The organism is Streptomyces sp. BB1-1-1 (assembly GCF_031597775.1).
GTDB classification, from domain to species: domain Bacteria; phylum Actinomycetota; class Actinomycetes; order Streptomycetales; family Streptomycetaceae; genus Streptomyces; species Streptomyces thinghirensis.
In genome coordinates this window covers 4,532,907-4,647,837 of record NZ_CP134203.1, presented here as the reverse complement: position 1 = coordinate 4,647,837, position 114,931 = coordinate 4,532,907, and the positions used below count along the sequence as shown (strand labels likewise).

Below are 114,931 nucleotides of genomic sequence, written 5' to 3'. Positions count from 1 at the left end.
AAGCCGAGGACGACCAGGACGGCGATCGGCGCGTAGTTGAAGGTCTCCCAGGTGACCGGCGAGACCTGCGGCAGCATGAATAGGACCGTGATGACGCCGACCCACGCCACCGCCACCACGCCCACCGCCTGCGACCAGCGGCCCAGGTGCCAGGGTCCGCGTTCGAAAGCGGCGCCCTTGCGGACGCGCAGCAGGGTCGGGATGACGTACGCGATGTAGAGGCCGATGACGGCGATCGACGTCACCGCCGCGTACGCCGTGACGTTGATCAGGTAGGGCAGGCCGAGGACCAGCGCGGCCAGTGCCGCCAGCCAGACCGCCGCGACCGGCGTCCGGGTGCGCGGGTTGACCGTGTGCCAGACGTGGGAGTAGGGCAGCGCGCCGTCGCGGGAGAAGGCGTAGATCATGCGGCTGTTGGCCGTCACCGACGCCATCCCGCAGAAGAGCTGCGCTCCGATGACGACGAGGAGGAGCAGCTTCCCGGCGGTCGCGCCGAGGGCGTCGAGCAGGATCTGGGCGGGCGGCGCCCCCGTGGGGGACGTCAGGGCGCCCTCGTAGGACTGGATGGCGAAGGTGAAGCCGAGGAGGAGGACGAAGCCGGCGATCCAGGACGTCCAGATGGCGCGGACGATGCCCTTCGGGCCGGCCGTGGACGCGTCGTGCGTCTCCTCGGTCATGTGGGCGGAGGCGTCGTAGCCGGTGAAGGTGTACTGGGCCATGAGGAGGCCGATGAGGACGACGTAGACGCCGCTGCCCCAGCCGGTGTTGTTGACGAACTCGCCGAAGACGAAGGACGCCGACTGGTGTTGGTCGGGGGCGAAGGTCAGCGCGCCGACGATGACCGCGACGCCGGCGACGTGCCACCAGACGCTGATGCTGTTGAGGAGGCCGACGATGCGGACGCCGAAGGTGTTGAGCAGGCCGTGCAGGACCAGGATGGCCGCGAAGAGGAGGATCGTGCGGCCCGGGGTGACCTCGAAGCCGAACTGGAGGTTCAGGTAGGCGCCCAGGAAGGACGCGGCGCCGAAGTCGATGCCGGCGGTCACCGCGACCTGGCCCAGCACGTTGAACCAGCCCGTGAACCACGCCCAGGCGGCCGCCGTACGGGGCGGTGCGAGGCGGTGCGCCCAGAAGTACAGGCCCGCCGAGGTCGGGTACGCCGAGCAGATCTCGGCCATCGCCAGGCCGACGAAGAGGGTCATCAGGCCGACGGCGACCCAGCCCCACGTGATGACGGCGGGGCCGCCCGTGTTCATGCCGAAGAGATAGAGGGTCAGGCAACCCGAGAGGACCGAGATGATGGTGAAGGAGACCGCGTAGTTGGAGAACGCCGACATGCGGCGGGCCAGAACCTGGGTGTAGCCGAGCTGGGCCAGCCGTTCCTCGTCCGACAGCCCACTCGCCTTGGCGTCATCTGTCATGCCCCCAGCAATTCCCCTGTGGCGGGCGTGACATGCGTCACTCAGTGGCCTGAACAAAGCGCCTGAACAAAGCGCCGTGGCCTCCACCCGGCAGGGCGGAGGCCACGGCGCGTTCAGACGTTCAGACGTCAGCCGTTGCGCTTCCAGCGCGGCTTGTCGTCACGGCGGCCGAAGGACGAACCTCGGTGGTCGTCACGGCGGCCGAACGGACGGTCATGACCGCCGGGGCGGTCGCCCTGACGGTCGCGGTTGAACGGACGGTCGCTGCCGGGACGGTCGCCCTGGCGGTCACGGTTGAACGGACGGTCGCTGCCGGGACGGTCGCCCTGGCGGTCACGGTTGAACGGGCGGTCGCTGCCACGGTGCCCACCGCGCTCGCCGCGGTCGTCACGGCGGAAGCCGCCACGGTCACCGCCGCGGTCGTCACGACGGTCGAAGGAACGCCCACCACGGTCGCCGCCACGGTCATTGCGGTCGTCACGACGGAAGCCGCCACGGTCGCCACCGCGGTCGTCACGACGGTCGAAGGAACGCCCACCACGGTCGCCACCGCGGTCATTGCGGTCGAACGAACGGCCACCACGGTCGCCGCCACGGTCATTGCGGTCGTCACGACGGAAGCCGCCACGGTCACCGCCGCGGTCGTCACGACGGTCGAAGGAACGCCCACCACGGTCGCCACCGCGGTCATTGCGGTCGAACGAACGGCCACCACGGTCGCCGCCACGGTCATTGCGGTCGTCACGACGGAAGCCACCGCGGTCACCGCCGCGGTCGTCACGACGGTCGAAGGAACGCCCACCACGGTCGCCACCGCGGTCATTGCGGTCGTACGAACGGTCGCCGCGGTCGGCGAAGCGGTCCCGGCCGTTGCCGCCGCTCCGCTCGGTCTTCTCCACCTTCTCCACGTCCCGCGCGCCCGGCTGCTCGGGCAGCGAGACCTCGGCCTGCGCGTCGGACGCGGCGGCGGCCACCTCGGCCAGCACCGCCTCCGGGTCCTCGCCGCGCTCCCGCGCGACCCGCGCGACCAGCCGGTCGGCCTCCTCGCGCAGCTCGGTCGCACGCCGCTGGGCGCGCTCCAGCTCCTTGTTGAGCTGGGCGACCTCGCGCTCGGCCTGCTGCGCCGCGTTGCCCGCGGACTCGGCCTGGACCTCGGTCATCGACCGGGCCCCGGTGATCTCGGCGACCTCCGGCTCGAAGGCCGCGCCGCCCTGGATGATGTGGCGCGTGGCGTCGACGCCCGCGTCCTCCATCAGCCGGAAGATCTGGCGCCGCTGGTGCGGCAGGGAGAGGGAGACGACGGTGCCGGTACGGCCCGCGCGCGCCGTACGGCCGGCGCGGTGCAGGTAGTCCTTGTGGTCACCGGCCGGGTCGACGTTCAGGACCAGGTCGATGCCGTCGACGTGGATGCCGCGCGCGGCGACGTCGGTGGCGACCAGGACGTTGACGTAGCCGTCCTTGAAGTCGGCCAGGGTGCGGGTACGCGCGCCCTGGGTCATGCCGCCGTGCAGCGCGTCGGCCTTCACGCCCGAGTCGCACAGCTGCTCGGCGACGCGGTCGGCGCCCAGCTGGGTGCGGACGAAGATGATGGTGCGGCCCTTGCGGGAGGCGATGGCCGCGGTGACCGGCGCCTTGTCCTTGGGCTTCACGACCAGGATGTGGTGCGACATGGTCGTCACGGCGCCCTGGGCGGCGTCGACCTCGTGGCTGACCGGGTTGTTCAGGTACCGGTCGACGAGGGTCTTGATCTCGTTCTCCATGGTCGCGGAGAACAGCATCCGCTGACCGCCCGCGGGCACCTGGTCGAGCAGCTCGGTGACCTCGGGCATGAAGCCCAGGTCGGACATCTGGTCGGCCTCGTCGAGGACGGCGATCTGCACGTTCTCCAGGGAGCAGGCGCCGCGCTTGATGATGTCGCGCAGGCGGCCCGGCGTGGCGACCAGGACGTCCACGCCGCGCTCCAGGGCGTAGATCTGGTTGCCCATGGAGGTACCGCCGCAGACGACCTTCATCTTCAGGCCGAGGACGTCGCCGTACGGCTGGAGCGCGTCGGCCACCTGCATGGCCAGCTCGCGGGTCGGCGTCAGGATGACGGCGCGCGGCTTGTGCTTCTCGGTGCGGCCGCCGGACAGCGTGGCCAGGGTCGGCAGACCGAAGGAGAGGGTCTTGCCGGAGCCGGTGCGGCCCCGGCCGAGGATGTCCTTGCCGGCCAGGGCGTCCGGAATGGTCGCGGCCTGGATCGGGAAGGGGGTGGTCACGCCGTTCTGCGCGAGCTTGCGCACGACGCCCTCGGGCAGACCCAGCTCGGCGAAGGTGACCTCGGGAGCGGCCACGACGGCCTCGGTCCCGGTCTCCTCGACCGTCTCGGTGATGTCGGGGGTGTCGGCGTTCTCGGGCACGACGACGTGATCAGTACTGATGATGGACATGCGAATGCGAAACCTTCCGGAGTCTCTCAGTCGGCACGCGCCCGTCAACTCCGTGAATCGCGATTCGCAATACGACCGCCTCAATGCGGTCCACCACGGCAAGGGAGAGAGTACGCGCCACACGGCGCGCTCTGCGGTGGCGCCGGGCAAATGGGATCAAACGATCTACCACCATACGCACCCCTCACCCCTGAAGGCAAACCGAGTAGCACATGCCCAGCTCAGCCGGGCTGCCGCCCCGCGCCGAAGCCCTCGCGCGAGCCCGCTCGCCCTACACCGGGGCCCCGGCCTCGGGAGCCGGCTCCCGCTGCGCCAGCTGCGTCCCCGGAGGCTCGTGCGCCGACGAGGACGGCTCCGCCGCCGTCGGCTCCGGCGTCGGTGAGGCGGGCGGCTCCGGGGGCTGCGTCGGCTGCGGCTCGACCGTCCGGCTGGGCTCCGCGGGCGGCGTACGGGTGGGCGCCGGCCCGTCGTCCCCGCCCTTGGCCGGCGGTGCCCCGGTCGGACGGTCGGGCGGCGGGGCCGAAGGGGTGGCGTCCTTCCCCTTGCCGCCCTCCTTCTCGCCCTCGCCCTTGCCCTTGCCGTCGTCCTTGCCCTTCTTTCCCTTGCCGCGCCCCCGGTCCTTGTCGGCGGCCGCCGCGTCGTACCCGGCGTTCCCGCCCGTCGCCGCGGGGCCGCCGTCGGGTGCCCCGCCGCCCCGCTCCCCGGCGGAGTGCGACGGCCTGGCGCCCCCGCCGGGCGCGTCGTCGCCGACGCTCATGCAGCCGGTGGCGGCGGCGACGGCCACGACCGTGGCGGCCAGACGGACGGGAACGTACAAGGGGCGCACGGGCGGCCACCTCCGGGGGTCAAGGAGTCGTCGTGCCCAACTCCCGTCACCCACAAGAGGACACGCGCCACGAGCGGCGGACCTTGACCCGAGCGCGTCACCCGTACCCAAGGGCGTGCAGCCGCGCGTCGTCGATCCCGAAGTGGTGCGCGATCTCGTGGACCACCGTCACCTCCGTCTCCGCGACGACGTCCTCCCGGGTCTCGCAGAACCGCAGCGTCGGCCCGCGGTAGATGGTGATCCGGTCCGGCAGCACGCCCGCGTACCACTCCCCGCGTTCGGTCAGCGGCGTCCCCTCGTACAGCCCGAGCAGCTCGGGATCGTCCGTCGGCGGTTCGTCCTCGACGAACACCGCCACGTTGTCCATCAGCCGCGTCAGCTCCGGCGGGATCCGGTCCAGGGCCTCGGCGACCAGTTCCTCGAACTCCTCGCGCGTCATCTCCAGCACAGGCCCATTGTCGGGTACGACCGTGGCATACGACACAGCCGCCGGCGCCGACCGTCGACACAGCCGTCCCCGCATACCCGCCCCGGGCCGTGGGCATACGGGACCAATGGCCCGCGTCCGAGCCGCAGTCCCGCACGTCCTGGCCGAGGTGATGAACCCCATCCGCAACGCCCCGCGCGCCCTCATCCGCCGCCACCACGCCCGCCGGATGTCCCCGGCGGTCGAACTCGCCCCCCGGTCGCGCCCCTGGACCCGTGCCCTCGGCCTCGTCGCCGTCGTCCTGCTCGGCGCCTGGCTGGGCCTGCTCGTCGTGGGCGACGTCCGCGTCCCCGTCGGCCCCATGAACACGACGATGACCCTGCGCCCGTCCGTCACCGGCGGCACGAAGATCAACGTCTCACCGCTGGGCGCCCTCCAGCTCGACAGCCACATCGCCCCGGTCCGCCTCGACGTCAACGTCGACCAGCTCGACCCCGACCGCGCCCAGGCACTCGTCGACCACCCCGAGCGCCTCTCCGGCCTCCAGGACGAGGTCGCCCGGGACGTCGAACACGGCACCCTCGACCTCGCCGTCCGCTCCTGCGTCGCCGTCGTCACCGGCGCCACCGCCCTCGGCCTCGCCGTCTACCGGCGCCCCCGGCGCGCCCTCGCGGCCGGCGGCCTCGCCCTCACCCTCCTGGTCGCCTCCGGCGGCACCGCGTACGCCACCTGGAACCCCGACTCGGTCCTGGAGCCGAGGTTCTCCGGGCTGCTCTCCTCCGCGCCCTCCCTCGTCGGCAACGCGCGCAGCATCGTCACCGAGTTCGACGTCTACCAGAAGGAGCTGGCCCGCCTGGTGACGAACGTGACCAAGCTCTACGACGTCACCTCCACGCTCCCCGCCTACCAGCCGGACCCGACCACGATCCGCGTCCTGCACGTGTCGGACATCCACCTGAACCCGGCGAGCTGGAAGATCATCGCCTCGCTGGTGGAGCAGTACAAGGTGAACGTGATCGTCGACTCCGGCGACACGATGGACCACGGCACGGCCGCGGAGAACGGCTTCCTGGACCCCATCGAGGACCTCGGCGCCCCCTACGTCTGGGTCCGCGGCAACCACGACTCCCGCGTCACCCAGGAGTATCTGAAGGGCCTCAAGAACGTGCACGTCCTGGACGACGGCCGCGCCCGGACCGTCGCGGGCCTGCGCTTCGCCGGCATCGGCGACCCGCAGTTCACCCCCGACCGCTCCAAGCCGGACGGCGCGGAGGCCTCCCAGGAACTGGCCGGCGCGCGCCTGGCCTCCGCGCTGCGCGACCAGAGCGCGGCCGGCACCCCCGTGGACGTCGCCGTCGCCCACGAGCCGTCGGCGGCCCGGGAGGTCGACGGCGCGGTGCCACTGGTCCTCGCCGGGCACGTCCACCGCGAGGACATGGAGCTCATGAAGTACGGCACCCGCCTGCGCATCGAGGGCTCCACCGGCGGCAGCGGCCTGCGCGCGGTCGAGGGCAAGCACCCCGACCCGATCCAGGCGTCGATCCTCTACTTCGACCGGGACAACCGGCGCCTCCAGGCCTGGGACGAGATCAAGCTGGGCGGCCTGGGCCTGACGACGGCCGAGGTCAGCCGCCACCTCCCCAGGGAAAACCAGCCGGGCGCGACCCCGTCCCCCACCGGCACGAGCCCCACCCCCACCGGCACGGGGCCGTCCCCGACCGACCCGACCCCCAGCCCTCCGTAAACCGTTTTGGCGATACCTCCCGCCATCCCATATGCTTCTCACGTCCCCGACGCGCTGAGAAGCGCCCAGGCGGGCCGATAGCCCTCATCGTCTAGCGGCCTAGGACGCCGCCCTTTCAAGGCGGTAGCACGGGTTCGAATCCCGTTGGGGGCACGCAGTACGGTGTGCGACACTGTCGTACACGAGCTTGGTCCTGTGGAGCAGTTTGGAGTGCTCGCCACCCTGTCAAGGTGGAGGCCGCGGGTTCAAATCCCGTCAGGACCGCTGAGGTTTCACGTGAAACCTCGCGGCTGGGTAGCTCAGTTGGTACGAGCGATCGCCTGAAAAGCGATAGGTCGCCGGTTCGACCCCGGCCCCAGCCACATTCAACCCCCGTCGAGATCATCGACGGGGGTTTTGTGTCGCGCGGGTGTTGCGCGAGGGACGGTCGACGCGGCCGGACAGAAATCGTTCGCCACGAAATTCGCGGGGATGAGATCCTGGGACCCGTATGTCTACGCACCCCGCCCCCGCCCTCGGCACCCTCGCCCCCCGGCTGACCGAGCTGTCCCTGCGCGACGCGCACCGGCTCGGCCGCAGGCTCGAGGGTGCGCGGAAGATCCGTAAGCCGGAGGCCCGCGCCACCGTTCTCGCCGAGATCGAGGCGGAGGTGGCCAAGGCCGAGCTGCGCATCGGTGAGCGCCGGGCCCGCGTGCCCGCCGTCAGCTACCCCGAGCAGCTGCCCGTCAGCCAGAAGAAGGACGTGATCGCGGAGGCCATCCGTGATCACCAGGTCGTCATCGTCGCCGGTGAGACGGGGTCCGGGAAGACCACCCAGATCCCGAAGATCTGCGTCGAGCTGGGCCGCGGCGTCCGCGGCATGATCGGGCACACCCAGCCGCGGCGGATCGCCGCCCGCACCGTCGCCGAGCGGGTGGCGGACGAGCTGGACACCCCGCTCGGTGAGGCCGTCGGCTGGAAGGTGCGGTTCACCGACCAGGTGAACCCGGACGCCACCTTCATCAAGCTGATGACGGACGGCATCCTGCTCGCCGAGATCCAGACCGACCGCGAGCTGCGCGCCTACGACACGATCATCATCGACGAGGCGCACGAGCGGTCCCTCAACATCGACTTCCTGCTGGGCTACCTCGCCCAGCTGCTGCCGAAGCGGCCGGACCTCAAGGTCGTCATCACCTCGGCGACCATCGACCCCGAACGCTTCTCCCGGCACTTCGGCGACGCCCCGATCATCGAGGTCAGCGGGCGGACGTATCCGGTGGAGGTGCGGTACCGGCCGCTCCTCGAAGAGGACGGGGACGACGCCGACCGGGACCAGATCACCGCGATCACCGACGCCGTCGAGGAGCTGATGGGCGAGGGCAAGGGCGACATCCTCGTCTTTCTCTCCGGTGAGCGGGAGATCCGGGACACGGCCGACGCGCTCGAGAAGAAGAAGTACAGATTCACCGAAGTGCTGCCGTTGTACGCCCGGCTGTCGCACGCCGAGCAGCATCGGGTGTTCCAGCAGCACACCGGGCGCAGGATCGTTCTGGCGACCAACGTCGCCGAGACCTCGCTGACCGTCCCGGGCATCAAGTACGTCATCGACCCCGGATTCGCCCGGATCTCCCGGTACAGCCACCGCACCAAGGTCCAGCGGCTGCCGATCGAGCCGATCTCGCAGGCCAGCGCCAACCAGCGCAAGGGCCGCTGCGGGCGGACCAGCGACGGTATCTGCATCCGGCTGTACTCCGAGGACGACTTCGACGCGCGGCCGGAGTTCACGGACGCGGAGATCCTCCGTACGAACCTCGCCTCCGTCATCCTCCAGATGACCGCGGCCGGCCTCGGCGACATCGAGAAGTTCCCCTTCATCGATCCGCCGGACCACCGCAACATCCGCGACGGTGTACAGCTCCTCCAGGAGCTGGGCGCACTCGACCCCGGGCAGAAGGACGTACGCAAGCGGCTGACCGACACCGGCCGCAAGCTGGCCCAGCTGCCCGTGGACCCGCGACTGGCGCGGATGGTCCTGGAGGCCGACAAGAACGGCTGTGTCCGCGAGGTCATGGTCATAGCGGCGGCGCTCTCCATCCAGGACCCGCGGGAGCGCCCGGCGGAGAAACAGGCCCAGGCCGACCAGCAGCACGCCCGCTTCAAGGACGAGACCAGCGACTTCCTGGCCTTCCTCAACCTCTGGCGGTACGTCCGCGAGCAGCAGAAGGAGCGGGGCTCGTCGTCCTTCCGCCGGATGTGCAAGCAGGAGTACCTCAACTTCCTGCGCATCCGCGAGTGGCAGGACATCTACACGCAGCTGCGTACGGTCGCCAAGCAGATGGGCCTCCATCTCAACGACGAGGACAACGCCGCTCCCGACGACCGCGTCCACGTCTCGCTGCTGGCCGGGCTCCTCTCCCACGTCGGCATGAAGGACGTGAAGGAGGGCGCGAAGAACGAGTACCTGGGCGCGCGCAGCGCCAAGTTCGCGATCTTCCCGGGCTCGGCGCTCTTCAAGAAGCCCCCGCGTTTCGTGATGTCCGCCGAGCTGGTGGAGACCTCCCGGCTCTGGGCCCGCGTCAACGCGAAGATCGAGCCCGAGTGGGTGGAGCCGCTCGCCGGGCACCTCCTCAAGCGCACCTACAGCGAGCCGCACTGGGAGAAGGACCAGGCGGCCGTCATGGCGTACGAGAAGGTCACGCTGTACGGCGTGCCGATCGTGGCGCAGCGCAAGGTGAACTACGGGCGGATCGATCCGGAGGTCAGCCGCGAGCTGTTCATCCGCAACGCCCTGGTCGAGGGCGACTGGCGTACGCACCACAAGTTCTTCGCGGACAACCGCAAGCTGCTGACCGAGGTCGAGGAGCTGGAGCACCGCGCCCGGCGCCGGGACATCCTGGTCGACGACGAGACGCTGTTCGACTTCTACGACCAGCGGGTGCCCGAACACGCCGTGTCGGGTGCGCACTTCGACTCGTGGTGGAAGCACAAGCGGCACGAGCAGCCCGACTTCCTCGACTTCGAGCGCGAGATGCTCATCAACGAGAAGGCGGGGGCGGTCACCAAGGACGACTATCCGGACTCCTGGCGGCAGGGGCCGCTGAAGTTCCGGGTGACGTACCAGTTCGAGCCGGGCGCGGACGCCGACGGCGTGACCGTCCACGTGCCGCTCCAGGTGCTCAACCAGGTCACGGACGAGGGCTTCGACTGGCAGATCCCGGGTCTGCGGGAGCAGGTCGTCACGGAGCTGATCCGGTCGCTGCCCAAGCCGATCCGCCGCAACTACGTCCCGGCGCCGAACTACGCGCAGGCGTTCCTCGACCGGACCGTGCCGCTCCAGGAGCCGCTGACGGTGACCATGGCGCGGGAACTGAAGCGCATGGTGGGGGTGCCGTTCGACGCGGAGGACTTCGACTGGTCGAGGGTCCCCGACCACCTGAAGATCACTTTCCGGATCGTCGACGAGCGGCGCCGCAAGCTGGCCGAGGACAAGGATCTGGAGGCACTGAAGCTCCGGCTGAAGCCGAAGGCGCGCAAAGCCCTCTCCCAGGCCGCGGCGGCCACCGCCGAGCGCAGTGGCGGCGAGTCCCTGGAGCGCACCGGGCTGACGGACTGGACGATCGGCACGCTCTCCCGTGTCTTCGAGACGCGTCGGGCGGGTCAGCCGGTGCGGGCGTATCCGGCGCTGGTCGACGACGGACCGACGGCGAACACCGTCTCCGTACGTCTCTTCGACACCGAGGCCGAGCAGGCGCAGGCGATGTGGAAGGGCACGCGCCGGCTGATCCTGCGCAACATCCCGGTCAGCCCCGCCAAGTTCGCGTCCGAGAAGCTGACCAACCAGCAGAAGCTGAACCTGTCCGCGAATCCGCACGGTTCGATCCAGGCCCTGTTCGACGACTGCGCGACGGCGGCGGCGGACAAGCTGATCGCGGACTTCGGCGGGCCGGCGTGGGACGAGGAGTCGTACCGCAAGCTCTACGACAAGGTCCGCGCGGAGATCGTCGACACGACCGTCCGTACGGTGGGGCAGGTGCAGCAGGTGCTGGCCGCCTGGCAGGCCTGTGAGCGCCGCCTGAAGGCCGTACGCAGTCCCGCGCTGCTGGCGAACCTCCAGGACGTGCGGGGGCAGCTGGACGCGCTGGTGAAGCCCGGCTTCGTCACGGAGGCGGGGATCAAGCGGCTGCCGGACCTGATGCGCTACCTGGTCGCCGCGGACCGACGGCTGCAGCAGATGCCGACCGGCGTCCAGCGGGACACGTCCCGGATGGAGAAGGTCCACGAGATGCGCGACGAGTACGCGTGGCTGCTGGAGCAGATGCCGCAGGGGCGGCCGGTTCCGCAGCAGGTCCTGGACGTCCGCTGGATGATCGAGGAGCTGCGGGTCAGCTATTTCGCGCACGCGCTGGGCACGGCGTACCCCGTCTCCGACAAGCGGATCGTGAAGGCGATCGACGCGCTCGCACCGTAGCCGAACCCGTGACGAGGTGCGCACGGAGGGTGAGTTCGCCCTAGGGGCTCGCCCTCCTGTAGAGTCTCTTCTCGCAGCGCAAGGGCAAGAAAGCGCAGCAAAACCTGGTCCTGTGGAGCAGTTTGGAGTGCTCGCCACCCTGTCAAGGTGGAGGCCGCGGGTTCAAATCCCGTCAGGACCGCAGTAACGAGGGCCCGCACCGATCGGTGCGGGCCCTCTTCTCTTGTGTGCGGGCCCTCTTCACGTGCCCACACTCGCCCCGCTCCACCCCCTCGCCCCCAGAAGGCCCTGAGCGCCCCTCTCGCGGCCTTGACGGCGTCACATTCGCTCGGTACTCCAAAGACAAGGGCACGTTCTCCGTGCGACCCCTGGAGGTGGCGTATGGCGGCATCGATCAGGCACGAGACGCGGGCCCTGCTCCGCGCGCATCTGTCGGCCGCTACGTCGTACCGCCATCTGACGCGCCACTGTCCGATCTGCCACCGGCTGCTGCGGCTGGCGTTGGACTCGCCCGTCCCGCAGTCTCCGACGGGCCGTCAAGAGGGCGTCGAGGACGGGAGCGCGTCCACCGCGTGATCCCCGCCGGCCCCAACACCCTTGCCACGCAGACCTACTGGAGCCCACGCCTCCTCTAGCGCACATATGCCAGAGCCAACAAGCATCGCGCCGTGTGACGGGTGTCACCGCATGAGTTTTTGAAACCGTGGCACTTACGGCTCCCCTACAAGTAGTCAATTTAATATGTGCAATTGCACTGCCTTCCAGGGTGCGCACACAGCTGATCCGACACCCCTCCCCAGACTCCGACAAGCCCGCTCACAGAGCCGGCCGACAGGCCCTCACCAGGCACAGGACCGGACGCAGGACCGGACACAAAAAAGATCGCGCTGGACCCGGCGGAGTCCAGCGCGATCCACGACGCACCCCTGTTGGGGCAGGAACGACGTCGTTTGGAGCTGTGGTTCCGAGCGCCTCGGCGGGTTGGGGGACCTGCCGTTTTGCCCGGTTATTCAGTTGTTCAGGCCTCGCTGCGCTGCTGCGGAATGCCCGCGAGCAGAGCGCGGACCTCGGCTTCGCGGTAGCGGCGATGCCCGCCGAGCGTGCGGATCGACGTGAGCTTGCCGGCCTTCGCCCAGCGCGTGACCGTCTTCGGGTCGACGCGGAACATGGTGGCGACCTCAGCCGGGGTCAGCAGCGGCTCGGCATCAGGGGTGCGAGCGGTCATGAGCGGCCTCCTCGGGAGAACCGAACCTTCTCGGTTCTTTCCTTTAAATTCTGCACCTTGACCCGCGTTGCCCGAAATGGCGGACACGGGTCGAGTCGGTTATAGGACGAACGGCTTGTCCTCGGCACTACAACTACACCATCCGTCCAGCCGCGTCGGCCAAACCGATGGAATTGCCCTCCCAGGTGTTCATCAGCGACGGAAGCCGATGGACCATGCCATAGCGGACAGTCACGCCACTGTGACGATCAGTCACAGGACGATCAGGGGTCACCAGAGCTGCCATCAGACCCCCCAAAGCATGCAATGCGGAGATTCCGCCCACAGTGCATCACAGCAGGACGGAAGGAGCCCTCCCCGGACTCCTTGTCCTATTTTGGCATGAGGAGGGGGAAGCGGCGCAAGAGTGATGTACGTGCGGTCCGTCACGCTTGACGTATACGCCCGGATCGGGACCTACGTCCCTTGTTGACAGAACATCAGCCCACACCGGGCAAGTGTCGGATCGGAAGACGAAACCCCACATCGGGCGGTACGTCAAACGTCAGTTCGCCGACCGCCGGTCCCGGACCGCCCGCCAGCGCTCCACCAGCCGCCCGTACGCGGCCCCCGCCGTGGCCCCGTCGCCGTGGCGCAGCGCCTCGATGCCCTCGGCCACGTCCGCCGCGGAGTGGTCGTTCTCCAACTCACCGGCCGGCAGGGCGTGCACGAGCCCGCCGTAGTCCAGCTCGACCAGTGACCGCGGGTGGAACTCCTCCAGCCAGCGCCCCACGTCCACCAGGCCGTCGATGAGCGGCCCCTCGTCCATGGCCTCCTTCAGGGCCCGCAGGCCCCGGGCCACCCGCCGGCGGGCCTGCACCATCGGCGTCCGGTAGCGCAGCACCGGTGCCGCCGCCCCTTCGCCGTCGCCGCCCTTGTCGTACTCCCGCTCCGCGTCGGAGACCAGCACGAACCAGTTGATCGGCACCTGCCAGGTCGCGGTGCGGATCCAGGGGCGGGCGTCCGGGTTGCGCTCCAGCCAGCGTTCGTAGTCCTGGGCACTCTCGCGGCGTACGACCGGCGGGAGCAGGGCGTCCAGCACCGGTTCCGGGAAGTCCTCGGCCAGCTCCCCCAGGGCCTGCCAGCCGCGCAGCCGGGTCCGCCAGGGGCAGACGCAGACCACGCCGTCGACCTCGGTCACGAAGGCGTCCGCGCTCTCGTGCACCGGCACCGCCACGGGCGGGGTGGGCAGCAGGTCGGCCAGGGAGCGGCGCAGCTCGTCCTGGTAGGAGGGCAGGTCGGTGCGGCGGGCATAACGGGACCAGTGGCCGCGCTCCTCCTCCGGGAAGGCGGCCAGCGGCTCGTACACGCGCAGATACGCCGCGTAGGGGATGATCACCGAGGACACCTTGGGCACGCCTGCTCCCTCCCCCGCGCACCGCCGCGAAAACCTGCGGGAACCGATCACAAACGCGCGGGAATCTCTGCAAATCGTCGCACGCCCGTACTCCGTGCGGAGGTGATCCTGAGCACTGTGCGGCGGGCGGGCACCGGCAGGCTCTAATCTCATGCCAAAGTCCCCGCCACCCGCACGGGGACCGTCTCCACCCGCCGCACCTACACAGGAGTCACCACCGTGACCGACGTAACCGGCGCACCTGCTGATGTACTGCACACCCTGTTCCACTCGGAGCAGGGGGGTCATGAGCAAGTCGTGCTCTGCCAGGACCGTGCCAGCGGCCTGAAGGCCGTCATCGCCATCCACTCCACCGCCCTGGGCCCCGCGCTCGGCGGTACGCGCTTCTATCCGTACGCGAGCGAGGCGGACGCCGTCGCCGACGCGCTGAACCTCGCGCGCGGGATGTCGTACAAGAACGCCATGGCCGGCCTCGAGCACGGCGGCGGCAAGGCTGTGATCATCGGCGACCCGGCGCAGATCAAGTCCGAGGAACTGCTCCTCGCCTACGGCCGGTGCGTCGCCTCGCTCGGCGGCCGGTACGTCACCGCCTGCGACGTCGGCACGTACGTCGCCGACATGGACGTCGTGGCACGCGAGTGCCGCTGGACGACCGGTCGCTCCCCCGAGAACGGCGGCGCCGGCGACTCCTCCGTGCTCACCGCCTTCGGCGTCTACCAGGGCATGCGCGCCTCCGCCCAGCACCTGTGGGGCGACCCGACGCTGCGCGCCAAGCGCGTCGGCATCGCCGGCATCGGCAAGGTCGGCCACCACCTGGTCGACCACCTCGTGGCGGAGGGCGCCGAGGTCTTCGTGACGGACGTGCGCGAGGACGCCGTACGGCGCGTCACCGAGCGCCACCGTGACGTGCTGGCCGTCCGGGACACCGAGGAACTCATCCGCGTCGACGGCCTGGACATCTACGCCCCCTGCGCGCTGGGCGGCGCGCTGAACGACGACACCGTGCCGGTGCTGACCGCCAAGGTGGTGTGCGGCGCGGCCAACAACCAGCTCGCGCACCCGGGTGTGGAGAAGGACCTCGCCGACCGCGGGATCCTCTACGCGCCGGACTACGTGGTGAACGCCGGCGGCGTCATCCAGGTCGCCGACGAGCTGCACGGCTTCGACTTCGACCGGTGCAAGGCGAAGGCCGCGAGGATCTACGACACCACGCTGGCCATATTCGCACGTGCGAAGGACGACGGTATTCCGCCGGCCGCGGCGGCCGACCGGATCGCCGAGCAGCGGATGGCGGAGGCACGTACCCGACGGTGATCGCGCGGTGATCCGGCGGTGATCGCGCGCTGGTCGGGCGGGGTCTTCGCAGGTTTGACCGGTACCCGTCGGGGGGCAGTTGGAGAGAACTCTCACTTATCCCGGCGGGTCGACCGTCGAAAGGTGGTTAAAATCGCCGTTGACCAGCGAGGACGGGGCGCCTCGAAGGTCCTGGGCATGGCCACGTGGTGCGGGCGACGTACCGTATGGGCGTGGGCTCAGGTACCGTGGAAGCCCTACGGACCGGTCTCTCCACGGAGAGCCCGTTCCGGACCATGAACGCGTGTCAAGACTCTGGGGCCGTCGAGCCCCGTCGTTGAGGGGGTCGAGCCATGGGGCGCGGCCGGGCCAAGGCCAAGCAGACGAAGGTCGCCCGCCAGCTGAAGTACAACAGCGGTGGGACTGATCTCTCCCGCCTGGCCGAGGAGCTGGGCGCATCGCCGTCGAATCCGCAACCGCCTAACGGCGAGCAATTCGAGGACGATGAGCAAGACGATGACGTGTACGCAAAGTACGCCGACCTCTATGAGGACGACGACGAGGACGAGGACGGCCAGTCCCCGTCTCATCAGCGACGCGGCGCTTGACCTTGCACTGAACACCTTCCCGGTCGGTGACTTCTGTCACCGACCGGGTTCTGTGCTACCCGCGGCGTCTCAGACGGCGTAGTCGCCCACCAGCGCCGCGCCCGTCTCGTGGTCGTCGCGGTCGGTGATCTCGCCGGCCACCCAGGCGTCCACGCCGCGGTCGGCCAGGGTCGTCAGTGCCACGTCCGTGGACTCCTCGGGGACGATGGCGATCATGCCCACGCCCATGTTGAGGGTCTTCTCCAGCTCCAGGCGCTCCACCCGGCCCGTCGTGCCGACGAGGTCGAAGATCGCGCCCGGGGCCCAGGTGGAGCGGTCGACGACGGCGTGCAGGCCGTCGGGGAGCACGCGGGCCAGGTTGGCGGCGAGACCGCCACCGGTGACGTGGCTGAAGGCGTGGACCTCGGTGGTGCGCATGAGGGCCAGGCAGTCCAGGGAGTAGATCTTGGTGGGCTCCAGCAGCTCCTCGCCGAGGGTGCGGCCGAGGCCGTCGAGGTGCGCGTCCAGGGACAGGCCGCCCTCGTTCAGCAGGACGTGGCGGACGAGCGAGTACCCGTTCGAGTGAAGCCCGGAGGACGCCATGGCGATCACCGCGTCACCCTTACGGATGCGATCCGCGCCGAGCAGCCGGTCGGCCTCCACGACGCCCGTACCGGCGCCCGCGACGTCGAAGTCGTCCTCGCCCAGCAGGCCCGGGTGCTCGGCCGTCTCGCCGCCCACCAGGGCGCACCCGGCGAGCACACAGCCCTCGGCGATGCCCTTGACGATCGCGGCGACGCGCTCGGGGTGGACCTTGCCGACGCAGATGTAGTCGGTCATGAAGAGCGGCTCGGCGCCGCACACCACGATGTCGTCCATGACCATGGCGACCAGGTCGTGGCCGATGGTGTCGTAGACGCCCAGCTGCCGGGCGATGTCGACCTTGGTGCCGACGCCGTCCGTGGCGGAGGCGAGCAGGGGGCGCTCGTAGCGCTTGAGGGCGGAGGCGTCGAAGAGACCGGCGAAGCCGCCGAGGCCGCCGAGGACCTCGGGGCGCTGGGTCTTCTTCACCCACTCCTTCATCAGCTCGACGGCGCGGTCGCCCGCCTCGATGTCGACGCCGGCGGCTGCGTAGCTGGCACCAGTTGTGTCAGGCATGACGATGAGAACCTTTGTGTCGTACGGCAGGAAGGCAGGCCAGGGAGGCGGACGGCTACGGGCGACGGATGGCGTCGGTGGCGGCCGTACCGGCGGGCCCGGCGGCCAGCTCGGTCTCCAGGAGCTGCTTGCCGAGCAGCTCGGGGTCGGGGAGCTCCATCGGGTACTCGCCGTCGAAGCAGGCGCGGCACAGGTTCGGCTTGGCGATGGTGGTCGCCTCGATCATGCCGTCGATGGAGATGTACGCCAGGGAGTCGGCGCCCATGGAGGTGCCGATCTCCTCGACGCTCATGCCGTTGGCGATGAGCTCGGCGCGGGTGGCGAAGTCGATGCCGAAGAAGCAGGGCCACTTCACCGGCGGGGAGGAGATCCGGATGTGGATCTCGGCGGCGCCGGCCTCGCGGAGCATGCGGACCAGGGCCCGCTGGGTGTTGCCGCGGACGATGGAGTCGTCGACGACGACCAGCCGCTTGCCCTTGATGACTTCCTTCAAGGGGTTCAGCTTCAGGCGGATGCCGAGCTGGCGGATGGTCTGCGAGGGCTGGATGAAGGTGCGGCCGACGTAGGCGTTCTTCACCAGACCGGCGCCGAACGGGATGCCGGAGGCCTCGGCGTAGCCGATCGCGGCGGGGGTGCCGGACTCCGGGGTCGCTATGACCAGGTCCGCCTCGGCGGGGGCCTCCTTCGCCAGCCTGCGGCCCATCTCGACACGCGAGAGGTAGACGTTGCGGCCGGCGATGTCGGTGTCCGGGCGGGCCAGGTACACGTACTCGAAGACACAGCCCTTGGGCTTCGCTTCCGCGAATCGGGAAGTGCGCAGGCCGTTCTCGTCGATGGCGACGAACTCGCCCGGCTCGATCTCGCGGACGTAGGAGGCGCCGCAGATGTCGAGGGCGGCGGACTCGGAGGCGACCACCCAGCCGCGCTCCAGCCGGCCGAGGACCAGCGGGCGGATGCCCTGCGGGTCACGGGCTGCGTAGAGGGTGTGCTCGTCCATGAAGACGAGGCTGAAGGCGCCGCGCACCTCGGGCAGCACCTTGCCGGCCGCCTCCTCGATGGTCAGCGGCTTGCCGTCGTCGTCCACCTGGCCCGCGAGCAGGGCGGTGACCAGGTCGGTGTCGTTGGTCGCCGCGACCCGCGTCGAGCGGCCGTCCTGCTTGGGCAGGTCGGCGACCAGCTCGGCGAGCTGGGCGGTGTTGACGAGGTTGCCGTTGTGCCCGAGCGCGATGGAGCCCTGCGCGGTGGCACGGAACGTCGGCTGGGCGTTCTCCCACACGGAGGCACCGGTGGTCGAGTAGCGGGCGTGACCGACCGCGATGTGACCCTGGAGCGAACCGAGAGAGGTCTCGTCGAAGACCTGGGAAACCAGGCCCATGTCCTTGAAGACGAGGATCTGGGAGCCGTTGCTGACCGCGATTCCCGCGGATTCCTGGCCCCGATGCTGGAGGGCGTAGAGCCCGAAGTACGTGAGCTTTGCGACCTCTTCACCCGGGGCCCAGACACCGAAGACGCCGCAAGCGTCCTGGGGGCCCTTCTCGCCGGGAAGCAGATCGTGATTGAGTCGACCGTCACCACGTGGCACGTCTTCGAGTGTAGGCGAGATCGACCACTGGTCCGAATTGGTGACATGGGCTCACGTGTGGGTCAGCGCTCGGCGACCGCTCGGACGGTGGTGCCGTCTTCGCTGGTCAGCGTCAGGGTTTCTTGATCGATCCGATAGTCGACCCGGCCGTCGAAGAGGCGCAGTATCCGCTTCTCGGCGTCCATGAGTGAGCCTTCGCACACCATTCGGGTGGTGGACGGAGCGCCGAGGGTGATAAGTCCGTCGCTGACGGTGGCCGCGGCGTTGACGCGGTTGCAGGGGAGGCGGCCGGAGACGGTCTTCGCGTCCCGGTCGAAGGTGAGGTGCGCACTGCCCTTCTGGTCGGCGTCCTTCTGGCCCGGGGCCGTGACGGTCCACCGCGTGCCGTAGAGGGGTGCGTCCGGCTGCTTGCTGAGCCGGACGGTGTCACCGTCGGAGGTGGTGAGGGTCAGCCGCTCGCCCTCGGTCTTCGTGGTGAGCGGGCCGGTGGTGAGGGTGCGGCCGAGGGACTTCTCGAAGTCGATGGGCGTCTTCTCGCAGGCCTTCTCGGTGAACATGGCGTCGCTGAGCCGGACGCGCTCACCGTCGATGTCGGCGCGGGCGCTGAAGGTGTTGCAGCCGGTGCTGCCCGCCGCCTCGCCGCTGTCGTCGATCCGGACCCGCGCCGCCTCCGGTGCCCGGTGGGTGGTGCCGTCCACGGTGACGCTGTCGATGCTCCACTGGACGCCGGTGAGGGGCTTGCCCGCGCCGACGGAGCCGCTGCCGCCGTCGGCCTTCTCGCTGCCGCAGGCCGCCGCGAGCGGCACGAGCGCGACGGCTGCCGCCACGGTCAGGGTCATGCTGCGCTGCTGCTTCTTCTGCCTGTACATGCCCATTCGACGGAGGTGCGGAGGAACTGGTTCCCCTCTTTCCGTTCACCTTCGTCGTCCCCCGCGTCCCCCGCGTCACCTGAGCAGCGGCAGCAGTCCCCCGAGGTCGGCCCGTTCCCCGCTCGCGCTCACCTTCGCCCCGGCCACGGCGTCCTCCCAGGCCAGCCGCCCGGTGGCCAGCCGCACCCAGGTCAGCGGGTCGGTCTCGACGACGTTGGGCGGGGTGCCGCGGGTGTGCCGGGGGCCCTCGACGCACTGCACGACGGCGTACGGCGGGATCCGCACCTCCGTCGAGCCGCCGGGTGCCCTGGCGGCGAGCGCGTCGGCCAGCAGCCGGGTCGCGGCGGCCAGGGCCTGCCGGTCGTACGGCACGTCCAGGCCGGGCACGGCGGCGTTCAGGTCGTCGGTGTGGACGACCAGCTCGACGGTGCGGGTGACGACGTAGTCGGCCAGCGGCAGCACGCCCGCGTCGGTGGGCAGCAGCCGGCTGCCGGGGTGGGCGTCGAGGCGGTCGGTGAAGCGCCGCTCGATCTCGGCGAGGTGGGCGTCGGGGTCGGGGTGCTCGGCCGCGAGGCGCCGGGCGGTGCCGGCGATGGCGTCCGCGTCGGCGGCGATCGCGAACGGCCAGTCGAGCAGGTGCCCGTCCTGCCGCGTCGGCTCCGGCTCGCCGAGCAGCCGGTCCACCACCGCCAACGCCGTCCCGATGTGCGCGACCAGTTCCCGTACGGTCCAGTCGCCGAGCCGGGTCGGCAGGTCGAGCTGCCCGGGGCTGAGGGTGCGGACGGCCGCCCGTACGTTGCCGAACTGGGCCAGTACGGCGGTGCGGGTCCTGGCGGGGTCGTAGGCGCGGGCGCGTTTCCTGGCTGGCGGCATGGCGGCGAGCTTAAGGGGTGTCGAAGGTGGAGCTCTCGGGAAATACCAGGTCCGTGCAGTGCCGGCGGTTGGTCACGTCGTCGACGTAGGCGCGGAAGACCTGCTCCATCGGCGGGGTCATGACGCTGTGGTAGCCCAGGGAGACGGTCATGGTGTGGATCTGCGGCTTCCCTTCGCAGACGGAGGACGCCCACCAGATCGGGTCCTCGGTGCTGCGTCCGGCCCGGCCGGGTGTCGCGGGCTCGGGCTCCTCGCGCGGGTTGGTGCTGGTGAGCAGGAGGGTCTTCGCCTCCTCGCCGGCGTAGGTGTGCAGGGAGACGAACCACCGTCCGGGGCGCTCCGGGCGGCTGACGCGGTGCTCGCTCCCCTCGGCCAGGTAGAGGGCGCTCGCCCGGCTCTCGCTGAGCACGAGGCCGCACCGCTGGTCCCACAGCCGGTCGTCGGTGCGGCTCTCGACGACCTGGTCCGGGAACCCGGACCGGCGGGCGAGGCCGGTCTTGCCGTACCAGGCGCAGGTGCCCTCGGCGCGCGCCGCCGGGACCGGTCCCTCGGGCAGCGCGGGGACGTTGTCCGGCGGGTCGGGCAGCCGGTCGGTGCAGCCCAGCCGGTCGGCGAGGTTGTTGGCGGTGATCACGGCCGTCTCGGCGAGGATGTCGCGGTCGTCCGCGCCGAGCTGACCGCCGACGGTGAACCGCCGCCCGGGGTTCTGCAGCGAGGCCCGCGCCCACAGGGCGGTCACCTCCCGTCCGTTCACCCTGCCCTCGGCGCACGGCAACTGGACGACGACGTCGGATTCCGTGACCCAGCCCGCGATGTCTCCGCCGAGCGGCTGGTCGGGGTGGGTGGGGCCGCCGAAGCTGTCGACGAGGTCCTCCAGCGGGCCGTCGGCGATCAGGGGGCGGTTCGCCGGCAGCACGCCCACCGCGCCCGTGAAGAACCACCGCCCGCCCGTCTCCTCGCCGTCCTTCTCGCCGGCCTCGGTGCTGAAGATCTCGCAGTCCTGCGCCGCCCCGGCGCCGAGGCCGCGGTCGATCTCGATCACACCCTCGTCGGCTTCGCGGTGCGTGATCCGGCCGCCGGCCGGGGAGAGCGCCAGCACCCGCCCGGCCGGGACGAGTCCCGCGCAGGCCGCGTCGATCTGCCGCCGGCCGTCCCACACCTGCCATATCTCGCGGCCGCTCCAGCCGATCGCCACGACGGCGGCCAGACACAGCAGGACGTTCACGCACTTGCGCACACCGTCCGGCACCCGCATTGCTCCCCCGTTTCCCCGTTCCGCGGCTCCCGGCGGCTCCACCGGCTCCGCGACCGCCCGACGAAGCTAACAGCCGCGGCGGGCGGCGCGGTCCGCCGGTTCGGGTACGTCGAAGACCTCGCCATTGCGCGGGACGCCGACCCCGCGCCAGGTGAAGGGGACGCCTCGGGCGGTGTCCGGGTCGGGGCCGTCCATCAGCTGGAAGTGGACGTGCGGCTCGGAGGAGTTGCCGGAGTTGCCGCACCGGGCCAGCAACTCGCCGGCGTGCACCCGGTCGCCCTCGCGTACGGCGAAGGAACCGCGCCGCACATGGGCGTACATCGCGTACGTGCCGTCGCCGAGATCCAGCACCAGATGGTTGCCGACGATGCGGCGGACGCCGCCCATCTCACGGACCGAGCCCTCCACGAGCATCAGGTACAGCAGCGCGGGCAGCGAGTTGCGGCTCAGGTGGTCGCGCTGGGTGTCGTCGGTCCGGACGACAGTGCCGTCGGCGACCGCGAGCAGCGGCGCTCCGAACGCCGGGAAGTCACGGCTGCGGCGGGCGATCGGCCACAGGGCGCGGAAGCCGGGGCGGGCGCCGGGCTCCGGCTCGGCGACGAGGTCCACGGCGAAGGTCTGCCCGTAGGCGTGGGTGCCGTGGCTCGGGGTGCGGTCGGCGGGGCTGTTCAGCGCGGACCAGCGGCCGGTGACGGGCGGGTCGACCTCGACGGTTTCACGGGCGACGCGCGGGGCGTCCGGGGCACCGCCGCCCCACCGGTTGACCACGGTGATGAGGACGTAGGCAAGGGCGAGCGGCAGGAAGTTCCACCACCACGGATACCCGAAGCCGAAGATGATGTCGGCGGTCACCAGGGCTATGAAGCCCAGTTGCAGCGCCCGGAATGTGGTCATGGCTAGCTTGCGTGCGGACATGGGTCCCCCTTCGATCAGCGGTCGCGCCGTTCCCGGTCAGCCGCGCGCCGCCGACAGCGCCACCAGCAGCGGTACGACCCGCCCCGGCGGCACCTCGTGGCGGCCCCGGCCGGTGGTGTGCAGCCAGCCGGCGCCGGTGAGCTGGCGGAGGTGGTGGTAGATCTGGCCGGTAGTGCCCACCTCGTCCAGCTCGGCCAGCTCCGCGGCGGTGCGCCGGCCGCCGAGGATCTCGCGCAGCAGCCGCAGCCGGACGGGATGCCCGAGTGCCGCGAACGCCTCGGCGGTCTCGGCCCAGTCGACGTCCAGCAGGCCTTCGGTCAAGGCGCCGTGCTGCCATTCGTACCGCTCACCGGTCGGCAGGCGGACGGCGCCGGTGAACAGGACGCCCCCGTCGGCGGCCCGCATCTCGGCGAGCTGCTCCTTCAGCCCCTCAAGGGCCCAGAACTCGCCCTCACCGAGGTGGGGTGCGGGCCGGTCGGCGGCTTCCAGGGCGGCGAGGCGCCGTTCGAGGTCGGTTACGCGTTGTTCCAGTTGCTCCACTTCTTCGATATTACGTAGCTACGTAATATCGTGCAAGAGTCACTCGTACGCGTGTCTGGCCGCGAAAGGCGGCCCGGGAGCGCCGCCGGCCCGGAAACACTGGTCCGCGCCTGGAAGGAGGTGCAACATGACGGTTATGACCGAGCACACGTCTCAGATGTCGGTGGACGAGTTCGAAACGATCGCTTCCACCGCTCCCGAGACCGTCACGTTGGAGTTCATCGACGGACGGATCGGGGTCAAAAGAGTGACCGACGGGGATCACGACACCATCGTGTCCTGGCTGGCCAAGCGCTGTATTCAGGCCCGCCCGGACCTGGACCTTTATCACGCACGAGGCCTCCGCGTCGACGCGTACCGGCAGAGCAGAGCGCGGCCGGACGCCGTGATCGCGCCCGAGGCTCATTTCGCGGGACACGGCGAATGGGCCGACCCAGCCGGAGCACTCATGGTCGTCGAGGTCACCTCGTACGACTCGGACACCGACCGACGGGACCGGCACGAGAAGCCAGCCGCGTACGGACAGGCCGGAATCCCCCTGTACCTGCTGATCGACCGTGACAGCTGCACAGTCACGGTGCACAGCAGTCCGGACCGGCGGGTAGGCGGCTACCGGGACGCCCGCGTCACGAAGTTCGGCGAGACGCTGGTCCTCCCCGACCCGGTCGGCATCGAACTCGACACGGAGATCCTCAAGAGCTACGTGCGTTGAAACGGCGAGGTCCCGCCCGGAACAACCGGACGGGACCTCGACCGCACAGGCCTTCTACGCGAGCAGCGCCGGGATCGTGCCCTCGTGGGCCTCGCGCAGGTCGGTCAGGGGGAGGGTGAACTCGCCCTGGACCTCGACCGCGTCGCCGTCCACGACACCGATGCGGGTCGCGGGCAGGCCGCGCGCACCGCACATGTCGTTGAAGCGCAGCTCCTCCGAGCGCGGGACGGCGACGACCGCGCGGCCCGCCGACTCCGAGAACAGGAAGGTGAAGGCGTCGAGCCCGTCCGGTACGACCAGACGCGCGCCCTTCTCCCCGAGCAGTGCCGACTCGACGACCGCCTGGACCAGACCGCCGTCGGACAGGTCGTGCGCGGAGTCGATCATGCCGTCGCGCGAGGCGGAGATCAGGATCTCGCCGAGGAGGCGCTCGCGCTCCAGGTCGACCTTCGGGGGCAGGCCGCCGAGGTGGTCGTGGACGACCTGGGACCAGGCCGAGCCGCCGAACTCCTCACGGGTGTCGCCGAGGAGGTAGAGCAGCTGGCCCTCCTCCTGGAAGGCGACCGGCGTGCGGCGGGCCACGTCGTCGATGACGCCCAGCACGGCCACCACGGGGGTGGGGTGGATGGCCGCCTCGCCCGTCTGGTTGTAGAGCGAGACGTTGCCGCCGGTCACCGGGGTGCCCAGCTGAAGGCAGCCGTCCGCCAGACCGCGCACCGCCTCCGCGAACTGCCACATGACCGCCGGGTCCTCGGGCGAGCCGAAGTTCAGGCAGTCGGAGACGGCGAGCGGCTTCGCGCCGGTCGTCGCCACGTTGCGGTAGGCCTCCGCCAGGGCCAGTTGCGCGCCCGTGTACGGGTCGAGCTTGGCGTACCGGCCGTTGCCGTCGGTCGCGATGGCGACGCCGAGGCCGGACTCCTCGTCCACGCGGATCATGCCGGAGTCCTCGGGCTGGGCGAGAACGGTGTTGCCCTGCACGAAGTGGTCGTACTGCTGGGTGATCCACTGCTTGGACGCCTGGTTGGGCGACCCGACCAGCTTCAGGACCTGGTCCTTGAGCTGCTCGCTCGTCTCCGGCCGGGGCAGCTTGTTCGCGTCGTCGGCCTGAAGGGCGTCCTGCCACTCGGGGCGGGCGTAGGGACGCTCGTAGACCGGGCCGTCGTGGGCGACCGTGCGCGGGTCGACGTCGACGATCTTGCCGCCGTGCCAGTAGATCTCCAGGCGGTCGCCGTCGGTGACCTCACCGATGACGGTGGCGATGACGTCCCACTTGTCGCAGATCTCCAGGAAGCGGTCGACCTTCTCCGGCTCCACGACCGCGCACATGCGCTCCTGCGACTCGCTCATGAGGATTTCCTCGGGCGAGAGGGTCGAGTCGCGCAGGGGGACGTCGTCCAGGGTGACGCGCATGCCGCCCGAGCCGTTGGAGGCCAGTTCGCTGGTCGCGCAGGACAGGCCCGCGGCTCCCAGGTCCTGGATGCCGACGACCAGCTTCTCCTTGAACGCCTCCAGGGTGCACTCGATGAGGAGCTTCTCCTGGAAGGGGTCGCCGACCTGGACGGCGGGGCGCTTGGAGGGCTTGGCGTCGTCGAAGGTCTCGGAGGCCAGGATCGACGCGCCGCCGATGCCGTCGCCGCCCGTGCGGGCGCCGTACAGGATGACCTTGTTGCCCGCGCCGGACGCCTTGGCGAGGTGGATGTCCTCGTGCCGCATGACGCCGATGGCACCGGCGTTGACCAGCGGGTTGCCCTGGTAGCAGGCGTCGAAGACGACCTCGCCGCCGATGTTGGGCAGGCCCAGGCAGTTGCCGTAGCCGCCGATGCCGGCGACGACGCCGGGCAGGACGCGCTTGGTGTCGGGGTGGTCGGCGGCGCCGAAGCGCAGGGGGTCCACGACGGCGACCGGGCGGGCGCCCATCGCGATGATGTCGCGGACGATGCCGCCGACACCCGTGGCCGCGCCCTGGTAGGGCTCGACGTACGACGGGTGGTTGTGCGACTCGACCTTGAAGGTGACCGCGTAGCCCTGCCCGACGTCGACGACACCGGCGTTCTCGCCGATGCCGACGAGCATCGCGTCGGACTCGGGGGCCTTCTCGCCGAACTGGCGCAGGTGGACCTTGCTGCTCTTGTACGAGCAGTGCTCGGACCACATGACGGAGTACATGGCGAGTTCCGCGCCGGTCGGGCGGCGGCCGAGGATCTCCACCACCCGCTCGTACTCGTCCTTCTTCAGGCCCAGCTCGGCCCAGGGCAGCTCGACGTCGGGGGTCGCGGTCGCGTGCTCGACCGTGTCCAGAGGCGTCCGGCTCATGCGTTGACCAGCTTCTTGAGGATCGAGGTGAAGAACGGGAGGCCGTCGGTGCGGCCGGTGCCGATCAGCGGCTCGACGGCGTGCTCGGGGTGCGGCATGAGGCCGACGACGTTCCCGGCGGCGTTGGTGATGCCGGCGATGTCGTTGAGCGAGCCGTTCGGGTTCATGTCCAGGTACCGGAAGGCGACCCGGCCCTCGGCCTCCAGCTCGTCCAGCGTGCGCCGGTCGGCGACGTAGCGGCCGTCCATGTTCTTCAGCGGGATGTGGATCTCCTGGCCGGCGGCGTAGTCGCTGGTCCAGGACGTGTCCGCGTTCTCCACCCGCAGCTTCTGGTCGCGGCAGATGAAGTGCAGGTGGTCGTTGCCCAGCATGCCGCCGGGCAGCAGGTGCGCCTCGGTGAGGATCTGGAAGCCGTTGCAGATGCCGAGCACCGGGAGGCCGGCCTTGGCCTGGTCGATGACCGTGTCCATCACCGGTGAGAAGCGCGCGATGGCGCCGGCGCGCAGATAGTCGCCGTAAGAGAAACCACCGCAGAGCACCACGGCGTCGACCTGCTTGAGGTCCTTGTCCTTGTGCCAGAGAGACACGGGTTCGGCGCCGGCGACGCGGATCGCGCGCTGCGTGTCCCGGTCGTCGAGACTGCCGGGGAAAGTGACAACGCCAATACGAGCGGTCACTTCACTGCCCCCGCGACTACGTCGTCGGACTCGACCTTGACGGTGAAGTCCTCGATCACGGTGTTGGCGAGGAAGGATTCCGCAAGATCATGGATGCGGGCGAGGGCGGCGTCGTCGACCGGCCCGTCCACTTCCAGTTCGAATCGCTTTCCCTGACGTACGTCCGAGATCCCCTCGAAACCCAGCCGCGGCAGTGCGCGCTGCACCGCCTGGCCCTGGGGGTCGAGGATCTCCGGCTTGAGCATGACGTCGACTACGACGCGTGCCACTGGCACTCCCGGTGTGTGGTGCTGAGCAGGTTCCTTCAGACTACCCGTACAAAATTTCTACGCGCGTAGCCTTGGAGGAAACTACGTGAGCCCTGTCACGATTCGGCATCGGGAGGAGGTGCTCACGAAAAGCTTCGGGAAAGATCCCGGATGCGGCATGGACGCCTATTGCGTGACGGACACGCGGAGAGATTTAGTCGGGCTTCCCATTGCAATGCCGGGCACTGTACAAATGAAATGTCATTAGCCGATACTTTGCCCAATTACAGGCGAACAGTCGGCATCATCGCGGTGTCCTGGCACGTCATCGCGGAGATGCCGCACGAAGGGACCGATATTCGTGGCGCAGCGTGTCGTGGTCACTCTCTTTGACGACATCGACGGCTCGGAAGCGGCGGAGACGATCGCCTTCGGTGTCGACGGCCGGATGTACGAGATCGACCTGAACGAAGCCAATGCCCGAAAGCTGCGCAAGGCTCTCGAGCCGTTCGTGTCGGCCGGCCGCAAGCGGTCACGGTCCGGCAAGGCGTACCGGCAGACGGAGGTCGCCCCCGACCCGGCGGCGGTCCGGGCCTGGGCGCAGGCGAACAAGATGGACGTGCCGGCGCGGGGCCGGATCCCGAAGAAGGTGTACGAGGCGTTCGCCGCGGCACAGTGAGCCGTAGGCGGTGAGCCGTACGCGGTGAGGCGTGCGCCGTGAGCCGTACGTGACGAGAGCCGCGTCCGGCGGGAGCGGCCGACGGCCGCTCAGCCGCCCCTCGCGGCAACCGACTTGCGCAGCACCCCGGGTGATCAGCTAAAGTCTGGAGCACGCCGAGGGGCGAGGCCGAAAGGCCCAGCTCACGGAACACGCGGGTGTAGTTCAGTAGTAGAACATCCCCCTTCCAGGGGGAAGGCGCAGTGTGCAATTCCTGTCACCCGCTCTGCATCGCCGTACCGATCACTCGATCTGATCAGGTAGGCTGGTGCTCGCACCGATCGGTGAAGGCCGGTCGGGGGCAATGCGGACGTAGCTCAGTTGGTAGAGCGCAACCTTGCCAAGGTTGAGGTCGCGAGTTCGAGCCTCGTCGTCCGCTCGGGAATCAGACCCCGGTCCTCCAAGGACCGGGGTCTTTTCGTGCCTCCGGCGCGGTGGTCGGCCGCCCCCTCTGACATTTGTCATGCCCGGTGATGACGGGCCGCACTGTCCCCCGGCCCGGAAGGCCGTAATGCTTGAGGCATGCAATCAAACGGACACGAACACGTGATTGAGGTCACCGACCTGCGACGTGTGTACGGGGGCGGGTTCGAGGCCGTGCGCGGAATCGACTTCTCCGTGCGCCGCGGCGAGGTCTTCGCCCTCCTCGGCACCAACGGCGCCGGCAAGACATCGACGGTCGAGCTGCTGGAGGGCCTCGCCGCTCCGGCCGGCGGGCGGGTGCGGGTCCTCGGACACGACCCGTACACCGAGCGGGCCGCCGTACGCCCCCGCACCGGAGTGATGCTCCAGGAGGGCGGCTTCCCGTCCGAGCTGACCGTCGCGGAGACCGCGCGGATGTGGGCGGGCTGTGTGAGCGGGGCCCGTCCGCCGGCGGAGGTGCTGGCGATGGTCGGCCTGGAGAACAAGGCCGACACCCGCGTGAAGCAGCTGTCCGGAGGCCAGCGGCGCCGCCTGGACCTGGCGCTCGCGCTGCTCGGCGACCCCGAGGTGCTCTTCCTCGACGAGCCCAGCACCGGACTGGACGCCGAAGGCCGCCGGGACACCTGGGAGTTGGTGAGCGCGCTGCGCGACGGCGGTACGACGGTGCTGCTGACCACGCACTACCTGGAGGAGGCCGAGAACCTCGCCGACCGGCTCGCGATCATGCACGAGGGCCGGATCGCCGCCACCGGAACCCCGGCCGAGGTGACCGCCGCGCAGCCGTCCCGGATCTCCTTCGAACTGCCCACGGGCTACTTCGTGGGCGACCTGCCGCCGCTCGACGAACTGGGCGTCGGCGGACACGAGGTCGACGGCCGGATGGTCCGGCTGCGCACCCATGAACTCCAGCGCGCCGCCACCGGACTACTGGTCTGGGCCGGGCAGGCCGGAGTGGAACTGCGCCGCCTGGACGTGCGGTCGGCGTCCCTGGAGGAGGCGTTCCTGGGGATCGCGAAGGAGGCGTCCGCGGGGACGGCCGAGGGCACGACGACGAAGGAGTACACGGCATGAGCGCCACGACCACCGAGCACTCCGCGGCGCGCGCCACGAACGCCGCGGTCACCACACCGATGGGGCGCATGACCGTCCTCGCCCGCGCCGAGATGACCCTGCTCGGACGGAACAAGGGCACCCTCTTCGCCGCGCTGTTCGTGCCGCTGGTGCTGCCGTTCAGCGTGCAGCAGGCGTCCAAGGAGATGGACCTCGCCGAGGCCGGACTGACCACCGGCACGCTCGTCCTGCCCGCCGCGATCGGCTTCTCCCTGCTGTTCGCCGTCTACTCGGCTCTCGTCGGCGTCTTCGTCGTCCGGCGCGAGGAACTCGTCCTCAAGCGGCTGCGCACCGGTGAGCTGCGGGACGTCGAGATCCTGAGCGGGTCCGCGATGCCGGCCGTCCTCAGCGGCCTCGTGCAGAGCCTGCTCCTGGCGGCGGGCTGCTTCGTGCTGCTCGACCTGTCCGCGCCGTCCGCGCCCCACCTGGCCGTCCTCGGCCTGCTGCTCGGCCTGGTGATGTGCGCCGCGCTCGCGGCCGTCACCGCGAGCTTCACCCGGACCGGTGAGAGCGCGCAGGTCACACCGCTGCCGTTCATGTTCGTCTCGATGCTCGGCTCCGGCATGTTCGTCCCGCTGGAGGTGCTCCCCGACCGGCTGGCCTCCTTCTGCGAGCTGCTGCCGCTGACGCCCGTCATCACCCTGGTGCGCGGTGGCTGGACCGGCGACCTGTCGGCCTACGAGGCGCTGGGCGCCGTGGCGACGGCGGTGGCCTGGACCGTGGTCGCGGTGTTTGCTGTACGGCGGTGGTTCCGCTGGGAGCCGCGGCACTGAGGTACGGGGCGAGTGGGAGCAGTGGGTCGGATGCGCAGGCCGGGCGGATGGTGGCGGCGGAAGAGCACGCCGGAGAAGGTGGAGACGTACACGCGGTGGTCGTTCCACTTCTTCGGAGTCGTGGAGATCGTCGCCATGGGGCTGTCGGCCTTCGGACAGGTCGACGCCCGGCTCGCGACCGTGCTCTTCCTGATGGTCGGCGTGCACGCCACCGTCCTCATGCTGGTCGCGTCCCGGACGCTGGACTGGGAACTCGGCCTGCGGGCGAAGCCCGTACGGCTGCTGTGGACGCTCGCCGTCCTCACCGTGGTGATCGCGTTCGCCTCACTCGGCGTCGCCAAGGGCGGGTCGTACGGTGGGGACGTCGCCGCGGCGGCGGGCGCGGCCTTCGGGGGTGTCGTGACCATCGGGTCCGGCATCATCGCGCTCGGCCTGCGCAGCCGACGGCACGCGATCGTGCTCGTCCTCGGTTTCTCGGTCGGCGCCGCGACACTCTCGCTCCTGCTGGACGTGCCGGCCCCCGCCGCCCTCTTCACCGCGGGCGTCGTGCTGGTGGGCGGCGGTTTCGTCGCCTTCGCCTGTGTCTTCTCCGTATGGCTGCTCAACGCCGTCTACGAACTGGACCAGGCGCGGGAGACCCGGACCCGGCTCGCGGTCGCCGAGGAACGGCTGCGGTTCGGCCGGGACCTGCACGACGTGATGGGCCGGAACCTGGCGGTGATCGCGCTCAAGAGCGAACTGGCCGTCCAGCTTTCCCGGCGCGGCCGGCCCGAGGCGGTGGAGCAGATGATCGAGGTGCAGCGCATCGCCCAGGAGTCGCAGCGGGAGGTCCGGGACGTCGTGCGCGGCTACCGGGAGGTCGCCCTGGAGGTCGAACTGGCCGGCGCCAGGGGCGTGCTCTCGGCGGCCGGCATCGTCTCGGAGGTCACCGGCGAGACGGCCGGACTGCCCGCCGAGGTCCAGTCGGCGCTCGGCTGGGTGGTGCGGGAGGCGACGACGAACGTGCTGCGGCACGGCAACGCGGAGAAGTGCGCCGTGACGGTGCGGATTGCGGAGGGGCGGGTAGTGCTCACGGTGGAGAACGACGGCGTGGCGGAGACGGCCGAGGAAGAGCCCTCGGGCGGGTCCGGGCTCGCGGGGCTGCGGGAGCGGCTGTCCGCCGTGGACGGCACGCTGGACGCCGGTCGGGCCGGCAACGGCGTGTTCCGGCTCACGGCCCAGGTGCCGCTGCCGGCGGCCGGTTCCGCGGTGCTGGAGGCCGCGTCGTGACGACCCCCGTACGGGTGCTGCTCGCCGACGACGAGCACCTCATCCGCGGGGCGCTGGCGGCCCTGCTGTCCCTGGAGGACGACCTCGTCGTGGTCGCCGAGGCCGCCACCGGTCCGGAGGCACTGGCGATGGCACGGGCGCACGCGCCGGACGTCGCCGTACTGGATCTGCAGATGCCCGGCGCGGACGGTGTGAAGGTCGCCACATCCCTGCGGACCGAGCTGCCCGCCTGCCGGGTGCTGATCGTGACCAGTCACGGGCGGCCCGGCCATCTGAAGCGGGCGCTCGCGGCGGGGGTGCGCGGGTTCGTCCCCAAGACGGTCAGCGCCCAGCGGCTCGCCGAGCTGATCCGCGCGGTGCACGCCGGAAACCGCTACGTCGACCCGGAGTTGGCCGCCGACGCGATCTCCGCCGGGGACTCGCCGCTGACCGTGCGCGAGGCCGAGGTGCTGGAGCACGCCGCCGACGGGGCGCCCGTCGCGGAGATCGCCGAGCGCGCCGCGCTCGCGGAGGGGACCGTACGGAACTATCTGTCGTCGGCCGCGAACAAGCTCGGCGCCGAGAACCGGCACGCGGCGGTGCGGCTCGCGCGGGAGCGGGGTTGGGTATAGTGGCTGTCGCGCCACGGCGCAGTGCGAACGTAGCTCAGTTGGTAGAGCGCAACCTTGCCAAGGTTGAGGTCGCGAGTTCGAACCTCGTCGTTCGCTCCGTGTGAGGAAGCCCCCGGTTCCGGCCGGGGGCTTTCTCGTGTCCGCGGTGCCGCGGCTACTGCGGCTACGACCAGGTCAGGCCGGTCAGGCGCTCGTACGCCTCCACGTACTTGGCGCGGGTCGCGTCCACGACCCGCTGCGGCAGCGGCGGCGGGGGCTGCTCGCTCTTCCGGTCCCAGCCGGACTCCGCCGAGGTCAGCCAGTCCCGGACGAACTGCTTGTCGTACGACGGCTGCGCGCGGCCCGGCTGCCACTGGTCGGCCGGCCAGAAGCGGGAGGAGTCCGGGGTGAGTACCTCGTCGCCGAGGACGAGGTCGTCGCCGCTCTCGCCCGCGAAGCCGAACTCGAACTTGGTGTCCGCCAGGATGACGCCGCGGTCGCGGGCGATGTCCCGGGCGCGGGAGTAGACGGCGAGGGTGGCCTGGCGCAGGGCGGCCGCGGTGTCCGCGCCGACCTGGCGGGCGACCTCCTCGTAGGAGACGTTCTCGTCGTGCTCGCCGACCTCGGCCTTGGTGGCCGGGGTGAAGATCGGGGCGGGCAGCTCCGAGCCGTCGACGAGGCCCTCGGGGAGCGCGAGGCCGCAGACGGTACGGGTCTCGTTGTACTCGGCCAGCCCCGAGCCGGTGAGGTAGCCGCGGGCCACGCACTCCACGGGGACCATCCGCAGGGACTTGCAGACCAGCGCGCGGCCCTCCCAGTCGGCGGGGGCGCCGGGGGGCAGCTCGGTGCTCAGGACGTGGTTCGGGACCAGGTCGGCGAGCTGGTCGAACCACCACAGGGAGAGCTGGGTGAGGACCCGGCCCTTGTCGGGGATCTCGGTCGGCAGCACCCAGTCGTAGGCGGAGATGCGGTCGCTGGCGACCATCACGAGGTCGCCCGCCTCGTTCTGGTACAGCTCGCGCACCTTGCCGGTGTGCAGATGCACCAGACCCGGAACCTGGATCGGCTCGGGCTTTTCGACGAATCCGGACACGGTTCCTCCCCGTGGTTCTGTCCAAGTGGTTCCGATTCTCCCGTACGGCCGGGTGATCGGGGACGGCGGGTCGGTCCGGGTGCGGGTCAGTCCCGTTTGCAGATGCGGTCCAGGAGGTTGGCGGTGGCCCGCTGGACCCGGGAGTCGACGTGGCCCGGGCGGTCCAGCGCCGGCGACCAGGCGAACGTCCCGGACGCGAAGACCCAGGCGCCCGACGGCGCCCGGTACAGCGACGTCTCCTGGTGGCGCCGGGCGCCCTCGACGTCGGTGTACGGGCTGTGCGCGAGCAGGACCCGCTCGTCGTGCTCCGGGAGGGCGGTGCGCGGGAAGTAGCGGTCGGCCTCGCCCGCGACCAGGTCCTCGATCTCGTCGCCCTCGTGCGCTCCGGTGGCCTCCCAGAGCCAGTGCCCGGCGTTGCGGACGATCATCGGGTGCGGTTCGGGGACGCGGCCGGCGTACTGGATGCCGAGCAGTTGCTGTTCGGCGCGGTCGACCTCCCGCCACAGCACCGGCCGGCCCGGGCCCCGGCGCTTGCGGCAGGTCAGCAGGCGGTCGGGGGTCCCGGACGGGGAGGGGGCCAGCTCCACCTGCCAGTACATGGTGTTGGCGGAGAGGAAGACCAGGGACGTGCCGTGCTCGCGGGCGAGTTCCGTGGTGCGGCGCATGGCGGGGGACCAGTACTCGTCGTGCCCGGGGAAGACCAGGCCCCGGTAGCGGGTCGGGTCGACGCGGCCGGAGTGCAGGTCGCGGGCGTCGGCGTAGGCGAGGTCGTAGCCGTAGCGCTCGGCGAAGCGGATGAAGTCGTAGGCGTGGCCGACGTGGAGGGGCAGGCCGGCACCCGCGTACGGACGGTCGAAGGAGACGGTCGTCGCGGCGTCCGCCTCGCCGAGGAGCCGGCCGTCGTCGTCCCAGGCGTGGTAGAGGCTGGCGCCGGTGCGGCCGTCCTCCGGGTAGAGGTTGTACGCCTGCCAGGTGATGTCCGGCAGGAGGAGGAGCAGGTCGGCCGGGTGGCTGTCGCGGACCGTGAAGGGCACGTGGGAGCGGTAGCCGTCGGCGGTGGTCAGGACGGCCACGTACGCGCCGATGTTCCAGTACGACGGGATCTGGAGCCGCCAGGACAGCCACCAGTGATGGCAGGAGACCGTGCGGTCGGCGGTGAGCGGCGGGGGCTGGACGATGCCGGACAGGCGGGGGCTGGTGGTGATCTTGGCGGCGCCGTCACCGCCGTAGTGGCCGATCCGGTAGACGTCGACGCTGAATTCCTGGGGCGGGTCGACGGTGATGTGGAAGTCGATGGCCTCGCCGGGGGCGGCGGCTCCGGTGGCGGTGAAGCCCTTGATCTGGCGGCGGACGTCGTCGGCGCCGCGCGGGCCGCCGCCGTCGGTGCGCCGCCCTCGGGTCTTCGTGCCGGTCCTGCCGTCCGGGTCCGGGTCCGGTACGCCGTCCTGGTCCGCGTACCAGGCGACGACCTGGCCGGTGTCGCCGAAGTACGTCTCGCCGCCGCGCAACCAGGGGACGGGCCCCTGTCCGAAGGGATCCGTCACGGCATGCGCGAGTGCTCCCGACTCCCAGCGGCGGATCTGCTCGGGCCCCATGGGACAGTCCCCTCCCTCGTGCCCCCGTGGTCGTGCGTATGACGAACGCCTTTGCCATGTGCGCGATCGGTCCCAGCACATCACATTTCGCGCGCGTGCTGTCACTGTTCGTTGCGAAGTGGCCCAAAGTGGAATCAGGGAGTCCGATTCGGCGTTCCGGCACGGCAGCCGGTGGGGCGGCGGGTCAGACCAGGCGCACCGGCTTTTCCGGGCGTATGCCGAGCTCGGTCATCCAGACGCGCAGGGGGCCCGGGTCGCCCGTCTCGACGAGGCTGCGGACGTGGGGGCCCAGGTCCACGGCGCGGGCGCCGTCGACCAGGAGGGACGGCCCGTCGAGCCAGTCGAGGCCGGGGGTCGCGCCGGCGGTGTCCATCGCCGCGCAGCACACCATCGCCGTGACGTGGGCGGTGAGGATCTCGCGGCCGGTGCGCGGGGGCTGCAGGGGGAGGAGAGGCAGCGCGCGGTCGTCCCAGAGGGCGGCGTCGGGGCCGACCGGCGCCGCGGCTCCCTGAGCGGGGGCCTGGACCCCGGCCGGCTGCGCCTCCGCCTCCTCGCGGGCCAGCTGGGCACTGAGCCCTGCCGCGAGGGCGGCTCCGCGGGCCGTGGTGCCGGCCAGGTCGTCGTCGTCGGCGGCGGAGGCGGTGTCGTCGGCGGAGGCCGAGGAAGGGGCGGAGGCGGAGGAGGGGGCGGCACGGTGGTCCGGGTGGTGGCCGCCGGGAGTGTCCGCGTCCTCGTGGGTGCCTGGGTGGGCGGCGGGGGCGGCGGGCGTTTCGTGGGCGGTCTGCGCGTCGTGAGGGTCCTGCCCGGCGTGGGCGCCGTGCCCGGCGTGGGCAGCCTGCGCGTCGTGGGCGCCGTGCCCGGCGTGAGCGTCCTGCCCGGCGTGGGCGCCGTGCCCGGCGTGAGCGTCCTGCCCGGCGTGGGCGCCGTGCCCGGCGTGAGCGTCCTGCCCGGCGTGAGCGTCCTGCCCGGCGTGGGCGCCGTGCCCGGCGTGGGCGGCCTGCCCGGCGTGAGCGCCGTGCCCGGCGTGAGCGCCGTGCTCGCCGTACGGCGGATGCGTGGTGGCGTCGGTGCCGGGCGCGGTCACCGGTACGCGTCCGGTGCCGGGCTGGGCCACCGTGCCGGGGCCGGTACCGGACTCGGTCGTCGCTCCGGTGTCAGTGTCGGTGACGGGTTCTGTCGCCGCTCCGGGGCCGGGTTCCGCCCCCGTGTCGGTCGCGGCTGTCGTGTTCCGCGGCGGGGAGGGGCCGTCGGCGGCCGGGGCGGGGGTTGTCGTGAGGTGGTCCAGGACGCGGGCCAGGGTCGGGCCGTCCGTGCCCGGTGTCGCGTCGTCCGCGGTGCGGCGGACGCCCAGGGTGTCCAGGACGCGGTGGAGGCGGGCCGCGTCCGTGCGCCAGGTCCGGTCGACGACTTCCTCGGGATACTCCTCCCAGGCCACCGGCGCCCAGTCCGGGCCGGTCTCGGCCGGCCCGCCGTGGAAGAGACGCGCGGCGAGGAGGGAGACCGCCTCGTCCATCACCCCTGGCTCCTCCAGCAGGTCGCAGGCCGGACGTTCGCCCAGGCGGGAGGCGAAGCCCTCGGCCAGGCGGTCGCGGCGGGACAGCTCCGTGAGCGCGGCGACCACGCCCACGTCCAGCCGGGAGGGCCAGCGGCCCATCCGCCAGGCGGGCAGCGCCACCCGGGTCAGCAGCCGGTCCCAGCCCGCGTAGGCGAGCCCGACCTGCTCCTGCGCGACGATCCGCAGACCGTAGTCCACAGCCTGTGCACGCTCGGCGGCCGCGGTCGCGACCCCGCGCTCCATCTGTGCCGCGTGCACGCGGCAGCTGCGCAGCAGGAGCCGGGCCACCCAGCCGAGCCCCGCGCACGCCGCCCGGGACAGCGGGCCGCGCCTGCCCGACGAGGCCACCGCCACCGCGGCGTCCAGGCCCCGTATGAAGCGGCGGGCCGCGGCTATGTCGGGGTGCGCCGAGGGGCCCGCGCCGGCGACGACCGGGGCGAGGACGGCACGCAGTTCGCCCACGCGCATCCACCACAGGAAGGGCGAGCCGATGACGAGGACGGGCGCGGCGGCGGTCCGGCGGTGGGCGGGTCCGCCGACGCCGGCCACGTCGTCGTGTTCCTCCACGGGCGGCGGGCCGTGGGCCGGGTGGGTGCGGTCCTCCAGCCAGCTGTCGCAGTCCGGCGTGAGCGCTATCGCGGAGGGGGCGGGGACGTCGAGCCGGTCGGCCAGGTCGCGCACCATCCGGTAGAGGTCCGGCGCCGACTCCTCGGCGATCGTGACCGTCGGGGTCACGGCGGGCCGGGAGCGGGCGACGACGAGGGCGACTCCGGCGGCGGCCGCCAGTACGAGAAGCGCGAGCGCCGACACCGCCCAGCGGGCCGTGTCCCAGCCCCCGCCCGCGAGGTGCCCGGTGGAGCCGCCCACGAGCAGGATCACGGCGGCCGCAGCGGGCAACAGGGCGACGGCCAGCGCCCTGCTGCGGACGCGCAGCACGGCCAGCGCCCGGGAGCGCGCTGCCTGCGCGCCCATCTCCACACCACCGATACCGGTCACGGCCGGACCTCACCCCCTCCTTGCTGCCCTGGACTTTCCTGCTGCTCTCCGGCTCTTGCTCACTCCCCCACTGTGGCACCCGCCACTGACATCGCAATGCCGGTGGGCCAAGTGCCGGAATGCCTGCGCGGCACCATAGTTGGGGCCTTCGTGCCCGTCAGCCGTATGGCTCATCGGTCACTCGATGGAATGGCTTTGGGGAAAGGTGGATGACGGACAGCAAGGATCAGGCCCCGGCTCCTGAGACGGAGCCGGGGCCTGTCGGGTTGGGTGCGCGGGAGTGTTCCGCAGGGCCGGGTCAGGCGCCCGCGGCCGCCTTCGCCGCGATGTCGGTGCGGTGCTGGGACCCGTCGAGGCCGATGCGGGCGACGGCCCGGTAGGCGCGGTCGCGGGCCTCGGTGAGGTCCGTGCCGGTGGCCGTGACGGACAGGACGCGGCCGCCCGCGCTGACGACGGCGTCGCCCTCGGCGCGGGTGCCGGCGTGCAGGACGTAGGCGTGCGGGGCGTCCTCGGCGGCCACCTCGTCGAGGCCGGTGATCGGGTCGCCGGTGCGCGGGGTGCCGGGGTAGTTGTGGGAGGCGACGACCACGGTGACGGCCGCGTCGTCGCTCCAGCGCAGGGGCTCGAGGTCGGCGAGGTTGCCGGTGGCGGCGGCCATCAGCAGACCGGCGAGCGGGGTCTGGAGGCGGGCCAGCACGACCTGGGTCTCGGGGTCGCCGAAGCGGGCGTTGAACTCGATCACGCGGACGCCCCGCGAGGTGATCGCGAGACCGGCGTACAGCAGTCCGGAGAACGGGGTACCGCGGCGGCGCATCTCGTCGACGGTCGGCTGGAGCACGCTCTGCACGACCTCGTCGACCAGCTTGGGGTCGGCCCAGGGCAGCGGCGAGTACGCGCCCATGCCGCCGGTGTTCGGGCCCGCGTCGCCGTCGAGCGCGCGCTTGAAGTCCTGGGCGGGCTGGAGCGGGCGTACGTTCTCGCCGTCGGTGACCGCGAAGAGGGAGACCTCCGGGCCGTCCAGGAACTCCTCGATGACGACGCGGTCGCACGCGTTCGCGTGCACGCGGGCCGCCTCGATGTCGTCGGTGACGACGACGCCCTTGCCTGCGGCCAGCCCGTCGTCCTTGACGACGTAGGGCGCGCCGAAGGCGTCGAGGGCCGCGTCGACCTCGGCCGGGTTCACACAGACGTAGGAGCGGGCCGTGGGGACGCCGGCGCCGGCCATGACGTCCTTGGCGAATGCCTTGGAGCCCTCCAGCTGCGCGGCCTGCCCGGAGGGCCCGAAGACCGGGATGCCCGCCTCGCGTACGGCGTCGGCGACCCCGGCGACGAGGGGCGCCTCCGGCCCGACCACGACCAGTTCGGCACCGAGCCGGGTGGCCAGCGCGGTGACGGCCGCGCCGTCGAGGGCGTCGACCTGGTGCAGTTCGGCGACCTCGGCGATACCGGCGTTGCCGGGTGCGCAGTGCAGCGCGGTGACGTCGGGGTCGAGGGACAGGGAACGGCACAGGGCGTGTTCGCGGGCGCCGCCGCCGATGACAAGGACCTTCACGGGGTGAAGCCTAATGGGAACGGGCCGGTGCGGTTTGTGCGGGCTTCCGAAGGAGCGGGGCGGGGAGGCTTGTGGGTTCCTCCAGTGCGGGGCCCGGAACGCGCGGCCCGGCACCCCGCCTGCTCGTGGAACCAGCGGAACTACTCGTGCGGAATCTCCTCGACCACCGACGCCCCCAGCTCCCGTACCAGCAGTTCCTTGCCGGAGAGGGCCGACTCGTCGAGGTCGGGGTCGTCGTCCTCGGGGGTGTCGTCCTCGGGGGAGACCGGGCGCGGCTCGGGAGCCGGGGGCCGGGGCGCCGGGGCGGACGCCGAGTCGGACGCCGGTCCCGGCGCGGCGGGCGCGGACGGCGCGGGAGCCGGGGCCGCGGGCGAGGGTGCCGACGGGCGCTGTGCGGGCGCACCGCCTCCGTAGCCGCCACCACCGCCGTAACCGCCACCACTGGATCCACCGGCACCACCGGCACCACCGGCACCACCGGGACCGGATCCGCCGGTGCCGGATCCGCCGTAGCCACCGGAGGGACCGGCGGGGGGCGGAGACGCCGAGCCGCCGGACGGGTCGACGACCGCCTCGATCTTCCACTGCACGTTGAACTGCTCGGCCAGGGCCTGCCGCAGCACGTCCTCGCTGCCGCTGCTCATGAAGTTGTCGCGAGCACCGGCGTTGACGAAGCCGATCTGGAGGGAGGTGCCGTCGAAGCCGGTCACCTGAGCGTTCTGGCTGAGCAGGATCCAGGTGAACCGGCGGCGGTTCTTGACCGCCTCCAGGATGTTGGGCCAGATCGTGCGGGGGTCGACTCCCGCACCCGGCGGCGGAGAGGCAGGCCCGGGGGCGGCGGCGGCAGGCACGGGTGCCGGAGCCGGAGCCGGGGCCGGGGCCGGTGCCGGAGTCGAGGAGGGACCGGAAGCGGGAGCGGGAGCAGCCGGGGGCCGGGACTGGCCGCCGCCCGCCGGTGCAGCCGTGGGCCACCCTCCGGGGCGCCGCCCGCCACCCGCGGGAGCCGCGGTCGGCCAGGCACCGGGCGCGGGTGCGGAGGGAGGTGTCTCGGCGGGGGCGGCGGGGGCGGCAGGAGGTACGGGGGCGGCCTGGGACTGCCCGCCTCCGACGGAACCGCCGCCTTCGTCGGGAGCGGGACCCGTACCGGCGCCGGCAGCCGTCGGCCGGTCGGGGCGGTCCGCCCGCGGAGACGGCTCCGCCGGGGCACCGCCACCACCACCGGGTCCGGGCGCCCGGACCGCCGCCCGGGCAGCGGCGGGCCCGCCGCCCGGCGGAACCGGAGCGGCGGCGGCCGCGACACCACCGGTACCGGTACTGGCATGCGCCTCGGGCCCGGGCACGTACCCCATGGCGGGCGCCCCTGCGCCCGCGCCCGCGGAGAACTGCACGCCGCGTTCGATCCGGTCCAGGCGCGCCATCACCGAACGCTCGTCGCCGTACGCGGCGGGCAGCAGCACGCGCGCGCAGATCAGCTCCAGCTGGAGGCGCGGCGCGTGGGCCCCGCGCATCTCGGTGAGCCCTTCGTTGACGATGTCGGCGGCACGGCTCAGCTCGGCGGCACCGAAGGACCGCGCCTGGGCCTGCATCCGCTCGACGACGTCGGCCGGGGCGTCGATCAGCCCCTTCTCCCCCGCGTCGGGCACGGCGGCGAGGATCACCAGGTCACGGAGGCGCTCCAGCAGATCGGTGACGAAGCGCCGCGGGTCGTTGCCGCCCTCGATCACCCGGTCCACGACCTCGAAGGCGGCCGAGCCGTCCCCCGTGACGAACGCCTCGACCACGGAGTCGAGCAGCGAGCCGTCCGTGTAGCCGAGCAGGGCGGTCGTCATGTCGTACGTCACACCGTCGGCACCGGCGCCCGCGAGCAGCTGGTCCATGACCGACATGGAGTCCCGGACGGATCCCGCGCCGGCCCGCACCACCAGCGGCAGCACGCCGTCCTCGACCGGGATCTCCTCCTTGCCGCACACCTCGCCGAGGTAGTCGCGCAGGGTGCCGGGCGGCACGAGGCGGAAGGGGTAGTGATGGGTCCGCGACCGGATGGTCCCGATGACCTTCTCGGGCTCGGTGGTCGCGAAGATGAACTTCAGATGCTCCGGGGGTTCCTCGACGACCTTCAGCAGGGCGTTGAAGCCCTGCGGGGAGACCATGTGGGCCTCGTCGATGATGTAGATCTTGTACCGGCTGGAGGCGGGCCCGAAGAACGCCTTCTCGCGCAGGTCACGGGCGTCGTCCACGCCTCCGTGCGAGGCGGCGTCGATCTCGATGACGTCGATGGAACCCGGCCCGTTGCGCGCCAGGTCGCGGCACGACTGGCACTCGCCGCACGGGGTCGGCGTGGGGCCCTGCTCGCAGTTCAGGCAGCGGGCCAGGATCCGGGCGCTGGTCGTCTTGCCGCAGCCGCGCGGACCGCTGAACAGGTACGCGTGATTGACCCGGTTGTTCCGCAGCGCCTGCTGCAGCGGGTCGGTGACATGCCCCTGCCCGATGACCTCGGCGAAGGACTCCGGGCGGTAACGGCGGTAGAGCGCGAGAGACGACACGCATACGAGGTTATAGGCGCCCACCGACAACCGGCCCGCCCCGGGAAACCGGAGCCGCCCCGTGAACGCAGGCGCCCCCCACGCACCCGCCAGAGCCGACCTACCCTTGCTGCCTTCCGGCCCTGGGGGAGTTCAGTCAGATAGCGCCGCGTGAGGGGCTGGGCCACACGTTACCCGATGTGGGGCCCCCAGAACGAGTTCGCAAGCACTCTCCGACGTCATGTAATGTTCTCTGCGGAGGATTCGCCTAGAGGCCTAGGGCGCACGCTTGGAAAGCGTGTTGGGGGCAACCCCTCACGAGTTCGAATCTCGTATCCTCCGCCAGTGCCTCACCGGGCACGAAGTCGAAGGGCCCCACCGCTTGCGGTGGGGCCCTTCGACGTGAGTGAGACCGTTCGACGTGAGTGAGGCCCTTCTACGTGAGCGGGGCCCTTCTACGTCGGTGAGGGCTTCGATGTGTGCGGGCCGCGCGCCCTAGCCCAGCAATCGTGTCCTGACCGCGGCGAGGACTTCCGCGCGGCTGCGCGGGCCGTTGTCGGCCGCGATGAGGTGGTCGCCGATGCGCAGCGAGAAGGTGATCAGGCAACGCGCCTCGACGTCGTCCTCGTCGGGGCAGAAGGCCCCGTACAGCTCGCGCAGGTAGTCCATGCGGCGGTTGTCCGCCCGGCGGAGGCGGCGCGCGACGGCTTCGTCGCGCCGGGCCCAGTCGCGGATCGCGAGTTCGACCCCGGCGCCGGTCACCGGCTCCCCGCCCGAGCCCACGAAGTCGAAGAGACGCCCGAGCCGCTCGCGGGCGTCGCCCCCGTCGCGCTCGATCCGCTCGATGACCCCTTCGGTGACGCCGCCCTCCCAGGCGTCGAGCATCTCCTCCAGCAGGGCGGCGCGGTTGCGGAAGTAGCCGTAGAAGCCGCCCTTGCTGACGCCGAGCGCCTGGGCGAGGACCTCGACCCGGACGGCTTCGGGTCCGCCGGCGGCGAGCAGCCGGAGCCCCTCCTCGATCCACTTGTCCCGCGGCGTACGGATCGCGCCCATGCCGTGTCTCTCCTCACATCTCCCGCAGCCCCGACCAATATACGGGGCCGTATAGACGGGTCTATGCTCCTGTCTATACGCCACCGTATAGACAGGGAGCTGCCATGAGTGATCTGCGCCTTCCCTCGACCGACCACACGTCCCGGCCCTGGCGGATCCACGAGATCGCCGGCGACTTCCGGCTCGAGGACCTGTGGATGCTGCCGACGCCGGGCGGCCCGGACGACCTGCGCCATCTGGTCCGGCAGATGGCGGACGGCAAGGACGGCCCGGACGGCGGCAACCCCGTGGGCCGCTTCCTTTTCGCGGTGCGCTGGAAGCTGGGCGCGCTGCTCGGCTGGGACAAGCCGGACTCGGGCGTCGGCGGCCGGGTGGCGACGTTGCGCGACCGGCTGCCGGACGACCTGCGCGAGGGGCCGAGGGGACCCGACCTGGGCTCGGCGCCCTTCACGTCGGTCTTCCAGACACACGACGAGTGGGCCGCCGAGTACGCCAACAAGACCATGCACGGGGTGATGCACATCGGCTGGGTCCCCGACGGGAACGGCGGCTACCGCGGCCAGATGGCCGTCCTGGTGAAGCCCAACGGCCGCCTCGGCTCCCTGTACATGCTCGCCATCAAACCCTTCCGGTACCTCGGCGTGTACCCGGCCCTGATGCGCTCGATCGGCCGGGAGTGGCGGGAGAACACGGCGCGCCGGACGGCACACTGACGCGCGCTCACGCGCGGTTCACGTGCGTGGCCGCGTCCTCGTACGCCATCGGGCCGCCCTCGGCCCCCGCCGCCGCCTCCGCCCCGGTCACTCCGTGGCCCGGGTGGCCTCCAGCGTCACCCTCGGCAGCCGTCGGGCGAGCGGGGCCGGGAGCCACCAGGCGTGGCGGCCCAGGAGGTGCATGACCGCCGGGACGACGAGGCAGCGGATCAGCGCGGCGTCCAGGAGGATCGCGGTCGCGAGGCCCAGGCCGAACTGCTGGAGCATGCGGCTCGGGCTGAGGACGAAGGCCGCGAAGACGACGATCATGATGGCCGCGGCGGCGGTGATGACCCGGCCGGTGGAGGCCAGGCCCTCGCGGACGGCGAGGGCGGGATCGCGGGTGCGTTCCCACTCCTCGTGGATGCGGGAGACCAGGAAGACCTCGTAGTCCATGGAGAGCCCGAAGACGATCGCGAAGATCATGACCGGGATGAAGGCCTCCACCGGGCCGGGCTGCACCCCGAACCAGCCGTGCTGGAAGACCAGCGTGATCACGCCGAGCGCCGCCGCGATGGAGAGGAGGTTGAGGATCGCCGCCTTGACCGGGATCCAGAGCGAGCGGAAGACGACGAGGAGCAGGAGCGAGGACAGGCCCACGACGATCGTCACGAAGAGCGGGATCCGGGACGACACCGAGTCGGCGAAGTCCTGCGCCGCGGCCGTCGGGCCGCCGATCAGGTACGTGGCGCCGGTGCGGTCGGCCAGGCCGGGCAGCACCTCGTCGCGGAGGGTGTGGACCAGGTCGGCGGTGGGCTCGGCCTGCGGCGCGGTGGTGGGGAAGGCGATGACCGTCGAGACCGCGCCGTCGGGCGACGGGAGCGGCGGGGTCGCCGCCGCGATGCCCGGAGTGCCGGTGAGCGTCGTGCGCAGCGCCGTCGCCGCCGCCTGGTCGCCCTGGGCCACCGCGACCAACGGGCCGTTGAAGCCGGGGCCGAAGCCCTCGGCGAGCAGGTCGTAGGCCTGGCGGCTGGTGGACGTCGCCGGGTCGTTGCCCGCGTCGGCGAAACCCAGGCGCATCCCGGCGGCCGGCGCCGACAGGGCCAGCAGCGCCACGCCGGCCGCCAGCAGCGCGGGGAGCGGGCGGCGCTGTACGGCGGTGGCGAGGCGGCGCCAGCCTCGGCCCTCCTCCGCGCCCTTGGCCTCGGCCTTCGCCGCGCGCTTCAGGACCTGCCGCTGGATGCGGGCGCCGAACTGGGCGAGGAGGGCCGGCAGCAGGGTCAGCGAGGCGGCCATCGTGACCAGCACGGTCAGCGCGACGGCCAGTGCCACGCCCTGGAGGGCGCCGAGGCCCAGGGCGACCAGGCCCAGCAGGGCGATGATGACCGTGCAGCCGGCGAAGAAGACCGTACGGCCCGCGGCGTCCAGGGCGGTGCGGGCGGCCGTGTCGCGGTCCGTGCCCCGGAGGAGTTCGTGCCGGTAGCGGTAGAAGATCAGGAGTGCGTAGTCGACGCCCACGCCGAGGCCGACGAGCATCATGATCGGCGGGGTGAAGTCGGCGACGGTGAAGACGTGCGAGGCGAGCGCGATCAACCCGACCGCGCCGCCGACCGCGAACAGGGCCGTGAGCAGGGGCAGTGCCGCGGCAACGAGCGATCCGAAGAGCAGTACGAGGATCACCAGCGCGGCGAGCATGCCCGCGCCCTCGGCGGATCCGCCGCCCCCCTCCTCGGCGCCGCGCACCGCCTCTCCGCCCAGCTCGACCGTCAGACCGTCGCCGGCCGCCGTCCGCGCCGTGTCGGCGATCCGGGTGACGTCCTCCTTGGGGACCTCCTCGGCCTTGGCGTCCAGGACGACGGTCGCGTAACCGATCGTGCCGTCCTCGGAGACGGCGGACGCGTCGGCGTACGGACTGCGGACCTCGGCGACGGACGGCAGGTCGCGCACCCGGTCGAGGGTCCGCTCCACGGTGGCGCGGTCGCCGGACAGCCCGGCGGTGTCCTTCAGGACGATCTGCACGCTGTCGCCCGCCTGCGCGGACCCGTGCCGTTCCAGCAGGTCGGCGGCGGACTGGGAGTCGGTGCCGGGGAGGCTGAAGTCGTTGCGGTAGGCGCTGCCGGCGGCCTGCGAGCCGACGGTGATGACGGCGACCACGGCCAGCCAGAGCAGCAGGGCGCCCCAGCGGTGCCGTCCGGACCAGGAGGCGAGGCGGCCGAAGACGCCGGTGCGGGCGTGAACGCCGGGGCCGGTGACGGGTGGCGGAGGGAGGCGGTGTGGATGCATGTTCCGAAGCGTCCGGCCCCGGCATGCCCGCGGGCGTCGGCCCCGGGTGGGCATCCGCCGTACCCCGTGGGTTGCGGGGGGCCCGACGCGGTACGCCCGCTGGGTTGCGGGACGGCCTGCCGCCGTACGCCCGCCGGGTTGCGGGAGGCCCTCCCGCCGTACGTCCGCCGCGTTATCGGGCGGGCAGCTTCCGGCTCACTCCGTCAGCCAGCCCGGGCTGACCATTCCCGACTCGTAGGCCAGTACGACCAGTTGGGAGCGGTCGCGGACGTCCAGCTTGGTCATGATGCGGCTGACGTGGGTCTTGGCGGTGGCGGGGCTGAGGACGAGGCGGGCGGCGATCTCGTCGTTGGTGAGGCCGGCCGCGACCAGGGTCATGACCTCGCGCTCGCGGTCGGTGAGGGCGTTCAGCCGCGGGCCGGGTTCGGGGGCGCGGACCCGGCCCGCGAACTCGGCGATCAGGCGGCGCGTGACGGAGGGGCTGATCAGGGCGTCGCCGCGGGCCGCGACCCGGACGGCGTGCACCAGTTCCTCCGGCTCGGTGTCCTTGACCAGGAAGCCGGTGGCGCCCGCGCGCAGGGCGCCGTAGACGTAGTCGTCGAGGTCGAAGGTGGTGAGGATGACCACGCGTACGTCGTTCAGGCGCGGGTCGGCGGCGATGTCCCGGGCCGCCTGGAGGCCGTCGACGCCCGGCATGCGGATGTCCAGCAGGACGACGTCGGGGCGCAGGGCGCGGCAGGCGGCCAGGGCCTCGGCGCCGTCACCCGCCTCGCCCACGACCTCCAGGTCGTCCTCGTCCTCCAGGATCGACCGGAATCCGGCGCGCACCAGACGCTGGTCGTCCGCCAGCACGATTCTGATCATGGTCGGGGAGGTTCTCCGCTCGGTCGCGTCGGTTGCGTCGGTCGTGTCGGTTGCGTCTGTTGTGTCGGTTGCGTCGGTCGTGTCCGTCGCGTCGACACCTCGGGGCACGGCAGCGTCGCCCGGACCGTGAAGCCGCCGTCCGGAGCCGGGCCGGTGGTCAGCCGGCCGCCCAGGGCCCGGGCCCGTTCGCGCATCCCGGCGATGCCGCTGCCGGACCCGGCGCCCACGGGGGCGGGCCCGCGGCCGTTGTCGGTGACCTCGACCGTGACGTGCCGCGGCCCCTGCTCGGTGCGGACGTCGACCGCGGTGGCGTGGGCGTGGCGGGTGACGTTGGTCAGCGACTCCTGGACGATGCGGTACGCGGCCAGGTCCACCTCGGCGGGCAGCGGTCGCCGGTCGCCGCCGGTGCTCACCCGGACGTCGAGGCCGGCCACCCGGGCGGCCGCCACCAGTTCGCCGAGCCGGTCGAGGCCGGCCGCGGGCGCGGTGGGCGCCGACTCGTCGGCCTGCCGCAGCACGCCCAGGGTCGCCCTCAGCTCGCGCAGTGCCTCCCGGCTGGCGTCCTTGACGGCGCCGAGTGCCTCCTCCGCCCGTTTCGGGCCGCCCTCGGGGTCCTTGCGCAGACGGCGCAGGGCGGCGGCGGACTGGACGTTGATGAGCGAGATGTGGTGGCCGACGACGTCGTGCAACTCCCGGGCGATGCGCAGCCGTTCCTCGCTCGCCGCCCGCTGCTCCGCCTCCCGGGCCAGGGCCAGCCGGTTGTCGCGCACCCAGCCGAGGGCGACCACGCCGACCAGCCAGCCGGTCATCATGAACAGGGCTACGCCGTTGACGTCGTGGTTGCCGAGCAGCGTGCCCGTGCCGGTGAGCAGCAGGCCGAGGGCGGCCAGGAGGATCGCCGCGCGGAGCCGGCCCTCGGCGGCGACCGTGTAGAGGGCGACGACGAAGGCGACCATGAGCGGGCCGTCGTAGGCGCTGACCAGGTAGTACGCGATGGTGGCCGCCAGCACGAACGACGCCGTCGCCACCGGGTGGCGCCGGCAGACGTACAGGGCGGCGCAGGCGGCGACGAGCAGGGCCCAGCCGAGCGCGGTGGCTTCCCAGGACTCCTCCCGCTCACCGATCAGCGAGCGCAGGCTGCCCACCGCCACCAGGACCAGCACGGCCCCGGCCAGCGCGGCGTCCGCCGCACGTCCGCGCGGCAGCCGCGGCCGGGAGCGGGGCGGGAGGGCGCGGAGAACCATGCCGCCAGCGTAGGCAGGCCACCCGCGCCGTGCCGTCCCCCACGCGGCGGAACCGCCCGGCGCCCACCCGCAACTCCGGGCGTAGCCGGGCGCCGGGCGCCACAACCCCCGGGGTACGGCAGGCGCCGGCCACCGGGACCGGCCCGCCCCGCAGGCGCAAGCCGACGCCCCGCGCCGCAACCCCCGGGGTACGGCAAGTGCCCGCCACCGGCCGACGACCCCGCGTGAGGTGGCCGCCGACGCTGGGGGCATGAGTACCGAACCCGCCCCCGGCCTCCCTCTCTCCGTACGCCTGCGCCGGCTGGACCGGCGCATGGTGGCGCTGCTGACCGCCGTCGCGCTCGTCCGGCCGCTGCTCTCGGTCACGGGGCTGACCGACGCCCTCGGCAGGCCGCTCACGCCGCTGCTGCTCACCGCGGGCATCAGCCTGGCCTGGATTCTGGCCGTCGGGCTCAGCCGGGTGCGCGAGCCGTTGCTGACGCCGGTGGCCGCCGGGGTGGCGTACGCGCTGGCCGCCGTGGTCCTCAGCGGGGTCCTGTCCCCCGTCCTCACGGGCGAGTTGCGGGGACCTCTCGCGCGACCGCAGGCCATCCTGCCGATGTTCCTCGTCAACGGAGTGTGGGGCGCGGTCTGCGGCGTCTGCGCGCTGGGGGTGCGCCGGATGCGGGGCGTGGACGGTCGGGGCGGCCGGTCCTAGGCCGGCCCGCGCGAACCGTACGCGGGCGGAAGGCGGCGTGACCGGCGAAGTCCACGGCTGCCCGGAAACGATCCCGAGTTTCCGCCAACTCCGCCTTACGGGCCGGTTCCAGCGGCCGGCGGGCCTGGTCACCCGGTGGCCGGTGCTGACCTGGAGGATCACGCCTGGACACGGCTGGTGAGGGAGCTGTCGCACACGGTCGCCGAAGGGGTGGGCGGGGTGGGTGACGAGCCCTGGCGGAGCTCCTGCCAGGCCGATCCGCCGCTACCGGACAGTAGCGCGGATGTGGCGCAATTCACTCTCTCCAGATAATCACTCTGTCACCATCAACGCCATCCAAGAACCAGGCGTCCGGACTGCGGCGGGGGGCGTAGCCATGGGACTGCTCGGCGACGAACTCGCGTTCGCGCAGGCGCTGACCGTCCAGGAACACGAGGGCGTGATGGCTCTCGGAAACCGGAAGCGCTACCCGGCCGACACCCACCTTCTGACCGAGGGCGAACGGTCGAGTCACGTCCTGATAATCCTTCACGGATGGGTGACCGTTTCCCTCGCCACGGACCGGGGCGCCACCCGGCTGATACTCGGCCTGCGCGGCCCCGGTGAGCTGCTCGGCGAGATGGCCGCCCTGGACCGCCGCCCCCGCAGCGCCACCGTGCGCGCGCTGGGACCGACCGAGGCCCAGGTGATAGGCGGGGACGCGTTCCGCCGCTTCCTCGCGCTGCACCCCCGCGTCAGCGGCCTGGTGATACGTCAGCTCACCTTCCGGCTGCGCAGCGCCGACCAGGAGCGTTCCGCCCTCGCCTCGCTCACCGTGCTGCAGCGCCTGGCCCATCGCCTCATCGAACTGTCGAAGCCCGACAGCTCCGGCCCCTACTCCCCCTCCTCGTGGGGCTCTTCCTCCTCACCGGCACCCGCCGCCGCCCGGTCCGTCGTCCATCTGGCGCAGGACGAGCTGGCCGCGACCGTGGGAGCGACCCGGGAAGCCGTCGCCAAGGCACTTCGGCTGCTGCGGACCCAGAACATCGTGCGGACCGGCAACCGGATGGTGGAGATCCTCGACCCCACGCTGCTCGCCCTCCTCGCGGACGGCCATCAGGAGTAGATCCACGCTCCGCCGTGTGTAAACGGCTACAGACGGCTCTCGTCCCGGGCCCGAAGCTGAGGGGACGGCAAGCAGACGGACCGGCAGGCAGCAGGGGGCACGGGTGAACGACGACGCCATGGATCTCACCGAGGCGCGCTACGAGTTGGTGATCAGCGTCGACGCCAGACGTTCCGGGGAGTACGACGACGCCGACAAGCCGCGGATGCGCGCACGGATCTACCGCGTCCTGGAAACGGCGTTCACCCACGCCAAGGTGGCGCGGGACGCCGTGCACATGGAGGACCGCGGCGACGGGGTGCTGCTGGCGGTGGCCGGCCGGATCGCGGTGACCCGGATGCTCGGCCTGTGGCTGGTCGAGGTGCACGAGAAACTGCGGGACGAGAACCGTGCCCTGCGGGTGCCCCTGGGCCTGCGGATCGGTATGCACGTCGGACCGGTCCGGCACGACGCCCGGGGCATCAGCGGACGGGCGGTCGACCTCGCCTGCCGGCTGGCCGACTCCCCCGTCGCCCGGCGGCTGCTGGACGCCGAGAAGGCGGACCTGGTGCTGGTGACCTCGAACACCCTGTACGAGGACGTGGTCAGCGGCGGCGGCAAGTTCATCGAGGCCGCACGCTATTCGCCGGCCCGTCTGGAGCTGAAGGAGGGCGAGGCCACCGCCTGGTTCCAGCTTCCGGGGCGGCCCGCTCCGGAGATCCCGGCCGATCCTCGGTCGCCCGGCGGTGGTCCGTCGACCACAGGTGGTGCGCCCTCGGCCGCTGAGGCGCCTGACACGCCTGATACGCCCGTCGATGCGGACGGCGACCAATACGGCGACGAAGACGACGACGCCGGTTTCCCGGGGACCCGCTACACCGTGCACGGCGACATGTCGCAGCACCACGACAACGTCTACCAGCAGCCCGTCCACATCGGGCGGATCACCGACGGCGCCCGTTCCCGGAAGGAGCGGGGCGAGTGAGCGACGACCAGCGGGCGGGCGTCGGCGCCGGTCAGGACAGGCCCCAGAAGGCCGACGACGCCCGCGCACCCGGGGCCGGGGAGAAGGCACGGAGCACGGACCGGGACAAGGACCGGGACCGGAGCCGGGACAAGGACCGGGACGAGGCGCCCCGCGCGGACGACGGCAAGGCCGACGGCGCGGATGGGGCCGAAAAGGGAGCCGGCGGTGACTCCGCCGAACAGGAGCGGGAGGAGCGGGAGGAGCAGGAGCGGGAACGGGAGCGCGCCGCCGGGCGGTTCAAGGAGCACACCCGTGACCCGCTCGCCGAGGAGCAGGGCGAGGACGCGCCCACCGACCTCGCCTCCGCCGCACGGGCACGCCGCGCCACCCGCATGCTGTTCGACGCGGGCCGGGACCTGCACAGCTTCGACCGCTCGTACTTCGCCAGCGCCCACATCGGCGACATCCACCTGCGGATGGACGCCCGCCGGTCCGGTTCGGCGCTGCGCGGCGGGCCCGTGCCCGAAGAGGAACTGCGCAGGCTCCGCCGGGTCCACGTGGAACCGGAGGGGTACGTGCGGCTGCGCGAGGCGCTCACCGCCCGCCGGTTACTGGTGCTGGGGGCCGCACCGGGCACCGGACGCACCAGCACCGCCCTCTCGCTCCTCGACGAGGTCACCGGCCCGGCGACGAACGGCACGGCGACGAACGGCACGGAGTCGCGGTCCGCGACCGGGGCCACGGCCCGGATACGGCGGGTCGACCCGGCCGGCGGCACCCGGCGGCTGGCCGACTGCCTGGGCGACGGGGACGAGGAGGCGGGGCACTTCTCCGGGTACCTGTTCGAGCTGTCCCTCACCCGGCCCGGCACGCCGGTGCCCGACGAGATGGACCTCGACGAACTCGCCGCCGCCCTGGCCCGCCGCGACGCCTTCGCGGTCGTCGTCGTCCCCGTCGGCTCGGCGGCCGATCCGATGCTGGCCGGACGGTACGGCGCCCTCTGCCCGCCCGCCCCCACCGGGGAGTTGCTCGTCACCCGGCTGCGGGAGCTGCTGGAGGAGCAGGGGACCGCGACCGGGTCCGACGTCGGCCGCGTCGCCGGCCTGCTGGCCGAGGCGGAGGCCCTCTGGACCCGGCCGGAGGTCAGGAACGCCGTCGGACTGGACGACCTGCGCCCCGCCGAGGCCGAGGTGCTCGCCTCCCTGCTGGCCGGGCACGTACTGGGGGACCTCACCCGCGAACAGTTGCTGTCCGACTGCCGCAGCCTCGCCGCCCGCCAGGCCCAGGAGTGGTTCGCCGGTGTGGACCGGGCCCTGGCGGCACCGGCCGGGGACGGGCCCGACGGTGAACGGCCGGGCGCGGCGAACCTGTTCCACCCGGTGGCGTTCCGGATCGCGCTCGCCGTCCTGGGCGGGGCCTCGCACAGCGCCGTGGCCGCCGCCACCCACCTGCTGACCTGGGAACTGTCCGTGCAGTCCGACCCGGACCGCACCCCCGCCCGGCCGCTGTTCTGCGACGACCCCCGCTCCGACCTGGCGCTCTCCCGGGCCGAACTGAAGGACGGCCGGGTCGAGGTGGCCGGGGCCGAGGTGGCGTCGCGGCTGATCTGGTACCGGGGTCCTGCCCTGCCCGCCGCGGTGCTCAGCGAGCTGTGGGACCGGCACTTCGCCGTCCGGGCGCCGGTGGTGCGCTGGCTGCGGCTGCTGGCCGACGACCCGCGCTCCCAGGTGTGGATGCGGACCGCGGTCGCCGCGGGAGAGCTGTGCGTACGGGACTTCGACCACGGCTACGCGGAGCTGATCCGTCCGCTCGCCGACGCGGCCACGCCCCGGCGCCGGGTCTTCGCGGCCACCGCCCTCGACCAGGCGGCCGGACACGACTCGCACCGCCGCATCGTGCACAAGGTGGTCGGCGACTGGAGCCGGTACGGCACCGCGCCGCTGCGCTGGACGGCCGCGATGGCGCTGGGCTACGGCAACTCCGCGGCCACGACCGGCGACACGCTGGACGCCCTGGCCCGGATCGCGGTCCGCGACGAGGGCGACCAGTTGGCGGTCGCCTCCTTCAACGTCGTACGGCTGCTGGCGCTCCCGGACGCGCCGGCCGTCCTGCGGCGAGTGGCCGACTGGACCCACCACAAGCGCGAGATCCACCAGGACCTGGGGCTGGTGACCACCGTCCGGCTCGCGCTCACGACGGTGGACGAGGTGCTGGTCGACGACGCCGGCTCCCCGTTGGGCGACCGCGGTGACTGGCCGCTGCCGCTCGCCCTGGCCGCGGCCCGCCCCGAACTCGTACGCCCCATGGCCGACCTGCTGTGGACCGCGCTGAACACGCCGCGCTCCAAGGAGGTGGCGACGGACGCGCTGGAGACGCTGCTGCGTTCGGCCGTGCGCGGTGACGGGGAGGAGTGGGCCCGGCCCGGGCTGGCGGCGCTGCTGCCCGCGCTGACCACCGAGGAACACGACCGGCGGCGGCTGGACTGGCTGCTGCGCCGAATGATGAACGATCCGGAGGATCCGCTCCCCGACGCGCAGGCGCGCTCCCTGTGGTGGCTCGCCGTCGCGTCGCGGGACCGGACACGCGAGGAGGCACGGCATGGCTGAGGACGTGGACGGGGCTCAGGCCCGGGAGGCGGGCGCCGCTCCCGCGGGCCCCTTCCTGCGGGAGTACGCGCCGACCGGCGGGCATCCGCGGGTGAGCGCCCAGCGTGCCTCGGTGCTGTTCTACCGCAACGGCGGGTACAGCGTGGTCACCGTCTCCGGCACCCGGCACGTCGACAAGCGGACGCTGGCCCGGCCGTACAACATCTGCGAGATCGCGCTCGGGACCTACCAGACGCGGCTCCAGATGGACCTCCCGGCCGCCGGCGGCACCACCTTCTTCAAGGCCGAGGTGGACATCCACTGGGCCGTGACCGACCCCCACCTGGCCGCCGTCGAGGTCGTGACCGACGTCGGCCGACGGCTCACCGCCCCGGTGCTGGAGCGGCTGCGCGAGGTCACCTCGACCTTCCGGGTGACCGAGGCCGAGCAGGCCGACCGGGCCCTCACCCGGGAGTGCGCGGGCGGCCGCTGGGACAGCCTGGGCGGCGAACTCGGGCTGCGGGTACGGCTGTACGTCCGGCTGCGGGTGGATGACCGGACCATCGAGCACATGGACGAGATCCGCGACGCGCGCGCCTCGGCCGAGCTGACGGGGGTACGTCAGGACGCGTTCCGCGCCATGCTGCGCGGCGGTGACCTGGAGCAGCTCAGCTACATGCTGGCGGCCGAACCCGAGCGGGCCAAGGACTTCCTGGAGCAGATCCGCCAGGAGGGCCGCCAGGACGAGAAGGAGCGCGTGGACCGGCTCTTCGCGATGGTCGACAGCGGCCAGATCCAGTCCAACGACGTGGAGACGCAGGCCCTGAACCTCCTCAACCAGGGCCGGGGCCGGCCCGTCCAGGGGCCCATCGGCTCGGTGCCCGCCCGCCGGGAGGCCGCACGGCTGGAGCCGGCCCGCGCCGAGCCGTTCACGCCGGACTGGGTGGCGGAGGAGCCGCCGTACCGGAACGGGTCCGGTGCGGGGTCCGGTATGGGGGAGGACGCCGAGGACGCCCCGCCGCGTTCCCGCAGACGCTCGCGGGACGACGGCTGGGACTGGGCGCAGGAGGACCGGTGACCGCCGCGGGCGGGGAACCGGCCACCGGGACCACCGAGGAAGGGGGGCGTGCCTCCCCCGGCCCGGCCGGGCGTGTGCCGCACGGGGGTCGGCACTGCCCGGACCGGGCGGGGGAGCGCATCGCGGAGCTGCTGCTGAACACGGTCCGCGAGGACCTGGGCCGCGCCGACTCCAAGGCGGCCGTGCTGCTGTCGGGGACGCTGGCGCTGCCCGCGTTCCTGCTCGGCTGGCACGGCGCGCCCGGCTGGCGGGGGCTCGTCGACGTGCCGCTGCTGCTCGCCGGGCTGCTCTGGGCGGTCGCGGTGACCGCGCTGGTCGGGGCGCTCATGCCGCGCACCGGCACGGTCCGCGGCGAGGACGGGGTGACGTACTTCGGGGATCTGGTGGCCTCCCGCGATCTCGCGTGGCTGTCCGCCCGGATCACCGAGGCCGGGCGGGATCCCGCCGGGTGGCTGCTCGTCCAGGCCGTGGACGTCAGCTCGATCCTGACCGCCAAGTACCGCGCCATCCGCTGGGGGATGGCCGCCCTCGCCACCTCCGCGGCGCTGGCCATGGTCTGGGGCCTGACCGCGCGCTGACGGCGCGGCCGGGGCCCGCACACGAAACAGAGCCGACGGCGCGGCCGGGGGCCGCGCACCAAGCAGAGACGAACCGAGTACCACCGAGAACCAAGGGGACGGCCGTGCAGAGAGCCTGGGCAAGACGGCGGACGGGAAGAGGCCGCGCGCACCGCGCCACGGTCCTGGCGCTGGGCGGCGCCGCGCTGCTCGTGTCCCTGCTGACACCCACCGGCGGTGATCCGGTGCCGGTGGCGGACTCCGCACCGGCCTTCCCCTCGGTCAACTACGCGGTCGCCGTGGACGAGTCCGCCAGCCTCGCGCCCGAGGACATGAAGGCCGAAAAGGCCGCCGCCGCCCGCATCGCGCTGGGCGACGTCTCCTCGTCCTCCCACGTCACCGTCTTCGGTTTCGCCGCCGCCGAGTCCGCCGGCCAGCGCGCGGTCGACCCGGTGTGCCCGCGCACCACCCTGGACGCGGCGGGGCGCAAGACGATCGGCGCCTGCGTCGACAAGCTGCGCACCCGCAAGGAGAGCGAGGGCACCGGCACCGACTTCCCGACCGCGATACGTCAGGGAGTGCACGAACTCACCACCGGCACCGACCCGTCGGAGCCCCGCGTGCTGTTCGTCCTCACCGACGGGAAGATGGACGTCACCGACAGCGAGAAGTACGGCGACCCCGCGCACCGCGAGGCCGAGGGCGAACGGCAGCTGACCAAGGAGCTGGCGAACGCCCGCGCGCAGAACGTGCAGATCTGGCCGCTCGGCTTCGGGTCGGAGCCGGACAAGAAGCAGTTGGACCGGATGGCGGCCGGCGGCTACCAGAAGGGCTGCGTGAACCTGCCCTCCGCGAGCCCCAAGGCGCACAAGGTCTCCGGCGCGAAGGACGTCGGCACCACGCTGGAGAAGATCTTCGCCGCCGCGCACTGCCTGCGCCACGAGGAGGGACCCAGCAAGAAGCCCCCGGCCACCCTGGAGATCGGCATCTCGCCGCTGGCGACCGTCGGCAGCATCGTCGTCGACAAGGGCGACCCCGAGGTGCGGATCAGCTACCTCGACCCCAGCGGCCACGAGGTCCCCACGACCGGCACCTACCGCAAGTCCCGCTTCGAACTGGCGGGCGGCGACGGCACCGTCGAGGCGCTGAAGATCGTCGACCCGCTGCCCGGCACCTGGCGGGTGAAGGCCGAGGCGCCGGAGGGGCACCGCTCGCTGCCCGTCTCGGTCAGCGTGCTGTGGCAGGGCGAGCTGCGCGGCGCCATCACCATGGACCCGCCCTCGCCCCGGCCCGGCGAGAAGGTCACGGTGACGATGCGGCTGCAGACCCGTGAGGGCTACCAGATCAAAGACCCGGAGCACTACGAGGGACTGCGCGTGAGCAGCGAACTCACCGGGGACGGTTTCGCCCCGCAGTCGCTGTCCCTCACCGACGACGGCAAGGGCCCCGACCCGGACCCGAACGACGGCTCCTTCAGCGGTTCGGCGCGCATCCCCGAGAGCGCCGACGGTGCGCTGAAGGTGGACGGCACCCTGACCGCCTCGGGACTGCGGGCGGACACCCGCAGCGAGCTCGGCCAGGTCGCGCCCGGCGAGCTGCCCGTCACCACCGCGCTGGAGATGCCGGCCGGGGACACCCATCCCGGCGGCAAGGTCACCGGCACCCTCACCGTCCGCAACAACAGCGACGCCCGGCACACCCTGCGGCTGTCCGTGGCCGACGTGGGCTCCGGGCTGCTGTCGATCAGCCCGGCCGAGATCCAGCTCGCGCCCGGCGAGTCCGGCACCCGGAAGGTGACCGTCACGGTCGCCCCCGCCGACGTCTTCGGCGACCGTCTCGGCGACGACGGACTGCGCCTGTCCGGCACCGTCACGGCCGTCGACACCACCGACGACGACCGGACGCTGGTCCGTACCCCGCTCTCCGTACAGGTCACCCCGGAGCCCGGCTTCTGGGAGAAGTACTGGTGGGCGGTGGTGACCGGCGCCGCGGTGCTCGCGGCGGCCGTCGTGGCGGTGCTCGCCTGGGTACGGCAGCGCCGCACCCGCAGGGACCCGCACGGCCTGGTGCTGCGTCTGGTCTCCGCGGACGGCGAGGCCGTCGGCACCGATCACGTGGCCGGGCACGGACACAAGCAGTGGTACGAGTTCGCTCTGGTCGAGCCGCACCGCGCGCCGCGCATCGAGCGCCGGACCCACGGCGAGTACGCCGTCCAGCGCAACCCCGAGGGCGGGGCGGTGCTGCGCAGGCGGGGCGGCGGCCGGACACCGCTGCCCGTGCGCGGGCAGGTCCCGCTCAACGACACGGTGAGCCTGGCCCTCGGCGAGGAGACCCGCGGTCCCCGCAACCGCAGGGCGGCGGCCACGGCACGCAGCGGGGCGGGCGCCGCCTCCGGCGGCGGGTCCGGCTCCCGTTCCGGCGAGGGCGGGAGCGGGAGCGCGACCGGGAGCACGGGCGGCGCCTACGACTCGTACATGTGACGCGCGGGGGCGGGCGCGTCACCTCCGCGACCGCCCCGCGCGCGCCACAAGCACCGCGTGCACCGTGCGCACCGCGCGCACCTGGACCGCGTGCACCACGCGAAGCAACGCACGCCACGCATGCCACGCACGTCACGCGCACTTCACGGACGTACCGAGCACCAACCTGCGGCCCGCGACGGCCGCCAGCGGGGAGGAACCCATGAAGATCTTCCAGCCGATGCTCTTCGTCGGCCTGGGCGGCACCGGCGGCCTGGTCGGCGCCGAACTGGAACGCAGACTGCGCGCCGAACTGTGCGGCCCGGACGGCCTGGCGCTCACCGGGCTGAACGGCTACGCGCCCTATCAGCTGCCCGACGGCCTCCAGTTCGTGTACGCGGACTACAGCGAGAGCGACCTCCAGCGACTGCCGCAGTTCAACGTGGACCCGTCACTGCGGGCCGCGTACGCCCGCACCTCCCGGGCCACCCACAACCTGCTGCCGAACTTCGACGCCTCGCCCGAGGTCACCAAGATGCTCCGGGCGAGCATGCGCGAGGAGGTGGCCGACTGGCTGCCGCCGCGCATCGACGAGCCCAAGGTCACCCCGCTGCACAACGGCGCGGGCCAGCTGCCCACCGTCGGCCGCGCGGCGCTGTTCGCCACGCTCCGGCACGGCCTCGGCCCGGTCCTCGAACCGCTGCTCCAGGCGATCGACCTGATCGCCAAGTCGGCGGGCGGGCTGAGCGAGTTCGGCGGCGGCAAGACCAACGGCTGCGATGTGTTCGTCGCGTTCTCGGTGGCGGGCGGCACCGGCGCCGGTATCTTCCTGGACTACCTGCACCTGATCAACCACGCCTTCCAGCTGCGCCGGTTCGACGGGGTGAAGATCTACCCGCTGGTCGTGATGCCGTCGTCGTTCTCCGCGGCCTCCGGCGGCGGGCGCGAGGCGGACCTCAACGCCGCCCGCGCGCTGGTGGACCTGTTCCGGCTGGTCGACGGTCAGAACGCGCCGACCGAGGGCGCGGAGATCGGCGACCTCGACCACGACGCCGGGATGGGCGTCCGCTACCCGGGCAGCATGCCGATCCGGCTGCGCACCGGCATCCTGCCGACGGCGTTCCTGTTCAGCCCGACGGCCGGCATCCGCGCGGACGACCTGCGCCGCTCCATCGTGTCCCTGGTGATGTCGCTGATCGGCACCGAACTCGGCGACGGCCGCTCCAAGGGCCGCACGATGGCCGCCGACGACGACTACCAGACCTTCGCCGCCAGCTTCATCAACCGCGGCGTGCACCGCAGCGCCCTGTCCCCCACCGGCATCGGGCGCCAGGGCGTCTCCACCAGCCTGGTGGCGTCCATGACCGCGCCGATGGACCAGCTGGCCGACCTGGTGGCCGGCCGGCTGCTGCGGGAGGCGGTCACGGACCTCGTGGAGCGGCCGCGCGCGATGCAGCGGGACAGCACGGTGCCGATGATCCGCCAGCTGTTCGCCGACTCCCACCTGGAGGAGCTCTGGGAGCGCAGGCAGCTGGACGTGCCCGAGCCGGATCCGCTGCCGCGCGGGGGCAAGAACATCGAACAGGCCCTGGGCGAGCGGATCTCGGACATGCAGCGGCTGCTGTCCGACCTGCGGATCGACGCCGAACGTCAGGCCACCGTGATGGCCGACCGGTTCGCGCCGCGTCCCGCCATCGACAAGCTGCTGCAGACCGTGGACCCGTTCCTCGCCGAGCGGGTCGTGCGGGGCGTCCCGGACAGCGACGAGCCGATCACCCGGCTCGGTTTCCTCGGCATGCTGGACAACCGGTCCCGCGCTCCCCAGCGTCCGCCCGGCGTGACCGAGCAGCCGCCCAAGGCCCCGCGGATCAAGGGCCGGCTGGCCGGCATGTCCCCGGCCCGCTGGGGCGACGAGGACGTCCAGGCGGCCGTCCAGGAGCAGGACGACTGGTACCGGTGGCGCTGCCGGACGGTGTGGCACGAGGCGTGGCGCGAGCAGCAGCAGCACTGGCAGTCCCAGGCGGACACCGCCGGGGCCGACCTCGGGCGCCTGGTGAACGCCTTCCGCAGGCACAGCGACCAGGAACGCAAGGTGTCCCAGCAGAAGGGCCTGGAACTCTACGAGGACCGCACGGGCATCTCGTACCTGCTGCCGCCGCAGCGCACCCTCAATCACTTCTACGAGGACGTCGTCACCCGGCTGATCCGCCGGGAGGGGCTGCGGGAGACCGACGACGAGGCGGCACTGCTGCTCCGGCTGGTCGGCGGGGACACCTGGCGCACGGTCCACGCGGTCAGCCGCCGCAACCCCGAGGGCGCGGTGGCGACCGTCAAGGCGCTGCTGGAGGGCCGCATCACGCGGCTGTTCGCGGAGAGCGGCGAACGTCTGGAGGAGCGCCCGCTGCTGCCGGCCATGAGCACGCTGCTGGCCGCCGCGGCGGGCGACCAGGGCGCCACCGATCAGGTGAGCAAGGAGGCGCTGGACCTGTTCGGCCGGAAGCTGACCGGGTTGCTGCCGGTGGGCTTCACCCCGGAGGGGACCGGGCCGCTGCGGGCGCTGGTGACGTATCCGCGGGTGCAGGCGGTGGAGGAGGTGCAGGAGTACCTGGGCAAGACGCTGCGGCTGCCGTCGGACGCCAAGAACTCCGTGGAGTACCGGGGCGTGGAGAGCGACTCGGTCACCGTGGTCCTCTTCCGCAGCGAGATGAGCCTCACGCAGGTGCCCGAGGCCCGCAAGGTGCTGCGCCAGTGGGCCCGCGCCAAGGACTCCGAGCAGGCCCACGACGTGCTGCGCTGGCGCCAGCGGCTCGGCTTCCGGGACAGCTGGATGGTGAGCAGCGAGGACGACCGGCGCACCATCCTGCACCGGCTGCTGTGCTGCATGTGGAACGGCCAGGTGGACGTGGTGGACGGCGACGAGGCCTCGCCCGCCCGCATCCGGCTGCGGCTCTTTCCCGAGGAGGGCGCCCATGTCCCGGGCGTCCGGCTGCGGTTGGGGGACTTCCCCGGCGGCGTGTCGAGCTGGGCGGAGCTGCTGCGCTCGTACGAACGGTGGACGGTCCTCGACGACGAGCGGACCGTGGAGGACTACTGCCGTGAGCTGATGGGGGCGCAGCCGACCGGGCTCGCGCGGGCGGGCAGCGATCCGCACCCGCTCTTCGTCGAGCTGGTCGAGAAGATCGCCCCGCGCCAGCTGGAGCTGCTGGCGGACCGCCGGGAGCGCGGCGGCGAGCGGGTCGAGGGCTGGGTCCGGCCGCTGTGGGAGTTCTGGGCGGAGACACTGCCGGCCGCGCTGGACACCGAGTTCGGCGACCAGCGCGCCGTCCAGCCGACCCTGCGCACGCTGCTGGAGCACGTCCGCTTCGGCACGGTGCGGCCCCGCGTCGCCGACGACCTGCCGGCCCCCCGGCGGGCCGTCCACGATGACGACGACTGGGGCACGGCACCGCGCGAGTCCTTCGCCGCGTACCGCGCGGAGAACACCGGGACACGGCGCGGAACCGCGCCGGACGACCACGCCGAACGCCCCCGCCGCACGCCCGTGGACGACTACGACACGGGTCCGCGCCGCACACCCGCCGACGGCCACGATGCCCCGTACGGCACCGGACGCGCCGAACGCCCGCGCCGGGCACCGGCGGGCGCCTACGACGCCGAGCCCCGCCGCACACCCGCCGACGACTACGACGCCGACCCGCGCCGCACACCCGCCGACGGCCTCGACGACGCGTACGGCACGGGACACGCCGAACGCCCGCGTCGCGCGCCCACCGACGACCACGACGACCCGTACGGCACGGGACGCGGTGAACGCCCGCGCCGGGCACCGGTGGACGACTACGACGCCGAGCCCCGCCGCGCACCCGCCGACGACTACGACGCGGGACCGCGCCGCACACCCGCCGACGGACTCGACGACGAATACGGCACCGGACGCGGCGAGCGGAACGGTGTGGCGGAGCGCCGCACACCCGCGAGCGACCGCGACGGGGACGGTGCCGAGCGCCCCCGGGCGCCGTGGGACGAGCCGACCGGCACCGACACCCACGACCGTGACCGTGACCGCCGCAACCCCTGGGACGGTGACGCCCAGTGAGCACTCCCGAGGAGTTCGACGCCGTCATCCACCTGGACCTGCGCACCGGTGCGGCGGAGCTCGACACCCCGTCGGCCCTGCGCGCCAGGGTCGCCCGGCAGCTGGGCCAGGCCGGTCTGCCCGAACCGGACGACCCCCTGTTCCTGGTCGTCGACACCCCGGCCGGACTCACCGACCACCAGCCGCAGTACGAACTGCTCACCGGCTACCGCGCGGTGGGCGAGGTCAGGATCCTGGTCCTCCTGGTGGGCAGCGCGCCGGGCTCGTACGCGGGTGAGGGGGAGGCGTTCCAGCCCGACCGCCGGCTGGTGCGGCCCGCGGTGCTGCGCGCATCGGGCTGCGCGCTGCTGTGGGCGGGCGATCTGCGTTCCGCCCGGACGGCGCTGGAGCGGCCCACGCCCGACGACCCGGACGCGCTCGCCGTCCTGGTGGACGTGCTGTCGGTGCCGGATGTCTATCTGACGGTCCTCGACCGTCTGGAGGCGCTGCCCGACGCCGTCGCCGCGCCCGGCGTCCGGCTGCTGGAGCAGGACCTGCCGCCGGAGGTGCGCGACCGGGCCTGGCGGGACGCGCTCGCCCGGTTCGCCGGCGAGGACACCGAACTCGCGCCGGACGTGCTGGCGACGGCCTCGTCGGGAGCCGACCTGCCGGAGCCGCTGCGGGGCCTGGTGACGGGCCGGGGCGCCCGCGACCAGCGGCACCGCGACCCGGGCGGGGTGGCGGACGACGCGTACCGCGCGTGCGCGGACTCCGTCGAACGGGCCGAGGACGCGCTCGCCGGACTGGGCTCCCTGCCGGGGCTGTTGCGGCCCGCCCGCCGGGAGGCGTTCGAGGCGGACGTGGACCAGGCGCGCCACGACCTCGACTCCTACCGCGAACTGGTGGGCGCCGCGCTGCGCGGCGGTGGTGCGACGGCGTCCGCGGCCGAGGCGGCGGCCCGGCTCGCGGCCCTCGGGCTGCGGGTGCCCTCGGCGGAGGGCACGGGCGAGCGGATCGGCGAGGGCCTCAAGGAGTTCGCCGGGAAACTGCTGGGCCAGGGCCTGACCCTGCGGTCGGTGGCCCAGCGTTTCACCGGCCTCGCCGGGCGGGTGGAGCCGGTACCGGGCACGGCACTGCTGCCGAGGCTGGCCGCCTGCCCGTCCGGCGACGTGACGGATCCCGCCGGGGACGGGGCGCGGGACCGCGGTGACGTCGCGGCCGTCGCCGGACCGGCGGCAGCGGCCACGACGGGGCTGCTCGGCGCGCTGTGGCAGGGGCCGCTGCTCGCGCTGGCACTCGCCGTCCCGCTGCTGTTCGTCGGCATGGCGGTGCTCGGCACGGCCCGGTTGCGGGACACCGGACGTACCGGCAGCTGGGCCGTGGCCTCCCGGGTCGCGGCCTTCACGGGCGCCGCGGCCGGGGCGGCACTGGCGTACGCGGCCGATCCCCCGGGCTGGCTGAGCACCGTGGGCCTGCTGGTGGCCCTCGGCGTCGCGGCCGAGACCGTACGCCGGCTCTGGCGCACGGCGGCCGGCGCCTGGGCTCCTGGCCGAGCCACCGCCGCCCTCCACCGCGCCCTGACCGAACTCGACGCGCTGCTCGCCGAGGCGGTCCGCGAGCACTGGGCCGTGGAGGAACGCCTGTACTGCGCGGACGCGGCCCGGTCCGTCGCCGGCATGCTGCGGGCCACGGCCGCCGCCGCGGAGGCCGAGGCGGTGCCCGAGCCGGAACGGCCCGTGACCGGCGACGGGTTCGACGGCGGGGACGGCGCCGGGACGCTCGCCGAGGACGACTGGCTCTCCAGCACCTCGGTCCTGGAGACCGATGCCTTCGCCGGGGACGACGACACCGACTGGGCCAGCGCGTACGCCCGGCGCGACGGGCAGCCCGCGTGGGACGAGCCCGCCGGGGAGCGGCCGGCCGGGGCGCCGTGGGAGGACCGCGCCGCGAGCGCGCCGCGCTGGCTGGACCGGGAGAACGGCGAGGGCGGCCCGGAGCTGGTCGCCACGCTGGCCGCCGACCTGACGGACGCCGCCCTGGTGGCGATGGGGCCGTACTGGGGTGCCGTGGAGCGCGGCCAGGCAGGCGCACTCGCCCTGCGCCGCACCGAGGAACGGGTGCGCGAACTGCTGTCGGCCGCCCGTCGGCACCTGCGGCACAACGGGGTGCTGGCGCCGCCCCCGTTCGCCGCCGCCCGCCGGGTCCGTGCCACCTCGGCGAGCCTGCTCGGCACCGACCCGCGGGGCCTCGCGGAACTCGTCGGCACGGAGGCGGACCGGCAGGCGGTGGTGCAGCTCTCCTCGCCCGAGCAGGGGACGCTGCTCAGCCGCGATCCGGCCGCCGCGGTGTGGATCAGGTTCGCCCCGCAGGCGGTGCGGGACGAGATCGAGAAGGCCTGGGAGGCGAGCGGTACGGCGCATCCGGGAGCGGTGCTGTGGACGTCCTCGGGACGCTACGCCGGCCTGCTGCGGCTCACCCCGCTGCGGATGGGCGTGGTGGACACCGTCCGGCCCCGCCAGAACACCGGCCCGGACGGCACGGACGCGTACGGACGGCGGGACACGTACGGCGCGCGGAACCCGTACGACCGGGCCGCCTCGTACGACGAGACGGACGCGTACGACCGGACCGGCCGGTACGACGACACCGACAGGACGGACAGGACAGACAAGACGGACAAGTACGAGCGCGCGGACAGCCGCCACCAGGCGGACATGTACGACCAGGCGGCCCCGTACGACGCGGCGGACACGTACGACCGTGCCGACCCATACGACCCGGCGGACCCGGCCGACGTGGCCGACGCGGCCGACCCGGCCGGTCCGTGCGAGCGATACGAGCGATACGAGCGAGGGGACGGCGATCTCCGGTGACCAGCACCACCCACCGGCACACGGCGGGGCCGGGCGGCCCGCGGGCGGCCACGCTCGCTTTCACCACGCCCTCGGGGCGGCGCCGCGTCGCCCCCGTGCGCCTGGGGCCCGAGTCCCGTCGGGATCCCCTGCTGCCCCAACTGGTCCGCAACGGCCTGCTCGACGACGAGGGACAGCAGTGCGTGCAGGTACGCCTGCCGAAGGCCGACGCCGCCAACCCGGGAGCGCGTGCGCTGCTGGACACGGAGGCGGGCACCGCCCTGTCCCTGTACCGGACGCTCGACGACACCGAGTACGCGGCACTCTTCCCCCGGATCATCGGCTACGACCTGGACGCGGCGGAGCCGTTCCTGCTGTACGCGGCACCGCGCGGCACCGCCGCCGCACGGACCCATGTGATGTCCGCGACCGATCAGCGCGGTCTCACCCGGGACCTGCTGCTGGCCCTGTACGTGCTGGACCGCCAGGGTCTGGTGCCGTGCGGCGTCTCGCCCGCCACCGTGCTGTGGGACGGCGCCTCGGCCCAGCTCTGGGGGCTGGAGGGGGTGGCCCGTGCCGGACGCCCGAGGCGGCCCTGGGGCCGGTCGCCCTACTGCTCGCCCGAACAGCGCCGGGGCGAGGGGCTCACCGACTCCCGGGACGCGGTGTGGAGCGCGGCCCAGGTGCTCTACCAGCTCGTGACCGGCAGACCCGGCCACGCCGACCGGGCGCCCGCCGACCTCGACGAGCACCGGATGCTCGCCCGGACGCTGCGCGACGCGTTCGCCCCCCGGGCGGCCGACCGGCCGACGCCCGCCGAACTGCTCGACCTGCTGGTGCCGGGCGCCGCCCGCCGCGTCGCGCTCCCCACCTCCGCCGCCACCGAGCCGCGTCCCCGCGAGCAGGACACGGCCGACGGTTTCGAGCAGGCGCTGCGGCTCAAGCGGCAGGCCCCCTCGTCCGCTTCGGGGCCGGAGCGGGCGGCGCCCGGGGAGGGCGACGGCGGGGTGCTCTGCCCGTACTGCCTGGAGACCATCCGGCTCGACCTCACCGCGCTGTACGTCACCGACAGCAGGATGCAGTACCGGCCACTGGACCCCACGGGGATCGGCAACCCCCTGCGGCGGCAGGACGTCATGCGCGGTGCCGTCCAGAAGTGCGCGGCCGACCCGGACTTCCCCGAGCACTACATCCCGGTGCCGTACCTCACCTACGGGCGGCCGCTGACCGTCGCGATGGTCGGCCAGTCCTCCACCGGCAAGAGCCATCTGCTGACCCAGATGATCGCGGCGATCACCGACGGCGGACTGGAGCCCTTCGGCCTCAAGTGGCAGTCCGTCAACCCGGAGCAGCACGCCCGTTTCGTACGGGAGTGGGTGCAGCCCCTGCGCAACGGCCGGGTCCTGGACCACACCCCCGGCGTCGGCCTGGACGGCTTCGCCCGGTTCGTGGAGTCCCTGCTGATCACCGACGCCCAGGGACGGGTGCGGCCGGTCGCCTTCTTCGACCTCGGCGGCGAGGACCTCGTACGGACCGACTCCGCGCTGCGGTTCCTCCTCGGCATCGACGCGCTGGTCTTCGTGGTCGACCCGGCGCTGGCCCTGCCGCTGCCGCACCTGGACCACGCCAGGGAACGCCTGGGCGTGGAGGTGAACCGGGACGGCGACCTCGCCTTCGGCACCGTTCTGGACCGCCTGCCGAAGAACGGCCCCTACCTCGACGTGGCGGCCGCGATGGTGCTCGGCAAGGCCGACCTGCTCAGGTTCCAGCCGCCCGTCGACCGGTGGCTGGACCGGCCGCCGGCCGCCTCCCTGGACCCCGCGCTGATGCGGGAGGAGAGCCGGGACGTGCACCGGCTGCTGCACCGGCACGCCGGCCAGGCGTGGCTGCGTCCCTTCGACGCGATCCGCCACTGCACCCTGCACGTCGCCTCCGCCACCGGCGGCCAGGAGGACCACGGCCGCTACCCGGCCGGGGCCGGACCGAGGAGGGTGCTGGAGCCCCTGCTGTCGCTGCTCGCGATGCACGGGCTGATCGACGTACCGGGCGGCGCCGGGACGTTCGCCCTGGGCGAGACGCCCGCGTTCGAGGCGGTGCCGGTGGAGGACGCCCGAGGAGGGGAGCGGAAATGAGCGACGTGCGGAACGGAAACCAGGGCCGCGGGGAAGCGGCCGCCCCGCGCGGGCCAGGTGGCCCGGGCGGCCCGGGCGGTGGCACCGACTCGGTGCAGCAGGTCGTCTTCCGGTGGGACGGCAACCACGGGCGACAGGGCACCGGCATGAACGCCGTCGCCCGTTCCTGCCCGGTCGAGCGCGCCGAGGAACTGGGCCGGGAGCTGGGCCCCTTGCTGTGGGTGTCCGGCGCCGCCGCCTCGCGGCCGAGCACCGTGCGCGCCCTGTCCCGGGACGGGGAGGTCATGCTGGTCCGCCGCTGGCCCACCACCGACCCGGGTGGCCGGCCCAGCACGGTCAGCCATGTGCTGGTCGGCCGGCCGGGCATCCTGAAGACGCGGCAGTGCCTCGCTCTCGCGTACGCCGGCTGGGGGACCCGGAAGGCCGCCGAGACGGCGTCCGGCCGGAAGGAGGAGGTCGACTGCGCGGATCTCGACCGGGTGGCGCTCAAGCGACTGCCGGAGATGCTGGAGCGGTTGCCGACGGTCCGGGACACACTGGTCGTGGTCACCGCGGAGTGGCTGCGCGATCCCGCCCAGCGGGTGTCGCTGCGGACGGAGCCCGGGGAGCGGCGGCCCGGCCATCCGGACCGGGACGAGGCCTCGCTGGTCTACCTGGGGCTGTTCCTGATCTTCGGGCCCTGGCTGGGACGGGAGTGGACGTTCGCGACCTACGACGCGGTGGACACCCACCCGCTGCGGCTGATGTCCGTCCCGCGCTGGGAGCCGGACACCGGCGGCTCCGGCCCGCTGGCCCGGGTGACCGGACGCCCGGTGTCCGACCCCGGTGTCGAGCACCTGCTGGCCGACCGGCTGGTGGACCACCTCCTCGCGCACCCGGAGGCACCCGCCGGTGTGCCGCAGCTGGTCGACGCCTTCGCCGACGGGGCGACGTGGGACTGGCCGCGGCGGAGCGCACGCCTCCGAGAGATCCTCGGCACCGACCGGACCGGGACGCGCCGCCTGTCCCCGTCCCCGTCCCCGTCCCCGAGCCACTCGGACCTTCCGGCGCCGGCCCCGGCACCGACCCAGGCCCCGGAATCCGACCAGGAGTGGAACGCGGCCCCGCCCGCCCCCGCGCCCTACTCCGGCCCTCCGTACTCGGACCCGCACACCGACCCGTATCCGAACACCTGTCCGGCGCCCCATGACCAGCATCACGGTCACGACTACGGCCGCGACCGCCTCCACATCCCCGACCACACCCCCGGCCCCGCCCCCGCTCGCGACACATCCGCGTTGCACCGGGAACTGCGGGAGGCCGCCCAGCGCATGGACCCCCTCCGCCGCGAGGTCCTGCGCACGGAACTGCGCGCACAGCCCGACGAGTTCCTCCTGGAGGAGCTGCGCTCCGAGGAACTGCCGCCGGACTCCGTGGACCTGCTGCTCGACGAGCTGAGCGCGCCACACCGGATCCCGACGCGTGAGGACGCGACCCGGCACGCGCTGTGCGAGCTGGTGCTCCGCAAGAACCTGTACTGGCCGCCGTACGGGCAGCCCGGGGGACCCGTGTCGAGGACGGCGATGGCGGATCGCGCGGCCGGTCTCTTCACCTGGGCCGTCGCCCCCCTGGCCCGCGACGAGCGCTACCTGCCCGACCTGCGGGAGCTGCTGCACCGCATGCTCCGGGACCCGAGCCCCACGGCGGGCAACTGGCTGCACAAGGCCATCGTCGCGCCCGCCAACGGGCAGGCCCCCGACCTGCCGCCCGTGCTGTGGCAGCAGATCGTGGGCGACGCGCTGAGACGGAACGGCGGGCCCTCCGCCGCCCTCCCTCCGCCGGCCACGGCGGCGCCGGCACCGACCCTGCGGGCGCCCTCCGCACCCACACCGGAACGGCCCGACTTCACGGCCCGGCTCACCGAGCAGCTGAACAAGCCCGGTTGCGTGATGGGGATCGGCGTGGGGCTGATCGTCGTACTGATCGTCATCGCCCTGCTCTTCTCCGCCTGACCTGTCACCGCTCGATCCGGATCCGCCTCGTCTCGCTCACCTGGTCGATCTCCGACACCCGGACCGTCGTCTCCATCGTCCAGGTGCCGGGGAGGGGGAGGGTGAGGGAGTTGGCGCTCCAGTAGCCGCCCCGGTCGACGAGTTCCGCGTCGATCGGGCCGACGCCCCGGTCGGGGAGGGTGAAGGAGAGGCGCAGTTCGGGGATGGCGGCCAGGCTGCCGTCGGGGCCGAAGACGACGGCCTGCACCGCGTTGTCGCCGGTGCGGCCGGGGTCCAGGGTGATCTGGACGGTGCCCCGGCCGGAGGGGCCGACGTCGAAGGGGATCGTGGTGACGGACGCGGGCAGCACCCCGCCCGCCGGTACGGCCCGTGCCGCGTCGTCCGCCGCCCGGCCCGGCACCGTGCTGGTGAGCACGGTCGTGACCACCAGGACGACGGCCGCGACGACGGCCTCGACCAGAACGGACCGGCGCAGCCCACGACGCCGGGCGTCCCCGACGGCGGACGGCTCCGACTCGGACGGCTCCGACTCGCAGGACGTCGGCCCGGACGACCCCGACTCGGACAACCCCGGCCCGGACTTCTCCGACCCGGACGCCCCCGATACCCGCGCCGGAGGCCCGCCCACCCGCTCCGGCACCCGCTCACGTACGCGCCCGCGCACGACCGTCTCCGCATCCACCGAACCCACGGCGCCCGCCCCCGCCCCCGCCGTCACCCAAGCGGCCGTCCACCGCCGAGAGACCGCCGCCGCGGCCAGCAGCACGGCCACCCCCGCCAGTTTGGCGAGCAGCAGCCTGCCGTACGTCGTCTCCGTGAGCGCCGGCCAGGAGCCGAGGCCGCGCCAGGACTGGTAGACGCCGGTGACGACCAGGACGGTCACGGAGGCGAAGGCGGTACGGGAGAAGCGGGCGACCGTCGCGGCGTCCGCGGACGAGCGCAGGGTGGCGAGCAGGGCGGCGAGGCCGCCGAGCCAGACCGCCGTGGCGAGCAGGTGCAGCACGGACGACGTCACCGCCACCGGCACCTGGATCCCCGCGGCGGCGTGCTCGGCGGCGGCCCAGGTCAGGGCCAGGCCGACGGCCAGCGCGGCGCCCACCGCGGCGGCGAGCGGGGCACGCTCCCGGTGCCGGTACCGGCCCCCGCGGGCCATCCGGACGAGGAAGAGCCCGGCCGGCACGAGCAGCGCCAGCCTGACCAGCAGCAGCGCGCCGGGGCGGGACGTGAGGGTGCCGCCGAGCGCGTCGGCGTCCAGGGCCGACGCCGGCCCCGTACCCGCCTCGTACGGGGCGCGCAGCACCAGCAGGGCGACGGTCGAGCCCAGCAGGGTCCACCAGCCCGCCACCAGTGGCCGGCGCAGCGGGGCGGGGTCCGGCGGGCGGCACAGGGCGACGAAGGCGGCCGTGCCGATGAGCAGGGCCGCGGCGAGGTAGGCGAGGTAGCGGGCGATCTTGTGGAGGGCGGCGGTCAGCGGGTCCTCGGTGGGGCCGGGGTCCACGGACGCGGTCGTCGCGGAGGGCTTGCCGACCGAGAAGGTGAAGGCGCCGGAGACGGGGTGGCTGTCGGCCGACACCACCCGCCAGGCCACGGTGTACGTGCCCTCGCCGAGCCGGCCCGTCAGCGCCACGCGCGCCGTGTCGGCACGGCCGTCCGCGCGCCCGGCCTCCCCCGTGCGCACCCGGTGCCCGCCGGGGTCGAGGACGCGGAAGGAGTCGTCGCGCAGGCCGACGGACTCGGTGAAGGTCAGGGTGACGTGGCGGGGGGCGTGCTGGAGGACGCTGCCGTCCTCGGGGTCGGTGGCGCGGAGGGCGGCGTGGGCGGACGCCGGTCCCGCGCCGCCGAGGACGAGCAGGACCAGCAGGGTGCCCAGCAGCACCGGTCCCCGAAGTCTCCGGCCGCCCCGGGCTCCAGCACGCGTACCGCCACCACACCTCACGTCGCATCTCCGTCGTCGGGGCCCACTGCCTCGGGGATACGTACGGACGCGGGCGCCGCCCCGCTCACCGAAGACTCATCGGATGCCGGGCGGGGCGCTCACCACGACGGGCGTGCCGTCACCCCGCCGTCCACCACGAGGTCGTGGCCGGTGACCCAGGACGCCAGCCGTGACGCGAGGAACACGCACGCGTCGCCCACGTCCTCCGGCCGCCCCAGCCGTCCCGTGGGCGCCGCCTCCCGCCACCGCCGTACGCCGTCCGGCCAGGCCGCCGCGAGACCGTCCCGGTCGACGAGGCCGGGCGAGACGGTGTTGACCCTGACTCCCCATGGGCCGTACTCCAGCGCGGCGGAACGGGCGTGCATCACGACCGCCGCCTTGGCGGCGCTGTAGTGCGCGTGGGCGGGTGCGGGGGCGTTCGCCTCGATCGAGGCGATGTGGGTGACCGTGCCGCCGTCGTCCTGGGCCCGCATGATCCCGGCGGCGGCCTGCGTGCACGCGAAGACACTGGTGAGGTTGGTGTCCACCACCGCCCGCCACTCGGCGGCCGTCATGCCGGCCAGCTCCCGCAGCGGCTGCACGCCCGCGTTGTTGACCAGCGCCGTCAGCCGTCCCCCGCCCCAGTCGGCGGCCTCCTCCACCAGGCGCCGGCAGGCGTCCTCGTCGGTGAGGTCGGCCCGCAGTACCACCGCCCGGCCGCCGCGCTCCCTGATCCGCGCGGCCACGTCCCGAGCCGCCTCGACCGCCGTACGGCAGTGCACCGCGACCGCGGCGCCCTCCTCGGCGAACCGCAGCGCGATCCCTCGTCCGATGCCGCCTCCCGCGCCCGTCACGAGCGCCACCTGACCGTCGAGCAGGTTCATGGGCGGCACAGTTCCACGATCCGCCCGGCCGCCGCCGGATAGCGCGCCGTGAGGCCGGCCGCGTCGCCGTGCTCGTAGTCCCCGTAGGTGAACCCGGGCGCCATCGTGCACCCGAAGAACGACCATGCGCCGCCCGCCGCCACCCGGCCGCCCATCCAGGTCCCGGCGGGGACGGTGAACTGCACGTGCTGCCCGCCCAGCACGTCCGGTCCCAGTACGGCCGTACGCACGCCGCCGTCCGGGTCGAGGAGCAGCAGCTCCAGCGGATCGCCGAGGTAGAAGTGCCAGACCTCGTCGGTGGGCAGGCGGTGCAGGGCGGAGAAGTCACCCGGCCGGGCGGTCAGCAGGGCGACGATGGCCGAGCCCGCCGGGCGTCCGTCCGGGCGCTCGGGCCCGGCCCAGGTGCGCCGGAACAGACCGCCCTCGCGGGGAATGGGCTCCAGCCCGTAGTGCGCGATCAGGTCCTCGGCGGTCGGCGGGGAAGTCACCCGCCGAACGCTACCTCCCTGCGGAGGAACGCGAGTTGCGCCTTCTTCTCCGGCAGGTACACGTCCGGCAGGTCGATCTCCGGCAGTACGACCGCCGGTCCGGCGGTGAAGCCCTGCTTGAGGAAGCGGGCGATCGCCTTCTCGTTGCCGACGTCCGGGTCGACCACGATCCGCTTCCGGTCCAGGCCCAGCAGGACGTACGCCATGATGGACCCCGCCAGCGCGGCGGTCCAGCCGGGCCGCGCGCCCTCGCTCCCGGCGGGCGCCAGCAGCAGGTGGACGCCGATGTCGCCGGGTTCGACGTCGTAGCACTCGCTCACCCGGTCGGCCTCGGGGTCGTAGGTCTGGAGCAGCGCGACCGGCTCGCCGTCCTTGACCACCAGGAAGGCGTGGTGGGTGTCGAGCGTGTCCATGTGGGCGTAGACGCCCGCGACCTGGTCCCGCGTCAGGCCGTTCATGCCCCAGAAGGCGGCCCGCTCCTCGCTCACCCAGCGGTGGATCACGCCGGCGTCCGCGGCGGCGTCGAGCGGGAGGACGCGCACGGCGCCGAAGCCGTCGAGTTCCTGCTCGTGGACGGCGGCGCGAGAGGCGTACGGGGACGTGTGCTGCTCAGACATCGGTTTCCTTGGTGAGTCGGTCGAAGTCGGTGACCACTGGGACGAGTTCACCGTCGAGCCACAGGGCCCGCTGGTCCCGGTGGTGCGGCGAGCCGGGGACGCCGGACGCGCCGAGGGGCACCACCCAGCGGCTGTCCTGCCGGTCGGCCAGGTCCCAGACGTACCGGGCGGCGGGGCCGCGTGCGGCACGGTCGGTGAGGCCGGGGACGGCGGAGGTGCACAGCACGCAGTCGTGGTCTCCGGAGAGCCGGGGCCCGTCGGCGCCGGAGGGGTCCGGCAGCGCCTGCCAGGCGGTGAGGCGGTGGGTGTCGCCCCAGGTGCCGGCCGGCGGATCGGCGGCCACCTCCTCCAGCGCCGCGCGGACGGCCGCGGCCCGGTCGATGCCGTACAGGTCCTCGGCGCGCAGCAGGTGTTCGAGGGCGTGGCCGACGCGCGGCACGAGCGCGAGCCACGGCAGCAGCACCTCGGGGTACGCGGGCGGCACGGACGCCGGGGCGAGGACCGGGTGCGCCGCCAACCGCCGTACGACCGCCCCGCGTACGGCCGCGTACGCCGCCGCGTCGGTGCTGCCGGCGTCCATGCGCCGGTCCCAGGACAGGAGTCGGTCGCGGAGGGCGGCGGCCCCGGGGGTCAGGTCGTCCAGGGCCGTCAGACGGTCCAGGAGGGGGCCGGCCGAGGCGAGGAGGGTGTCCGTGTGGATCGCGGGCATGTCGGCGGCCGACCAGCGTTCCTTCCCGGCGAGCAGGGCGGCGATGCGGTCGGCGCGGTGCGGTGGGGCGAACTCGACGCCGAGCGGTGCGGCCGGGCCGCGCTGGTTGGCCATCACGGCGACGCCGTCGGCGAGCCCGGCGCGGGGCGGGGTGTGCCGGCCCTCCCACTCGTGGCCGGGTTCCCAGGCGGGCACCGGACGCAGGCCGTTGGCGGCGGACCGCAGCGGCACCCGCCCCGCCACCCGGTGCAGCAGCCCGCCCTCGGTGTCGGCGGCCTGCACGACGTTGACCGGCTCGGCCCACGCGTCCAGGGCGCGGTCCACGTCGGCGACCCGGCGGGCCCGCAGCAGCGGCAGCAGGGCGCCGAAGCCGAGGTCGGCGGTGACGCGGGGCGGGTAACGCAGGCTGAGGGCGGTGGGGGTGCCGTCGTCGAGTCCCTCGGGTCCGCCGGCGATCACCGGTCCCCGGTCGGTCTCGATGACCTCGACGGTCTCCTCCCCCTCCTGCCCCTCCTCTCCGCCCGCGACCCGAATGGTCTCCGTGTGCCGGGCGGCGCGGTGCCAGGTGCCGTCGGGGCCGAGGGCCTCGACGCCGGCGCCGGTGCGGCGCAGGCGCTCGCGGTACAGGTCCTGGTAGTCGGCCATGGCGTTGGTGATGGCCCAGGCGACCGTGCCGGTGTGGCCGAAGTGGGCGATGCCGGGGACGCCGGGCACGGCGAGGCCGACGACGTCGAACTCCGGGCAGGACAGGTGGATCTGCTGGTAGACGCCGGGGTCCTCGATGAAGCGGTGCGGGTCACCGGCGATGATCGCGTGCCCGGTGGTGGTCCGCTCGCCGCTCACCAGCCAGCCGTTGCTGCCGGCGGTGCCGGGTCCGTCGGCGGCGAAGAGGGCGACCGCGTCCGGGCCGAGGTGCGCGGTGATGTGCTCGCGCCAGAGCTTGGCGGGGAAGCCCGCGAAAAGGATGTGCGTGGCGAGCCAGACGCCGAGCGGGGTCCAGGGCTCCCAGCGGCCGGGGGCGAGACCGGCGCGTGCGAACTCGGGGGCGGCGGATCCATTTTCGGCCAGCCCCTCGTTCACACCGTCGACGTACGCCCGCACCCATGCGGCCGTCTCCGGGTCCTTCTCCTCCAGGGCGCTGAAGCAGCGGCGGGCGGTGTCCGCGAGCCGGGCCCGCCGGGCGAGCCGGTCCCAGGACAGGGCCCCGGGCCCGAGGAAGGACGCGGAGGTGCCCTGCGCGCGGTGCCGCTCGACCTCCAGCTGCCAGGCACGGTCACGGGCGGTCACCCGGCCCTGGGCGCGGGCGAGTTCGTCCACGTTGTCCGCGCGCAGGTGCGGGATCCCCCAGGCGTCGCGGTATGTCTCGGCGCTCACCCCTGTGCCCCTACTTTCCTTTAGGTTAGGCTCACCTAAGTCTTACGTCGTGGCCGAATAGTACGTGAAGGGTGAAGAAACCATGGGGCAGGGGCGGGGTTGGGAGGGCGCGGTCCTCAAGCTGATGCGTGCGAAGGACTTCGAGTTCACCGTGACGGACGCGGAGGACGTGACGCCGGACTTCCGGAGGCTGCGCCTGAGCGACGGCGGCATGCTGGCGGCGACCGGCGTCCACCCCACGATGTGGGTGCGGCTGTGGTTCGACAACGCGGGCAAGCCGCACCAGCGGGCGTACACGCTGGTCGACCCGGACCCGGCGACCGGCACCTTCGGCATGGAGTTCGCCCTGCACGAGGGGTGCGCGAGCGACTGGGCCAGGGCGGCGAAGCCGGGCGACACCATCGAGGCGACGGTCCAGGGCACCGGCTTCGAGGTCCCCGAGCCGGTCCCCTCCCGCGTCTTCGCGGTCGCGGACCCGGCGTCCCTGCCCGCCCTCAACTCCCTCCTCGACGCGCTGGGACCGGTCCCCGCGACGATCTGGTTCGAGGACGGCGGCTCCGGCACGGACGGCCTGCCCTTCCGCACCGGCCCCGACCGCCACGAGGTCCGCACGGTCCCGCGCCGCGACGCGGGCGCCCACCTGGTCGCGCAGGTGAAGGAGGCGCTGCCGGAGCTGCTGCGGTCGACGCCCGAGCCGTTCGTCTGGATCGCCTGCGACACGGCGACCACCCGGGCGCTGGCCTCGTACGCCCGCAAGGAGCTGGGGCTGCCCAAGCAGCGGGTGAACGCGCTGGGGTACTGGCGCGCGACCTGAGCCCGCACGCGCGATCATCGTGGGCATGGACGTCACACTTCACCTCGCCCAGGACCCCGAGGCCGACGAGCTCCTCGGCCGCAGCCCGCTCGCCGCGCTGGTCGGCATGCTGCTCGACCAGCAAGTCCCCATGGAGTGGGCGTTCAAGGGCCCGTCGACCATCGCCCGGCGCATGGGCGCGGAGGACCTGGACGCCCACGACATCGCCGCCCACGACCCCGAGGCCTTCGCCGCCCTGCTCTCCGACAAGCCGGCCGTGCACCGCTATCCCGGCTCGATGGCGGGCCGCGTCCAGCAGCTGTGCCGGTACCTCGTCGAGACCTACGACGGTGACGCGGAGGCCGTCTGGCGGGGCGTCTCCACCGGCAAGGAGCTGCTGAAGCGGCTCCAGGACCTGCCCGGCTTCGGCAAGCAGAAGGCCCAGATCTTCCTCGCCCTGCTCGGCAAGCAGCTCGGCGTCCAGCCGGAGGGCTGGCGCGAGGCCGCCGGCGCCTACGGCGAACCCGGCGCCTTCCGCTCCGTCGCCGACATCACCGGCCCGGAGTCCCTGACGAAGGTCCGCGCCCACAAGCAGGAAATGAAGGCGGCGGCAAAGGCGGCGAAGACCTCCGACAAGTAACAGCCCCCCCCCCCCCGCTGCGGGCAGTCGTGCCCCTGGGGCGGCACGGGTGGGCGCAGCAGCATCCGGCCGGCGCCCGCCGCGACACCCGCCCCCGGCCCCCCAGGTGCGGGCGGGTGGGCGCAGCGGCACCCGGCCGACGCCCGCCGCGTCACCCATCCCCGGCCCCCCAGCTGCGGGCAGTCGTGCCGCTGGGGCGGCACGGGTGGGCGCAGCGGCACCCGGCCGGCGCCGGCCCGCGACACCCACCCCCGGCCCACACCAGCGCCGGGCGCCACTTGAACCACCCACGCCAACGCCCCCGCCCACGTCAGCCCACTGGCCCGCCCCAACTGGCGCCTCCACCACCCCCGCTCCCAGCATGGAGCATGACCGAGCCACCCAGCGGCACCCCCGGAGGGCAGCCGTACGACGACCGCGGGATCCACGCCCGCACGGGCCACGGCACGCACCCCCCGACAGCCGGACGGCACGAGCCCGGGCCCAGGCCCGAACCCGAACCCGCCTTCGAGGGACCGCTGCACTCGCTGTCCCGCGCCGCATGGCAGACCGTGCTGCTCACCGGGATCGCCTCACTCGTCCTGGGCGTGCTGGTCCTGGTCTGGCCGGGCGCGTCACTGCGCGCCGCCGGTGTGCTCTTCGGCCTCTACCTCGTCATCAGCGGCGTCCTCCAACTGGCCGCCGCCTTCGGCACGCACCGGACGACCTCGCTGCGGGTCCTCGCCTTCATCAGCGGCGCGGTGTCGATCCTGCTGGGCCTGTTCTGCTTCCGCGGCCCTCTGCAGTCGGTACTGCTGCTCGCGCTGTGGATCGGCATCGGCTGGCTCTTCCGCGGCGTCACCCAGATCCTGGCCGCCGTCCACGACCCGGCGATGCCCGCGCGCGGCTGGCACATCTTCCTCGGCGCCGTCACCGTCGTCGCCGGCATCGTGCTGATCGACTCGCCGGTGGAGTCGGCGGCCGTCCTCATGCTGTTCGGCGGCTGGTGGCTGGTAGCCGTCGGCGTGGTCGAGATCGTCACGTCCGTACGCCTGCGTGGGCGCGCCCACCAGGTCCCGCGCGCCCTGTGAACCGCCCCTACGCCGAGCGAGCGGTTCTCGCCCCGGCACGGTGGGCGGCGTACGCCCGGCGGGGACACGACCTGACGTGAGCCCCGCACCGCACGCCGCTGCCGACGCCCGCGCCACGCGCGCCGGACATACGGCGCGTGCGGCGCGTACGAGGCGTGCGGCGCGTGCGACGCGCACCGGTCGCCGCCGCGCCTGCCTGCGGGCCCTTGTCCTGCTGCTCGTCCTGATCGTGCCCTGCACGCACGCGACGGCCCAGGCGGCACCGACCGCCCTGGTGACCGGCGGGAGCGCAGGCGTCGTCGGCGGCGGAGCCGGTGGCAGCGGACCGGGCGGCGGCGCCCCGGGCGGCACCGTCGGTGAGTACGACCACCTCGACACCGCCCTGCGCACCCCTGCCCGCAGCGGTCGGCGCACCGTCGTGGCCCTGTCCGTCCCGCCGCCCCCGACGCCCGGCCGCCACGTCCCCACGCCCCGGACCCTCGCACCACCCGTTCCGATCGGGCCACCGCCCTCTCCGCGCGCCCCGCGCTCCGTGGTCCTGCGCTGCTGACAGGACCGGACCGGCACCGACCGCCGGCCCTCCGCAAGACCGCGGAACGCGAGACGCGCCCCCCGGAACACGGAACGAGGAACGAGGAATTCGCCATGCTCAACGACCCCTACGCCGTCCTGCGCGCCCTCCTGCGCGCCGAGGCCGCCCGCCGCACCCCCAAGCCCGACACCGGCAGGCCGCAGACCCCGAGCGAACCCCGGCCGCCCGTGCGGGAAGGGAGGCGTGACTGACGCGGCCGCCCGAGCGGCGGAGGCGGGTCCGACACCGCCTCCGCCTCCGGCGCGGCGCGCTCACGGTCGCCCGCCGCGGGCCACCGTTCCCGTTTGCCCCCGTTTACGGCGTCATTTCCAGCGCCGCACTCCGGCGCCATGGCTGCGCCCGCAACGTCTTGGCCGGTAGGCTTTCCGTGTGATCTTCAAGCGCATCGGAAACGGCCGGCCGTACCCCGACCACGGCCGGGAGAGCACCCGGCAGTGGGCGGACGTCGCGCCGCGCCCGGTCCGCCTCGATCAGCTCGTGACGACCAAGGGCCAGCTCGACCTGGAGACGCTCCTCGCCGAGGACTCCACCTTCTACGGCGACCTCTTCGCGCACGTCGTGAAGTGGCAGGGCGACCTGTACCTGGAGGACGGTCTGCACCGCGCGGTGCGCGCGGCGCTCCAGCAGCGCCAGGTGCTGCACGCGCGGGTCCTCGAACTCGACTGACCGGGAACCGCGACCCTCTCGCGCCCCCTCGCACCCACCCGCGACGGCCCCTTCTACGCTTCTCTACGCTTCGGCTTGACCCTTTCGGGTTGCATTGCGCCGAACCGCGGAACACCGACTGATCATCTAATAGGCATCGCCGCCCGAGCGCACTACGCTGCGCCCATGAGCATGCTCACTCCCCCTGGTATGGGCGGCCAGTACAAGATCACGGGGGACAAGTACCCGCGGATGCGACCGGCCCGACGACGCGGCCGGCTCGCGGTCGTCGCCGTCGCCTGCGTCACCGTGCTCGGGGTGCTCGGCTGGGGCACGCTCCAGCTCATCGACGTCTTCACCGGCGGCGACAAGGCCTCCGCGGCCGGTGCCGGGACGGACTGCGTGACCACGGCCGCGAAGGCGAGCGCCTCGCCCGCCGCCGTGGCCCTGCCGAAGCCGGCCCAGGTCACCGTCAACGTGCTCAACGCGACAACCCGCGGCGGCCTCGCGCAGAAGACCGCCGACGAACTGAAGAAGCGCGGCTTCCGCGTCGGCGACGTGAGCAACGCGCCCAAGAAGTACGACAAGAAGGTGAAGGGCACCGGCCTCCTGCTCGGCCCGGCCGCCTCCCCGAAGACCTCGCTCCCCGTGCTCGGCACCCAGCTCCCCGGCGCCGAACGCCGTACCGACGCGGCCCGCGAGGGCGCCGCCGTCGACCTGATCATCGGCGACGGCTTCAAGGGCCTCGCGAAGCGGGCGGACGCCGACGCGGCGCTGGCCGAGCTGGCGGCGCCGCAGCCGGCGTCCGCCGCGGAGAAGAAGAGCTGCTGAGCAGCCGTACCGGGGCGGGACGGCCCCGGAGCATGAGCGCGCGCTACTCGGCGGCCCCGTACATCCGGTCGCCCGCGTCGCCGAGGCCCGGCACGATGTAGCCCTGCTCGTTGAGACGCTCGTCGACCGAGGCCGTCACGACCGTCACCGGGGTGCCGGCCAGCTCGCGCTCCATGAGTTCGACGCCCTCGGGGGCGGCGAGCAGCACCACGGCCGTCACGTCGTCGGCACCGCGCTTGATCAGCTCCCGGATCGACGCGACCAGGGTGCCGCCGGTGGCCAGCATCGGGTCCAGGACGTACACCTGACGCCCGGAGAGGTCCTCCGGCATGCGGGTCGCGTACGTGGAGGCCTGCAGCGTCTCCTCGTTGCGGATCATGCCGAGGAAGCCCACCTCGGCGGTCGGCAGCAGCCGGACCATGCCGTCGAGCATGCCGAGGCCGGCCCGCAGGATCGGCACCACCAGCGGGCGCGGGTGGGAGAGCTTGACGCCGGTGGTCGGGCAGACCGGCGTGTGGATGTCGACCTGTTCGGTGCGCACGTCGCGCGTGGCCTCGTAGGCGAGCAGGGTGACCAGCTCGTCGGCGAGACGGCGGAAGGTCGCGGAGTCGGTGCGCTGGTCGCGCAGCGTGGTGAGCTTGTGGGCGACCAGGGGGTGGTCGACGACGTGGAGACGCATGTCCTCCACAGTAACCGGGCCCCGTGGGGCCGGCGTCCCCCCGGGCGGGCAAGGCCCGGGCCACGGCGGCACCCGTTCACCGGCGTCAAACCGCCCGACCGGGGGAAGGTGGGAGGGACGGACGCTGGGTGGTGAGACTGTGCCTGACCGGGACTTCTACGACACGCCGTCCCCCGGCAAGGAGCCGGGGACCGGGCGCGGGGCGGAGCGGAGCACGGAGCCGGACAGGGAGGCCGAGCGCCGTCGGCGCCGGGCCCAGTTCCTGCGCGACCTGGCGGAGGCCAGGGAACTGCGGGACCGCGTCCAGCCGCGCCGCGCCAAGGCCGCCCGGCTGCGCCACGCGATGCGCATGCGCACCTTCCGCTGGTGACTTCCCGACCGGCCCGGGGAAGATCGCGCGCCGCGCCGACGTTACGACGACGGGCGTACGCGGGCGCCGCGAGAATCCGCGTACGATCCGCACGTGGCTGCGACAAGTGCGCTGACGGGTGGCTGCCCGGGTAGGTACTCCCGGGACCCTGGCCGACACCGCGGAACACGAAACCGCCGGACACAGGGCGCCGAAGACGTCCCCTGAAGGCCTTGTTTCTGCCACGATTCCGAGTGGGTGGGGCTCGGAGCACCGCTCCCCCGCCCGCAGCCTCCGCCGGGGGGATTCCCAACCGGCACGCCTATGACCAGTGGGAGAGTCACGGTGTACTTCGCCGCACTGCTCGCGCGCACCGAAGACGGGTGGGAAGCGAGCGATACAGAGCTCGACGATGTGGAGACCCTGTCGGATCTGGCCGACCTGGCCCGGGAAGCCTCTCCCGACGAGGACACGGTGCTCGTGCTGATCGAGCAGGAGGACGCGTGGTTCGGAGTCGTCCGGGTGGACGGCGAGGAGGATCCCCGTATCTATGTCTCGGACGCCGCCGCCGCCGCCCGCAGCAGCTACGGCGAGATCCTGCTCACCGACGAGCTGCTCGGCCGGGACCCCGGTGACGACGGCGACGACCTCGACGCCCTCGACCTCGACGGCACGGAGGACGGTGAATCCGACGACGAGGACGACGAGGAGGGCGCCGACGGCGGCGACGCGGCCGCCGGTACGGGTGAGGCCGTGCCGCACGGCCCGGTCGGTGACGCCGAGGTCCTCGACGACCTGGGCGTGAGCGAGAAGGAACTGCGCTCGATGTCCGGGGACGCGGTCGGCGAGATCGCCGAGGCCCTGGGCGCCTCCGAGGTGCTGGAGACCGTCCGCTGACCGTGCCGACCGAACAGGACCGAGAAGCAGAACCGGCGGACCACTCCGCCCCGCACGGCCCGCCCGACCCGGTACCGGACCCGGTGCGCGACCCGTGGCGGGCCGCGATGCGGCTCGCCCTGGCCGAGGCCGGGCGGGCGGCCCGGGGCGGGGACGTCCCCGTCGGCGCCGTCGTACTGGCGCCGGACGGGCGGACCGTGCTGGCGGCCGGGCACAACGAACGCGAGGCCACCGGTGACCCGACGGCCCACGCCGAGGTCCTCGCGATCCGGCGGGCCGCCGCGGAGACCGGCGAGTGGCGGCTGGCCGGCTGCACGCTCGTCGTCACCCTGGAGCCGTGCACGATGTGCGCGGGCGCGCTCGTGCAGTCCCGCGTGGACCGGGTCGTCTACGGCGCCCGCGACGACAAGGCGGGCGCGGCCGGCTCCCTGTGGGACGTCGTGCGCGACCGGCGCCTCAACCATCGCCCCGAAGTGATCGAGGGCGTGCTCGCGGACGACTGCGCCCGGCTGCTCACGGACTTCTTCCGGGACCGCTGACCGCCGTCGGCCGGGGCCCCGCGGCCTCCGGATACCGATTTCAAACCATGCCGCACTGTGCTGTAAGGTCTCTCTCGGTAGCGTGTCCGAGCGGCCGAAGGAGCTCGCCTCGAAAGCGAGTGTGGCGCAAGTCACCGAGGGTTCAAATCCCTCCGCTACCGCTCTTGAAGGGCCCCGTCGAAAGACGGGGCCCTTCGTGCGATCATGACCGATCGAAGGCGTGCGTCGAAGGGACAGGGGAGGCCGCAATGGCGGTGAATGCGAAGAAGGTCGCCGTCTACGTGCTCGTGGTCTTCGCGCTCTATGTGATCATCACGGATCCGGCGAAGGCCGCCGACTACGTCCAGATAGGTTTCCAGGGCATCTCCGACGCGGCGAGCGCCGTCGGCGACTTCATGACCTGGGCCGCCAACGGAGGAAAGTGATGATCCGCCACCTGGTGCTGTTCAAGCTGAACGAGGGCGTGCGGCGCGACGACCCGCGCGTCGTGGAGGGCGCCGAGGCCTTCCGTGCGCTCGGCGGGCTCATCGAGGAGCTGCGCTTCTGGGAGTGCGCCTGGAACATCAGCGACCGGCCCATCGCCTACGACTTCGCCATCAACTCGGCCGTGGAGGACACCGACGCCCTCCGGCGCTACGTGGAGCACCCGGCGCACCAGGCGGGTGTCGCGCTGTGGCGGGAATTCGCCACCTGGGTGATCGCCGACTACGAGTTCTAGCCCGGCCACACCGCTCCGGCCCCGCACCCGTACGGTGCGGGGCCTCCTCGCGTTCACGTCCGCGTTCACTCAACACGGCGTTATGCGGTGCTTGCACACAGTGCACATGTCTTGTGATGCTATGACCGCTTTTGACGGATGAGTTACGGAAGAGTTGACGGATCACGAGGTGGAGTTGACCGTGCCGGCCAGTACTGCGCCTCAAGCACCGCCCGCACAGCCCGCGCCGCCCGCACAGGCTCAGGAGCCACCGGTACAGGCCCAGGAGCCGCCCGCACAGGGTCCGGCGCCGTCCACACAGGGACCGGCGCCGTCCGTACAGGGCCAGGAGCCGACCGCGCGAGAGCCGGCGCCGCAGCGCAGCCGGGGTGCCGACACCCGGGCCCTGACCCAGGTGCTCTTCGGCGAACTGAAGGGGCTCACGCCGGGCACACCGGAGCACGACCGGGTGCGCGCGGCGCTCATCGAGGCCAATCTCCCGCTGGTGCGCTACGCCGCCGCGCGCTTCCGCTCCCGCAACGAGCCGATGGAGGACGTCGTCCAGGTCGGCACCATCGGGCTCATCAACGCCATCGACCGGTTCGACCCGGAGCGCGGCGTGCAGTTCCCGACGTTCGCGATGCCGACCGTCGTCGGCGAGATCAAGCGGTACTTCCGCGACAACGTCCGCACGGTCCACGTACCGCGCAGGCTGCACGAGTTGTGGGTGCAGGTCAACAGCGCGACCGAGGACCTGACGACCGCCTTCGGGCGCTCCCCGACGACCGCCGAGATCGCCGAGCGGCTGCGCATCACCGAGGAGGAGGTGCTGTCCTGCATCGAGGCGGGACGGTCGTACCACGCCACCTCGCTGGAGGCCGCCCAGGAGGGCGACGGGCTGCCCGGACTGCTCGACCGGCTCGGCTACGAGGACCCCGCCCTCGACGGGGTCGAGCACCGCGACCTGGTCCGGCACCTGCTCGTCCAGCTCCCGGAACGGGAACAGCGCATCCTGCTGCTGCGCTACTACAGCAACCTCACCCAGTCGCAGATCAGCGCCGAACTCGGCGTCTCCCAGATGCACGTCTCGCGGCTACTGGCGCGTAGTTTCCAGCGATTGAGGTCCTCGAACCGGATCGACGCGTAGTCTCGCCACACGGCCTCCTCGCATATCGAAAGCGCGTGCCAGGAGTCACCGGGGCGAGCGAATCGCTCACCAGGGCCGTTGCGGGCGGAATCGGGCCGATAGACCGTCAGACCGCCTTTTTCCAGGGGGAATTCGCGTCTCGGATGTCGACATGTCACTACAGCGCGTTGCCGACATGTGACATTCTGCCGGAGACGCGTTTGCCGGGGCTTCGGCTCCGGTATTCAGGTGGAGGCTGCGTTCCCGGCATGGGAGCGTTCGCCGTGACCGTCCCGCGACCCAAAGGGGGTGGCATGTCCGCAGACCAGGGCAGCTCGAAGGTGCTCGCGCTCGCGGAGAGCGAGACCGCGCCCGACACGATCGAGGCGCTCGGCCCCGTCGATGACGTCCAGGCCATCGAAGCCGTACCGACCCTCGACGCCGTGCCGGCCCAGACCCTTCCGGCCACGGAGGCCATCGACACCCGCACCCTGTCCCGCTCCCTGTTCCTGCGGCTCGCCGCCCTCGACGAGGACAGCCCGGAGCGTGCCTACGTCCGGGACACCCTGATCGAGCTCAATCTCCCGCTGGTGCGTTACGCCGCCGCGCGCTTCCGCTCCCGCAACGAGCCGATGGAGGACATCGTCCAGGTCGGCACCATCGGCCTGATCAAGGCGATCGACCGCTTCGACTGCGAACGGGGCGTGGAGTTCCCGACGTTCGCGATGCCGACGGTGGTCGGGGAGATCAAGCGGTTCTTCCGCGACACCTCGTGGTCGGTGCGCGTGCCGCGCCGCCTCCAGGAGCTGCGCCTGGCCCTGACGAAGGCCAGTGACGAGCTCTCCCAGAAGCTGGACCGCTCCCCGACGGTCGGCGAGCTGGCCGCCGTGCTGGGCGTCTCCGAGGAGGACGTCGTCGACGGCCTCGCGGTCGGCAACGCCTACACCGCCTCCTCGCTGGACTCCCCGGCCCCGGAGGACGACGGCGGCGAGGGCTCCCTCGCGGACCGCCTGGGCTACGAGGACACGGCGCTGGAGGGCGTGGAGTACCGCGAGTCCCTCAAGCCGCTGCTGGCCAAGCTGCCGCCCCGGGAGCGGCGGATCATCATGCTGCGCTTCTTCGCCAACATGACCCAGTCGCAGATCGGCGAGGAGGTCGGCATCTCGCAGATGCACGTCTCCCGGCTGCTGACCCGGACCCTCTCGCAGCTGCGCGAGGGCCTCATCTCCGACTAGCGCGCGAGGCCTCGACCGCGACCAGCGCGCGAGGTCTCATCCGCGACCAGCGCGCGAGGTCTCATCCGCGACCAGCGCGCGAGGTCCCGTCCGCGACAGGCCCTCAAGGGCTGGTCCACACGGCAGGCCGGCGACCGCCGCGGCACCTCGGGGGTGCCGCGGCGGTCGCCGTCGTATGCGTCTGCGCGGTGCCGGTTCCGCTCCGGCGCCGGTTCTACTTCAGCGCCAGCCAGGCCACGGCCGCGACGATCACCACGGCCGCCACGATGCCGACGATCAGGCCGATGCGGGGCCCGGAGGAGGCGGCGGGGGCCGCCTGCCGGGACTGGGGGCCTTCGTCGACGAACGCGCGGAACATCTGGGTGCTGCCTGCGGGGTCGTTGTTGCCCTGGGGGCCCTGGTTGTTAGCCATGGGCCGAGACACTAGCGAATCCGTGGATGCGGCCCAAGTGCGGGGCTCCCCAGCCCCCTTGCCCCCGCCCACTGCTCGTCACCTGCACGTTTACTATCGCAATACTTGCCTTTGCCAACTTTTTATGGCGGGATGGCCCGTTTTTATTTGCCTGTAGCAACCAACCGAACCTATGGTTGCCCTAAGCAACGAAAACGGGAGGTGCGCATGGCCGAGAAGGCTCAGTACGAGGAGCTGATCCGCCAGTTCAGCGCCTTCGGCGCCGTGAAGCGGGAGATGGGACGGCTGCTGCCGGCCGACTGCCCCGGCGGGTCCGCCGCCGTACTGACGCTCCTCGGCCGCCACGGGGACATGCGCATGAGCAAGCTCGCGGAGCTGCTCGCCGTGGACATGTCGGTGACCAGCCGCCACGTCGCCCACGTCGCCGAGCGGGGCTGGATCGAACGGTCCCCCGACCCCGCGGACAAGCGCTCGCGCATCCTGCGCCTGACGCCCGCGGGCCAGGGCCGGCTCGACGAGATCGCCGACCGGACCAGCCAGATGCTCGCCCACCGGCTGAGCGACTGGTCCGACGACGAGGTCGGCCAGCTCACCCGGCTCATGGCCCGGCTCAGGGCCAGCTTCGACGACTGCCGGGCCCCCGCGGCCCGGCCACCCGCACCGTCCGGGGACGAACAGTCCACCCGTACACCCGCGATCACCACGTAAGTAAAGGAAGTCCATGGCAACGACCACACCAGCCGGTGTGCGGGCTCATGCCAAGCACGGGGGAGGCTCCAACGGAGACGCTCCGATGACGCACCGGCAGATCATGGAAGCGCTGTCCGGGCTGCTGCTCGGCATGTTCTGCGCCATCCTGTCCTCGACCATCGTCACCAACGCCCTGCCCGAGATCATCGGCGACCTCGGTGGCGGCCAGAGCGCCTACACCTGGGTCGTCACCGCCTCGCTGCTGACGATGACCGCCTCCACCCCCCTGTGGGGCAAGCTCGCGGACCTGGTCAGCAAGAAGGCCCTGGTCCAGATAGCCCTGATCGTCTTCGTCATCGGCTCCGTCGTGGCCGGTCTGGCGCAGAACCCCGGGATGCTGATCACCGCGCGAGGCATCCAGGGCCTGGGCGCCGGCGGTCTGTCCGCGCTGGCCCAGATCATCATGGCCGCGATGATCTCCCCGCGTGAGCGCGGGCGTTACTCCGGCTACCTGGGCGCGACCTTCGCCGTCGCGACCGTCGGCGGTCCGCTGCTCGGCGGTGTCATCACCGACACCAGCTGGCTCGGCTGGCGCTGGTGCCTCTACGTCGGCGTGCCCTTCGCGATCATCGCGCTGATCGTGCTGCAGAAGACGCTGCACCTGCCCGTGGTCAAGCGGAAGGTCAAGGTCGACTGGGCCGGCGCCTTCTTCGTCACCGCGGCCGTCTGCCTGCTGCTCGTCTGGGTGACCTTCGCCGACGACAAGTACTCCTGGATGTCCTGGCAGACCGGTGCCATGGTCGGCGGCGCGATCGTGCTGACGCTGATCTTCCTCCTCGTCGAGTCGAAGGCCAGCGAGCCGATCATCCCGCTCCGCCTGTTCAAGAACCGCACCATCACCCTGGCCTCGCTGGCCTCGCTGTTCGTCGGTATCGCGATGTTCGCGGGCACCGTCTACTTCAGCCAGTACTTCCAGCTGGCACGCGGTGAGTCCCCGACCATGTCGGGCGTCATGACCATCCCGATGATCGGCGGCCTGTTCGTCTCGTCCACGGTCTCCGGTCAGATCATCACCAGGACCGGCAGGTGGAAGGGCTGGCTGCTGGCCGGCGGCGTGCTGCTCACGGCGGGCCTGGGCCTGCTGAGCACCATGCGCTACGACACCGCGTACTGGCACATCGCGATCTTCATGGCGCTGATGGGCCTCGGCGTCGGCATGATGATGCAGAACCTGGTCCTGTGCACGCAGAACCAGGTGGCCCCGAGCGACCTGGGCGCGGCCTCCTCCGTCGTGACCTTCTTCCGGTCCCTCGGCGGCGCGGTGGGCGTCTCGGTGCTCGGCTCCGTGATGTCGACCCGGATCAGCCACTACGCCTCGGACACCATCGGGCAGCTCAGCCCGCAGGAGCAGGCCGCGGCCGCCCAGGCCTCCGGCGGCGGCGCGATCCCCGACATGAGCCTGCTGCCCCCCGGCATCCGCGAATGGCTGGAGAGCGCCTACGGGCACGGCATCGCCGACATCTTCCTGTACGTCGCGCCGATCGCGCTGCTCGGCTTCCTGGTGACGCTGTTCATCAAGGAGGTCCCGCTGCGCACCTCGGGCGCCCTGGCCCAGGCTGCGGAGGCCTCCGCCGAGACCGCCTCCCCCGCGGCCCCGGCTCCGGCCGAGGCCACCCGGGTCGCCCCCGAGCCGGTTCCGGCCGGTGCGACGGCTGCCGCGTCGGCGGCTCCCTCGGCCACGTCGGCCACCTCGGCCACCTCGGTCGCCGAGCCGGGTCTGCGGCCCGAGGCCACGCAGCGGCTCGCCGCCGTCGCGACGGCGACCGGCTCCGGTGAGCCGGGGGCGCACGTCTCCGGTGGCATCGCGGTCCGCGGCTTCGTCCGCGGCGCCGAGTCCGCATCGGTCCCGCAGGCCGCGGTCACGCTGATCTCGCTGGGCGGCCGGCAGCTGGGCCGCTCGGTCGCCCAGGCCGACGGCTCCTACGTCCTCGACGCGCCGAGCGCGGGATCGTACGTCCTGATCGCCTCCGCGGACGGCTTCCAGCCGCAGGCGTCGACGATCGTCGTGAACGACGAGCCGGTCGCCTACGACATCCTGCTCAGCGGCACCAGCGGGCTGAACGGCCTGGTCCGGGCCGTGGAGAGCGGGCTGCCGGTCAAGGACGCGATGGTGATCGTGACCGATGTGCGCGGGGACCTGCTGGCCTCCGCCGCCACCGGTGAGGCGGGCGAGTTCTCCTTCACCGAGCTGGTGCCCGGCACGGTGACCGTCGCGGTCAACGCCGCCGGCTACCGGCCGCGCGCCCTGCCGCTGGAGGTCGGTGGCACCGGCGTCACCCGCGTCGAGGTCGACCTCCAGGCCGGGGCGCAGGTCCAGGGCGTCGTGCGGGCGCCGCACGGTCCGCTGGCCGACGCCCGCGTCACGCTCGTCGACGCGGCGGGCAACGTGGTCGGCACGGCCACCACCGGTGCGGACGGGGCGTACGCCTTCACCGACCTGGACGCCGGTGAGTACACCGTCATCGCGACCGGCTACCCGCCGGTGGCGACGGCCCTGACGGTCGCCGGCCAGGGTGCCGACGGCCACGACATCGAGCTCGCCCACCCCGGCGAGTAGTCAGACCCCGGCCCGTGGTGGCGAGCGCGCTCTGAGCGGAGGTGCGCCCGCCCACCACGGGCCGGTTTCTTCTCGACCTTCTTCACCACTTCTGTACGACCTTCTTTACGACCTTCTGTACGACCTTCTTTACGACCACTTTCTGAGCTTTCGCAGGGAGAAAACGGGATGGGACTGACCGCGAGGATCCGAACGCGGGACGGATGGGCCGTGTCGCACGCGGTCGTCACGGTGACCGACATGACCGGCACGCAGGTGCTGCGCGCCGAGGCGGACGCCGAGGGCGCCGTGCGGGACAGCACCCCGCTGGCGCCGGGGCCGTACACCGTCATCGTCACGGCCGTCGGCTACGCGCCCGCCGCGTCCAGCGCGATCGTCACCGCGAGCGGCCGGGCCGAGGTCGGCGCCGTGACGCTGGCCCGCCAGGGCGGCACCGAGCTGCCGCCGCCGGGGCCGTGGACCGTCGACCCGGCGCACTCCAGCGTGGCCGCCGTCGCCCAGCACCTGGGCATCTCCAGCGTGCACGGCCGGTTCACGGAGTTCTCCGGCACCGTCGAGATCGCGCCGGACGACGTCACCAAGTCCCGGGTGGAGGCGGTGATCCGGGCGGCCTCCATCGACACCGGCAACGGCATGCGCGACACCCACCTGCGCTCCGCCGACTTCCTGGACACCGAGCGGTTCCCGGAGATCACCTACCGTTCCACCGGGGTGTCCCAGGCGGGCCCGGACCGCTGGACCGTCCACGGCGAGCTGGGCCTGCACGGCGTGAGCCGCCCGGTCGACCTGGACCTGGCCTACCTCGGCACCGGCGCCGACCCGTGGGGCGGCATCCGGGCGGCGTTCCGCGCCACGACGGAACTGCGCCGCGAGGACTTCGCCATGAACTACAACCAGGTCCTCCAGGCCGGCATCGCCGCCATCGGTACGACGCTCAGGGTCGAGCTGGACATCCAGGCGGTCCAGGGGGAGTCACTGCCGGCCGTGTGAGGCGCCGCCGGACGCCCGGGCCACCAGCTCGCCGCACAGGTCCCGGAGCTTGACGTTCCGGTGCTGCGAGGCCCGGCGCAGCCGCTCCAGTGCCCGGTGGGCGTCGATCCGCTCCCGGGCCATGAGCATGCCGACCGCCTGGTCGATGACGCTGCGGGAGAGCAGGGCGGTGCGCACATCGGCGGCCGACGCCTGCCGCCGCTCCAGACGCAGGGCCTCGTTCACGGCGTCCGCGGCCCGCTCCGCGAAGGTGCGGGCCGCTTCACGCCCCTCGGCCAGCGAGTCGGGTTCCAGGCCGTAGAAGTTGAGCGCGGCGCCCGTCTCGCCCTCGACGGCCAGCGGCAGCGCCAGTACGCAGCGCACGCCGGTGGCCAGCGCGTACTCCGTGTACGCGGGCCAGCGGGTCTCGGTGGCCAGGTCGGGGGCGTACCGGGGGCTCTCCGTCTCGGCGGCGTCCACACAGGGGCCCGAGCCGTTCTCGTACTGCCGCAGGTCCAGCCCGCTGGGCAGGCCGGAACTGCCCGCCAGGGTCATCAGCCGGTCGGCACGGCGCACCGTCACCGAGCAGGCGACGGCGCCGGGCACCTGACCGACCGCGCGGTCGGTCAGGTCACGCAGCAGGGTGTCGAGACCCTGGCTGCGCGCTATCGCGTGGTCCAGCGTGTCGCGGATCTCCGAGGTCATGCCCGTACGGATATCCCGTCACCGCTCGCCCACGCCTCGTCCCCCCGCACCCGTGTTCGCGTCGACGATGCGGCGGGCGAGGTCGCGCAGTTTCACGTTCTCCCGCTGCGAGGCCTTCACCAGGGAGTCGAAGGCGCCGGCCGCGTCGATGTCCATCCGCTCCATGAGGATGCCGGTGGCCTGGCCGATCAGGTCCCGGGTGCGCATGGCCTCGGTGAGCTGCTCGCGCACGGTCGCCGAGTCCAGGGCGATGGAGACGTGCGCGGTGAACAGCCGGCCGATGCGGGTGGCGTCCTCGCCGAAGGCCTGCGGCTTGCGGGCGTAGGCCGTCAGCACGGTCAGACGGCGCCGGTCGGCGCGCAGCCGCAGGGACAGCGCGGAACGCAGGCCCAGCCCGGAGAGGGCGTTGCCGCCGCCGTCGGCCTCGCTGTCGTCCGTCCGGACCACGGGCGTGGTCCACAGCCGCTCCCAGTCCGGATGCGGCTCACGGCCGCCGCCGTGCCGGGGCTCGGCCGCGAACCGTACGGACTCGTCGGTCCAGGCGAGGGTGCGCAGTCGGCTGCCGCGCTGGATCTCCGAGATGCCCACGTGCTCCGCGCCGGGCAGCAGGCGCACCGCCAGCTCGACCGCGGCGTTCAGGGTGTCGTCCGGGGTGTCCGTGGCGTGCAGCCGCTGAGCCGCCGACGTCAGGGCCTCGGCCAGCTCGAAGCCCACCGGAAAACGCGGCAAATCAGTAAATTCGGACGCAGCCACCACGAACCTCTTCGGCATGCGCGGCCAAATGGCCGTGCGCAGGAGAGCTCCGCAGCACATTCCCGACTGCGAGCACAGGACGAACAGCACTTTAGCTGCTTGGTTGCCTGTCGGTGACGCCCGGCCGAAGGAGCGGCGGGCACCTTCCCCGCCCCGTCGACGGCGTGATGGAATGGGGGCCGGGTCAGGAAGCGGCCTCGACCGGAAGCCGGCTGACGTCTGTCAGGTGAGTGACGTGACCTTCCTCCCACAACCGTGCGAGCCGTGTGATCCGCCCGGCTACGCCGTACTCGCGCTGCCCCCCGAGATCGACTTCTGCAACGCCACGGGGCTGCTGCCCCTGATCATGACCGCGGTGGACCACCACTCCGACGGCCTGCGCGTCCTCGTCCTGGACCTGACCGCGACCCGCTTCATGGACTCCCAGGGCGTCCGCCTCCTCGCCGAGGTACGCCGCCGCACCCACCGGCACACCCGACTGCGGGTGGTGGCCGCCCCGAAGGGCGTACCGAGCCGCGTCCTGGAACTGTCCGGGCTGCGCCGTGACGTGCCGGTGTACGACAACCTGGCGGAGGCGCTGCGTCCGGAGGACGCCCCGGAGGACGGGCCGGACAGCGACCCGGAGGACGGGCCGGAGGGCGCCCCGGACAGCGGGCCGGGCGGCGGGGCCGCGGCCTAGGCTGGCGGCATGGCACCGAACATCGCGACGAACACCCGTGTCTCCCTGGCCGAGCTGCTGGACTTCGTACGCCCCCGGCACCGGGCGGTCCTGCTGACCCGGCGGGCCGACGGCAGCCCGCAGGGATCGCCGCTGACCTGCGGGGTCGACGACTCCGGCCGGATCGTGGTCTCCACCTACCCGGAGCGGGCCAAGACCCGCAACGCGCACCGCGACCCGCGGGTCAGCCTCATCGTGCTCAGCGACGAGTGGAACGGCCCCTGGGTCCAGATCGACGGCACGGCGGAGGTCATCGACACGCCCGACTCCGTGGAGCCGCTCGTGGAGTACTACCGCAACATCGCGGGCGAGCACCCCGACTGGGACGAGTACCGGCAGGCCATGGTCGAGCAGGGGAAGTCGATCATTCGGGTGACACCGGAGAAGTGGGGGCCGGTGGCGACGGGCGGCTTCCCGGCGCGGCTCTCGGCGGACGACTGACTCACCCTCGTTCGACCATCGCCTCGATGCCCGCCACTAGCAGGTCCAGCGCGAACTCGAAGTCCCGGTCCAGCATCTCGGCGACCGTGTCGCCGCCGCGGGCCGACATGAGCGCCCGGGACTCCTCGATGACGTCCGCGTTGTCCGGCGACTCGGCCACCGCGTTCATGGAGTCCTGGAAGTAGTCGTCCGGGCTCATACCGGTGGCCGCGGCCCGGGCGAGGAGGTGGCCCTCGATCGTGCCGTAGCCGTAGACGAACTGGAAGACGGCGGAGATGGCGCCGGTCAACCGGTGCGTGGGCAGACCGCTGCGACGCATGACGCCCTGCACCTGACGGGAGAAGGCCAGCGAGTGGGGCCCGATGTTGAGGTAGGTGCCGGTCAGCCGGGACATCCAGGGGTGGCGCACCAGCAGCCTGCGGTTCTCCCGGGCCAGCGTGCGCAGCTGCCCGCGCCAGTCCTCGCCGGCCTCCGGGCCGGGGTGGCGCAGCTCGCCGTAGACGGCGTCGAGGGCGAGTTCGAGCAGCTCGTCCTTGGTGTCGACGTACCAGTAGACGGACATCGCGGTGACGTCCAGCTCGGCGGCCAGGCGGCGCATGGAGAACTTGGCCAGGCCCTCGGCGTCCAGCAGCCGGACGGTGGCCTCGGTGATCCGCTCCCGGTCCAGCCCGGACGGCTGCCCGCCGCGCCGCCCGCCACGCCGACCCTCGTCCGCCAGCCAGACACTGGCCCGCGGCCCTCGGCCCGCCTTCGCCATACGTACCCACCTCGCTCACCGGTGCCGGTCATGCTAGGCGCCCCTTCAGGGGGCGCGGGTCAGTGTCAACGTACGGCTCCGCCGTGCGGGCGCGACCAGCCACAACGAGCCCGCAGCCGCGCGGATGCCCCAGCGCCCGGGTTCTCAGGCGCCCTCCTTGTCCGCCCGCCGCAACAACACCGCCGCCACCACCCCGCCGAGCAGCACCGCCACCGCCCCCACCAACTGACTGCGCTCCAGTCCGGAGGAGAACGCGTCGATCACCCGCTCCCGCTCCGCGTCCCCCCGCGCCGAGGCCAACGCCGCCGGCAACGACGCCGCCGCCACCGGCACCAGCGCCGCGAACCGCGAGTTCAGCACCGCGCCCAGCACCGCCACGCCCAGCCCGTTGCCGAACTCCGCCAACGTACCGTTGATGCCCGCGCCGACCCCCGCCTTGGCCGGCGGAATCGAGCTCATGATCGCGTGCGCCATGGCCGGGTTGCCGAGCGCGCAGCCCACGCCGATCAGCAGCAGCCCCAGCAGCGTGCCGGCGTAGCCCTCGCCGGTGAGCGTGGCGATGGCCACCAGGCCCGCCGACATCAGCACCATGCTGAGCAGCACCGCCACCGGCGTGCCCAGCCTGGCCAGCCACTTCGCCGCCACCCCGGAGAAGTTCAGCAGCACCACGGTCAGCGCCAGCGGCGCGGTGGCCAGCCCCGCCTCCAGCGGGCCGTACCCGAGCACGAACTGCAGGTGCTGGGTGAGCAGGAAGAGCGCGCCGCCCATGCCGAAGGTGATCAGCACCAGCCCGGCCACCGCGCCCGTGAACCGCTGGTTGCGGAAGAAGGCCAGGTCGAGCATGGGGTACGGGATGCGGCTCTCCCAGTACGCGAAGAGCGCGAGCACTCCGACCGCGACGGCCGCCGTGGCGAGCACCCGGCCCGACGTCCAGCCGTGCTCGGGGCCGGAGATGATCGCGTAGACCAGCGCGGCCATGCCGATCGTGGAGAGTACGGCGCCGAGCAGGTCGGGGCGGTCGCCCTGCCGGTTCTTCGACTCCGGGACCAGGGTCACCACCGCGACCAGGCCGAGCGCCACGACCGGCAGATTGATCAGGAAGATCGCGCCCCACCAGAAGTGGTCCAGCATGAAACCGCCGATCAGCGGCCCGCACGCGAAGCCGAGGGCGCTGACCGCGCTCCAGATGCCGATCGCCTTCGCATGCTCCGCGGGCGCGAATATCTGCATGACCACGGCGAGCGTGGTGGTCAGCAGCAGCGCGCCGCCGACGCCCATCCCGGCCCGCGCCGCGATCAACTGGCCGGTGGTGTCCGCGAGTCCCGCCGCCAGCGAGCCCAGGCCGAACAGGGCGAGGCCCGTGGCCAGCATCTTCTTGCGGCCGTAGCGGTCGGCCGCGCTGCCCGCGGTGAGCAGCAGGCCGGACTGGACCAGCGAGTAGGCGTTGATCATCCACTGGATGTCCGAGGTGGCCGCGCCGAGCTCGTCGGTGAGCGAGGGGATGGCCACGTTGAGCACGGTGTTGTCCAGCACCACGGTCAGCTGGGCGAGGCTGATGACACCGAGGATCAGCCAGCGCCGCGGGTGGCCCTGGACCGCGGGCACGGTTTCCCGTTCCTGGGAGGACGTCGTCATGCTGTACAGCGTATAGGGGTCCCTATACGCTGTACAGCAGAGCCTTCCCGGATCAGTTCGTCGGCTGTGTGAGGTCGTAGAAGGTGGCCGAGCCGACCGTGACCTCCTCGAAGTTGGCCTCGACCCAGGACGTGATCTGCGACGAGGTGCCGGAGTCGCCGACCGTGCCGCCGCCGCCCGCGCCGCCGCCGCCTCCGATGAAGTAGTGGATCCTTCCGTCCGCCACGTACTTCTTGAACTGGGCCAACGTCGGCGACGGGTCCGTGCCGTTGAAGCCGCCGATCGCCATCACCGGGTCGCCGGTGCTGAGCTGGTAGCTCGCGGCGTTCTGGGAGCCGATCGCGGCGGCGACCCAGGTGTACCGGTCGGCGTCGGTCTCCAGCAGCTTCTTGGCCTCGGCGTCGACCTGGGCGCCGTTGAGCAGACCGCCCAGGCCGGCGCCTCCGGCCATGCCGCCGCCGCGCTCGCCGGTCCGGCCCGTCTGGCCGTTCGGGGCGGTCTGGCCGTTCGGGGCCGTCTGGCCGTCGGGGGCCGTCTGGCCGTTCTGGCCCGGTGCGCCTCCGGGGAAGCCGCCGTTGCCGGGAGCGCCCTGGCCCTGGCCCTGGCCCTGCGCCTGCCCGCCGGGCGCGTTTCCGCCGCCGGGGAAGCCGCCGCCCCCGGGACCACCGCCCCGGCCACCGCCGCCACCGCCGCCCGGGCCGCCCATCATGCTCGCGCCTGCCGGGCCGGCCGTGACGATGGAGCCGCTGTGCCCCTCCTGCACGGTGCTCAGCGTGTACGCGGTGGGTGCCGCCAGCGACGCCACGAGGCCCAGTCCCGCCACCGCCGGAGCGAGCCGCCGCCGCAGCCGTCCGGCGAAGACCAGCCCGAGCGCGGCGACCAGACCGCCGACGAGGACCAGCCACTTCAGCCAGGGCAGGTAGTCGGGCGTGCGGTTGAGCAGGACATACCCCCAGGCCGCGGTCGCCGTCACGGCCGCGGCGAGGGTGAGGGACGCCCAGCCCCGCGCGCGCCGCTCCCACAGCGCCGCCGCGCCCATGCCGACCACGGCAGCCAGGTAGGGCGCGAGGGCCACCGTGTAGTACTGGTGGAAGATGCCCGCCATGTAGCTGAAGACGGCCGTGGTCATCAGCAACGAGCCGCCCCAGACCAGGAAGGACGCGCGAGCCGGGTCGGTACGGCCGCCGCGCCGCGTGGCGATCAGGCCCGCGACGAGCAGGACGAGGGCGGCCGGGAGCAGCCAGGAGATCTGGCCGCCGATCTCGGCGTTGAACATCCGGTCCCAGCCGGTCTCGCCCCACTGCCCGCCGCCGGCGCCGCCCGTACCGCCGCCACCGCCCCCGACGCTGCCGGTCTCCTCGCCGTTGAGCCGGCCGAGGCCGTTGTAGCCGAAGGTCAGCTCCAGGAAGCTGTTGTTCTGCGAGCCGCCGACGTACGGGCGGGACGAGGCCGGCCACAGCTCGACGACCGCGACCCACCAGCCGCCGGAGACGACGATCGCGACGGTCGCCAGGGCCAGCTGTCCCAGCCGCTTCCTCAGCCGCACCGGCGCGCAGACGCCGTAGACGAGGGCGAGCGCGGGCAGGATCAGGAAGGCCTGGAGGGTCTTCGCGAGGAACGCGAAGCCGATCGCGACGCCGGCCCACACCAGCCACTTGGTCCGGCCGTCCTCCAGCGCGCGGACGACGAGGTAGCAGGCGACGGACATCAGGAGCGCCAGCAGCGCGTCCGGGTTGTTGAACCGGAACATCAGCGCCGCGACGGGCGTCAGCGCCAGTACGGCACCGGCGATCAGCCCGGCCGCGGGACTGAACCGGCGGCGCACCGCCGCGTACACGACGGCGACCGTCGCGACGCCCATCAGCACCTCGGGGACGAGGACCGACCAGGAGGAGAGGCCGAAGATCCGCACCGCCAGCGCCATCGGCCACAGCGCGGCCGGGGGCTTGTCGACGGTGATGGCGTTCGCGGCGTCGAGCGAGCCGAAGAAGAACGCCTTCCAGGACTGGCTGCCCGCCTGCACGGCGGCCGAGTAGAAGGAGTTGGCGTAGCCCGAGGCGCTCAGGTCGTAGAGGTAGAGCAGGGCGGTGGCCAGCAGCAGGCCGAGGAAGGCCGGGCGCACCCAGCGGGGGTCCTCGGGGCGGCCCCGCCACAGTCCGCGGAGGCGGGGCCGCCGTGGCTCCCGTGGCGGCGGCGCGGGCGCGGGCGGCGCCGGGGGCGGTGCCCCGTCCTGGCCGTCCGGGGCTTGCGCGTCCCCCGCGCGGGTCGTCCGGTCGTAGTGCGTCGTCATCGTCCGTCCCTCGGGTCGGTGTCGGCGGGGGGCACCGGCTGCAGGCGCACGGTGGCGTCGCTCCAGGTGCGGTACGGCTCCGGGAGCCGTCCGTCCGACGGGTGCGCGATCAGCGGCGCGTCCACGGCGGGCGGCGCGTCCGGGAACACCCAGGCGCGGAAGAGCAGGAAGCGCAGCACGGTGGCCGCGAGGTTGGCGGCGATCAGCACCGCCAGCTCGGTGGAGTGGCCCGGGTCGGCCGTCGCCGCGTTCAGGGCAGCGAGCGAACCGGCGGTCAGGGCGAGACCGATACCGAAGACGACCAGCCCCTGCGCCTGGTGCCGTACGGCGCCGCCGCGGCCCCGCACCCCGAAGGTCAGCCGCCGGTTGGCGGCGGTGTTGGCGACCGCCGAGACCAGCAGGGCGAGCGCGTTGGCGAACTGCGAGCCGCCGAAGTGCCGGAAGCCGCTGTAGAGCAGCAGGTAGAAGAGGGTGGACAGGACCCCGACGACGCAGAAGCCGACGAGTTGCCGGGCCAGCCCCTGCGGTACGTCCGTCAGGTCGCGGTCGCGCGGGTCGTCACCGAAGGGCCGGGCCAGCCGGTCCAGCGGCAGCGAGCCGGTGGTCAGGGCCTTGCCGACCCGCCACACGCCCTTGAGGTCCTCGGTCGCCGTCTTCACGATGTGCACGGTCGAGTCCGGGTCGTCGACCCAGTCGACCGGCACCTCGTGGATCCGGCACCCGGCGCGTTCGGCGAGCACCAGCATCTCGGTGTCGAAGAACCAGCCGGTGTCCTCCACCAGCGGCAGCAGCACCTGGGCCACGTCCCGGCGGATCGCCTTGAAGCCGCACTGGGCGTCGGAGAAGCGGGCCTGGAGGGAGCCGCGCAGGATGAGGTTGTAGGAGCGGGAGATGAACTCCCGCTTGGCGCCGCGCACCACCCGGGAGCTGCGGGCGAGCCGGGAGCCGATCGCGAGGTCCGAGTGACCGGATATCAGCGGGGCCACCAGCGGCAGCAGCGCGTTCAGGTCGGTGGACAGGTCGACGTCCATGTAGGCGAGGACCGGGGCGTCGGAGGCCGACCAGACGGTCCGCAGGGCCCGGCCGCGCCCCTTCTGCTCCAGCCGGAAGGTCGTGACCTCGGCGAGCTCCGCCGCCAGCCGCGCCGCGACGTGCGGGGTGGCGTCCGTGGACGCGTTGTCGGCGACCGTGATGCGGAAGGCGTACGGGAACGTCCGCGTCAGGTGATCGTGCAGTCTCAGGACGCACGGCCGGAGGTCCTTCTCCTCGTTGTAGACGGGGATCACTACGTCCAGGACAGGCGTACCGGCTCCTGCGGCCGGGAGATGCTCCCGCGCCGGCAGGGAGCCGGGAGAAGAGTCGGTTCGCATGGGACCGACTCTTCTCAAGTCCCCTGTCGTGCCCGTGTGGTGACGCTGTGCCGTGCCTGTGAGTGCGGCTGCCGCTGCCTCTCGCCGGCCGGGAGCGCCGGCAGGTGCACGGTGAAGACCGTCCGCCCCGGCACGCTGTCGACCGTCACGGCACCGCCGTGCGCGGACGCCACGGCCTGCACGATGGCGAGTCCCAGCCCCGTCGAGCCGGTCGCCCGGGACCGCGCGGAGTCGCCGCGCGCGAACCGTTCGAAGACGCGCGGCAGCAACTCGGCCGGGATGCCCTGCCCGTTGTCCTCGACGTCGACGCACAGCCACGCCCCGCCGGTCCGCACGCGCGCGGTGACGGTCGTACCGGGCGGGGTGTGGTTGCGGGCGTTGCCCAGCAGGTTGACCAGCACCTGCTGGAGCCGGGCGGCGTCCGCCGACACCAGTGCCGGTTCCTCGGGCAGGTCGAGCCGCCAGTTGTGGTCGAGCCCGGCCGCGCGGGCGTCGCTGACGGTGTCCACGACGAGCGGTACGAGGTCGGTCTGCTCGAACTGCAACGGCCGTCCGGCGTCCAGGCGGGCGAGCAGCAGCAGATCCTCCACCAGCAGGGTCATGCGCCCGGCCTCGGACTCGATGCGGCCCAGCGCGTGCCGGGTGTCGGGGCCGATCTGTTCCCGTCCCCTGCGGGTGAGTTCGGCGTACCCGCGGATGGAGGCGAGGGGCGTACGCAGCTCATGGCTGGCGTCCGCGACGAACTGCCGGACCCGCGTCTCGCTCGCCTGCCGTGCGTGCAGCGCGCCGTGCACGTGGTTCAGCATCCGGTTGAGCGCGGCGCCGACCCGACCGACCTCGGAGTGCGGGTCGCACTCGGACTCCGGGACCCGTTCGTCGAGGTTCACCTCGCCCGCGTGCAGGGGCAGTTCGGAGACCCGGGTGGCGGTGGCGGCGACCCTGCGCAGGGGGCGGGTGGCTACGCCGACGATGACGGTTCCGGCGAGGGAGGCGGCGATGAGACCGGCGGCGGTGACGCTGGCCTCTACGAGGATCAGGGTGTTGATGGTGCCGGTGACCCCGGAGGTCGGTACGGCGGCGTAGTAGCCGTCGCGGTACTCCACGCGGTACTCACCGAGGCCGGGGATGTCGACGGTGTGCGTCCTGCCGTCCCGCTCCACGGTGGCCAGCGCGGCCCGCTCCGCCTCGCTGAGGGAGACCGCCGTCATGCCGCTGAAGTCGGTGCTTCCCTCGTCCTTCTTTCCGTACGCGGCCTCGACGACGACACCGTCCCGCACCTCGGCGACGATCGTGCCGCGCGGCTGCGGTCCGCGGGTGACGAACTGGTCGAGGTCCATCCGCTGCGGCCCCTTGTCCCCGCCGCCGGCCTCGGGGACACCGGGCGGCCCGAACCCGGACACCCGCCCGGCGACCTCCCGCACCTGCCCGTCCAGCTGCTCGTAAAGATGCGACCGCAACGCCACCGTGGTCACCGTCCCGATCACCGCGCACACCACCGCGATCAGGGCCACCGACGCGACGACGAGCCGCGTCCGCAGGGTCCGCGGCCGCGGGCGTCGCCGTCCGCTCACGCCGCGGGCTTGATCAGGTAGCCGGCACCGCGCCGGGTGTGGATCATCGGCTCGCGACCGGCGTCGATCTTCCGGCGCAGGTAGGAGATGTACAGCTCGACGACGTTGGCCTGTCCGCCGAAGTCGTACGACCACACGCGGTCCAGGATCTGCGCCTTGCTCAGCACGCGCCGCGGATTGCGCATCAGGAACCGCAGCAGCTCGAACTCGGTGGCGGTGAGGTGGATGCCGTCGCCGCCCCGGGTGACCTCGTGGCTGTCCTCGTCGAGGGTGAGGTCGCCGACGACGAGTACGGACTCGGAGCGCCGGTCGGCGGCACCGGTGCGCCGGATCAGCCCGCGGAGCCGGGCGACGACCTCCTCCAGGCTGAACGGCTTGGTGACGTAGTCGTCCCCGCCGGCGGTCAGCCCGGCGATGCGGTCCTCGACCGCGTCCTTGGCGGTCAGGAAGAGCACCGGCACGTCCGGCAGGTCGCGGCGCAGCCGCCCCAGCACGCTCAGCCCGTCCATGTCGGGCAGCATCATGTCCAGCACGACGGCGTCTGGCCGGAACTCGCGCGCGGCCTGGACGGCACCGTGTCCGTCCCCGGCACTGCGGATCTGCCAGCCCTCATAGCGCAGGGCCATGGACAGCAGCTCGGTGATGGACAGCTCGTCGTCCACCACGAGCACTCGGACGGGGCTCCCGTCCGGCCTCAGCAGTTCGGTGCGCCCCTGGGGCGAGGTCGTGGTCATAGCGGACACGATGTCGGGGCGCTCTGAGAGCACCCTTTCCCCAAGCTGTGATTTCTCTGAGAAACCCACAAGGGCGTCTCAGGTGCTCCACTTCAGGTCCTTCAGTGCCCCGGCAGCCCGAACAGCCGGGCCCCGTTGTCGTGACACACGCCCCGCAGCCACGCGTCGCCCAGTTCCAGCCGCTCCAGCGCGCGCAGCTGGTGCAGGTAGGGGTACGGGATGTTGGGGAAGTCCGACCCGAGCAGAATGCGGTCGCCGAGACCGGCCAGCCGGGGCAGTGCCCGTCGGGGGAAGGGGGCGAGGCGCTCGCTGAAGTCGGTGAACGCCATCGTCGTGTCCAGCCGTACCTCGCCGTACCGCTCGGCGAGGTCCAGGAAGTCCTCGTACTCGGGCATCCCGAGGTGCGCGACGACCAGCCGCAGCCGGGGGTGCCGCGCCAGCACCCGCGCGATGGGCTCGGGCCCGGTGTGCTTGCCGGGTGCGGGCCCGGACCCGCAGTGGATGACGACCGGCACGCCCGCCTCGGCGAGCACGCCCCAGGCCGCGTCGAGCAGCTCGTCGGCCGGGTCGTACGCCCCCACCTGCACATGTGCCTTGAAGACCCGCGCCCCCGCCTCGACGGCCTCGCGGACGTACGTCTCGACGCCCGGCTCCGGGAAGAGGGTGGAGGTGTGCAGGCAGTCGGGGGTCCGGCCGGCGAAGTCCACCGCCCAGCCGTTCAGCCACCGGGCCATGCCCGCCTTGTGCGGATACAGCATGGCGGTGAAGGCGCGCACCCCGAACTTCCGCAACAGCGCCGCGCGTTCGCCCTCCTCCTGCCGATAGGTGATCGGCCACTCCACGCCACCGGTCAGCGGGCCGAGGGCGTCGAAGTAGCCCCAGACCTTGCGCAGCACCCGCTCGGGCATGAAATGCGTGTGCACGTCGACCAGTCCGGGCAGCCCCAGCTCCTCCCAGAACCGGCGGACCTGTCCGGCCTCCTGATCACTCATGGGCCCACGATCGCGTCCCGCGCGCCCGCGGACAAGAGGGGGCCGGGGACGAGGTCAGAACAGCCCGTCCTGTACTCCGGCCACTCGTTTGAGCTCTCGCACGGGCACGGCGCACGGCCCGCCCTCGGCGGACACCAGCTCCCACCCCGTCATCAGCCGCGTGTCCAGCACGACGACCCCGCGCTCCGTCGCCAGATGCAGGTCCGGCCCGGCGGCCGCCACCAGCTCGCCACCGATCGCCCCGCCCGCCACCAGCTCGGCCACCTCCCCCACGGCGGCCGGCCCACGGCCCGCCTCCTCGATCCCGAAGACGCCCGCGTGGTCCACGCCCCGGAACGGCTCCGGCGTCAGCGACTCCGGCCAGCCGCCGAGCGCCACCGCCCGCGCGTGCAACTCCGCGATCTCGGCCGCCCGCTCCGCCTCCGTCCCCGGCAACCCGGCCCGCACCGCCCGCTTGTGGGCGTACGGAATCCGGTCGGGCACGCCCAGCGCGGCCCGCAGCAGCTCCTCGGTCCGGCGCGCGGACATCAAGGGCCCGCGGCCCAGCCAGCTGAAGCAGACGGCCCCCTGCTCCAGCAGCCGGGCGGCTCCCCGCTCGTACGCGGTGATCCCCACCTTGACGAGGCCCGGCCCGAACCACGCCAGATAGACGCGGTACGGCCGCGGATCGTCCGCGATCGTGTCGGCGGCCACGGAGTGCGCCCGGTCCAGCCGCGCACACTCCTCGCACCGCGCCCCCGTACTCCGCCCCGGCACAGCGGCCCGCACCGGACACGCGTGCCCCCGCGCTCCCACGCATGTCCGCACACCCCCCTCGGCGACCCCGAAGGCCACCCGCTTCCCCCGGGACAGCGCACTGCCGCGGCCCCCGACCCACGTCAGCACGGGACCTTCGCCCGTCCAGCGAAGCCCCGCGCACTTCCATGCCTGTGCCATCGCCGTCGAGACTAGAGGCAGCCACTGACAACGGCGGAAGTACCGTATGGGCATGGCAGAGAGTGAGCCGATGTGCCCCGAGCGGCTGGTCATGGAGCACGTCACCAGCCGGTGGGGCACCCTGGCCCTGATCGCGCTGCTGGAGCGCCCGTACCGCTTCAGCGAGCTGCGCCGTGAGATCGGCAGGGTCAGCGAGAAGATGCTGGCCCAGACCCTGCGCACCCTGGAGCGCGACGGCCTGGTCCACCGGGACGCCAGGCCGGTGATCCCGCCCCGCGTCGACTACTCCCTGACCGGCCTCGGCCGCGAGGCCGCCGAGCAGGTCAGGGATCTGGCGCTGTGGACGGAGCGGCGGATGGCGGCGGTCGAGCGGGCCCGCGAGGCGTACGACGCCGGGGGAGCCTGACCGCCACCGCCTCCGACGTCACTGCTTGAGGACCGCCTCCATGACGCTCTTGGCGATGGGCGCGCCCAGACCGCCACCGGAGATGTCCTCACGGGAGATGTCCATGTCGGTCGGGTCGATGAAGACGGCCACGGCGACGGACGACCCGTCGTCCTTCTTGCCGTAGGAGACGAACCAGCCGTACGGCACCTTGTCGTCCACGTTGACACCGCGCTGCGCGGTGCCGGTCTTGCCGCCGACCGTGATGCCCTCGATCTGGGCGCGGCGGGCGCTGCCCTCCTTGGCGGTGAACTCCATCATCTGCTGGACCTTCTGCGCGGTCTCGGCGGAGACGGCCTCGCTCATCACCGCGGGCTCGGTCTTCTCCAGCGTGCCGAGGTCCGGGCCCTTGACCTCGTCGACGATGTACGGCTGCATCACCTTGCCGTCGTTGGCCAGCCCGGCGGTGACCATGGCCATCTGCATGGGCGTACTGGTGAGACTGCCCTGTCCCATGCCGGTGAGCGCGGTGCCCGGCGCGTCGAGGTTCTCGGGGTAGAGGCTCTTCGTGGCGAGCAGGTCGCCGAAGTCGTCGGAGTAGACGTTCTCGTTGAAGCCGAACTTCTCGGCCGTCTCGCGCAGCTTGTCCTGGCCCAGCTTGGAGGCGGCGTCGAGGAAGACGTTGTTGCAGGAGTACTGCATCGCGGTCTTCATCGAGGCCTTGTTGCAGACCGCGTCGCCGGCCTCGCTGCCGATCTTGTTGCTGGACTGCGGCAGGGGATACGGGGAGACGGCGTCGGTACGGGCGTCGACATCGGTGACGACGTCGTGCTCCAGCGCGGCGGCCGCGGTGAGGATCTTGAAGGTGGAGCCCGGCGGGTAGGTCTCGCGCAGCGCGCGGTTGGCCAGCGGCTTGTTCTTCTTCTTGTCGAGCGCCACGAAGCGGTCGGACTCCTTGAAGGTGCTGCCCGCGAACACCGACGGGTCGTAGGAGGGCGCCGACACCATGGCCAGCACCTTCCCCGTCGCCGGATCCAGCGCGACCACGGCGCCCCGCGCGCCCTTCAGGTCGGTCAGCCCCTTCCAGGCGGCCTTCTGCGCCTTCGGGTCGATGGTGGTGACCACCGACCCGGCCCGCCGGCCCTCACCGCTGACGACGTCGGCGAACCGCTGGAAGGCCAGCCGGTCGTCCTTGCCGGTCAGGATGGAGTCGTAGGTCTTCTCCAGCAGCGTCATGCCCTGGGCCTGCGACGCGTACCCCGTCACCGGCGCGTACATCGGCCCGTCGACGTAGGTGCGCTTGTACTTGAGGTCGGTGCCCTCGGTCTCGGTGGAGCCGGTGATCGCCCGGCCACCCACGATGATGTCCCCGCGCGCGGTGGCGAACTGCTCGATCTGCACCCGCCGGTTCTTCGTGTCGGAGGCGAGCTCCGGGGCCCGGACGTACTGCAGCCAGTTCGCGCGGATCAGCAGGCCGAGCACCAGCAGCCCGCAGAAGATCGCCACGGCCCTCAGCGGCTTGTTCACCGGCGTCCTCCGTCGAGGCTCGGCCGGAGGGATATCCGGTTTGATATGAAGACGCGTCCTCGCAACATGGGCACACCCTAGACACAGTCGCGAACGGCGATCACCCCGGCGGTGGAACGCCAGAGGCCCCGTCGATCACCTCGACGGGGCCTCTGCTCTGCTGTGCACTCGGCAGGATTCGAACCTGCAACCTTCTGATCCGTAGTCAGATGCTCTATCCGTTAAGCTACGAGTGCTTGTCTTGTTCAGTTTTACCGCCGCTTCCGGCCCTTTCGGCCCGCTCGCGGCGACAGGAAGAACATTACATGACTGCCGCCGCCATGTGAAATCCATTGACCGCACCGCTTGTGACCTGCGGAAACGAGCTATCGAGGCCGTACGGCCGTACGTGCCCGGACAGCACCGAAGCCCCGGCCGAGTGGGCCGGGGCTTCGATGATCCGTGCGGAGGCGGAGGGATTTGAACCCTCGATGGGCTTTAAGACCCAAACCGCATTAGCAGTGCGGCGCCATAGACCGGACTAGGCGACGCCTCCAGACAACATCACCTCTCGCGTGCGAGCGCGAGTGGCGCGTGCCGATGATGACACAGTTGAGCGCGCTGTCACCAATCGACCCCTACGGTACTAGGCGGGCAGGCCGCAGGGCAAAGCCCTTGCCGCCCGGTCGCGCAACGTCCGGCAGGTCGGCGCGTTAGTCAGGTCATGTTCCAGGTCACCCGCCTCCCCGCCGCCGCCCGTCTCCTCGGCGCCGCCGCCCTCTCCGTCGCCTCCCTCGCTTCCCTGTCCGCCGCGCACCCGGCCGCCGCCGCCACTGCCGAGGCGCCGAGCGTCGATCACCTGACGGTCACCGTCCGGGACGCCGGCGCGGGCGCGGACGGCACGTACGAGCTGTACTGCCACCCCCGCGGCGGCAGCCACCCCGACCCGGACGGCGCCTGTGCCGTCGTCGAGCGCGACACGCGGTGGGGGGAGGACACCTTCGCCCCCGTCCCGGAGGGCAGCGTCTGCACCATGCAGTACGGCGGCCCCGCCACCGCGCACGTCACGGGGACCTGGGCCGGACGCCCCGTCGACGTGACGTACGACCGCCGCGACGGTTGCGAGATCTCCCGCTGGGACCGCATGGTGCCGCTGCTGCCCGAGGTGGGGTCGCAGGAGCGGGGACGGTCGTAGGCGCTCCGGTACGGCATCAGGAAGGTGGTCCGGGCAGCGCCGGAGACAGTCCGGTACGGCGCCGGGAGGGTGGTGCGCGGGCACTCGGTCACACGTTCTGCGTCACTTCCTCGTGCGTCCTCCCTGCCATCCCACGCCGCCCGCCCGGCCCCAACCCTTAGACTCCCTCGCGTGACACGCTGTGGGCCGATTGGCAAGATGGCCCAGGCGGTCGGCAAGTGCGGTAACAGGAGGGAAGCGTCTCGTGAGCAGCAGGCCATCCCGAGGCACTGCTCGCCTCGCAGCCATACTGGACGCTCTGCCGGACGCGTTGGTACTGGTCAACGCCAACGGCACCGTCGTCAACGCCAACACCATCGCGCTGGAGGCCTTCGAGACTCCGGGCACCGCGCTGGTCGGGCGCGGGCTGCTGGATCTGCTGCCGCAGTTCGACTCGCGGTTGATCCCCGGGTCCATGCGGCGGCCGGACCACATCGATCCGCGGGCGCGTACGAAGCCCACGCGGATGGTCGCCCGGCGCACCGACGGGACCGAGTTCCCGGTCGAGGTCACCAGCGCCAACCTGGAGACCGGCCAGCAGGCCTACGACAACTACGGCTACACCGGCGACGAACTGCTGATGCTCGTCGTCCGCGACCTCTCCGGCACCGTCGACACCGAGGCCGAGCTGGCCCGTTCGCAGCGGCAGACCGAGATGATCCTGCGGGCCGCCTCCGAGGGCGTCGTCGGGACCGACACCGACGGCCGGATCGTCCTCGTCAACCCGGCCGCCGCCCAGATACTGGGTTACCGGGCCAGCGACCTCGGCGGCCGTGAGCTGCACACCCTCGTCCTGCACTCGCGGGCCGACGGCTCCCCCTTCCCGTACGACGAGTCCCCGCTCGCCGACACCCTGCGCTCGGGTCGCAAGCACCGGGTGCGCGGGCAGGTGGTGTTCGCCAAGAGCGGCGACCAGCTGCCGGTCGACCTGACGACCGCGCCCGTCCGCGACGGCGACCAGCTCGTCGGCGCCGTGATGACCTTCACCGACCGGCGCCCCTACGACGCGCTCGTCAAGGAGCACGAGGACGCGGAGCAGCGGCACGCCGAGGAACTGGAGCGGCTCGCCGAGGAGCACGCCTCCGAGCTGACCGCGCTGCGTCAGCAGCACGTGAGTGAGCTGGAGGAGCTGCGGGAGAAGCACGCGGAGGAGGTCGCCGCGGACGCCGACCGCTACGCCGCGCTCGGTGAGCGGGAGAAGGACCGCTACGAGGCGATCGCCGCCCGGCACGAGCAGCTGCTCACCCTCCTCGGCGGCTCCCTGCGCGGGCCCCTGGACGAACTGCGGCAGGAGCTCGCCGCACTGGCCGCGGACGACGCCGGGCAGCTGTGGCCCGAGGCCAACCAGGTGCTGCACCACCTCTCGGCCGGTTACTCGCGCATCACCACCCTCATCGACAACGTCCTCGGCTATCAGCGCCTCGACGTCGGCAACGAGAGCGTCTCCCGTTCGAAGGTGATGCTCGACGCCGTCGTCGCCGCCGGTGTCGACGGGGCCGTGGAACTGATCGGGCCGGGACGGGTGCAGTTCGCCGTGCACGCGCCGCCCATCGAGGCCGAGGTCGACGTCCGGCTGCTGGCCACCGCGCTCGCGCACCTCGTCGCGGACGTCGCGGGCGTCGACGCCACCGGCAACTCGCCCGTGTCGGCGACGGGCGGCTACCTGGACAACACCGTCGTGGTCGCGGCGGCGCAGCGCGGCGAGGTCGTACGCATCGAGGTGCGCGGTCCGTACACCGGGGGCGACCCGGTGCACGAGCCGATCGTGCGGGGAATCGTGCGGGCGCACGGTGGCGTGCTGCAGACGCACGAGGTGCCGGGCATGAGCGGCAACGCGTACGTGCTGGAGGTGCCGATCGGTGGTGGGGCGGGGGCCGTTGAGGCCCAGGCTCCGGGCCCGGCCCACGGGCAGGCGCAGGTTGCCGACGTCGAGGGTGCGGCGGGTGCCGCGGGTGCGGGCAACGCCCTGGCCGTTCAGGAGCCTGCCTCCGGTGGCGGGCGGCGGCGGGCTCGGCGGGCGTCCGTCGACGCGTTCCTGGAGAGCGAGGTCGCGGGCGCGGCGGGCGAGGACGACGAAGGGGCCGTCGCCGGTCCCGAAGGCTCGGGTACCGCACCGACCGGACGGCGCAGGCGGCGTGCGGCGCAGGCTCAGGCTCATGAACAGGGGCAGGGACAGGGGTCGCTGAAGCAGGGCCCAGGGTCGCTGGAGCAGGGCCAGGTTTCCGTACCGCTTCCGGTTCCCGCGCAGGCGGCGCCGGGCGAGGGGTCCGGCGGTACCGGGCGCCGGCGCGGGCGGCCCGCCGAGGCCGTCGGTGCCTCCGTCGAGGGGCTGCCCCAGGGCCTGCCCGCCGAGGGCGCCGTCGTCATGGCCGGCGAGCACGGCGGAGGGTCCGCGGCCTCCAACACCGGTCTCGGCGGGACCGTACCGCCGCAGGGCGTGCCCGCGCCCGGCGGTCGGCGCGCCCGGCGGGACGGTGGTGAGCAGCAGGCGCTGCCGCCGGCCCTGCCCGCGCAGGCCGGCGAGTCGGACCCGGACGACGAGTCCCGGCCGACCGGGCGCCGGCGCCGTGCCCTGGCGTCCGCGAACGAGCGTGCCGCCGCGCAGGAGGCGGCGCCGCGTCAGGTGTTCGCCCTGCCGCCCGCCGACGTGGACCGGCCGTCCGACGGGACGGCGGAGCCGCACCCGGCAGCAGGCGCCGCAGCGCCCGTGGCGGCTCCCACGGGGCAGGTCCAGGTGCCCGGCCCGGCCGCTTCCGGGGACGCCCTGCTCGACGACGGCCGGCACGACGCCGTACCGCACGACCAGTCCGACGACCACACCCCGCCGCAGCCGCACCCGGCCGAGGCACCCACGGGACGGCGCCGCCGGGCCGGTGCCGCCGCCCAGCAGCCCGAAGAAGCGGTGCCGGTGGCGGCGCAAGGTGGCCATCCGGCGGAAGGTGGCCATCCGGCGCAAGGTGGCCATCCGGCGCAGGGCGGCCCCGCGCGGGAGGCCGCCGTGCATGCAGCGCCCGTGCACGGAGCACCCGTGCATGGAGCACCCGTTCCTCCGCAGAACACCGCCGCACAGGCCGCACAGAGCACCGCCGCGCAGAACACGGCCGGTCAGGGCATGCCCGCCCAGGCCGCACCGGCGCCCGAGTCCGCACCCGCACCCGCTCCCGGGCCCGCGCCTACCGCCCACCCCGAGTCGCCCCACCCCGTCGAGCCCACCGCCGACACCGCGCAGCCCGCTGCCGCCGGTCAGCCGGCCCCGCAGCCGTGGCCCGCCGCAGCGGATGCCACGGGCGTCGGCACCCCCGTACCCCCGGGCACCGGGGCCCCCGTACCCACGGGCGCGGGCACCCCCGTACCCCCGGGCGCCACCACCGGCCCCGCGCCCGCGAGCGCCTCCGGCGCCAACGGCCTCGCCCCCGCCTCGACGCCCCCGCAGGGCGTCCCCGCCTCCACGCCGAGCCGGGGAACCCCGCTGCCGCCGGAGAACGCTCCCGCTCCGCGCGCGGCGCAGCCCCTGCCCGCCGAGGCGTCCGCGCCCGTCGACCCGGGTTCGACGCAGGGGCGGTCGATCAGCGTGCGGACGCTGGGCCAGGGCGTGCCGTTCAACCGGCAGGCGGTTCAGGTGCAGCAGCCGTCGGCCACCCCCGCCCCGCATCAGCCGGGCGGCTCGGGCCGGCGCCGCAAGCTGGGTACGCCGCCCGACCCGGCCGCCACGCGCCCGGAACCGTCGGCCGAGCAGCCGCCCGCCGCGGCGCAGCCGAAGGCCCAGCAGCAGCCCCAGGGCCGGACGCAGGGGCAGGAGCAGCCGTCGCCGGCCGGCGGTCAGCCCCGGCGCGCGCCGGTCACCGAGGGCGCCGGACGGTCGTACGCCATAGGAGCGCCGGACAAGAACGCCGCCGAGGGGCCCGAGCCGCTGGACGGGCCCGGCGGGGCCGTGGAGGTGGCGGACCCGCCGCGTCCGCAGCCGATGGACGACGAGCTGCCGCCGGAGCCGCTGGACAACCCGCGCCGGCTGCTGGTGTGGCCCGCGCCGGACGTCTCCACGCAGCAGGCGCTCAGCGACCGCGGCTACCGGCCGGTCATCGTGCACTCGCGCGAGGAGGTCGACGCGCAGATCGCGGCGTTCCCCGCCGCGCTGTTCGTGGACCCGCTGACCGGGCCGATCACGCGTACGGCGCTCCAGTCGCTGCGCCAGGCCGCCGTGGCGGCCGAGGTGCCGGTGCTGGTCACGGCCGGGCTCGGACAGGCCTCGCGCGATGCCGCCTACGGCGCCGACCCGGCCGTACTGCTGAAGGCGCTCGCACCCCGGGACAGCGAGCAGCACCCGCCGCGCGTGCTGCTGATCGAGGAGCACGCGGAGATCGCGCTGGCGCTGACCGCGACGCTGGAGCGGCGCGGGATGCAGGTGGCGCGGGCGGCGAGCGACGCCGACGCGGTGACGCTGGCCGGGCAGTTCCGGCCGAACCTGGTCGTGATGGACCTGATGCGGGTGCAGCGCGGGCAGGCCGGGTACGCCGGGATCATCGACTGGCTGCGCGCGAACGGGCAGCTCAACCGCACCCCGCTCGTCGTCTACACCGCCGCCGTCGACCAGGCCGACCTGCCGCGGCTGGCCTCGGGCGAGACGGTGCTGTTCCTGGCGGAGCGTTCCACGAGCGGCGAGGTGCAGTCCCGGATCGTCGAGCTGCTCTCACGGATCGGGACCAACTGACGCCGGTCCGGGCTCAGCGGACCTGGCCGGAGACGATCCTGCGCGCCGCCTCCTTGATCGAGGCGCGCAGCCGGTCGGCGTCCGTGTCCTCGCCACCGACCAGGATGCGCTTGATCTGCGGCACGACGGACGCCCAGTTGGTCATCGCGACCAGCAGGAAAAGCAGGTCGGGCGCCGGAATCGCGTCGGTGACCACGCCGCGCGCCTGCCCGTCCCGTACGGCGGCGACCTTGCGGGCGTAGTGGTCCTGGCGTTCGGCCTCGTGGGGCAGCTCGGCGGTGCCGTACTCCATGCCCTCCCAGAAGAGGAGGCGGAGCAGCTCGGGGTGGGCGGCGTGGTAGTCCAGCAGGCGGTCGACCCAGCCCTCGACGTCGTCCGGGTCGACGGGGACGGAGATCGCGAGGTCGAGCATCTTCTTCTCGAGGACGGAGGCGAACAGCTCGCTCTTGTTGCCGTAGTAGGCGTAGATGAGCTGCTTGTTGGCCTTGGCCTCGGCCGCGATGCGGTCGATGCGGGCGCCGGCGATGCCGTAGCGGGCGAATTCGGCGACCGCGGCCTCGAAGATCCGGGCCTTGGTGGCCTCGGGGTCCCTTACTCCCATGGGCACAGGGTAGCGGGGCGGGTCCGGTAACCAACTATTTGGTTGACAGGGCGGGGGGATGCGGATCAGACTCCGGGAGTTGATTCCAACCAACCAGTTAGTTGTTAGTGTGCGCTCGAAGGAGTCGCTCCGCTCATGTCGTCACCGTCAGCAGCCACCAACCGGACCACGCCGGAGGGCGAGGTCCGCGGCGCGCCCGGGAAGAGGCCGTCCGCCTCCTCCCGTCTCTTCCTCCCCCTGATAGCCGTCTGCACCGCTGTCACGGCCGCCAACATCTACCTCGCGGCGCCGCTGCTCCCCCTCATCGCCCACGACTTCGGCTCCACGCCCTCGGCGGTGGCCTGGCTCGCCTCGGTCGCGCAGTTCGGTTACGCGGCCGGCCTGCTCTTCTTCGCCCCGCTCGGCGACAGCGTGAACCGGCGCCGCCTGGTCGCCGTCCTCGCGCTGGTCGCCGCGGCGGCCCTGCTCGTCGGCGCCGCGTCGGCCGGGACCGGCGCGCTCGCGGGCGCCGTCCTGGTCGCCTCGGCCGCGACCGTCGTCCCGCAGCTCCTGGTCCCGCTGGTCGCCGAGCGCGCCCCCGCCGACCGCCGGGCCCGGCACGTCGCGGCCGTCATCGCCGGCCTGTTCACCGGCATCGTGGCGGCCCGCGTGCTCGGCGGGCTGGTCGGGCAGGCCTACGGCTGGCGCGTGGTGTTCGTGGGCGCGGCCGTCCTGACCGCCGTACTGGGCCTGGCGACCGCGTACATCCTGCCCGCGCAGCGGCGTCGGCGGGAGGGCTCGCTGTTCGCCGGGCTCGCCGCAGTTCCCGGCGTGGTGCGCCACTCGCCGGACCTGTGGCGCGCCTGCGTGCGCCAGGCGGGGATGTACGGCGCCTGGAGCGCCCTGTGGACCTCGCTGGCGCTGCTCCTGGCCGGGGGCGAGGGCTACGGCATGACCACCGCCGCGGCCGGGCTGTTCGGCCTGTTCGGGCTCGCGGCGAGTGTCGTCGCGCCGCTCGCGGGCGGCCTGGTCGACCGGTTCGGCGCCGCGAAGGTCGTACGGTCCGCGTATCTCCTCGCCGCCGTGTCGGTGCCGCTGTTCTGGCTGGGCGGGCAGGCGATGGCCGCCCTGTGCGCGGCGGCGGTCCTGGTGCACGCCGCCCTGGTCGCCTCCCACGTCGCCAACCAGACCCTCGCCCTGACCACCACCTCCGCCCCGGCCACCGCCAACACCGCGTACGTCGTCTCCGGCTTCGCGGGCGGCGCCCTGGCCTCGGCCCTCGCGGGGCCCGCCTACGGCCACTGGGGCTGGGGCGGGGTCTGCGCGGTGGCGGGGGCGTGGCTGGTGCTGGGGTGGGCGGCGACTGCCGTACGGGCGCGGTGAGCACGGACGCCGGGAGCGCTCACGCCGGGGCGGGTGCCCGCCCGGCGTGAGCGCGAGGGCAGGTACCCGCCCGGCGTGAGCGCGTCGGAAGGTGAGGGTGCCGGAACGTCCGTCAGAGCCGGGTGACGTCCAGTCCCCCGTCGGCGTACTGCCTGCGCAGCACCTTCTTGTCGAACTTGCCGACGCTCGTCTTCGGCACCGCCTCGATGACCGTCCAGCGCTCCGGGAGCTGCCACTTGGCGATCTTCCCGTCCTCGGCGAGGAAGGCGCGCAGGTCCTCGAAGCCGACGCTCGCGCCCTCCTTGAGGACGACGGTGGCCAGCGGACGCTCGCCCCACTTGTCGTCGGGGACGGCGACCACGGCGGCCTCGGCGACGTCCGGGTGGGACATCAGGGCGTTCTCCAGCTCGACGGAGGAGATCCACTCGCCGCCGGACTTGATGACGTCCTTGGCGCGGTCGGTGAGGGTGAGGAAGCCGTCGGGCGAGATGGTGCCGACGTCGCCGGTCTTCAGCCAGCCGTCCTCGCTGAACTTGTCGGCGGGGCGCAGCGGCTCGGTGCCCGGGCCGTTGTAGTAGGCGCCGGCGATCCAGTTGCCGCGGACCTCCAGCTCACCGGCGGACTCGCCGTCCCAGGGGAGGCGCTCGCCGCCGGGACCGGTGAGGCGGGCCTCGACACCGGCCGGGAAACGGCCCTGGGTGAGGCGGTACGCGAACTCCTCCGGCGTGCCCACCGCGTGGGCCGGCGGCCGGGCGACCGTGCCGAGCGGGGAGGTCTCCGTCATGCCCCAGGCGTGGCAGACCCGCATGCCGAGCGCGTCGAAGGCCTCCATCAGGGACGGGGGACAGGCGGAGCCGCCGATGGTGACCTGGGTGAGGGAGGAGACGTCGCGGGGCTTGGCGGTCAGCTCGGCGAGCAGGCCCTGCCAGATGGTGGGAACGGCGGCGGCGTGCGTCGGCTTCTCGCTCTCGATCATCTCGGCGAGCGGCACGGGCTGCAGGAAGCGGTCCGGCATCAGCATGTTCACGCCGGTCATGAAGGTGGCGTGCGGCAGTCCCCAGGCGTTGACGTGGAACTGCGGGACCACGACCAGCGAGGTGTCCTCGTCGGTCAGACCCATCGACTGGGCCATGTTGACCTGCATGGAGTGCAGGTAGATGGAGCGGTGGCTGTAGACCACGCCCTTGGGGTCGCCGGTGGTGCCGGAGGTGTAGCACATGGCGGCGGCGGCCCGCTCGTCCAGCTCGGGCCAGTCGTACGCGGTCGGCTTCCCCGCGATCAGGTCCCCGTACTCGTGCACCTGGACCGACGCCTCGGCCAGCAGGGAGCGGTCGCCGGGGCCGGTGACGACGACGTGCTCGACCGTCTTGAGGTGCGGCAGCAGCGGGGCGAGCAGGGGAAGCAGGGAACCGTTGGCGATCACGACGCGGTCGGCCGCGTGGTTCACGATCCAGGCCAGCTGCTCGGGCGGGAGGCGAAGATTGAGGGTGTGGAGGACCGCGCCCATGGAGGGGATCGCGAAGTAGGCCTCGACGTGCTCCGCATTGTTCCAGGCGAGGGTCGCGACACGTTCGTCGTCCTGGACCTGGAGGTCCGCGCGCAGCGCGTGCGCCAGCTGGGCGGCACGGGCGCCGATCTCGGCGAAGGAGCGGCGGTGCGGCTCTTCCTCACCGGTCCAGGTGGTCACCTGGGAGCTGCCGTGGATCGTCGACCCGTGGGTCAGGATCCTCGATATCAGCAGCGGTACGTCCTGCATCGTGCTCAGCACGGTGTCCTCCCGGGGCGACATTGCCTACGCGGCGGTAAGGTTTGCGCTGATTCTGCGCACATACCGCGCGGTATGTCACTACTCCCGGGTGATCGATCAGTGCCCGTTGCCCGGCAAGGTGTCCGACAGGGACACTCACCGACGGCGAACGGAGCGGTTCGTCACCGAACAATCCCCAGCTCAGGGTCCTCACGGAGCTTGCCGAGCGCCCGCGACACCGCCGACTTCACCGTCCCCACGGAAACTCCGAGCACTTCGGCCGTCTGGGCCTCGCTGAGGTCCTCGTAGTACCTGAGAACGACCATCGCCCGCTGCCGGGCGGGCAGCTTCATGATCGCCCGCCACATCGCGTCGTGCAGGGCCTGCCGCTCCGCCGGGTCGTCGCCGGCGAGGACGGGCTCCGGCTCCGGCAGCTCGTCGCAGGCGAACTCGTCGACCTTGCGCTTGCGCCACTGCGACGTCCGGGTGTTCAGCAGGGCCCGGCGCACGTATCCGTCCAGCGCGCGATGGTCCTCGATGCGTTCCCAGGCCACGTACGTCTTGGTGAGCGCGGTCTGCAGCAGGTCCTCGGCGTCGCTCGGGTTCGCGGTCAGCGACCGGGCGGTGCGCAGCAGCACCGGCTGGCGGGCCCTCACGTACGACGAGAACGACGGGTACGGGAAGGTCTGCGGCTTGGCTGCGGCCATGGCTGTGGCCTTGACCGGGGCCTTGGCCGGGGCCGAGGCCGTGGCGGCGTTCGAAGCGCTGGTGCAGACGGGTGTGGTCATGGCTCAACGCTATGAGCGAGGGGGTGTCCGGCGGATCGGCCGCAGGTCCCGAAGCAGAGTCCGCCTCAGGTTGTAGGGGTGGTGCCGGCTGCACCTCCTGTAGGTGGACGAGGGGAGGAGGGGTACTGCGGGTTCACCCCTGGGGGCTCCCCGAGAGGCGAGCCCTCACGCCGTACGCGCGTCGTGGACACGTCGTACGCGCGTCGGGCGGACGTCGCACGCGGGCGTCGTGGGCACGACGTCCGCGCACGAAAACGCCTGGGCGGCGATACCGGAGTACCGCCGCCCAGGCGCCTTGCGACCCCATGAAGCACACCCGCACAGAGACTGAGGGGCCGGCGCGGGAGCGCACCCGCGCCGGTCCCTCAGCTCACCACCACAGGGGGGTGAAGCTGACGGCCACGTTCTCGTTGCCCTGGTTGATCGCCGTGAACGCGGAGCCGTCGACCTGCGCGGTGTTGCTCTGGTTCGAGGCCCCCGAGCCGACCGCCTGCTGCTGCGTGGTGGACGAGTTGCCGTTGTTGTCCCCGCCGACGCCGCTGCCGAGGATGCCCGCGAAGGCCTCGGAAGCGGTCGCGTTCGATCCGTTGTCCGCGATGGCTCCGTTGTCCGCCGTCGCCATGCCGCTGAAGAGGGCGGCGGCGAGCGGAAGGGCGGCGACAGCGGCGACGACGCGGGCGGTACGGATGCTTGCCATGTTGTTCCTCCAGAACAAGTGCGCACCGGCTTGTGGCCGACAGCGCGTGAAGTACGTGAAGTAGAGCGGCAGTAGAGCTGTAGTGGATCCGAAGTGGGTCCGAAGTGGAGCTTTCGCCAAGGCAGTTGGCCGACCGCCTCGACGCTGTGCACGACGTCGCGTGATCAGAGTTGCCCATCGAATCCCCGGCGAACCACCCCGGAAGCCCTGATTCGCCCTCAAGCGTGATGACAAGTCGATAAACCCCTTTGCTTCCCTTCCGTCCCAGCTCAGGGCAGTGCGGACAGCTCCTCCCCAAGCGCCGCAAGAGGTGAAGCGTTCCGGCACTTTTTCCGCCCGACACCCCTCCCCGGCGCGTCGCACGCACCCCCCTTCCCTTTCTCGAACATACGTACGAACATAGAGCCATGGCCACCACCGACCGGCAGGCCACGACGCTGGCCCTCGCACACGCCCTGTCAGCCGCCGAGCGCGGACTGGCCGT

At 72.7% G+C, this 114,931-nt stretch carries 93 protein-coding genes, 11 tRNA genes, 1 other RNA gene and 1 pseudogene (2 of these 106 only partly in view); 56 read left to right on the top strand and 50 right to left on the bottom strand.

From position 1 onward, the window contains the following. From RI578_RS21390 to RI578_RS21375, 4 genes are all read right to left on the bottom strand, one after another. On the bottom strand, positions 1-1,421 hold the 5' portion of the coding sequence (locus RI578_RS21390) for an amino acid permease (RefSeq protein WP_310872557.1). Its footprint begins 115 nt before the window's first position; 1,421 of the gene's 1,536 nt are visible here — the first part of the coding sequence; its start codon is at positions 1,419-1,421; the stop codon falls past the left edge of the window. Positions 1,422-1,549: 128 nt separating this feature from the next. After that, a complete protein-coding gene (locus RI578_RS21385; protein ID WP_310872556.1) occupies positions 1,550-3,850 on the bottom strand; it encodes a DEAD/DEAH box helicase in 2,301 nt (766 codons plus the stop codon). Between the two features lie 271 nt (positions 3,851-4,121). Next, complete coding sequence (locus RI578_RS21380; protein ID WP_310872555.1) at positions 4,122-4,676, bottom strand: hypothetical protein; 555 nt, start codon at positions 4,674-4,676, stop codon at positions 4,122-4,124. Positions 4,677-4,773: 97 nt separating this feature from the next. Then, positions 4,774-5,124 (bottom strand): metallopeptidase family protein, encoded by a 351-nt coding sequence (locus RI578_RS21375; protein ID WP_189869689.1) that lies wholly within the window; start codon positions 5,122-5,124, stop codon positions 4,774-4,776. A gap of 106 nt (positions 5,125-5,230) precedes the next feature. Here RI578_RS21375 and RI578_RS21370 point away from each other — a divergent pair, with 106 nt between their 5' ends. The 7 genes from RI578_RS21370 to RI578_RS21340 all read left to right on the top strand — a co-directional run bounded on the left by RI578_RS21370 (position 5,231) and on the right by RI578_RS21340 (position 11,873). Then, the gene (locus tag RI578_RS21370) at positions 5,231-6,847 is read left to right on the top strand and encodes a metallophosphoesterase (RefSeq protein WP_310872554.1); all 1,617 of its coding nucleotides are present in this window, start codon (positions 5,231-5,233) and stop codon (positions 6,845-6,847) included. An 80-nt stretch (positions 6,848-6,927) separates the two neighbouring features. After that, positions 6,928-7,000: transfer RNA gene (locus RI578_RS21365), tRNA-Glu, on the top strand. 36 nt (positions 7,001-7,036) lie between these two features. Then, positions 7,037-7,111 (top strand) — tRNA-Asp (locus RI578_RS21360). 24 nt (positions 7,112-7,135) lie between these two features. Then, positions 7,136-7,209, top strand: a tRNA-Phe gene (locus tag RI578_RS21355). A gap of 128 nt (positions 7,210-7,337) precedes the next feature. Further along, a complete protein-coding gene (gene hrpA, locus RI578_RS21350) occupies positions 7,338-11,297 on the top strand; it encodes an ATP-dependent RNA helicase HrpA (protein ID WP_310872553.1) in 3,960 nt (1,319 codons plus the stop codon). A 106-nt stretch (positions 11,298-11,403) separates the two neighbouring features. Further along, positions 11,404-11,478 (top strand) — tRNA-Asp (locus tag RI578_RS21345). 200 nt (positions 11,479-11,678) lie between these two features. Continuing rightward, positions 11,679-11,873, top strand: a complete 195-nt coding sequence (locus tag RI578_RS21340) for a DUF6274 family protein (RefSeq protein WP_310872552.1) — start codon at positions 11,679-11,681, stop codon at positions 11,871-11,873. A 442-nt stretch (positions 11,874-12,315) separates the two neighbouring features. Here the strand turns inward: RI578_RS21340 and bldC are convergent, their stop codons facing one another. Together bldC and RI578_RS21330 are read right to left on the bottom strand one after the other, a co-directional pair. Then, entirely contained in the window at positions 12,316-12,522 is a 207-nt protein-coding gene (gene bldC, locus RI578_RS21335) for a developmental transcriptional regulator BldC (protein ID WP_003949541.1), read from the bottom strand. Between the two features lie 544 nt (positions 12,523-13,066). Then, positions 13,067-13,918, bottom strand: coding sequence for a hypothetical protein (locus tag RI578_RS21330; RefSeq protein ID WP_310872551.1), 852 nt, complete (start codon positions 13,916-13,918; stop codon positions 13,067-13,069). Between the two features lie 219 nt (positions 13,919-14,137). On the opposite strand from RI578_RS21330, the gene RI578_RS21325 reads away from it, so the two are divergent. After that, the gene (locus RI578_RS21325; protein ID WP_310872550.1) at positions 14,138-15,232 is read left to right on the top strand and encodes a Glu/Leu/Phe/Val dehydrogenase dimerization domain-containing protein; all 1,095 of its coding nucleotides are present in this window, start codon (positions 14,138-14,140) and stop codon (positions 15,230-15,232) included. Positions 15,233-15,564: 332 nt separating this feature from the next. After that, complete coding sequence (locus RI578_RS21320; protein WP_310872549.1) at positions 15,565-15,819, top strand: DUF3073 domain-containing protein; 255 nt, start codon at positions 15,565-15,567, stop codon at positions 15,817-15,819. A gap of 69 nt (positions 15,820-15,888) precedes the next feature. Here the strand turns inward: RI578_RS21320 and purM are convergent, their stop codons facing one another. From purM to RI578_RS21285, 7 genes are all read right to left on the bottom strand, one after another. Next, positions 15,889-16,956, bottom strand: a complete 1,068-nt coding sequence (gene purM, locus RI578_RS21315) for a phosphoribosylformylglycinamidine cyclo-ligase (protein WP_310872548.1) — start codon at positions 16,954-16,956, stop codon at positions 15,889-15,891. Between the two features lie 55 nt (positions 16,957-17,011). Then, positions 17,012-18,538, bottom strand: coding sequence for an amidophosphoribosyltransferase (purF, locus tag RI578_RS21310; RefSeq protein ID WP_310872547.1), 1,527 nt, complete (start codon positions 18,536-18,538; stop codon positions 17,012-17,014). Positions 18,539-18,600: 62 nt separating this feature from the next. Further along, complete coding sequence (locus tag RI578_RS21305; protein ID WP_310872546.1) at positions 18,601-19,407, bottom strand: META domain-containing protein; 807 nt, start codon at positions 19,405-19,407, stop codon at positions 18,601-18,603. A gap of 75 nt (positions 19,408-19,482) precedes the next feature. After that, positions 19,483-20,280 carry a sterol carrier family protein gene (locus RI578_RS21300; protein ID WP_310872545.1) on the bottom strand — a complete coding sequence of 266 codons (798 nt, stop codon included), beginning with the start codon at positions 20,278-20,280 and terminating at the stop codon, positions 19,483-19,485. 10 nt (positions 20,281-20,290) lie between these two features. Beyond that, a complete protein-coding gene (locus tag RI578_RS21295) occupies positions 20,291-21,535 on the bottom strand; it encodes a hypothetical protein (protein WP_310872544.1) in 1,245 nt (414 codons plus the stop codon). A 66-nt stretch (positions 21,536-21,601) separates the two neighbouring features. Further along, positions 21,602-22,450: a M23 family metallopeptidase gene (locus tag RI578_RS21290; protein ID WP_310872543.1), complete on the bottom strand. Its 849-nt coding sequence runs from the start codon at positions 22,448-22,450 to the stop codon at positions 21,602-21,604. Between the two features lie 36 nt (positions 22,451-22,486). Beyond that, the gene (locus RI578_RS21285; RefSeq protein WP_310872542.1) at positions 22,487-22,990 is read right to left on the bottom strand and encodes a winged helix-turn-helix domain-containing protein; all 504 of its coding nucleotides are present in this window, start codon (positions 22,988-22,990) and stop codon (positions 22,487-22,489) included. 127 nt (positions 22,991-23,117) lie between these two features. Between RI578_RS21285 and RI578_RS21280 the strand changes: the two genes are divergently transcribed. Next, complete coding sequence (locus RI578_RS21280; protein ID WP_310872541.1) at positions 23,118-23,702, top strand: Uma2 family endonuclease; 585 nt, start codon at positions 23,118-23,120, stop codon at positions 23,700-23,702. A 54-nt stretch (positions 23,703-23,756) separates the two neighbouring features. Here RI578_RS21280 and purL read toward each other — a convergent pair whose 3' ends face one another. The 3 genes from purL to purS are packed head-to-tail and all read right to left on the bottom strand — an operon-like array spanning position 23,757 to position 26,961. After that, positions 23,757-26,015, bottom strand: a complete 2,259-nt coding sequence (purL, locus tag RI578_RS21275; RefSeq protein WP_310872540.1) for a phosphoribosylformylglycinamidine synthase subunit PurL — start codon at positions 26,013-26,015, stop codon at positions 23,757-23,759. After that, positions 26,012-26,692: a phosphoribosylformylglycinamidine synthase subunit PurQ gene (purQ, locus tag RI578_RS21270; protein ID WP_310872539.1), complete on the bottom strand. Its 681-nt coding sequence runs from the start codon at positions 26,690-26,692 to the stop codon at positions 26,012-26,014. Before purQ ends, purL begins: the two co-directional genes overlap by 4 nt. Further along, entirely contained in the window at positions 26,689-26,961 is a 273-nt protein-coding gene (gene purS, locus RI578_RS21265; protein WP_053133538.1) for a phosphoribosylformylglycinamidine synthase subunit PurS, read from the bottom strand. Before purS ends, purQ begins: the two co-directional genes overlap by 4 nt. Before the next feature lie 340 nt (positions 26,962-27,301). On the opposite strand from purS, the gene RI578_RS21260 reads away from it, so the two are divergent. The 8 genes from RI578_RS21260 to RI578_RS21225 all read left to right on the top strand — a co-directional run bounded on the left by RI578_RS21260 (position 27,302) and on the right by RI578_RS21225 (position 31,940). After that, the gene (locus tag RI578_RS21260) at positions 27,302-27,619 is read left to right on the top strand and encodes an Lsr2 family protein (RefSeq protein ID WP_310872538.1); all 318 of its coding nucleotides are present in this window, start codon (positions 27,302-27,304) and stop codon (positions 27,617-27,619) included. A gap of 193 nt (positions 27,620-27,812) precedes the next feature. Continuing rightward, a tRNA-Gly gene (locus RI578_RS21255) sits at positions 27,813-27,884 on the top strand. 80 nt (positions 27,885-27,964) lie between these two features. Then, positions 27,965-28,037, top strand: a tRNA-Gly gene (locus RI578_RS21250). A gap of 143 nt (positions 28,038-28,180) precedes the next feature. Beyond that, positions 28,181-29,152: an ABC transporter ATP-binding protein gene (locus RI578_RS21245; protein ID WP_310872537.1), complete on the top strand. Its 972-nt coding sequence runs from the start codon at positions 28,181-28,183 to the stop codon at positions 29,150-29,152. Then, complete coding sequence (locus tag RI578_RS21240; protein ID WP_310872536.1) at positions 29,149-29,964, top strand: ABC transporter permease; 816 nt, start codon at positions 29,149-29,151, stop codon at positions 29,962-29,964. Before RI578_RS21245 ends, RI578_RS21240 begins: the two co-directional genes overlap by 4 nt. Positions 29,965-29,994: 30 nt before the next feature. Then, complete coding sequence (locus RI578_RS21235; RefSeq protein ID WP_310872535.1) at positions 29,995-31,233, top strand: histidine kinase; 1,239 nt, start codon at positions 29,995-29,997, stop codon at positions 31,231-31,233. After that, positions 31,230-31,844 (top strand): response regulator transcription factor, encoded by a 615-nt coding sequence (locus RI578_RS21230; protein ID WP_310872534.1) that lies wholly within the window; start codon positions 31,230-31,232, stop codon positions 31,842-31,844. The genes RI578_RS21235 and RI578_RS21230 overlap by 4 nt, the downstream gene beginning before the upstream one ends. A 23-nt stretch (positions 31,845-31,867) precedes the next feature. Further along, a tRNA-Gly gene (locus RI578_RS21225) sits at positions 31,868-31,940 on the top strand. Between the two features lie 67 nt (positions 31,941-32,007). Here RI578_RS21225 and RI578_RS21220 read toward each other — a convergent pair. The 6 genes from RI578_RS21220 to ffs all read right to left on the bottom strand — a co-directional run bounded on the left by RI578_RS21220 (position 32,008) and on the right by ffs (position 41,319). Further along, entirely contained in the window at positions 32,008-32,916 is a 909-nt protein-coding gene (locus tag RI578_RS21220) for a phosphoribosylaminoimidazolesuccinocarboxamide synthase (RefSeq protein ID WP_310872533.1), read from the bottom strand. An 86-nt stretch (positions 32,917-33,002) separates the two neighbouring features. Next, entirely contained in the window at positions 33,003-34,511 is a 1,509-nt protein-coding gene (locus tag RI578_RS21215) for a N,N-dimethylformamidase beta subunit family domain-containing protein (RefSeq protein WP_310872532.1), read from the bottom strand. A gap of 184 nt (positions 34,512-34,695) precedes the next feature. Further along, on the bottom strand, positions 34,696-37,062 hold the full coding sequence (locus RI578_RS21210) for a hypothetical protein (protein ID WP_310872531.1): 2,367 nt from the start codon (positions 37,060-37,062) through the stop codon (positions 34,696-34,698). Positions 37,063-37,360: 298 nt separating this feature from the next. After that, on the bottom strand, positions 37,361-38,614 hold the full coding sequence (gene purD, locus RI578_RS21205; protein WP_310872530.1) for a phosphoribosylamine--glycine ligase: 1,254 nt from the start codon (positions 38,612-38,614) through the stop codon (positions 37,361-37,363). Between the two features lie 140 nt (positions 38,615-38,754). Continuing rightward, complete coding sequence (locus RI578_RS21200) at positions 38,755-41,157, bottom strand: DNA polymerase III subunit gamma and tau (protein ID WP_310872529.1); 2,403 nt, start codon at positions 41,155-41,157, stop codon at positions 38,755-38,757. A 67-nt stretch (positions 41,158-41,224) separates the two neighbouring features. Next, positions 41,225-41,319, bottom strand: an RNA gene (gene ffs / locus RI578_RS21195) — signal recognition particle sRNA small type. 74 nt (positions 41,320-41,393) lie between these two features. Between ffs and RI578_RS21190 the strand changes: the two genes are divergently transcribed. Continuing rightward, positions 41,394-41,481: transfer RNA gene (locus RI578_RS21190), tRNA-Ser, on the top strand. 150 nt (positions 41,482-41,631) lie between these two features. Here RI578_RS21190 and RI578_RS21185 read toward each other — a convergent pair. Then, the gene (locus RI578_RS21185) at positions 41,632-42,189 is read right to left on the bottom strand and encodes a TetR/AcrR family transcriptional regulator (protein WP_310872528.1); all 558 of its coding nucleotides are present in this window, start codon (positions 42,187-42,189) and stop codon (positions 41,632-41,634) included. Between the two features lie 104 nt (positions 42,190-42,293). Between RI578_RS21185 and RI578_RS21180 the strand changes: the two genes are divergently transcribed. Continuing rightward, positions 42,294-42,902 carry a DUF2867 domain-containing protein gene (locus RI578_RS21180; RefSeq protein WP_310872527.1) on the top strand — a complete coding sequence of 203 codons (609 nt, stop codon included), beginning with the start codon at positions 42,294-42,296 and terminating at the stop codon, positions 42,900-42,902. A gap of 87 nt (positions 42,903-42,989) precedes the next feature. Here RI578_RS21180 and RI578_RS21175 read toward each other — a convergent pair whose 3' ends face one another. The 3 genes from RI578_RS21175 to RI578_RS21165 form a co-directional block, all read right to left on the bottom strand. Continuing rightward, complete coding sequence (locus RI578_RS21175) at positions 42,990-45,164, bottom strand: MMPL family transporter (RefSeq protein ID WP_310872526.1); 2,175 nt, start codon at positions 45,162-45,164, stop codon at positions 42,990-42,992. A gap of 195 nt (positions 45,165-45,359) precedes the next feature. Continuing rightward, positions 45,360-46,028: a response regulator transcription factor gene (locus tag RI578_RS21170; RefSeq protein ID WP_310872525.1), complete on the bottom strand. Its 669-nt coding sequence runs from the start codon at positions 46,026-46,028 to the stop codon at positions 45,360-45,362. Next, on the bottom strand, positions 46,025-47,272 hold the full coding sequence (locus tag RI578_RS21165) for a sensor histidine kinase (protein WP_310872524.1): 1,248 nt from the start codon (positions 47,270-47,272) through the stop codon (positions 46,025-46,027). Before RI578_RS21165 ends, RI578_RS21170 begins: the two co-directional genes overlap by 4 nt. A gap of 250 nt (positions 47,273-47,522) precedes the next feature. On the opposite strand from RI578_RS21165, the gene RI578_RS21160 reads away from it, so the two are divergent. The 11 genes from RI578_RS21160 to RI578_RS21110 all read left to right on the top strand — a co-directional run bounded on the left by RI578_RS21160 (position 47,523) and on the right by RI578_RS21110 (position 67,749). Then, a complete protein-coding gene (locus tag RI578_RS21160; RefSeq protein ID WP_310872523.1) occupies positions 47,523-47,969 on the top strand; it encodes a hypothetical protein in 447 nt (148 codons plus the stop codon). Between the two features lie 376 nt (positions 47,970-48,345). Next, positions 48,346-49,074, top strand: coding sequence for a Crp/Fnr family transcriptional regulator (locus RI578_RS21155; protein WP_310872522.1), 729 nt, complete (start codon positions 48,346-48,348; stop codon positions 49,072-49,074). 103 nt (positions 49,075-49,177) lie between these two features. Then, positions 49,178-50,038, top strand: a complete 861-nt coding sequence (locus tag RI578_RS21150) for a hypothetical protein (RefSeq protein ID WP_310872521.1) — start codon at positions 49,178-49,180, stop codon at positions 50,036-50,038. Beyond that, positions 50,035-52,626: a hypothetical protein gene (locus RI578_RS21145; protein WP_310872520.1), complete on the top strand. Its 2,592-nt coding sequence runs from the start codon at positions 50,035-50,037 to the stop codon at positions 52,624-52,626. The genes RI578_RS21150 and RI578_RS21145 overlap by 4 nt, the downstream gene beginning before the upstream one ends. Next, entirely contained in the window at positions 52,619-53,683 is a 1,065-nt protein-coding gene (locus RI578_RS21140) for a hypothetical protein (protein ID WP_310872519.1), read from the top strand. The genes RI578_RS21145 and RI578_RS21140 overlap by 8 nt, the downstream gene beginning before the upstream one ends. Next, positions 53,680-54,261, top strand: a complete 582-nt coding sequence (locus tag RI578_RS21135; RefSeq protein ID WP_399060909.1) for a Pycsar system effector family protein — start codon at positions 53,680-53,682, stop codon at positions 54,259-54,261. Before RI578_RS21140 ends, RI578_RS21135 begins: the two co-directional genes overlap by 4 nt. Positions 54,262-54,365: 104 nt before the next feature. After that, positions 54,366-56,720: a VWA domain-containing protein gene (locus RI578_RS21130; RefSeq protein ID WP_310872518.1), complete on the top strand. Its 2,355-nt coding sequence runs from the start codon at positions 54,366-54,368 to the stop codon at positions 56,718-56,720. A gap of 202 nt (positions 56,721-56,922) precedes the next feature. Further along, on the top strand, positions 56,923-60,795 hold the full coding sequence (locus tag RI578_RS21125; RefSeq protein ID WP_310872517.1) for a tubulin-like doman-containing protein: 3,873 nt from the start codon (positions 56,923-56,925) through the stop codon (positions 60,793-60,795). Next, positions 60,792-63,647 carry a hypothetical protein gene (locus RI578_RS21120; RefSeq protein ID WP_310872516.1) on the top strand — a complete coding sequence of 952 codons (2,856 nt, stop codon included), beginning with the start codon at positions 60,792-60,794 and terminating at the stop codon, positions 63,645-63,647. Before RI578_RS21125 ends, RI578_RS21120 begins: the two co-directional genes overlap by 4 nt. Beyond that, a complete protein-coding gene (locus RI578_RS21115) occupies positions 63,644-65,758 on the top strand; it encodes a hypothetical protein (RefSeq protein WP_310872515.1) in 2,115 nt (704 codons plus the stop codon). The genes RI578_RS21120 and RI578_RS21115 overlap by 4 nt, the downstream gene beginning before the upstream one ends. Beyond that, positions 65,755-67,749 (top strand): hypothetical protein, encoded by a 1,995-nt coding sequence (locus tag RI578_RS21110; protein ID WP_310872514.1) that lies wholly within the window; start codon positions 65,755-65,757, stop codon positions 67,747-67,749. The genes RI578_RS21115 and RI578_RS21110 overlap by 4 nt, the downstream gene beginning before the upstream one ends. Before the next feature lie 4 nt (positions 67,750-67,753). Here the strand turns inward: RI578_RS21110 and RI578_RS21105 are convergent, their stop codons facing one another. The 5 genes from RI578_RS21105 to RI578_RS21085 form a co-directional block, all read right to left on the bottom strand. Continuing rightward, a complete protein-coding gene (locus RI578_RS21105) occupies positions 67,754-69,625 on the bottom strand; it encodes a copper resistance protein CopC (protein ID WP_310872513.1) in 1,872 nt (623 codons plus the stop codon). Between the two features lie 158 nt (positions 69,626-69,783). After that, positions 69,784-70,548, bottom strand: a complete 765-nt coding sequence (locus RI578_RS21100) for a glucose 1-dehydrogenase (protein ID WP_310872512.1) — start codon at positions 70,546-70,548, stop codon at positions 69,784-69,786. Further along, positions 70,545-71,036: a cupin domain-containing protein gene (locus RI578_RS21095; protein WP_310872511.1), complete on the bottom strand. Its 492-nt coding sequence runs from the start codon at positions 71,034-71,036 to the stop codon at positions 70,545-70,547. Before RI578_RS21095 ends, RI578_RS21100 begins: the two co-directional genes overlap by 4 nt. Beyond that, complete coding sequence (locus RI578_RS21090) at positions 71,033-71,653, bottom strand: GNAT family N-acetyltransferase (protein WP_310872510.1); 621 nt, start codon at positions 71,651-71,653, stop codon at positions 71,033-71,035. Before RI578_RS21090 ends, RI578_RS21095 begins: the two co-directional genes overlap by 4 nt. Then, positions 71,646-73,736 (bottom strand): penicillin acylase family protein, encoded by a 2,091-nt coding sequence (locus RI578_RS21085; protein ID WP_310872509.1) that lies wholly within the window; start codon positions 73,734-73,736, stop codon positions 71,646-71,648. The genes RI578_RS21090 and RI578_RS21085 overlap by 8 nt, the downstream gene beginning before the upstream one ends. Positions 73,737-73,818: 82 nt before the next feature. Here RI578_RS21085 and RI578_RS21080 point away from each other — a divergent pair, with 82 nt between their 5' ends. The 7 genes from RI578_RS21080 (at position 73,819) to RI578_RS21050 (ending at position 78,307) form a co-directional block, all read left to right on the top strand. Next, positions 73,819-74,550, top strand: coding sequence for a siderophore-interacting protein (locus RI578_RS21080; protein ID WP_310872508.1), 732 nt, complete (start codon positions 73,819-73,821; stop codon positions 74,548-74,550). A gap of 25 nt (positions 74,551-74,575) precedes the next feature. Further along, the gene (locus RI578_RS21075) at positions 74,576-75,169 is read left to right on the top strand and encodes an HhH-GPD-type base excision DNA repair protein (protein ID WP_310872507.1); all 594 of its coding nucleotides are present in this window, start codon (positions 74,576-74,578) and stop codon (positions 75,167-75,169) included. A 368-nt stretch (positions 75,170-75,537) separates the two neighbouring features. Beyond that, positions 75,538-76,239 (top strand): HdeD family acid-resistance protein, encoded by a 702-nt coding sequence (locus RI578_RS21070; protein WP_310872506.1) that lies wholly within the window; start codon positions 75,538-75,540, stop codon positions 76,237-76,239. 76 nt (positions 76,240-76,315) lie between these two features. Continuing rightward, positions 76,316-76,789 (top strand): hypothetical protein, encoded by a 474-nt coding sequence (locus RI578_RS21065; RefSeq protein WP_310872505.1) that lies wholly within the window; start codon positions 76,316-76,318, stop codon positions 76,787-76,789. 95 nt (positions 76,790-76,884) lie between these two features. After that, positions 76,885-77,022 carry a hypothetical protein gene (locus RI578_RS21060; protein ID WP_310872504.1) on the top strand — a complete coding sequence of 46 codons (138 nt, stop codon included), beginning with the start codon at positions 76,885-76,887 and terminating at the stop codon, positions 77,020-77,022. A 178-nt stretch (positions 77,023-77,200) separates the two neighbouring features. Next, positions 77,201-77,497: a type II toxin-antitoxin system VapB family antitoxin gene (locus RI578_RS21055; RefSeq protein ID WP_003999914.1), complete on the top strand. Its 297-nt coding sequence runs from the start codon at positions 77,201-77,203 to the stop codon at positions 77,495-77,497. A 189-nt stretch (positions 77,498-77,686) separates the two neighbouring features. Continuing rightward, entirely contained in the window at positions 77,687-78,307 is a 621-nt protein-coding gene (locus RI578_RS21050) for a LytR C-terminal domain-containing protein (RefSeq protein WP_310875824.1), read from the top strand. 43 nt (positions 78,308-78,350) lie between these two features. On the opposite strand, the gene upp is transcribed toward RI578_RS21050, so the two are convergent. Then, positions 78,351-78,986 (bottom strand): uracil phosphoribosyltransferase, encoded by a 636-nt coding sequence (gene upp / locus RI578_RS21045; RefSeq protein ID WP_310872503.1) that lies wholly within the window; start codon positions 78,984-78,986, stop codon positions 78,351-78,353. 139 nt (positions 78,987-79,125) lie between these two features. On the opposite strand from upp, the gene RI578_RS21040 reads away from it, so the two are divergent. From RI578_RS21040 to RI578_RS21005, 8 genes are all read left to right on the top strand, one after another. After that, positions 79,126-79,356, top strand: a complete 231-nt coding sequence (locus tag RI578_RS21040; RefSeq protein ID WP_310872502.1) for a hypothetical protein — start codon at positions 79,126-79,128, stop codon at positions 79,354-79,356. Between the two features lie 324 nt (positions 79,357-79,680). Continuing rightward, positions 79,681-80,232, top strand: a complete 552-nt coding sequence (locus RI578_RS21035) for a hypothetical protein (RefSeq protein ID WP_310875823.1) — start codon at positions 79,681-79,683, stop codon at positions 80,230-80,232. Positions 80,233-80,339: 107 nt separating this feature from the next. Beyond that, positions 80,340-80,771 (top strand): tRNA adenosine(34) deaminase TadA, encoded by a 432-nt coding sequence (gene tadA / locus RI578_RS21030; RefSeq protein ID WP_310875822.1) that lies wholly within the window; start codon positions 80,340-80,342, stop codon positions 80,769-80,771. Positions 80,772-80,847: 76 nt separating this feature from the next. Next, positions 80,848-80,932, top strand: a tRNA-Ser gene (locus tag RI578_RS21025). A gap of 87 nt (positions 80,933-81,019) precedes the next feature. Beyond that, a complete protein-coding gene (locus tag RI578_RS21020; protein ID WP_121747901.1) occupies positions 81,020-81,196 on the top strand; it encodes a hypothetical protein in 177 nt (58 codons plus the stop codon). After that, entirely contained in the window at positions 81,196-81,489 is a 294-nt protein-coding gene (locus RI578_RS21015; RefSeq protein ID WP_310872501.1) for a Dabb family protein, read from the top strand. The genes RI578_RS21020 and RI578_RS21015 overlap by 1 nt, the downstream gene beginning before the upstream one ends. A 181-nt stretch (positions 81,490-81,670) precedes the next feature. Then, the gene (locus tag RI578_RS21010) at positions 81,671-82,615 is read left to right on the top strand and encodes an RNA polymerase sigma factor SigF (RefSeq protein ID WP_310872500.1); all 945 of its coding nucleotides are present in this window, start codon (positions 81,671-81,673) and stop codon (positions 82,613-82,615) included. 293 nt (positions 82,616-82,908) lie between these two features. Next, positions 82,909-83,829, top strand: coding sequence for an RNA polymerase sigma factor SigF (locus tag RI578_RS21005; protein WP_121747903.1), 921 nt, complete (start codon positions 82,909-82,911; stop codon positions 83,827-83,829). A 214-nt stretch (positions 83,830-84,043) separates the two neighbouring features. On the opposite strand, the gene RI578_RS21000 is transcribed toward RI578_RS21005, so the two are convergent. Then, positions 84,044-84,241, bottom strand: a complete 198-nt coding sequence (locus RI578_RS21000) for a hypothetical protein (RefSeq protein ID WP_310872499.1) — start codon at positions 84,239-84,241, stop codon at positions 84,044-84,046. Positions 84,242-84,448: 207 nt separating this feature from the next. On the opposite strand from RI578_RS21000, the gene RI578_RS20995 reads away from it, so the two are divergent. The 3 genes from RI578_RS20995 (at position 84,449) to RI578_RS20985 (ending at position 88,538) form a co-directional block, all read left to right on the top strand. Next, positions 84,449-84,949, top strand: a complete 501-nt coding sequence (locus RI578_RS20995; RefSeq protein WP_210962197.1) for a MarR family winged helix-turn-helix transcriptional regulator — start codon at positions 84,449-84,451, stop codon at positions 84,947-84,949. 13 nt (positions 84,950-84,962) lie between these two features. Next, complete coding sequence (locus RI578_RS20990) at positions 84,963-87,548, top strand: MFS transporter (RefSeq protein WP_310872498.1); 2,586 nt, start codon at positions 84,963-84,965, stop codon at positions 87,546-87,548. A gap of 168 nt (positions 87,549-87,716) precedes the next feature. After that, on the top strand, positions 87,717-88,538 hold the full coding sequence (locus tag RI578_RS20985) for a YceI family protein (protein WP_310872497.1): 822 nt from the start codon (positions 87,717-87,719) through the stop codon (positions 88,536-88,538). On the opposite strand, the gene RI578_RS20980 is transcribed toward RI578_RS20985, so the two are convergent. Both RI578_RS20980 and RI578_RS20975 read right to left on the bottom strand, forming a co-directional pair. Then, the gene (locus RI578_RS20980; protein WP_310872496.1) at positions 88,521-89,222 is read right to left on the bottom strand and encodes a GAF and ANTAR domain-containing protein; all 702 of its coding nucleotides are present in this window, start codon (positions 89,220-89,222) and stop codon (positions 88,521-88,523) included. The genes RI578_RS20985 and RI578_RS20980 overlap by 18 nt on opposite strands. Before the next feature lie 18 nt (positions 89,223-89,240). Continuing rightward, positions 89,241-89,993 (bottom strand): ANTAR domain-containing protein, encoded by a 753-nt coding sequence (locus RI578_RS20975; RefSeq protein WP_310872495.1) that lies wholly within the window; start codon positions 89,991-89,993, stop codon positions 89,241-89,243. Between the two features lie 217 nt (positions 89,994-90,210). Between RI578_RS20975 and RI578_RS20970 the strand changes: the two are divergent. Both RI578_RS20970 and RI578_RS20965 read left to right on the top strand, forming a co-directional pair. Then, positions 90,211-90,564, top strand: a pseudogene (locus RI578_RS20970) (STAS domain-containing protein); the annotation flags it as partial. A 99-nt stretch (positions 90,565-90,663) separates the two neighbouring features. Then, positions 90,664-91,134: a PPOX class F420-dependent oxidoreductase gene (locus RI578_RS20965; protein ID WP_310872493.1), complete on the top strand. Its 471-nt coding sequence runs from the start codon at positions 90,664-90,666 to the stop codon at positions 91,132-91,134. A 1-nt stretch (position 91,135) separates the two neighbouring features. Here the strand turns inward: RI578_RS20965 and RI578_RS20960 are convergent, their stop codons facing one another. The 8 genes from RI578_RS20960 to RI578_RS20925 all read right to left on the bottom strand — a co-directional run bounded on the left by RI578_RS20960 (position 91,136) and on the right by RI578_RS20925 (position 101,419). Beyond that, positions 91,136-91,891: a TetR/AcrR family transcriptional regulator C-terminal domain-containing protein gene (locus RI578_RS20960; RefSeq protein WP_310872492.1), complete on the bottom strand. Its 756-nt coding sequence runs from the start codon at positions 91,889-91,891 to the stop codon at positions 91,136-91,138. A gap of 144 nt (positions 91,892-92,035) precedes the next feature. Next, positions 92,036-93,526, bottom strand: coding sequence for an MFS transporter (locus RI578_RS20955; protein ID WP_310872491.1), 1,491 nt, complete (start codon positions 93,524-93,526; stop codon positions 92,036-92,038). Positions 93,527-93,578: 52 nt separating this feature from the next. Next, positions 93,579-95,816 (bottom strand): glycosyltransferase family 39 protein, encoded by a 2,238-nt coding sequence (locus RI578_RS20950; RefSeq protein WP_310872490.1) that lies wholly within the window; start codon positions 95,814-95,816, stop codon positions 93,579-93,581. After that, positions 95,813-97,186, bottom strand: coding sequence for a bifunctional glycosyltransferase family 2/GtrA family protein (locus tag RI578_RS20945; protein ID WP_310872489.1), 1,374 nt, complete (start codon positions 97,184-97,186; stop codon positions 95,813-95,815). The genes RI578_RS20950 and RI578_RS20945 overlap by 4 nt, the downstream gene beginning before the upstream one ends. Before the next feature lie 14 nt (positions 97,187-97,200). Continuing rightward, a complete protein-coding gene (locus RI578_RS20940; protein ID WP_310872488.1) occupies positions 97,201-98,757 on the bottom strand; it encodes a HAMP domain-containing sensor histidine kinase in 1,557 nt (518 codons plus the stop codon). Beyond that, positions 98,754-99,491 (bottom strand): response regulator transcription factor, encoded by a 738-nt coding sequence (locus RI578_RS20935; RefSeq protein ID WP_193776373.1) that lies wholly within the window; start codon positions 99,489-99,491, stop codon positions 98,754-98,756. Before RI578_RS20935 ends, RI578_RS20940 begins: the two co-directional genes overlap by 4 nt. A 101-nt stretch (positions 99,492-99,592) precedes the next feature. After that, complete coding sequence (locus RI578_RS20930; RefSeq protein WP_310872487.1) at positions 99,593-100,483, bottom strand: amidohydrolase family protein; 891 nt, start codon at positions 100,481-100,483, stop codon at positions 99,593-99,595. A 54-nt stretch (positions 100,484-100,537) separates the two neighbouring features. Next, a complete protein-coding gene (locus RI578_RS20925; protein WP_310872486.1) occupies positions 100,538-101,419 on the bottom strand; it encodes a DUF2797 domain-containing protein in 882 nt (293 codons plus the stop codon). 46 nt (positions 101,420-101,465) lie between these two features. On the opposite strand from RI578_RS20925, the gene RI578_RS20920 reads away from it, so the two are divergent. After that, entirely contained in the window at positions 101,466-101,825 is a 360-nt protein-coding gene (locus RI578_RS20920; RefSeq protein WP_310872485.1) for a helix-turn-helix domain-containing protein, read from the top strand. Between the two features lie 18 nt (positions 101,826-101,843). Here the strand turns inward: RI578_RS20920 and RI578_RS20915 are convergent, their stop codons facing one another. The 3 genes from RI578_RS20915 to RI578_RS20905 all read right to left on the bottom strand — a co-directional run bounded on the left by RI578_RS20915 (position 101,844) and on the right by RI578_RS20905 (position 103,866). Further along, positions 101,844-103,331 carry a penicillin-binding protein 2 gene (locus tag RI578_RS20915; RefSeq protein WP_310872484.1) on the bottom strand — a complete coding sequence of 496 codons (1,488 nt, stop codon included), beginning with the start codon at positions 103,329-103,331 and terminating at the stop codon, positions 101,844-101,846. Between the two features lie 163 nt (positions 103,332-103,494). Continuing rightward, positions 103,495-103,567, bottom strand: a tRNA-Arg gene (locus RI578_RS20910). Positions 103,568-103,775: 208 nt separating this feature from the next. Then, positions 103,776-103,866 (bottom strand) — tRNA-Ser (locus tag RI578_RS20905). A gap of 168 nt (positions 103,867-104,034) precedes the next feature. Here RI578_RS20905 and RI578_RS20900 point away from each other — a divergent pair. Further along, complete coding sequence (locus RI578_RS20900) at positions 104,035-104,505, top strand: SSI family serine proteinase inhibitor (protein WP_310872483.1); 471 nt, start codon at positions 104,035-104,037, stop codon at positions 104,503-104,505. A gap of 244 nt (positions 104,506-104,749) precedes the next feature. Continuing rightward, on the top strand, positions 104,750-109,252 hold the full coding sequence (locus RI578_RS20895) for a PAS domain-containing protein (protein ID WP_310872482.1): 4,503 nt from the start codon (positions 104,750-104,752) through the stop codon (positions 109,250-109,252). Positions 109,253-109,265: 13 nt separating this feature from the next. Here the strand turns inward: RI578_RS20895 and RI578_RS20890 are convergent, their stop codons facing one another. Beyond that, complete coding sequence (locus RI578_RS20890; protein ID WP_310872481.1) at positions 109,266-109,853, bottom strand: TetR family transcriptional regulator; 588 nt, start codon at positions 109,851-109,853, stop codon at positions 109,266-109,268. Positions 109,854-109,988: 135 nt separating this feature from the next. On the opposite strand from RI578_RS20890, the gene RI578_RS20885 reads away from it, so the two are divergent. Next, positions 109,989-111,215: an MFS transporter gene (locus tag RI578_RS20885; RefSeq protein WP_310872480.1), complete on the top strand. Its 1,227-nt coding sequence runs from the start codon at positions 109,989-109,991 to the stop codon at positions 111,213-111,215. A 112-nt stretch (positions 111,216-111,327) separates the two neighbouring features. On the opposite strand, the gene RI578_RS20880 is transcribed toward RI578_RS20885, so the two are convergent. The 3 genes from RI578_RS20880 to RI578_RS20870 all read right to left on the bottom strand — a co-directional run bounded on the left by RI578_RS20880 (position 111,328) and on the right by RI578_RS20870 (position 114,447). Further along, positions 111,328-113,004, bottom strand: a complete 1,677-nt coding sequence (locus tag RI578_RS20880; RefSeq protein WP_310872479.1) for a long-chain fatty acid--CoA ligase — start codon at positions 113,002-113,004, stop codon at positions 111,328-111,330. Between the two features lie 140 nt (positions 113,005-113,144). Next, complete coding sequence (locus RI578_RS20875; protein ID WP_310872478.1) at positions 113,145-113,750, bottom strand: SigE family RNA polymerase sigma factor; 606 nt, start codon at positions 113,748-113,750, stop codon at positions 113,145-113,147. 370 nt (positions 113,751-114,120) lie between these two features. Beyond that, positions 114,121-114,447 (bottom strand): hypothetical protein, encoded by a 327-nt coding sequence (locus tag RI578_RS20870; protein WP_310872477.1) that lies wholly within the window; start codon positions 114,445-114,447, stop codon positions 114,121-114,123. Positions 114,448-114,854: 407 nt separating this feature from the next. Between RI578_RS20870 and RI578_RS20865 the strand changes: the two genes are divergently transcribed. Beyond that, positions 114,855-114,931: the 5' end (the start) of a bifunctional DNA primase/polymerase gene (locus tag RI578_RS20865; RefSeq protein ID WP_310872476.1), read on the top strand. 790 nt of this gene lie beyond the right edge of the window; only the first 77 of its 867 coding nucleotides appear in the window; the start codon lies at positions 114,855-114,857; the stop codon falls past the right edge of the window.

What these genes read in the sequence shown, in the direction of transcription:
- RI578_RS21385 (WP_310872556.1), bottom strand. Translation starts at nt 3,850, where the DNA reads ATGTCCATCATCAGTACTGATCACGTCGTCGTGCCCGAGAACGCCGAC.
- RI578_RS21370 (WP_310872554.1), top strand. Translation starts at nt 5,231, where the DNA reads ATGGCCCGCGTCCGAGCCGCAGTCCCGCACGTCCTGGCCGAGGTGATG.
- hrpA (WP_310872553.1), top strand. Translation starts at nt 7,338, where the DNA reads ATGTCTACGCACCCCGCCCCCGCCCTCGGCACCCTCGCCCCCCGGCTG.
- RI578_RS21340 (WP_310872552.1), top strand. Translation starts at nt 11,679, where the DNA reads ATGGCGGCATCGATCAGGCACGAGACGCGGGCCCTGCTCCGCGCGCAT.
- bldC (WP_003949541.1), bottom strand. Translation starts at nt 12,522, where the DNA reads ATGACCGCTCGCACCCCTGATGCCGAGCCGCTGCTGACCCCGGCTGAG.
- RI578_RS21320 (WP_310872549.1), top strand. Translation starts at nt 15,565, where the DNA reads ATGGGGCGCGGCCGGGCCAAGGCCAAGCAGACGAAGGTCGCCCGCCAG.
- purM (WP_310872548.1), bottom strand. Translation starts at nt 16,956, where the DNA reads ATGCCTGACACAACTGGTGCCAGCTACGCAGCCGCCGGCGTCGACATC.
- RI578_RS21305 (WP_310872546.1), bottom strand. Translation starts at nt 19,407, where the DNA reads ATGTACAGGCAGAAGAAGCAGCAGCGCAGCATGACCCTGACCGTGGCG.
- RI578_RS21300 (WP_310872545.1), bottom strand. Translation starts at nt 20,280, where the DNA reads ATGCCGCCAGCCAGGAAACGCGCCCGCGCCTACGACCCCGCCAGGACC.
- RI578_RS21295 (WP_310872544.1), bottom strand. Translation starts at nt 21,535, where the DNA reads ATGCGGGTGCCGGACGGTGTGCGCAAGTGCGTGAACGTCCTGCTGTGT.
- RI578_RS21290 (WP_310872543.1), bottom strand. Translation starts at nt 22,450, where the DNA reads ATGTCCGCACGCAAGCTAGCCATGACCACATTCCGGGCGCTGCAACTG.
- RI578_RS21280 (WP_310872541.1), top strand. Translation starts at nt 23,118, where the DNA reads ATGACGGTTATGACCGAGCACACGTCTCAGATGTCGGTGGACGAGTTC.
- purL (WP_310872540.1), bottom strand. Translation starts at nt 26,015, where the DNA reads ATGAGCCGGACGCCTCTGGACACGGTCGAGCACGCGACCGCGACCCCC.
- RI578_RS21245 (WP_310872537.1), top strand. Translation starts at nt 28,181, where the DNA reads ATGCAATCAAACGGACACGAACACGTGATTGAGGTCACCGACCTGCGA.
- RI578_RS21240 (WP_310872536.1), top strand. Translation starts at nt 29,149, where the DNA reads ATGAGCGCCACGACCACCGAGCACTCCGCGGCGCGCGCCACGAACGCC.
- RI578_RS21235 (WP_310872535.1), top strand. Translation starts at nt 29,995, where the DNA reads ATGCGCAGGCCGGGCGGATGGTGGCGGCGGAAGAGCACGCCGGAGAAG.
- RI578_RS21215 (WP_310872532.1), bottom strand. Translation starts at nt 34,511, where the DNA reads ATGGGGCCCGAGCAGATCCGCCGCTGGGAGTCGGGAGCACTCGCGCAT.
- RI578_RS21185 (WP_310872528.1), bottom strand. Translation starts at nt 42,189, where the DNA reads ATGGGCGCGATCCGTACGCCGCGGGACAAGTGGATCGAGGAGGGGCTC.
- RI578_RS21180 (WP_310872527.1), top strand. Translation starts at nt 42,294, where the DNA reads ATGAGTGATCTGCGCCTTCCCTCGACCGACCACACGTCCCGGCCCTGG.
- RI578_RS21175 (WP_310872526.1), bottom strand. Translation starts at nt 45,164, where the DNA reads ATGCATCCACACCGCCTCCCTCCGCCACCCGTCACCGGCCCCGGCGTT.
- RI578_RS21170 (WP_310872525.1), bottom strand. Translation starts at nt 46,028, where the DNA reads ATGATCAGAATCGTGCTGGCGGACGACCAGCGTCTGGTGCGCGCCGGA.
- RI578_RS21165 (WP_310872524.1), bottom strand. Translation starts at nt 47,272, where the DNA reads ATGGTTCTCCGCGCCCTCCCGCCCCGCTCCCGGCCGCGGCTGCCGCGC.
- RI578_RS21160 (WP_310872523.1), top strand. Translation starts at nt 47,523, where the DNA reads ATGAGTACCGAACCCGCCCCCGGCCTCCCTCTCTCCGTACGCCTGCGC.
- RI578_RS21155 (WP_310872522.1), top strand. Translation starts at nt 48,346, where the DNA reads ATGGGACTGCTCGGCGACGAACTCGCGTTCGCGCAGGCGCTGACCGTC.
- RI578_RS21140 (WP_310872519.1), top strand. Translation starts at nt 52,619, where the DNA reads ATGGCTGAGGACGTGGACGGGGCTCAGGCCCGGGAGGCGGGCGCCGCT.
- RI578_RS21125 (WP_310872517.1), top strand. Translation starts at nt 56,923, where the DNA reads ATGAAGATCTTCCAGCCGATGCTCTTCGTCGGCCTGGGCGGCACCGGC.
- RI578_RS21110 (WP_310872514.1), top strand. Translation starts at nt 65,755, where the DNA reads ATGAGCGACGTGCGGAACGGAAACCAGGGCCGCGGGGAAGCGGCCGCC.
- RI578_RS21100 (WP_310872512.1), bottom strand. Translation starts at nt 70,548, where the DNA reads ATGAACCTGCTCGACGGTCAGGTGGCGCTCGTGACGGGCGCGGGAGGC.
- RI578_RS21090 (WP_310872510.1), bottom strand. Translation starts at nt 71,653, where the DNA reads ATGTCTGAGCAGCACACGTCCCCGTACGCCTCTCGCGCCGCCGTCCAC.
- RI578_RS21080 (WP_310872508.1), top strand. Translation starts at nt 73,819, where the DNA reads ATGGGGCAGGGGCGGGGTTGGGAGGGCGCGGTCCTCAAGCTGATGCGT.
- RI578_RS21075 (WP_310872507.1), top strand. Translation starts at nt 74,576, where the DNA reads ATGGACGTCACACTTCACCTCGCCCAGGACCCCGAGGCCGACGAGCTC.
- RI578_RS21070 (WP_310872506.1), top strand. Translation starts at nt 75,538, where the DNA reads ATGACCGAGCCACCCAGCGGCACCCCCGGAGGGCAGCCGTACGACGAC.
- RI578_RS21060 (WP_310872504.1), top strand. Translation starts at nt 76,885, where the DNA reads ATGCTCAACGACCCCTACGCCGTCCTGCGCGCCCTCCTGCGCGCCGAG.
- RI578_RS21050 (WP_310875824.1), top strand. Translation starts at nt 77,687, where the DNA reads ATGGGCGGCCAGTACAAGATCACGGGGGACAAGTACCCGCGGATGCGA.
- upp (WP_310872503.1), bottom strand. Translation starts at nt 78,986, where the DNA reads ATGCGTCTCCACGTCGTCGACCACCCCCTGGTCGCCCACAAGCTCACC.
- tadA (WP_310875822.1), top strand. Translation starts at nt 80,340, where the DNA reads ATGCGGCTCGCCCTGGCCGAGGCCGGGCGGGCGGCCCGGGGCGGGGAC.
- RI578_RS21020 (WP_121747901.1), top strand. Translation starts at nt 81,020, where the DNA reads ATGGCGGTGAATGCGAAGAAGGTCGCCGTCTACGTGCTCGTGGTCTTC.
- RI578_RS21015 (WP_310872501.1), top strand. Translation starts at nt 81,196, where the DNA reads ATGATCCGCCACCTGGTGCTGTTCAAGCTGAACGAGGGCGTGCGGCGC.
- RI578_RS21005 (WP_121747903.1), top strand. Translation starts at nt 82,909, where the DNA reads ATGTCCGCAGACCAGGGCAGCTCGAAGGTGCTCGCGCTCGCGGAGAGC.
- RI578_RS21000 (WP_310872499.1), bottom strand. Translation starts at nt 84,241, where the DNA reads ATGGCTAACAACCAGGGCCCCCAGGGCAACAACGACCCCGCAGGCAGC.
- RI578_RS20995 (WP_210962197.1), top strand. Translation starts at nt 84,449, where the DNA reads ATGGCCGAGAAGGCTCAGTACGAGGAGCTGATCCGCCAGTTCAGCGCC.
- RI578_RS20990 (WP_310872498.1), top strand. Translation starts at nt 84,963, where the DNA reads ATGGCAACGACCACACCAGCCGGTGTGCGGGCTCATGCCAAGCACGGG.
- RI578_RS20985 (WP_310872497.1), top strand. Translation starts at nt 87,717, where the DNA reads ATGGGACTGACCGCGAGGATCCGAACGCGGGACGGATGGGCCGTGTCG.
- RI578_RS20980 (WP_310872496.1), bottom strand. Translation starts at nt 89,222, where the DNA reads ATGACCTCGGAGATCCGCGACACGCTGGACCACGCGATAGCGCGCAGC.
- RI578_RS20975 (WP_310872495.1), bottom strand. Translation starts at nt 89,993, where the DNA reads ATGCCGAAGAGGTTCGTGGTGGCTGCGTCCGAATTTACTGATTTGCCG.
- RI578_RS20965 (WP_310872493.1), top strand. Translation starts at nt 90,664, where the DNA reads ATGGCACCGAACATCGCGACGAACACCCGTGTCTCCCTGGCCGAGCTG.
- RI578_RS20960 (WP_310872492.1), bottom strand. Translation starts at nt 91,891, where the DNA reads ATGGCGAAGGCGGGCCGAGGGCCGCGGGCCAGTGTCTGGCTGGCGGAC.
- RI578_RS20955 (WP_310872491.1), bottom strand. Translation starts at nt 93,526, where the DNA reads ATGACGACGTCCTCCCAGGAACGGGAAACCGTGCCCGCGGTCCAGGGC.
- RI578_RS20950 (WP_310872490.1), bottom strand. Translation starts at nt 95,816, where the DNA reads ATGACGACGCACTACGACCGGACGACCCGCGCGGGGGACGCGCAAGCC.
- RI578_RS20945 (WP_310872489.1), bottom strand. Translation starts at nt 97,186, where the DNA reads ATGCGAACCGACTCTTCTCCCGGCTCCCTGCCGGCGCGGGAGCATCTC.
- RI578_RS20935 (WP_193776373.1), bottom strand. Translation starts at nt 99,491, where the DNA reads ATGACCACGACCTCGCCCCAGGGGCGCACCGAACTGCTGAGGCCGGAC.
- RI578_RS20930 (WP_310872487.1), bottom strand. Translation starts at nt 100,483, where the DNA reads ATGAGTGATCAGGAGGCCGGACAGGTCCGCCGGTTCTGGGAGGAGCTG.
- RI578_RS20925 (WP_310872486.1), bottom strand. Translation starts at nt 101,419, where the DNA reads ATGGCACAGGCATGGAAGTGCGCGGGGCTTCGCTGGACGGGCGAAGGT.
- RI578_RS20920 (WP_310872485.1), top strand. Translation starts at nt 101,466, where the DNA reads ATGGGCATGGCAGAGAGTGAGCCGATGTGCCCCGAGCGGCTGGTCATG.
- RI578_RS20900 (WP_310872483.1), top strand. Translation starts at nt 104,035, where the DNA reads ATGTTCCAGGTCACCCGCCTCCCCGCCGCCGCCCGTCTCCTCGGCGCC.
- RI578_RS20890 (WP_310872481.1), bottom strand. Translation starts at nt 109,853, where the DNA reads ATGGGAGTAAGGGACCCCGAGGCCACCAAGGCCCGGATCTTCGAGGCC.
- RI578_RS20885 (WP_310872480.1), top strand. Translation starts at nt 109,989, where the DNA reads ATGTCGTCACCGTCAGCAGCCACCAACCGGACCACGCCGGAGGGCGAG.
- RI578_RS20880 (WP_310872479.1), bottom strand. Translation starts at nt 113,004, where the DNA reads ATGTCGCCCCGGGAGGACACCGTGCTGAGCACGATGCAGGACGTACCG.
- RI578_RS20875 (WP_310872478.1), bottom strand. Translation starts at nt 113,750, where the DNA reads ATGACCACACCCGTCTGCACCAGCGCTTCGAACGCCGCCACGGCCTCG.
- RI578_RS20870 (WP_310872477.1), bottom strand. Translation starts at nt 114,447, where the DNA reads ATGGCAAGCATCCGTACCGCCCGCGTCGTCGCCGCTGTCGCCGCCCTT.